Source organism: Confluentibacter sediminis (genome assembly GCF_003258355.1).
GTDB lineage: Bacteria > Bacteroidota > Bacteroidia > Flavobacteriales > Flavobacteriaceae > Confluentibacter > Confluentibacter sediminis.
Map to the genome: position 1 here is coordinate 115,344 of NZ_QKPO01000008.1, position 114,401 is coordinate 229,744.

The following is a 114,401-nucleotide window of genomic DNA, read 5'->3' on the forward strand; positions in this document are numbered from 1 at the left end:
GCTCTTCCAGTTGGGATGTAAACTGCGGTTTTTACTCCTGGAACCTTTTCTAGAACCATACTTATTTGTTGTGTGCGCTTTAACCACATGCCCCATTCTTCTTCATGATCTTTTGCCAGATAAGCCTTAAGAGCGGCATACATACCAAAAATCTCTTCTTTATTAACCTTCATAGGTCTTCCTATAGGAGCTTCGTGCGGACTATAATTAAGTTTCGCAGCGTCTATTAAAGCTTTTTTACCAAAAAGCAAGCCAGAACTTTGTGGTCCTCGTATCATTTTACCTCCTGAAAAAGTTACTAAATCGAAACCCATTTTTTGATATTTAAAAAGGTTTTCAACGGGAGGAACATCTGCGGCAGCATCAATAAAAGTTGGGATGCTGTGTTTTTTTGAAATGGCAATAAATTGTTCATGCGTAATACTATCCTCAATACCGTACCAAGATTCTGCTGCATTAAAAAATAGAGCCATGACCGTATTTTCATTTATAGCTGCTTCCATTTCCGGAACGTTTTCTACCTCTATGATTTTTGCACCAGTAGTTGTAATTGCCTGATCAAAAACATAACGGTGATTTTTTTGCATAATAACTTCAGGTCTTGGACCAGGAAGATTTGGAATTTGCTTTCTTTTTTCAGCATCCATTCCTGTAATTGCTGCTGCAGTTCCTAAGACCAATGCACATGCCGCCCCTGAGGTAACCATTGCGGCTTCACACTCTAACATTTCGGCAATTTTTACACCTACTTTATCCTGAAGTTCGTACATATCAGCAAAATCATGCGCTGTTGAATTGATGGCTTCAAGAACCTCTGGAAGCATCAAAGAGCCTGATAAAAAAGTCATTGTTGCTGCCGCATTAATGACTCGCTTAACGCCCAATTCTTCAAAATAATCTACAGGTTTTGTTTTTACTGGTGTCGTATTTAAAGGGCTAGCATTTAAAATAAAGCTAGAGGGAATCAAGCTACCAGCAATAGGTAGTACCGTTAAGGTTTTTAGTAGGTGTCGTCGCTTCATAATTTAAAAATTACCACGTTCTTTTTTCCATAAATTGGTTGATCTCATTCATTCCCATAGGGATGTCACTTTTAGTATCCTTGATCCATTGTAAAAAATGCTTCTTTATGGCGGGAGTCCATTCGTTATCAATCTGACCCGAAGCGTATATATTTCTTTTTAACATGGACTGACCAAATTCATCCCTGAGAGCTATAAACTCTGCTGTTAAAACTACTTTTTCAACTAAATGCGCAGGTATAAAAATAACGCCTTCTTCTTTTGCCAAAACCAAATCGCCTGGCATAACTATAGCATGGCCAATACGTATAGGCGTATTTAAACCACCGAGCATCACGTTTTTAAGATAAGTAGGATTCCAATCTTTGACAAAGGCATTAAACCCATCTATTTCCGACAAGCCTTCTTTGTCTCTTGAAGCTCCATAGAAAACAACTCCCTGTCCCGTTTTAGCATAAATAGCATTCCCTAGATTATCACCTATAAGAGTGCCATCTAGTGTTTTACCAAAAGCATCTGCCACATATACATCCCCGTTTTGTAGCACCTCAATAGGCCAAGAATTTGTATTGCCTTGTCTACCTTCTTTTTCGCCCCTTTGTTTAATCTGTGTGGCTACATCTGGACGGCTTGGCAAGTAAAAGGCTGTTACTGCACGTCCCACAATAGGAGTCGTGTTCAGTGCTTGCCAGTCACCTTCATATTGAGAAGGATAACCTTCATTATTTAAAATTTGCCAAGCAACATCTATCGATATGCTTTCTGCTCTTTTTAATAAATCATCTGAAATTTTAGGGCGCCCATTTTCAAATCGTACTCCTTCCCAAGCTTTTGTTAAGTAGATTAATTCTTCTTTATTTATTTGTTGCGCTTTAACACATAAACTGAATGACACACAAGAAAGTAGAAGACAAATGCATTTTTTTAGTACCATATCCTTAATTTATCGTGTTTGTTGATCCCAAAGCGTACTGCCCAATCCATTCAGGTCATATACAATTTCACCTGCTCTTATGGTCATTTCGCATTGAATCCTCTTATCTCCTTTCATTTTTTCACCCGAACTGTCTATAAATCCAAAATCTCCCTTTTGAATAGATAAAACAGTAATATCTGCGACACTGCCTTTTTCTAATGTACCTAGTTCTTCATGATGGATCACTTGCGCTGGACGCCAAGTTGTAGCTTTAATAATATCCGAAAGAGGCATGTTCAGGTTTAAGAATTTTGACATCACATTAAGAATATCTTTCATGCCTGAGTTCATACTGCCCGTATGCAGATCTGTACTTATCGTATCGGGGTAAAAGTCTTCCTCAATGGCAGGAATTGCCTGAGCAAAGGCAAAACTTCCACCGCCATGACCAACGTCGAATATAATGCCCCGTTCTCTTCCTTTCACAGCATAATCGTATAACTTTTGGGTTTTAGGATTTATGAGCGTCATACGCACACTGCCTAAGTTGGCGTACATATGGGTAAAGATATCTCCTGGACGCAATTCTTCAAGCAGAAGCTTGGTAAGAGACAAAGGCGGGTTATGGCCTCCAAAATCAATCATCACAGGAACATGCGCCAATTCCCCTGCTTGTACAGCGCGCTCAATGGGAATCCATTCCGCTCCAGAATAATGTGCTACTTTTATACCTACAAGTTCTGGGTTTTGTTGAATGGTCAAGGCAGTCATCTGTGCATCCATATCACTTAAATTCTGTTCCCATACACCACCGCGCATGCCTTCTCCAACAATGTTCAAAAAAGCAAGGATACGGGTTTTTGAATGTTTGATAAACGTATTTTTATATGTTTCAAAATTTCTCCAGCCAGGGCTCCCAGCATCTACAGATGTGGTTACACCAGATCTAAATGTAAAGCCATCTGGAGGAAGGGCTTCAAAACCTTCGCTCAAGTAATGATTTTCTTTAGTCCCAAAAAAATGATGGCTGTGCAAATCTATAAGACCCGGAGTTACATAAAACCCTTTTAGATTGATTACTTTCTTAGCTTTTGAAGGTGCAATATTAGTTGCTATCGCTACAATAGAATCATTTCGTATGGCGATATCCAACACCTTTTCCCCGATCCCGTCTTTGGGGTTGATCACAGTTCCCTTTTGAAGCAATAAATCATAATCCTGGCTATAAGCCTGCATGCATACTGCAAGCATAAAACAAATGAAGCTATTAAGATTCTTATTTTTTAGGCTTAGATACATTTCTATGTTTTTTTATTTAATATCTCGAAAAGTCTGGACGCAACGATACGTTCCTGACCAGGCTTAAGCATCCAAGTTGTTATACTGACTGAATTTTTACCTCCCCCAGCAATTTCAATGGAAGGATGCCCTTTACGTAAGGCCTCTTTAAGTTCATCCCCAGTAATTTTAACCTTTTTGTTATCCCAATCGAGATGTAAAGTAGGAACAACGTTTGCTAACTCGGGTACGACAGTTTTTGAGTTGAGACCAATGATAGGATCCACACTGGCTTTGATATGGTTTATCTGATTCTCCCATAGTTCCCAGTCTTTTTTGTGGTCTCTATTGAGAAAATCTTCAATAGCGACAAGCATTCCTACAATCTCTTCTTTATTTACTTTCATACCACGACCCACCGTTTCTCCAAATGGAGGTGCGTTTAAGCGAGCTGCATCGATATATTTCTTTTTGCCCAAAAGGACCCCCGCACTTTGAGGTCCCCTTAATCCTTTACCGCCCGAAAAACAAACCATATCAAATCCCATTTTTTGATATTTGAAAAGGTTTTCTACCGGAGGGACATCAGCAGCACAATCTATCATCGTAGGAATGCCGTGTTTCTGACAGATTTCTAAAACTTCAGCCCACTGTATCTCGCCTTCATAGTTCAAGAAATTAACAAAGTAGTACATGGCCGTATTTTTGTTGATCGCTTTTTCAAGCTCTTCTTTAGTATCAACATAAACCACTTTAACCCCGCTTACTTCAATAGCATGGGCGTATTCAATAGCGTGTTTGCGTTGCATGATTACTTCACTTTTAAGCCCTGTGCCTTCTATATGTGGTAGCAGGGCAGCTTTCTTAGGGTCTGTACCTGTAAGTGTACCGGCTGTTCCCAAGGTTATTGCTGATGCTGCACCAGAAGTTACGGTAGCCGCCTCACATTCCAAAAGTTCTGCAATACGAGCACCTACTTTATCCTGCAGCTCGTTAAGGTTTACAAAATCATCAGATGTATTTCGAATGGCCTCCACAACTTCAGGGCGCATCAATGACCCGGTCATAAAGGTATAGGTCCCTGCTGCGTTGATGAATGTGCGAACGCCCAATTCTTTAAAATAATCCCTGTTAACTGCGTTAGCCTCTACATTATATTCATTTTCAGCAGGTTCAACCAAAAAATCCATCACATTTTTAGGCAAAACAGCCACTGCAACTGGCAGTACTGCCAGTTGCTTTAAAAGTTTTCTTCTAGTTCCCATAAGTTTATTTTAGTGCAGCGATACAATCAATTTCTACCAAAGAATCTCCAGGAACCCCTCCATAAACGGCCACAGTGGTACGTACAGGTGGGTTTTTTCCGAATTTCCCAAGGTACACTTCATTCATGGCCTTGTAATCATGCAGGTCTGCCAGATATACATTTACCTTAAGTACTTTTTCCATTGAAGACCCTGCCTTTTCTAACTCCTTTTTTAGTTCATCGAGCACAAATTCCGTATGATCTTTTATATCTCCTTCAAAGTGAGCTCCTTTACCAGCAACATATACCAGCCCATTGTGTACAACAGAACTTGAAAAAAGTGGGATTTCCTGATCCTTGTCTTCTTCCCTTCTGTTTCTTACTATTTCACCAGTACCAGTGTTTGAACTGTTAACAACGAGATTTTTACCAAATACAGCTGCGCCAGCTAATCCAAATACCGATGTAACTATGGTACGCAATACATTTCTTCTTTGATTATTCATTATCTATGTTTAATTAATTATTATTATTCAATATCCCACCATATACATGTCGTGAACACCTCTTCCCTCTGAGCAGCTAAAACGGTATTATAACTTTATGTATTTACACCCACTTCACTGGGTGGATAAGTTAACCTTCTTGAGATTGTAACATCCCTTCTATAATGGAACATAAACTAACAAGGGTTAATGGTTTATTTCAGAGCCACCAGTATCTTCAATTAGAACTCCTGCAATGGACTTTTTTTGTTATCCCTTTACAAACAACTACGCACCCAAGGGTAATGAAATTCAATTAAGATTTGTAATTACTAAGATTACTGTAGTTTGTACCTTGGTATTATGAAACCTGAAAAAACAAACATCTGTTTTAGTACTTCTTGAATCAAAAATCTAATTATCTACTAAATATAAAAATCTAAAATGTTATCATTTTTATTATTTCGACCAATAACAGATTTAAAAAGGCGTTGGGGTGAATTTATTTTATTTCTAATAAATTATTGAATAAAATAAGGGCTTTTTATAAAAAATTGAATATTATTTTCATACACAAAGCCATTTTAACAATAATAATTCAAATAGTAATGTTTAAAACTTAGATGCTAGCAAGTCTCTATTATCTTGGTGAATCTTTATAATCAATTCACCAAATAATGTATTTGCCCAAGCAAACCAGTCTCTAGAATAATTAGTTGGATTGTCTTTATCAAAACCTTCATGCATAAAACCTGTTTCTGCATGGGTCGTTTTTAACATTTTTAGACATTTAACAATTTCATTGGTATCTGTACTTGTCAAGGCTCTTAAAATGATGCCCATTGGCCAAATTTTACTTTTCCCTGTATGAGGGCTTCCTTGTCCTTCAGCATAACTTCCTTTTAAAAAGTATGGGTTATTATCACTTAATAAAAATAGCCGTGTGTTTTTATATATCTCATCCTGTGGTTTGTGCGCTCCTAAATAAGCTAATGACATTAATGAAGGAACATTAGCATCATCCATAAATAATTTATTACCAAAACCATCGACTTCGTAGGCATAGATTTTACCAAAGTTTAAATGCTCTGAAACTGCAAACTCGTGGATAGCGTTATCAACCTCCTCTGCCATTTGTGAGCATGTCCTTGCAAACTCATTGTTATTAAATACCTTTATATAAATAGTTTCTAGCTGTTTTAAAGACAATACCGCAAAAATATTTGATGGGATTAAATAAGGAAATAGTGTTGAATCGTCTGAAGGTCTAAACATAGAACAAATAAGACCGTTTGGTTTTACAGGTCTTCCTGTTCCTCCAAATGGCGGCGAATCTATTACCGAGGTCGTTTCTCTACTAAACACATACTTAGATTCATTCTGTTTGCGTTGCTCTGTTTTAAAGGTTTTAACAATCAACCGCATGGACTTGTCAAAATCATCATCAAAAATGGAAGTATCTTTTGTTATTTGATAGTATTCATTAGCCAATCTAATCACGTAGCATAAAGAATCAATCTCCCATTTACGTTCGTGAACTCCTGGCAACATGAGGGTTTGATCGCTTTTCCATTCCGATATTTTAGTTGTGTCTTTATAAAAGGCATTGGCATACGGATCCAACAACACACATTTTACCTGTCTGTTAATTAATCCTTGTATAAGCTTTTTAAGTTTTTCGTCTTTATTAATTAACGGCATGTATGGCCAAACTTGTGCTGTAGAATCTCGCAACCACATGGCATCGATATCTCCTGTAATAACAAAGGTATCTGGTTTGCCATCAATCATTTCAAAATCGATGGTTGTATCTAACGTGTTTGGGTAACAATTCTCAAAAAGCCAAGCAATTTCGTCATCTTTAATAACGGCTTTCACCTCTTTAATTCGTTGTTCTACAGCTTCGCTTACAAATTTTCTATCTGCTAGTTTTGGCCTCTTACTCTCAAATTTGTTTTGTGAAGCCATTATCATATTTTGAGCCATTACAAATGTTCCTACTGTAAACAATGAACTTTGAACAATAAAATTTCGACGTTTCATAATGTAGAACTACTTAATTTCAATTTCTGCAAAAACTGGTAAATGATCTGAAGGATATTTGCAATCTTTAGAGTCACTCAAAACAGCAAATTTTTGTACTTTTATATTTTCTTTACTTGTGAAAATATAATCAATTCTGTCGGTTACAGGTTTATTATATTTAAAACCGTTATAAGTTCCTGAAGGTCCGAAGGGTTTTGCTGAACTAATGGTTTTCGAATCGTTTAAAGCTTGGGATAGATATTGTATTGGAGTACTTTCTGGTTTTAAATTAAAATCTCCCATTAACACTATTGGCAAGTTTTTTTTATTGAATTTATTAATTTTATTAAGAATAAGTTTAGCACTCTGTAATCTAGCTTCGTCACCAATATGATCAAAATGAGTATTAAATACCCAAAATTGTTGATGTGTAACTATATTCTCAAACAAAGCATAGGTACAAATTCGTTCCATGGAAGCATCCCAACCAACTGATATTTTATTTGGAGTTTCAGACAGCCAAAACGTAGCTTGTTTTATAGGTTTTAGCTTTTTTGAATTATAAAAAATAGCGCTGTATTCTCCTTTGGTTTTGCCATCGTCTCTACCCACGCCTACATACTTATAATCAACAAATGTACTATCTATATAAGCTACTTGATGATGTAAGCCTTCCTGAATCCCAAAGACATCGGGGCTGTAAAAAGCAATTTGGTCACATAAATAATCTTTTCTTTTTGACCATTGATTTTCTCCATCAGCCGAATTATCATATCGAATATTATAGGTGATAAATTTATACGTTTGCCCATTCATTGTTAATGAAAGACTTATAAAAGCTAAAATGAAACACATCGTGTTTTTCATATCTTATTGGTTTATTGCTATAAATCGAATAGCTTGTCCGCCACCTGGGGCCAATTTAAGTTCTAGACTACTCTTAAAATCAACCTCTTCTTGAAAAATATTTATCTCTTGTGGATTGGTTTTCCAATCGGTATTTAATCCATCTGCATAAATTTCGGCACGGTATTTTTTGCCTTTATCTAAAAATGATAATGTTACTTTTATGTTCCGTTTATTTTCATCGGTTATACTCCCTAAAAACCAATTATCACTATGCTTATCTTTTCTTACCACAGTAATATAATCACCAATTTTACCGTTTAAGACTTTTGAGGTTTCCCAATCGACACCCAAATCTTCAATAAACTTAAAAGCAGGTTGGTTTTCATAATTTTCAATGACATCTGAAGCCATTTGTAAAGGACTGTATAGCACTACAAATAACGCCAACTGTTTTGCTAATGTTGTGTTTACCCTAGAAGTACCATCGTCCAAATCATTCCATTTAACTCTGTTTTTAGCGTTTCTATACAATATATCAAAAGTACCAGGAGTATAATCAATAGGACCAGCTAATCCTCTGGTAAATGGTAATATTGTATGATGATCTGGCGGATTTCCAGAACTCCAAGCATTCCATTCCATCCCTCGAACCCCTTCTCTTGTCATCATATTTGGATAGGTTCGTCTAATCCCTGTTGCTTTTATGGGTTCATGGGCATCAATCATAATATGATATTTTGCTGCAGTTGTAACCACCTCTCTATAATGATTTACCATATACTGACCATGATGATATTGCCCTTTGGTTTGTATACCTCCAGCATATCCTGTCTTAACCGTTTTAACACCTAATTTATGATACATTGAAAAAATTTCATCAAGATGATCTTGAAAAGACTGTGCTGCTCCACCCGTTTCAACATGTCCTATAAAATTTATGTTTTTAGCAGCTGCATATTGTGTAACTTCTTTTAAATTAAAATCCTCATAAGGCGTTACAAAATCAAAAGCATCCTTTTTGCCCCAATTTTCCCAACCAGTGTTCCAACCTTCTACCAAAACACCTTGTATGTTATGTTTGTGAGCAAAATCAATATACCTTTCTGTATCGATAGTATTTGCACCGTGTCTTTCTCCTAAAGTCCATGTCTGTGTCCCCAAATGCATTCCCCACCAAACACCTATATATTTCATGGGTTCTATCCAAGATACATCTTTAATCTTATTGGGTTCGTTTAAATTCAAAATCAAATTAGATTCAACTAATTTATCTGCACTATCCGCTATTTGTATGGTTCTCCATGGCGACAACATAGGCGCTTTTCTTTTTACCTTAACCCCATCTGGCCATGGCACTAAGTTACATTGAAATGATAACGCTTTATGTTTTGATTGCAACAAAGTCATTCCTGCATAATCTGTTAGGTTAGCCTCATGAATGCTTGCAAAAAAACCATCAACTGTTTCAATAGTTATTGGCGTATTTGCTGAAGCAATTTCAGATAATGGTGCTTTTTTATATAACATTTCATAAGAATCAAAATTAGCTGGTGTATACCACGCCGTATCATTTTTTGAAAAATTAAACTCTGTTAACTCTTTAGAAATAGAAATACTATCTATGTTTTCTTGTTCAGGTATTTCGTATCGAAACCCAACTCCATCATCATAAACTTTAAAAATGAGATTCATTTTTCTTTTTAAATGACCTCTTTCTTGCAAGTTTACTGTCAATTTGTTAAAATTATCGACTATATCTTTGTTTTCTCCCCAAACTTGAGACCATACTGTATTTGAATGGCTTTTTTGAACCCCTATAACTTTGAAGTTTTTATTCAATGATTGAGCTCCTTTTAGTTCAAACCCTAATTTTGAAGGCTTAATAAAAAGCGAATCTTTATAGTTAATTGAGTATTGAGCAGATTCGCTTTCCACATCAATAGTCACTTCAATTTTACTGTTTGGAGAAACTACTTTTAATACTTTAGTATTATTGCAACTTATGAGTGTTATTAGGAAAATAATGAATATAATTCTCATTTTAATACTGTAAAATTAGTTTTCAATACATCTGCTAAATTCCCTCCAACCATCACCTCAAACTCTCCAGGTTCGACAACATGTTTCATCTCTCTATTCCAAATGGCAAGTTCTTCCGAAGTCAGAACAAATTCAACATGTTTTGTTTCTCCTTTTTTAATAAAGATTCTTTTAAAGCCTTTCAAAGTTTTTAAAGGTGTTGTTACGCTACTATAAACATCATTTATATATAATTGAACCACTTCATCGCCATCAAAGTCTCCTGTATTTTTAACATCAACACTAACTTTAACGTTGCCATCTGGTTTTATTACTTTGGTATTTAATGCAAGGTTTGAATATTCGAAAGTCGTATAACTTAATCCATAACCAAACATATAGAGCGGATTCTCGCTTTCGCTCACATAACGATGAATTGCCGAAGGTTTCTGGTTGTAATAAATAGGTAATTGTCCAACCGATTTAGGAAACGTAATAGGAAGTCGTCCTCCTGGGTTATAATCTCCAAACAAGACATCGGCTACTGCTTTTCCGCCAGCTTCACCAGGAAACCACCCTTCTAAAACAGCAGGAATATTATCGTTTATCCAATTAATAGAAAGCGGACGACCATTTAATAGTACACAAATTACAGGTGTCCCTGTTTTTTGAATGGCTTCTATTAACTCTTCTTGCATGCCATGTAAATCTAAGGTAGCAACATCTCTATTTTCTTCCACTAATTCATTCGATTCTCCCAAAACAACAATAGCAACATCTGCTTTTTTAGCAATTTCTATGGCTGGCTGAAAGTTTACTTTTTCTAAATTCCAACGTAAATGAGCTCTGGCTCCCCATCCACCTTCCCACATTTCGATGCGGACTTTGTATTTTTTACCTGCTTCAATATTTTTAGGAGTTGTAACGATGCTTGTAGCCCCTTTTGTCCAGTTGTCAATAACCAATACATCATCAACCCACATTCTAATACCGTCGTCTGAACTTAATCCCAACCAACCATCAAATGACTTGTCCGATTTAATATAACCCGTCCAACGAATAGAAAAATCATCATCTGTAACGCCATCACCTGGCGACCATGGCCAATCAAATTGCAATTGACTATCAATACGCGTTAATGCTGGGCTTCCTTCTAAATTTCTGTTGTTAAAATATTCACCTTTTAAGCCGTTTTGAGCTTCATCTGGTGTAAACAAATACTTTGATTGAATAATTTGTCCTTTTACAATTAAAGGAACGCCTTCCTCATAAAGCACATTGGTATTTGCACCAACAACTTGTTTAACCCCCTCTAAAACTGTGGTTGCTACTTTGTTTTTAACCGAATAACCTCCTAATCTTGAAGCATCTGCATTTGGGCCAATGACTGCAATTGTTTTTATGTTTTTATCTAACGGAAGTATGCTATTTTGGTTTTTTAATAGAACTATGGATTTTCGCCCAGCTTCTAGAGCAATGTCTTGATTTTCTTTAGAATGAAATCGTTCTTTGATTAGGTTTTTATTTGTGAACGGATTTTCAAATAACCCCAATAGAAATTTAAGTCGTAAAACACCACCTGCTGCACGGTCTATATCGTCCATAGACAATTTACCTTCGTTAACTAAATCTATAATGGTTTGTTGCCAAAATTCATTTGAAAAATCATAGAATTGCATATCGACACCTGCCGATACGGCTTGCCTGATACTTTCTTTAGGAGAATCTGCCACATAATGTGTGGTTTGAATATATTTTATAGCACCTAAATCGGAAACCACAATCCCTTTAAAGCCCCATTCTTTTCGTAAAACATCGGTTAATAACCAGTGATTGGCAGCACAAGGAATGCCATCTAACTCAGAATACGCACACATGGCACCTAACGCACCGCCTTTTGTATATACTTTTTCAAATGATGGTAAAAAATCTTCACGAGCAGTTCGTTCTCCAACAATAACTGGCGATGAATTTCCGCCCGCTTGCGGGTAACTATGTACAGCAAAATGTTTTGGTTCTGCAATAATAGACCTATCAGAAGCTAATGTATCACCCTGCATGCCTGCAACCATTGATAACCCTAGCTCGCCTGCTAAGTACACATCTTCACTTAAGGTTTCGGCAACACGCCCCCATCGTGGTTCTCTACCGACACCCAACACAGGTCCCAACCCGAAATGAACACCGTGTGTTCTGGCTTCTGTACCTATAACTGCGCCTACTTTTTCCATTAAATCGGTATCCCAAGTGGCACCTAACCCAATATTCATGGGGAAAGCGGTACTGCCATCATCTAAATAACCATGAAGCATTTCGCACATAATAAGCGCAGGTATTCCCCATTTGCTATTTTTAATGACATCTTTTTGAAGGTCATTAATCATTTTTGCAGAGCGTGGATAAAGGTCATGGATAGCACCTACACCTAGATTGCCAAGTTTTGCTTCAGATTTTGTTTTGGAAAAATCTTCATCTTCTTTAAAATACTCGCCTTTATACATATCCATTTGGCGTACTTTTTCTTCTAAACTCATTCTGCTTAATAAATCTGAAACACGATCTTCAACTGATAATTCAGTATTCTGATATGGGTATTTTTTTTGAGCAAATCCTATGTTTAACAATCCTAAGAATAAAACTAAAGCAACTATTTTCTTTTTCATTATTATATTTTTTTTTAATTCTGAATCACTTTTAAAGTGTTTCCATTTACCAACTCTTCATGAGTAATGAAATAGCTATTATGCTTTTTTCCATTAACCTCAATACTTTTAATTTTTCCTTTATTATTTAACACGCGCTCAATAACTATATTTTTGTTTTTATAGTAATTAGCATCTAATGTGATGGTTATTTTGTTAAACATTGGAGTTGTAATTGTATATTTTGGTTCACCTGGAGCTAAAGGATACACTCCCATCATAGAATAAACCAACCATGCAGACATGGTCCCTGTATCATCATTTCCTGGTAAACCAGCGGGTTTGTTCTGGAAATATTTTTTAACTAAAGCTTGTACCATTTCTTGGGTTCTCCATTCTTCACCTTTTACGTAATTAAAAAGATAAGGATAGGCAATATCAGGTTCGTTTGCCATATCGAACTGATTTTTATCAAAGACCTCTTGTAACTTATTTATGAATTTTTTTGAACCTCCCATTAATTTAATTAACCCATTAATATCATGAGAAAGCATAAATGTATATTGCCATGCATTTCCTTCAATAAAACCTAAGTTTTTTTGAAAATTAGCACCATAATCTGGATTGTAAGGTGTTAACCAAGTACCATCATCGTTTTTGGGTCGCAAAAGATTAAACGTTTTATCAAATAGGTTTCGGTATGAAATAGATCGTTTTGAAAACATTTTATAATCTTGTTCCTTACCTAACTCATTAGCTAAAAGCGCAATAGCAAAGTCTGTTGCATTATATTCCTGTGTGGTTGATACAGAACCACTTTGCGTTGTTTTTGTAGTTAAATACCCTTTAGTTATATAATCTTTTAATCCAGGTCTTAAAGGATTATCTTCAATTTGCGTAGCGCTTTTTAGCATAGCACTATAGGCCTTATTAATGTCAAAATCTCTAATTCCTTTCAAATAAGTATCTGCAATTACAATTCCGGCAGGATCACCAACCATTGTGGTTGTCTCGGTTGCATTAAGCTCCCATTTTGGCAACCAGCCAGACTCATCATAAATTTGCAACATACTTTTTACCATATTTGATTGTTGTTTAGGATATACCAAACTCATCAATTGGTTTAAGTTCCTGTAGGTATCCCATAAAGAAAACGTAGTGTAGCGTGTCCCTTTTGTTTTTAATGTTTCTCTTGTTTTTACTTTAGGATATTCGCCATTGTAATCATTTAAAGTATTTGGGTGAATTAATGTATGGTAAAGAGCTGTATAAAAAATCGTTTTATCATCTTCCGATCCACCTTCTACTTTAATTCTTGATAAATAAGAATTCCATTCTTTTTTTGAATCAGATAAAATATCATTAAAAGTTTTACCATTGGTTTCCTTTTCTAAATTCTGTCTTGCATTTTCAATACTTACATAAGAAACACCAATTTTTAACTCAACAGTAGTTGGTTTTTTAAAATCATAACGCATATAAGCACCAATACTATCGCCTACAACTTCTTTTGTATAACCTTTTTTTAATCTTGTTTTACCATTATAATCCATCCATTGAGCTTCTAAGCCATTATATTTTCTAGGTTTTTTCCATACGCCAAATTCTTTTGCGGTTTCAGAAAAACGAGCTACAAAATATACTGGATAAGCCTCTTCTGCTTTATAATAACAAAAAGACCCTACAGATCGGATCCCTTCAATTTCGGTTGGAGAAACTACTTTTACCATAGCACCTTCTTCATTGGTAAGACCCAAACCTAAATTCAATAAAATATTCGATTTACCTGCGGGGAAATGATATTTACTCACACCAACCCTTGTTGTTGCTGTAACTTCAACCTTTACATTATATTTATCTATTATATTTGAATAATATCCTACTGAAGCAATTTCATTGGAATACGTTGAACCATATTTTACATGATTGGTTTCAATATCTCCTGTTGTTGGCATTGCTAATATGACACCTAATTCTGGACAACCAACACCACTAAGGTTTACATGGCTAAAACCAGTTAAAAAAGTGTTTTCATTTACATAGGGCGTTGACCACCAACGACTATCTTTCTCAAAAGGCAGGTTTTGTAGACCTGAAACATTGAAAGGCGATACATTTACCATACCCCGAACAGCAATAGGGCCAGGATTGGTTGTTCCGAAATTAGAGGTACCTATAAATGGATTTACGTAATCTGCTGGCTGTTGCGCAAACATTGCCATAGAAAGTGTACTTCCAATAACAAAAAGGGCAATGGTATTTTTTCTGAAATTTAATTTCAAAAACATATACTTTAATTCTATGAACAATTTTCTCTTACTAATCATCATTCTTTATTTGGAATGCGTTTAAACTTTTCATAATTGGCTAAAAAATGGTTCTTTTATACTTCAATCAAAAAAGTTTAAACCAGTTCTTGATATAACAAAAACATCATCAATAAAATAGTTTGAAAGGTTTTGCTTCTCATCTGCGCCTGGTAATGGTGGTGATTTAACTTCGTTTGGTGTTTTTCTATTTGGAAAATTACGATAAGCACCTGTTCTAAACGATACTCTTTCTACAGATTTCACAGCCATTAAAGCAGGTACGTTTTCTGCAATTAGTTTATCGTTTATCATTATAGAATAACGACCCAAGTTATGTGTATTTAAGTTAATTTTAATAGTGTACCAATCTCCTATATTAAAGCGCATTAACGGTTTCATACCTGAACTTTCGGTAGTTTTTATAAAATTATCATTATCGAATGTTATTTGTATAGGGCCGTTCCCAAAACGGTCTGTTATGTTAATGTCAAATTGAGTTGTATCTATGACAGCAACTTTCACTTTAACACTTAAGGCAATGTTTGTTCCTTCTTTAAACACTCGAATGGCGCGACTGTAATCACAAGGATCTTCATCAATTAATTGAATACATTTATTACCATTGCTTTCTTTAACCAGTCTTGTTTTGGCCCATTTTGTTGAATAGGTATTCCAGTCTGTAATGGTGCCTTCAATAGCCATATTTTCAAAATCATCGTTTACATCTTCATTAACCTCATATTTAATTGGCGTTGGAATACGACATACCCATATATCTTCTTTGTTCATGCTGTAAGTCATCCACATATCAGTACCTGGAGCATCTCCATTTCCTGGAGTAATTCCTCTCATATAACAAGGTCCAAAATCTTTCCATCTTCCATAAAAGCGTCTTGGAGGAACTTCTGCTTGCACTAACAAAAGATTATCATAAATAATACCATCGTTACTCGTAATAACAGACATTGGAAAACGGTATTGTGTTTGGTCTATTGGGTTATATGAGATTGCATATTTACCATCTTCGGTCTGTTGCCCCCACATTTTTCCTCCAGACATAACTAAGGTATTTGCTTTAATTGGGTCTGAAAATGTTTTTCCACCATCGTCGGAAAGCGCTGTGTAAGACTTTTTCCAAAGCCCTACAATTTTCCCATCCTTACGTTTGTACCAATTAAAAGCTTGTTCAGATTTATTAAAGCTATAGAACCCATCTTTACCGTTATCTTCTTCAAACCATTGAAGTGTTCTTAATGTATCTTTTAACAAAGCATCGCAAGCAGCAACAAAGCCTTTATCTTTTGACTTTTTATAAAAAGGATAAGAAGTATTCGTTTCATTCCATTCTGTTTGGCTATCATATCTTATAAAATAAATAGGTCCCATACTACCATCTTTATAAATTTCGCGAACAACGCGACCAATACCTTGTTTTCCAAATGGATTTTCGGTGTGACCGTAGAATGCTAAAGTAAGTAATCTTCCGTCTGGTGCTACATAAAACCCCATGCGTTGGTGCATCATATAACCTGTGGAGCCTTTTGGAATAGCCACTCCTTCTGGAGCTTGGTACGGAGGAAAAGCGACCTTAGGAAAACTCCAATCTCTACCATTTTTTGAAGTCGTTAACATTGTTTGTACTGGTGGCATATGTTCGTCTGCTTCCCCGCTAATATACTGCTGATAAAACTGCCCGTTCCAATATGCTAAATTAGATGCATGATTGTATGTAAAGCCAAACCCATCACTTAATTCTGGATGTGTACGATTGGCTCGCACGGTTTGAATGTTTTCTACACCAATGGCATAACGAAGACCTGCTTCGTGTGTAAACGGATCAATAAATTCCCCACCTATATAGCGAACAGGTTCATAAACACTACCTGTTTGTGCCAATATACATTGGAAAAACATACTGAATATTATTATAGTTAAATACTTCATTTTTTTATATGCTATTTAAACTATTTATTTTGAGTTGTCTTCAATTTGTTCTTTGAAAACTATCTATCTGATAATTTTTTCAATTTTTATGGCCCAAGCTTCTTTACAAGGCAAATTATTTCTTAATTCCTCTGGAATAATGACTTTAAAACCGTCTTCTAATTTTGTCCATTTTAATGCCTTTTTAGAACCAAGCATGGTTATTTTAGTCCCTTTTTTAGGATTGATAGATTTTACAACAACTTCAGAAGAGATTTTATCTTCACCCTCTTTCGCCATATAAAATAAAAACACATTACCTTCTTTATTTTGCGTCATACAAATGTTGTTTTCTTTAAATGGTTCTATAGGTTTTGTGTTGTATATAGCACTACCATTTACTTTCAGCCAAGCTCCGTAATCTGTTAATAAGTTATATGCACCTTGTTGCCATTCGCCATCAGGTCCTGGAGCCACATTTAACAATAAGTTTCCGCCTTTTGCAACAATATCAATAAGCATGTGAATGCCTTGTCTACCTGTTAAATATTTAGCATCTGGTGTGTAAGACCATCCGCCGCCAGAGGTAATACAAGATTCCCATGGATAAGGCAATGTTTTTTCAGGAACGCGATTTTCTGGTGTTAGGTAATTTTGATTTTTGCCGTGTACCGCTCTATCAACAACGATTAAACCGGGTTGTTTTTGGCGTGCTTCTACCACCAAGTCGTCCATTTTAATATCTTGCTCAACTACTCTATGTTTTATAAATCCATTTCCAGATGTATTCTCTGCAAATTTCTCGTCATAATTTTGTTTGACATTTAAACTATCTCTTTTTCTTACCCAGCCACCATCTAGCCATAGAATATCAACTTTACCATAATCTGTAAGTAATTCTAAAATTTGATTATGAGTAAAATCTACATACTTTTTCCATTTTTCAGGATATAATATTGGATCATAATTCACATTTCTATCAAAAGGAGGAAAATAAGGATCCCAATAGTTTTCGTTATGCCAATCTGGTTTAGAAAAATAAGCCCCTATCCACATACCTTCGTTTCTAAATGCGTTAAAAACTTCTTTAGCAATGTTTGCTTTAGGATTTGTACTAAAAAGACATTCAGGATTTGTAACTTTATAGTCTGAATACTTTGTATCAAACATATTGAAGCCATCGTGGTGTTTTGTTGTGAATACCATGTATTTAATCCCAGCATCTTTAGCAGCTTTAGCCCATTTTTCTGGATTAAATTTTGTTGGATTAAAGGTTTTCTTTAAGCCTTCGTATTCTTTTACATATTCAAAATAGTTTTGAGGATTGCTTCCCTTTTTACGCTCACACCAACCATAATCTTCAGGACATATGGACCACGATTCTACAATACCCCATTGACTGTATGTTCCCCAATGCATTAACAATCCAAATTTTTTTCCTTGCCATTCATCTAAATTTTTTAAAACTAATGGATCTGTTTCAGGTACATATCGTTCATCTTCGTAAATGGCTTGCGAAAACATCTTGACAGTAAATAACATGATGATAATTGCTATTCTATTCTTCATTTTTGTGATTTTTAATGCTATTAATTATTGTTACTATTTAATTACTTTTTTTCTTTTGACTACTTAAAGAATATGGTACGTTTTCAGATTTGCTTGCCCAATTTTTATTGGGCGAACTTCCTAATTGAAATGCTAATGTTCCCCCATTTTGAATATCTTCAAACGTTACAAAACTATTAGAATAGGGTTTCCCATTTAAACTTGCAGACTCTATGTAAAAATTATCTTTTGAATTGTTTTTTGCATCAATTTCAAAAGTATTACCGTTTTCTAAATGAAGTGTTGCTTTTTTAAATAAAGGACTCCCAATCGCATACTGATTAACCCCTGGAGTTACTGGATAAAATCCTAAAGCACTAAACACATACCAAGCGGAGGTTTGTCCGTTATCTTCATCACCACAATAACCATCTGGTGTTGCAGCGTATAATTTGGTAAGTACTTCTCGTATTTTCTCTTGTGCTTTATAAGGTTCTCCTGCATAATCGTACAAATAAATCATGTGTTGAATGGGTTGATTGCCATGCGCATAATTTCCCATATTAACCACTTGCATTTCCCTAATTTCATGAATGGTCTGTCCATAATAGGAATCATCAAACGTTGGCGGCATTTCAAAAACTTCATCTAATTTTGAAGCAAATTGTTTTTTGCCTCCCATTAAATCTATCAACCCTTGAACATCTTGAAATACTGACCACGTATAATGCAGGCTATTCCCTTCGGTAAACGCATCGCCCCATTTTAAAGGATTAAATGGTGCTTGAAAACTACCATCTTTATTTTTACCACGCATTAAATTTGTTGAAGGGTCAAACACATTTTTATAATTCATGGCTTGTTTGAAGTATTTATCTGCTATTTCTGTTTTTCCAAGTTTTTCTGCCATTTCTGCAATAGTAAAATCGGCATAAGCATATTCTAAAGTTCGTGCTGCATTTTCATTGATTCCTACATTGTACGGCACATAGCCTAACGTGTTGTAATAGTTTAACCCTTCTCTACCAACAGATTTTACAGGTCGTCCTGCTTCAACCGTTGCATTTTTTAAAATCGCTTCAAACAAAATATTTACATCTTTCTCTTTAACATTGCCTTTTAAAAAGGCATCAACGACTATAGGCGCCGAGTTTGAGCCAACCATACAGTCTCTATGACCTGGACTTGCCCATTCTGGAAGCCAACCAGATTCTTTATACGCATTTGCCAAACCTTCCATAATATGACTATTCAAATCTGGATACATCATATTAAAAAATGGATACACCGCTCTAAACGTGTCCCAAAAACCATTGTCTGTAAACATGTAGCCTGGAAGTACTTTCCCGTTATATGGACTGTAGTGTACAACTTCATTGTTCTTGTCGAACTCGTAAAATTTTCTTGGAAACAACAAAACACGGTATAAACATGAATAAAATGTTCTGATATGGTCTATATTATCGTCTTCTATTTGAATTCTATTTAATTCCTTTTCCCATGTTTGTTTTGCTTTTTCTTTGGTTTGTTCAAACGTATCTGTTCCAATTTCTCTATTTAAATTTAATTCTGCTTGCTCTGGACTAATAAATGATGATGCCACTTTAACGTGAACAACTTCACCCTTTTTGGTTTTGAATCCAATAATAGCTCCAACATGATCTCCTTCACTTGCAGTTGAATTCTCGATTAATTTCCAGCCATCGGTCCATGTATCTGTGATTTCAAAATCTTTATCAAATTCGGCTACAAAATAGTTGTAGAAATTATCGGGAACACCACCACTGTTGTTTCTACAATAGCCTATAATTTTACGTTCTTCAGGAATAATTTTAACCATTGACCCTTTAAAAAACGCGTCAAGAAGAATGTATGATGTTTCAGATTTTGGAAATGTGAACTTAAATTGCGACGCTCTTTCTGTTGGAACAACTTCAGCTGTTACATCATAATCAGCTAAATAAACCGAGTAATGATAGGGTTTTACAGTTTCAGCTTTATGTGAAAACCACGATTCACGTTCGTCTTCTTGAAATTTCAAATCGCCCGTAACCGCCATTAACGAAAACGCTGCATAATCATTAATCCAAGGACTGGGTTGATGAGTTTGTTTAATGCCTCTGATTTTATTGGAATCGTATTTGTAAGTCCAACCATCTCCCATTTTAGATGTCATGGGTGTCCAAAAATTCATTGCCCAAGGTGTTGCAATAACCGGATAGGTGTTTCCATTGGATAAACTATAATCTGAATCGGTTCCCATCAATGGATTTACAAAATCTACCAAATCAGTATTTTGAACCATACAATTTGCATTGGACTGTTCCTTTACTTGATTACATGACATATTAAGTAATGCCATAAAACACACTAATAATTTAATCTTGTTATCTAATCCTTCCATTTAATTACTTTCTATTACTTGTCCTTTTTCTCTGTATAAATCAACTTCTCCATCCAATTGTATGGCAATAACGGTCACATCTTGGTCTTGTACATCTTCGGGTAAATCTATATATAACAACCCTGGCACGTCACTCCAGTATTGTTTCCCAACCACATTAGTTTTTAATTTTGTACCATTACCAACTACCCAAGCTCTGTTTACTTTATTTTTCAAGCCTTTTATTAACAAGGGACCGTTGGGTTTGTTATCAACATACAAATACAAAATGGTTTTGTCTTTTGACAACGCTGTATAACCATTAAAATGTCCAAAAGGAATGCCTGCACGTGTACCATAAATAGCACTCTTGTGTTTGTTAGTCCATCTACCTAGACCTTTTAAAATATCTATTTGTTCTTGTGGAATAGTGCCATCTGGTTTAGGGCCGATATCCAATAGTAAATTACCGCCCATACTGATACAATCAACCAAAATGCGAATAATTTGATTGACAGATTTGTAATTGGTGTCGTTTGGTTGATAGCCCCAGGAATTGTTCATGGTCATGCACAACTCCCAATATTTACTATCTGGTTTTGTTATTGGGATGCCTTGTTCTGGTGTGGCATAATCACCATAGCCTTGCAACCTAGAATTGATGATGGTTGTTGGCGTTTTTTCTAATAATAAATTACGGATTTCTTTGGCTTTCCACTTTTCGGCCGATTGTTCCCAATCACCATCAAACCAATATAAATCAGGGTTAAATTTTGTTAATTCTTCTATTTGTCCGAAATTAAATTTGGTGAATTTTGCCCATCGTTTTGCATCATCTGTATATCGTTTTTCATCTCTTAAAAAATTAGGGTAATTAGGGTTTGACCAATCAAGCAACGAATAATATAAGCCTATTTTCAAGCCTTCTTTTCTAGCGGCTTTTACAAATGGTGTTAGTACGTCTTTTTTTGCAGGTGTTCTTTTCACTACACTTAAATCACCTTGTTTGGTATCCCAAAGGGCAACACCGTCGTGGTGTTTTGTGGTGATTACGGTATATTTTGCGCCACTTTCTTTGATTAACTTAGCCCAATATTCGGGATTATAATTTTTAGCAGTAAACCCTTCTAATTGTTTCATATAATCTTCATATGAAATGTAATTATTATGAAAAGACCATGATTCATCAATCCCATTTACAGCATAAATTCCCCAATGAATAAAGATCCCTAATTTGGCATCTTTAAACCATGCCAAGCGTTGGTCTTTGGGCAATTCGTTTTCCTGCCCGACAACTTGATGTATCGTTAGAAAACATAAAATCAATATAATCTTTAAACTCTTCATTCTTTTTAATTGACTAATATTTCATCAACAAACAACCAAGCATCACCTCCACTTGGTGTCGTTTTTAAATTGGTTGCCATCACTTTTACAAACTTTGCTTTTATGGGGTCAAAATCAATTTTAAAATCTTTTAACTCTGTTTTTGAATTGATTGCAAATGGGCGTTCAATATATCCAACTTCTTTATAACTTTCTCCATCTTCAGAAACATATACTTTTACAGATGTTGGAAAATAAATACCAGACCCTTGACTTTCTATTGAACCAACAGTTACTTGATGTATTGTTTGTTCTTTTTCTAAATCTATAATAATTCCCATGTCATCTCCCAACCATGCTTGCCATTGCCCATCATGAAAATTTTCGGTTCCACGCAATGCATTGACCATTCCAAAAGCACCAGCTCCTTTATAATTATCACTGTATGGTGTTAAATAAGTAACCTTGTGCGCTACCGCTTTATGAAATTTGATAGTATCTGTAAAAACCTTACCAACTGGTTTATTGTTTTTAAACAATGACGCCTTTACAATAGTTGTTTCATTAAGTGCTATTGAATCTGTGTATTTTGTAGCAGTTTCATCCATAGGTTTATCACCTAAAACATAACGAATATCTGCGTTTGGAAATTCATTTTTTAACGATATATAAACAGCCTTCTTATCTAAATCCACACTGACTTTAGAGGTTATTAAATACATACTTTTAGCATAGTTGATACCCAAATAATCATAGCGTTTGAACATGGTTTCAATTCTCGAAGAAAAATCATCCCAATCGCGCGATTCTTTTGGACTCCATAAAACTTCAGACATAGCAGCTAATCTTGGAAAAATCATATATTCAGAATGCTCTGTTGTTGGTATGTATTCAGCCCATAAATTAGCTTGACCTCCTAGCACATGTTTTGCTTCTTCGGGTGTCATAGTCTCTACAACAGGATCAAATTCATAGACTTTACTTATAGGAAGATAGCCTCCAATTGACAAAGGCTCTTCGTTTTGAGGCCCTTGGTAATGGTCAAAATAGCAATATGTTCCTGGTGTCATTATTACGTCATGCCCTTGTTCTGCTGCTTCAATTCCTCCTGCCGTACCTCTCCAACTCATTACCGTTGCCTGAGGTGCTAAACCGCCTTCTAAAATTTCATCCCATCCTATTATTTTTTTCCCTTTTGAATTAATAAATTTCTCTATTCTTTTTACAAAATAACTTTGTAGTTCGTGCTCATCTTTAAGGCCTTCATCTTTGATTCTTTTTTGGCAATTGGGGCAAATCTTCCAATGAGGCTTTATGGCTTCGTCACCTCCAATATGAATATATTTTGATGGAAATAATGGTAAAACTTCATTTAACACATTCTCTAAAAACAAAAATGTATCTTCTTTGCCCGCACAATAAATATCTTTAAATACACCCCATGATTCTTGTACAATTTTTACCTGACCTTTCTCTTGTAGTTCTTTTGAAGCTTTAGACATCATATTGTGTGGAACACTGGTTGGCTCATCTGGAAAACAACTTAAATAAGGATATGCTGAAATTGCTGCACTACTATGACCTGGCAATTCAATTTCTGGAATAATGGTAACATTCTTATTTGTAGCATAAGCAACGATGTCTTTTATTTGCTCCTGTGTGTAGAACCCACTCTCAATTTTATTGTCATTTTTAATTCCTGGATAATGTCCTACTATAGTTCCGTTTCTAGAAGCACCCACTTCTGTCAATTTAGGATACTTTTTTATTTCAATTCGCCACCCTTGGTCATCAACTAAATGCAAATGCAATACATTCAATTTAAGCATTGCCAAGCGATCTATAGTTTTCTTTACATAATCAACATTAAAAAAATGACGTGATACATCCAACATCAACCCTCTATATTGAAACCGTGGCTGATCTTTAATCGTTAAAGCTGGAATGACCCATTCTATATTTGAAACAACAGCTTTACTTTCAATAGCAGCGGGAAGCAATTGTCTGATAGTTTCGAATCCATAAATAAAACCTGCATTATCTTTAGCCGTTATGATAACACGGTCTTTAGTTACCGTTAATTGATACGCTTCCTCTTTTAAAGTATCATCAACATTAAATTGTATATAATTGCTTTTTGGAGCAACATGGGTCATTTCTGGTTCCCAACCAGTAGCCGCCTCAAATTTTGAAATTAAAACCCCAGAGATTTCCTCTTGAAAGGCATTCGCAACGACAAACTTGGTATCTTCTGAAAACTCAAAAGTCCCTTCTGAAAGTTTTAACTCTACTGGTTTAGGAATTATTTGAATGTCCTTTTCTGTAAATACCTTTTGCTTGGCACATGAACAAAAAACCGTGACTAAAATTGCGATTAAAATTGGATGTAATGTCTTCATTTTATTTATTTTAAAGATGGCGTAATTTTAAATTGGTACTGGTATGTTTTTGCTTTAAGTAAGTATTTTTCCATAGGCCATGCTCCCCAACTATCAATCCCTCCTACTCCCATTTGTTTATAATCAATTTTGAAACTTGTTAAATCTCTTTCTTTTATGTCTCCTGCATGTCTTTGGTGCTTTTCTAAGCCGTCATCTAAATCCTGGGTTAAATAATGCAATGCCGTCATGCCAAACAAATCATTAGACTCCACACGCAATTTTATGTTATTGTTTGATAAGTCAAGCCATCTAACATCGGTTTTATTACCCGTTTCTTGTGGACGGATATACGGGTAATATTGTTCTGAAACAGTTTGATTATAAAGCCCAACTTTAGCACTGTAATTTCTGTCGATATAATTTTCATAAGGTCCTCTTCCATAATACGCTATAGTATTGAATGTTTTTGGCAATATCATTTCCATACCAAACCTAGGCAACATGGGTGTTTCTTTGTTTTCATTCATTTTTAATGATTGTTTCACCAACAATTCACCATTGCTATTTATTTCATAATTTAATGTCAATTTTGAAGATACTTGAGGTAAATTATAAACTGCTTTTATATTGGTTTTATGATCTTTTGTGGTTGTATATGCCCAATCTATCAACGTTGGATTGTCCATAGCTTCTTTCCAAGCCCTCAGTTTTATTTGCAAATTTGCTCCCATATCATTATCATTTGGTGCTCTCCAAAAATCTGGTCGCAATTGATAGCCTTCTTTTAAAATAGCTTGATTTTCGAAAGTATAATCAGAAATAAATCCTGTTTCTTTATCAAAGGTTATTTCTGATTTATCACTTTTAAATGTGATGCTATTTGCTGTTTTATCAACCAGAAATTTTGCTAAACCTTCCGTTTTTATATCATTTTTCCACTGGCCTTTGTAATGTAATTGTTCGGTAGCAATTTCAAAATCTTTAGGCAAAAAGGGTTCTTCTTTTTTCAACTGATAACTGACATTGATAAATGCTTCTTGAAACTTTTTCCCTTCTAATTGAATTGGCAAAACATAATTTTTGGATTCTTGTGGATTAATATCCAAATGCTCAATAGTGCCCTTACTATCTACAACACCATCCAAAACAAATTGCCAATGTAAACTCACATTAGACAAATCTTTAAAGAAAAATTCATTAAAAACTTTTATACTTGCTATCTCTTTCTTTTCCCAAGAAGTTAAAATGTTTTGATATACATTTCGCATTTCAAAAGCATGTGGATTGGGCTGACGCTCTGGGTTAAAAACGCCATTGTTTAAAAAGTTATTATCACTCGGAACATCTTTTGGCCCAAAATCTCCTCCATAAGCAAAAATGACCGTACCGTCTTCTTTTGTTTTATAAATGGATTGATCGATCATGTCCCAAATAAAACCACCTTGAAAGTTTTTGTGTGCTCTAAACTCATCCCAATAGTCTTTAAAATTACCCATCGAATTTCCCATAGCATGTACATATTCGCTAAGAATATAAGGACGCCTAGGGTTTGGGTTAGCAACAATATAGTCTTCCATTCCCGTAGGCGCACTGTACTGCGGATTGATAATATCGGAATCCCAATCAAATTTCATGCTTTTCCCATCCCAACCCGCATAAGAAGCTCTTTCGTACTGTATTGGTCTTGATGAGTCTCTGTTTTTTAACCACAAATATGCTCGGTAAAAATTGTATCCATTACCTGCTTCATTACCCATGCTCCAAATAATGACAGACGGATGATTTTTATCCCGTTCAACCATCCGGCTTATTCTTTGAAAATGAGCCAACTCCCAATCAGGTTTATTTCCCAATGTTTTATTAAGTTCATACCCCATGCCGTGCGATTCTAAATTGGCTTCATCTACAAGATAAATACCGTATTGGTCACACAATTCATAGAAATATTCATCATTAGGATAATGTGACATTCTAAGCGCATTGATATTGTATTGCTTCAATAACTTTACATCCTCTTCCATTCTAGCTCTAGAAATCGTCTGCCCTGTGGTAGGATCTGTTTCTTGACGGTTCACGCCTTTTATATAAACCGCTAATCCATTTACAAAAAGTTGCCCGTCTTTAATTTCTATTTTTCTAAAGCCAACATTTTGCGAAATGACTTCAACAACTTTACCTTTTTTATTTTTTAATATGAAGTTGACTTGGTATAGATTAGGAATCTCTGCACTCCATTTTTTTGGGTTTTTTACTGAAAAATTAAAAGTTTCTTTGTGAGTTGATTCATTTAGAGTTAAACTTTTTGAAGTAATAAGTGTTTCTTTATCTTTTAATTGAACCTCTAATGTATAATGATCTTTCTTTTTAAAATCTGAAAATTGCGTTGTTATTTTTAAAGTGCCGTCTTCATAAGAAGCATCTAAATCTGGACGCATTTCAAAATCGATTAGGTGCGATTTGTTTCTTGTGTATAAATACGTATCTCTTGTAATGCCACTCATTCTCCAAAAATCTTGGCATTCTAAATAAGACCCGTCGCTCCATTTCATAATTTTAAAAACGATGGTGTTTTTACCAACATTTAAGAATTTACTAAGATTGAATTCTTGTGGCAACTTTCCATCTTCACCATAGCCCACATAAACACCATTAACCCAAACGGTAAGATTCGATTTTGCGGCACCAACATGAAGAAAGACATCTTTGCCTTTCCAATTTTCATCAATAGTAATGTCTCTTCTATAAACGCCCGTAGGATTATATTCAACAGGAACAAACGGTGGATTTACAGTCATCCAATGTGCAAAATCATACGTTGTATTGGTGTAAACAGGATAGCCATAGCCGTTTACATCCCAGTTGGCTGGGATTTTAAAATCATCCCATGATACATCTTTAAAATCTGTTTTTTCGAAGTCTTTTGGTAGATCATTTGGACTTTCTAAATATTTGAATTTCCAGATACCATTTAAGTTTAAATAATTTTTTGATTGTTTCCAGTCGCCCTTTTCTGCTAGCGCTTCGTTTTCATATACATAATACGAAGCATGCATAGTCATTCTATTGTCTTCATTAATCTTTTCATTTAACCAAAAAGGCTCGCTGTTTTGAGCCTTAATGGTTAATGATGCTATTAAAAATCCAATGATGTAAGCGGTGTTTTTCATTTTTTTAATTATACCAAGACATTTTAAACTTTGCATCTTCCATTCTGCTTCCTTTATCTTCATCATAAACGGCATAGTTAAAACCAGACCTTAAACTGTATCCAGCATGTTCTCCTTTTTTATTGACCGCTATAAAACCAACTTGCAAATACTCCATATCTTTATGATTTTTATGCTTGTTATAAATGCGCTCTACAACTTCTTTACAAGCTTCAAAAGGCGTTCTTCCATGACGCATTAATTCGACCACCATGGCACTTCCTGCTGTTCTTATTACCGCCTCGCCTAAACCTGTTGCTGCAGCTCCACCAACTTCATTATCTAAAAATAATCCTGCACCAATAATTGGGGAATCGCCCACACGACCATGCATTTTCCAAGCGGCACCACTTGTGGTACAACCTCCTGATATATTTCCATCTTCATCAATGACCAACATACTGATGGTATCGTGGTTTTCAATATTTATAACGGGTTTGTATTTAGATTCTTCCAACCATTTTTTCCAATCTGCTTCTGATTCTGGCGTTAACAAATTTTCTTCTTTAAAGCCTTCCTCTAATGCAAATTGAAGAGCTCCTTCACCAGATAACATGACATGTGGTGTGTTTTGTAAGACTCGTTTCGCTACCGAAATAGGATGCATAATCCCTTCTAAAAAACAAACCGATCCGCAATCACTATTATGATCCATTATGCATGCATCTAGTGTTACTTTGCCTTCTCTATCGGGATAACCACCATAACCAACACTTCTTATTTTAGGATCGGCTTCGGGTATTTTCATGCCTGCCTCAATGGCATCTAAGGTTGGTTTTCCGTTTTTTAATTGTTTCCAAGTTTCTTCATTAGCTGGTAAACCATGATTCCATGTAGAAATAATCAATGGTTTTTTTTGAGCTTTTATGATTGCAGATGTTTCTACTGATTCAGTTTTTTCTATATTTTTAGAACTTAACAGTGTACTTACTCCAATAGTTCCTAAAGCCGTTTTTTTTATAAAATCTCTTCTGTTTGACATATGCTTATTTTTTAATTATAAATTTTAGAGGATAATGCCATTTTGTTTTTAGTATTTTTATTTGGGGAATTTCCCATGGTAAAAGCCAAAACGCCTCCTTGCATAATTTCTTTATGTGTGATATAATGTCTATCTATTTTTTCTCCATTTAAATTTATGGATTCTATATAGATGTTACTATCACTATTATTAATTGTTTTAATCACAAACGTTTTACCATTTTCTAAATGAATGGTTGCTTCATCAAACAAAGGAGAACCAAAAGCATATACACCTTGAGCTGGATTTACAGGATAAAACCCTAAAAAACCCCATATATACCATGACGACATTTGTCCGCAATCTTCATTTCCACAATGTCCATTAGGTTCATTTTTATATTGCGTTTTTAAAATTTCTCTGACCAATTTTTGGGTTTTCCAAGATTTACCAATATAGTCGTATAGATAGGCTACATGATGACTCGGCTCATTTCCATGTGCGTATTGGCCAATCATTCCTGTACTGAAAATAGGCAATTTGTCTTCTGGTAATGGATTTAAAGAGAACATAGAATCCAGCTTTTTTTCAAAAGCATCACTTCCTCCAACTAATTCTATTAAACCTTCAATGTTTTGAGGCACCGACCAAAAGTATTGCCATGCATTGCTTTCGCAGAAATAAGGCGTATACTCTTTAGGAATAAATTCCTTTATAAAATGACCATCTGCCAATTTTGGACGCATAAATGTGCTTTTTGAATCGTAAACGTTTCTCCAATTTTCAGAACGATTTAAAAAGTAATTATAGTCATCTGTTTTATTCAATGCTTTTGCAAATTGAGCAACACACCAATCGTCGTAAGCATATTCTAATGTTTTTGAAACCGACCAGTTTTCATTTTTATCATCAGCAGGAACATAACCTAAGGTTTTATAAACATCTAACTGTCTTGAATTGACCATAGAACTTTCTTTGCTAGCCTGATAGGCTAAACCCACATCAAACTTTTTAATGCCTTTAAAATAAGCATCTACAATCACAGGAATGGCATGATTGCCAATCATCATGTTGGTTTCATTACCCTGCATAGACCAAACCGGAAGCAAGCCTGTTTCTTTATAATGTGCCAGTAACGAATTCACCATATCCGATACACACTTTGGATGGATTATGGTATATAATGGGTGAGCTGCTCGATATGTGTCCCATAATGAAAAAGTATCGTATCTATCAAAACCATCTGCTCTCATAATACTATCATTAGCACCTTTGTATTCGCCATCATAATCGCTTAATAAGGTTGGTGCTAACATAGATTGATATAGCATGGTATAGAAAATAACCTTCTTATTTTCATCGGGTGTTGCAATCGTTATTTTTTCCAGCTGTTTTTCCCAAATGTCATTTGCTTTTTCTTTGTAGGCTTCAAAATTAAAATCGGGTGCTTCTACTTCAAGAGATTTGTAAGCACCGTGTATGGATGCTGTTGAAAGTCCTGTTTTTAAAATAATAACTTCATTATCAGAAGTCTTATAATTTAAAATGATTTTTGAATTTTTAGCATCAACTGGATTTGTTGCAAGCGTATCGTTCTTAAAAATCTGGTACGATTTGAAAGGTTTTGAAAGCTGTATAACAAAATAGATGCGTTGATCCTTTGCCCAACCTGTAGATTTTCTATAACCCTCAAGAGTTGTACTGTCCACCACATGAATATAAGTATCTGTTGGTGCATCCCAATTTAAGGCATAGCCTAAATCGATATGAATTTGTGATAAACTATCTTTTGGAAAGGTGTATTTATGAATGCCTGTTCTAGCGGTTGTCGTAAGTTCTGCTTTAATGCCATAATCCAATAAATCTACTTGATAATATCCTGGTGACGCTTTTTCTTTATCATGAGAAAATCTAGAAAATGGTTTATAATTATTGGCTGCAATTCGTTTAGAAAACCTGCTATTTTTAGGCATCACTAAAATATCGTACAAATCGCCAGCACCTGTCCCTGTCAAATGGGTGTGTGAAAAACCGGTAATAATTGAATCTTGATAGAAATAACCTGCAATTCTGTCCCAACCAGGAATACCAATATCGGGGCTTAATTGCACCATTCCAAAAGGAACAGTAGCTCCAGGATAGGTATTCCCTGGGCCGTCTGTACCAATAAAAGGGTTTACGTAATGAGTTAACGTTATAGAATCTATACTTTTAGATTGCCCGCAATTAAATAATAACGATGCACATACTAAATATATAAAACCATATTTACTCATTACGTTCTTTATTTTAAGCTAGCTTTCGTTTCTTTAATCGTCTTTAAGTTTGCTTCGGTTAAAGCAGGTCCATCAAAAAAGCAAATGCCTTTAGCTCCATTTTCTTTTGCCAACACAATAGCCTCTTTTAGTTCCTCTTCAGTTTTAAATGCTGGTAAATAAATACCTGTATTTACTTTAGTTCGTTTACCTTCTAAATCTGTTACGCCTTGTTTTGTTGCATAACCAACCCAATCTACTTCTTCATTATAAAACCCATGGTAAATCATTGGGTACACCTCATCAATATCCCATTTATCCCAACGTTGACGAACCATATGATCTGCCATTTCTGGATAAGGAAATACGGCAGCTGTTAAGTTTTTATCGTACTTATGTACAATTTTATAAGCATCATCCACCACAGACTTAATCGCATTTAACCTAAAGTTTTTCCACTCCATATCTATGGATGTGTTTTTGCTTTTTCTAGGATCTTTATGATGAATTTTCTCGAATGCTTTCACACACTCATCACAATAGCAAAAATCAAATTGTGGTAATTCTGTATCCTGAACCAAATTGTATTTTGGAAGCAATCCTATTGGTAAAAAGATATCTGAAAAACGAATGTAGTCTAAATGTACACTTTCAATACCATCAACTTTTGCCAAACCTTCAACCAAACTTAACACATGGTTTCTTGATTCTTTTCTTGTTGGACATAACCATTGGTAATAATCTACATACGGGCGTGTATCGTAACACGATTTCCCTTCCTTACTAACGGTATACCATTCTGGATGTTGCAGTGCTATGGAATCTCCTGGTCTATTCATAGCCATAATCCAAGCATGTACTTTTAAACCTTGCTTGGTAGCAACTGGTACTAATCGTTTTAATAACTCTGGATCTGTTCCTGTGTTTATTAAAACCTCATCTATCCCAGCACTTTTGTATTTTTCAAATTCTTTGGTGTACGCTTCATTAGTTTTTTTGGCATCGGCCGAAATCCAAACGCCAAAGTCAAAAGGTGTTTTTGCTTCTGTCGTTTCTGATGGCTCAGTACTGGTTGCTTCTGTTTCTTTATTCACACATGAAAAAATACCAAGTGTAAATACAATAAGGCTTAGTTTTATGAGTTTCATTGCTTGTTTATTTTGAAATAATTGTACCATCTTCTTTAATGATTAGAGTTTTATTTGAAAAAGGGCTTTTTACTGAAATAGTATACCCCGTTTTATGATTTTCTAAAGAAGGCTTTAATAGGTTACCATCAACAGAAATGGGTTCTTTTGAAATACTATCTATAGACGTTGCCCAAGATTCATGTGTTTTGAAATAAGCTTTTTGGCGCCTGTACAGACTATACAATTCCCATTTAACTTTATCGTCTTGCGGAATATCAAAGCTATCTTTAGCACCAACTTCTTTTGAAGAAAAATAGACATAGCCCCATTTTTCTGGCTCGTGCATATTGATGACGCCCATGGGAGACCATACCCAATTGTACTCGGGAAGAAACTTGCCATTAGCATCTTTTTTCCGGGCATAGCGTCCATCTGTTATGGTGTGTTGCCAATTCACTCTAGAAAAATCTACTCTCCAAAAGCGATCTCTAGGAACATTATCATGGAAATACGATGTTTTGTAAGCAGCCCAAGGAATGGCCATTTCCAGTACCCATCCTTTATCAATATCATTAGGATTGTTTATTGTTCCATTTACTTTAACAGCCGATTTTAACCCTGTAAGCGTCCAATCATTCAATACCACATTGCCTTCTTCTCTGTAAGGTTTGTTTATAAACAAATCCCAAGCGGTATTTAACGCATTTATTTCTAATTCGTAATAATTAAAAGTATCGCCATCTGGATCTATAAACACTTCAAAATCATTATTATAAAAAATGATGGTATCCCGCTGTTTTAAAGTCGCCCAGACATGAGGTTCTTCTAGTTTTGCCAAGATGTAAAAATACGTATCATCCCAAAGTATTTTTACTTTTGTATTGTATTTAGGTTTATTTACACCTTCAATATCAATAAAAGCATCAGACCATTGGGCTTTATCCCAAGATGCATCAGACTCATCTCCATCAATAACAATATTTTTAGCAGTTTTATATGCTATATATTGTTTTGGAATTAGTTCCTTACTAGGTTGGGCACAACCCAATAAAGAACTACAAAAAGTTGCTATTACTAATAACCTCAGTTGTAACTGCATAATTTTATAAACTGTTGTTTTTTGTGAATTCAATAACTTCACTTAGCTTTCCAAATGCCATGGCAACAACCGTATCGGCAGCACCATAGTAAACGGCTAATTTATCTTCTTTGATATCATGCAATGCTGCACATGGAAATACCACATTGGGCACATCTCCATTTTGCTCATAAGATACGGCTGGCCCCAATAAATAAGGTTGAGTTCTATATTTTACAGTATCGGGTTTGTTTTCGTCTAATATAGCTGCTCCCATGGCATAACGGAATCCGTTACAGGTGTTAATAACACCATGATATAACATCAACCAACCTTCATTAGTAAGAATTGGGATGGGTCCAGCTCCTATTTTAGTACACTGCCATGCACTATCTACAAAAGGCGCGGCCTTCATAACACAACGATGCTCTCCCCAATATTTCATATCTGGACTATAGCTAATATAAATATCGCCAAAAGGTGTATGTCCGTTATCACTCGGACGGCTTAACATGGCGTATTTCCCATTTATTTTCTGCGGAAACAATACCCCATTTCTGTTAAAAGGAAGAAAGGCATTTTCACACTGAAAAAATTCTTTAAAATCGAATGTATAACAAATGCCAATTGTTGGTCCATTATACCCATTGCACCAGGTAATCCAATAGCGGTCTTCAATAAACACAACACGCGGATCGTATTTATAATCAGACTCTATCATGTCTGTGTTTCCTGCTTGCATCACAATAGGTTCGTGGTTGATCTCCCAATGGATACCATCTTTACTAAAACCTGCAAAAATATTCATCTGCACCGCTTTGTTATCACATCTAAAAACACCTGCGAAGCCATCTTCAAAAGGCACAACAGCACTATTAAAAATACTGTTAGAGGATGGTATTGCATATCTGTTTATAATGGGGTTCTCAGAATACCGCCACATGACGTCATTGCAATTTTCAGGTTTATCTTGCCAAGGAATATTACTCACTTTTATTATTTTTTATTATTGAACTTCATTTGATTTTTTCTTCAATTTAAGATAGAGTGGATTAATATAGAACTTAATTTATTAATCTTCTAATCTTCTAACTTTATCTAACCATGTATATTTTAAGATGATTGTGGTCACCAAAAAAACAGATAATGAAACCAGTGTTTTTGAATAATCTCTAATTAAAAGAAATATAGGTAACACAATCATGCTTGATTGCCACACAATTCCTATAACACAGTTTAACATATCACCTGCAAAATGATTATTTGTTGTAAAAGATTTATCTTCAGATTTTAATGTTTTATAAACAGGAGCCCAAAAACCCCATGGTCTTACATTTTTGTAAAAATCTTTTAAAACAAAAATATCTGTAGGCCTAGTCAATAATGTTCCTAACAAACATCCTATAATAGAAACCCCAAATATTATTGGAAATAAATAGATGGCTTGTAATTCTGACAAATTATATAACCATGATCCCACTTCAAAATTTCCTTTATTTTGATCTAATACAAATTGAAGCGATGCCACTAAAAGTCCTGAGAGCATGCCCCAAAAATAGCCCCAACCATTAAAACGCCACCACACCCATTTTAAAAAATTAGCTGCTACGTAGCCACCATACAAAGCACTTGTAATCCAAAGTGTTAGTGAATTAATAGAATCTGCAAAAAAGCCCATAAAGACACCCAAGCCTACAACCAAAAACGATGCTATGTGACTCATTTTAATATAATGCTCACTCGTAGCTTTAGGCTTAAAATACTTTTTATAAATATCATTTACTATATAGGCTGGCCCAGAATTTACAAAAGCAGAAAACGTTGACATAAACGCTGCCAAAAGACCAGCAAGAAGCAACCCTTTAATACCTACGGGCACATGAAAATTGATGATTCTTGGTAATATGATTTCTAAATCAGAACCATTAAGTGATGGGTTCGCAGCCATTTCTGGAGCTAACGTAACAAGTGCAATAACGACAATACCAGCAATTAACAAATATCTTGGGATAAATAAAATTAGGTTGGTAAACCCACTCATATAAGCTGCTTCTTTAACCGATTTTGTGGAAAGTATTCGTTGCATATCAAAACCTGGCGTAGGCCCTGCAATACTTGCGAAAAACCCCTTGAATAAACTCATCCCAATTAAAGCTCCAAACATTTTGTAGCCTTCAGAATCAATTAAATTATTAAAGGCTTGGTATTTAGAACTCCAATGTGTGTCTAGCTCCCAGCCAAAGAAAATATTTCTCCATTCTTCTGAAATCACAGCATTTATTTGAACATCTGTAAAATAAATAAGGGTATATCCTGCAACAAGTACCCCCGCAATAACCATAATGCCATATTGTAACACTTCGGTAGCAACTACAGAAAACATACCTCCTTTAACGGTGTAGATAGTCGTTAATAAAATAATAATCAAGGCATACGATTGATCTGAATTAAAGATAAGGGTGTCATCAAATTGAAGTGTCATATCCCAAGGCAAAATAACTGTCATAAATTTACCTATGCCTTCAAAAAAGTAAGCAATGAATCCAATGGCAGAAACAATAGCAAAAACAGCTACAATAATATGAGATGCTTTACCTGCTTTATCATTTCCAAAGCGTGTTAAAATCCACTCAGACCCCGTCATCACTTTAGATCTACGTATCCAAATAGCTAAGAACATCATCACAAAAATTTGGTTCCAAATGGGCCAAAGCCACATGAACATAAAACTTTTAGCGCCATATAGAAAAAGCCATCCAACCATTAAGGAAGTTCCAGAAATATCAAACATTCCAGAACCATTGCTCAATCCTAAGTAGTACCATTTAATGGAATTTCCACCAAGAAAATAATCGTCCAATCCGTTTGACGCTTTTTTAGAAATCCAAATACCAACACCTATGGTTAACAGGATATAACCTATAATAATACTTAAATCAATAATATCCATATTAGTTCAAATTGTTATTAGTTAAACCCCATGTTTTATTTGGTTCGGATCCCATAACAAAATGCAAGACACCTCCTTGAATAATTTGTTGATGCAAGATAGATGTTTGATTAAATTCAGTACCATTAAGTGTGACAGACTGAATGTATATATTTTTATCTGAAACATGTTCTGCTTCAATCACAAAGGGTTTCCCGTTGGGCAGATGAATTGTTGATTTTTCAAAAATAGGTCTTCCAATTTCGTACTCGCCTGAAGCGGGATTCATAGGATATAAGCCTATGGAACTAAACACATACCAAGCGGACATTTGTCCGCAATCTTCATTACCGCTCAAACCATTTGGTGTTGTATTGTATTGGGTCTCTAAAATATGATGTACCCAATATTGTGTTCGCCAAGGTTTATTGGCTTTGTTAAACATGTAAGCAATATGATGGCTAGGCTCGTTACCATGAGCATATTGTCCTATTAGCCCAGAAATATCGGCAGATATATTATCTCCAGTAATTTCAGAACTTTCGGTAAACAGTTGTTCTAAACGGCTGGTAAAAACATCATCATTTCCGTGTAACGAAATTAAATCCTTCACATTTTGTGGCACAAACCAACTGTGTTGCCATGCATTACCTTCGGTATAATCAGTATGTTCTCTGTGATTGGAATGTTTGGGATCAAAAGGCTCGTTCCATGATTTACCATCATCAGATTTACCACGCATAAAGCATGTTTCAGGATCGAATATATATTGATATGCTTTTGATCGGTTTATAAAATATGTGTAATCATCATCTTTACCTAACGCTTTTGCCATCTGTGCAACACACCAATCATCAAAAGCATATTCTAAGGTAATGGTAACCGATTCATCTAATAAATTATAAGGAATGTATCCATACTTTTTATATAAGTCCAAACCGCGTTCATCTTGCATCATGGTTGTTTTCATGGCTTGATATGCTTTTTCTGCATCAAACCCCGTAATGCCTTTTTTATAAGCATCTACAATTACAGGAATGGAATGGTAGCCCGTCATGGTATTGGTTTCATTGCCATAAAGCGTCCAAACCGGCAAAATGTGTTTAGTCTCGTAATAGGCTAACATCGAGTTAATAATATCTGATGTTTTATCTGGAGCGATTAAAGTTAACAAAGGATTTTCTGCTCTAAATGTATCCCAAAGTGATAAGGTAGAATACGCTGTATAATTTGTAGCTGTTACAATACTATCATTCTCTTTTCTAAACTGCCCGTTTTTATCACTAAAAGTTACAGGTGCCAATTGCGAATGATATAAGGCGGTGTAAAATATCGTTTTAAGGGAATCGACAGGTGTTTCAACTTCAATTTTTGATAATGCTGAATTCCAAGTGCTTTCAGCTTCGGTTTTTATTTTTTCAAAATTAAAATCTCCTTCATCTAAATTATCTTTTGCGTTGTCAATACTAACTGATGACACGGCTACTTTTACAAGTAATTCACTGCCTACTTCTGCATTAAAAAACAATTGTGCTTTGGTTTTCTCTCCTTCCGCAGTTATATCTTCTACAATACTTTGGTTTGAAACCAATACGTGCTTTGCAAGAAGTTTAGAAAATTTAGCAACAAAAAAGACTTTTTGGTTTTTTGCCCAGCCTGTACTAAAACGATAACCACTTACTGTATGGTCGTCTTCAATGGTGATAGCTGTTTTTAAGGAGCTATCCCAATTAATGGCAAAACCAAGATCTATAACTACTGATTGTGCATCATTTTTTGTAAATGTATATTTATGGTACGCTGTTCTTAAAGAGGTCGTTAATTCTACGTTTACTTTTGGGTCTTCAAGAAACACTTGATAGTATCCAGGACTAGCCTTTTCATTAGCGTGACTGTAGGATGATTTATAAGGAAGAGAATCTCTGTTTTTTGTGTCAATGGTTAAATCCACTTGCTTATTGGCTGGCATAAATAATACATCGGCTAAATCACCTATGCCTGTACCGCTTAAATGCAAATGACTAAAGCCAGCTATTATAGAATCTGAATAATGATATCCTGAACACCAATCCCAGCTTGAAATACCATTATCTGGACTCACTTGTACCATCCCAAAAGGCACAGTTGCCCCTGGGTAAGTATGTCCATGACCTCCGGCGCCTATAAATGGATCTACAAATTTTGTCACATATTCTTTAAGTTCCTTATTTTCAGGAGCTCTTTCTTTACAACTGGAAATTAAAACTATAAATAAGATAAGGGGTAAAAAGTTTTTCATAGGTGTCATCATAATTTAAGTTTAAATTTTCATTAATTTTACTGATTTCAAAAGTAATTTAGACGGATAACATATAAACAAGCCTAAACACCACAAAAATTACAATCCATTTTTTTTAATAATGAATTTTAATACTAATAAATCTTATCTAATATCAAGAAAATATCACGTTATATTTTGGGGTGTATATTTTTTATTTAACACATTTCGCTGGGGTAGGTATTTTAATGATTATTTGTATTCACTAAAGAGTAATTTATTGGGTTTTCCAATACACATGGTGTCTTGTTACTTAAATATTTTTGTTTTCATGCCTTTTTTGATATATAGAAAAAAGTATGTTCTATATGTTATTACCATTTTATCTACCATATTTATTATGGTTATGGTAAAGTATAATTTAACCTATTTATTAATAAGCCATAATGTATGGCCCGAAGGTCCAGAACCTATTGACAAACTAACGCTAAATTACATCATAGAAATGATGATTGGAGAACTTTATGTTATTGGATTTGTTGCAGCAATAAAGATTACATTTGATTTTTTAAAAGAGCATAAACGTGTTGCAGACCTGGAAAAAACACAGTTAGAAACCGAACTTCTTTTTTTAAAAAATCAGATATCCCCCCATTTTTTCTTTAACACTCTCAATAATATTTACTCTTTAGCAGTAGAAAAGTCAAACAAAACACCCAAAATAATCTTAAAGCTATCAGAATTAATGCGCTATATGCTTTACGAAACAAAAGCCAAACGACAAAGTTTACAAAATGAAATACTGTGTATTCAAAATTACCTCGATCTAGAACGTGTAAGGTATAATGATTCCCTAGAAGTAAGTATGAATATATCTGGAGATATTGAAGATAAAGAAATTTCCCCAATTTTATTGCTAACATTTGTAGAAAACGCCTTTAAACACGGTGCCAATAAAAACATTGGAGACGTTAAAATTGTTATTAACTTTAAAATCATTGAAAAATTTCTTTACTTTACCATAATTAACCCCATGCCCTTAATTACAAGGCATAAAGATCATTTCAAAGAGTCTAGCGGGATTGGCTTAGAAAACGTTAAAAAAAGACTCGCTTTAGGTTACGATAAAAACGATTATGATCTTAAAATAAAAAGCAATAAAAAAAAGTTTGTTGTTAAACTTAAAATTAAAGTAGGTTAAAATTAAAAACACTTATTAGTAATTTTATTAGAATTACTTTTATTGATAAATAGCAAAAAACATGAGCATAAGTTGTTTAATCATTGATGACGAACCCTTAGCAATTAATATTATTAAAAATTACTTAGAACACATTGATAATTTTGAAATGCTAAATTCATTTAATAACGCTATTGATGGTTTAAACTTTTTAAAAAACAACACCGTTGATGTAGTTTTTTTAGATATTAATATGCCTGTCCTTGATGGTATAAACTTCATTAAAAGCCTAGAAAAACCTCCGTTGCTCATAATTACTACTGCCTATGATGAGTTTGCCATAGAAACTTATGAACTGGATGTTTTAGATTACTTGGTTAAACCTGTTGAATTCCCTAGGTTTATGAAAGCTCTAAATAAGGTTGAAAAAAGGCTTGACATAAGCAATAAAACACCCCTAGAAAGTATTAAAGAACGTCTTTTTGTTTTTGTTAAGATTGATAAGAAAAAAATGAAGAAAATTTTTCTAGACGAAATTTTAGTCATTGAAAGCTTGAAAGATTACTTAAAAATAAACACTCTAACAGGCCGATATATTGTACACAGTACTCTAACCGATTTCACAAATTTATTACCTTCAAGAGATTTTATACGCATACACAGGTCGTATACAGTAGCAGTTGATAAAATTGATGCCGTTGAAGGAAACAGTGTAGAAATTGAAGGACTTAGATACGTGATTGGTAGATCTTATTTAGAAGATGTAAAACAGAAAATTTTAAATTCTTCCATTTAAAAAAGCTGTAAAAAAATGATGGCTATCATCTATTTAAAGAGATAACCATCAATACTTAATAAACAAACTAAACTCAAACATTATAATGCTATTAACCAACACTATTCTATTTATTCTTTTTAAAAATGATAACGCTTAAAAGCCTCAATCGCAGCATATTCTGCTAATCCTAAATCATTATATTTTTTGGCGGTTTCTCTATTTCTATCTTCTGCTCTCACCCAAAACTCCCTAGAATCGTCTCCTTGAAACATAACCCCATCTTTTTGGGATTGGTGATAAAAAATAGCATGGCGTTTTTTAAGTACTTGGTCTGGACTCATGGGTACAGCCATCTCAATTTGATAAGTCTCCCATTCATGCCATGCACCACGATATAACCATACCCAACAATCATTCATAAAAGGTTTTTGTTTTAATCTTTTTAAAGCCTCAAACAAACTATCTAAACACACCTTATGTGTACCGTGTGGATCGGCCAAATCACCTGCCGCATAAATTTGGTGTGGTTTTACTTCTTCAATAAGATTACACATAATTTCTATGTCTTCTTCAGAAAGATTTCCTTTTTTTACAGTACCTGTTTCGTAAAAAGGAAGGTTTAAGAAATGAACATTTTCATCTGGAACGCCCAAATATCTTGTAGCTCCTAAAGATTCACTTCTTCTAATCGTTCCTTTTAGTTTTCTAACTTCAATGGAATCGATATCATTATCAGATTTATTCTTTAAAAAATTTATAATCCCTTCTGACTCTGTTGATTTTGAATTCAAAACCATAGAAACTTCAGCAAATTTCAAAGCTTCTTCATTAGAAACGGCTATATTACCCGATGTTTGATATGCCACATGTACCTCATGCCCTTGCTCTACAAGTCTGTCAAAAGTCCCCCCCATTGAAATCACATCATCATCTGGGTGTGGACTAAAAATAATGACTCTCTTTTTTGCTGGTGTTGAGCGTTCTGGTCTATAAGTATCATCTGCTTTTGGTTTTCCTCCTGGCCAACCTGTAATGGTATGCTGTAATTTATTAAACATTTTAACGTTTAAATGATAGGCGGTACCTTCTTCTGTTAAAAGACCTGCCATACCGTTATCATTATAATCTTTGTCTGTTAACTTAAGAAAAGGTTTATTGGTTAATTCGCTCAACCAAACAACAGCTTTTAGTTTTAACTCATCGGTCCACACACTTGACTTTACTAACCATGGTGTTTTTACTCTGGTTAATTCTGAAGAGGCTTCACTATCTAAAACAAAAGTGGTGTTGTTATGCTCCTGTAAATAGGTCGCAGGCACCTGAGAAGAAATTTCTCCCTCTATCGTTTTTTTAAGGATGTCTGCTTTGCTAATTCCCCAACCTAGCAACACAATTCGTTTTGCATTTCTTACCGTACCAATACCCATGGTAATGGCTTTTCTTGGTACATTGTCAATTCCTAAAAATGAGGGCGCTGCATCAACACGTGTAATATGATCTAAAGTTATACTTCTTGTTCCAGAATTGATATGAGACCCTGGTTCATTAAAGCCTACATGACCTGTTCTTCCTATACCTAAAAGCTGAAAGTCCAACCCACCATAGGATTTTATTTTCATTTCATAATCTATGCAATACTGGTGAAGTTCTTCTGGACTAACTTTTCCGTCTGGAATATTTATATTCTCTGGTAGGATGTCAACATGATTAAAAAGATGGTCATGCATAAAGTAAAAATAACTTTGAATGTTATCTTTATCCATAGGGTAATACTCATCAAGATTAAAGGTTACTACATTTGAAAAACTTAAACCTTCTTCTTTATGCATTCTAACAAGCTCTTCATATACTTTTATAGGTGAAGACCCTGTTGCTAAACCTAAAACACAAGGTTCATTTAATTCTTCCTTATGTTGAATTAAATTTGCTATTTCTTGCGCCACCAATACAGAAGCTTCTAGAGAAGAATTAAAAATAACATTATGAATTTTCTCATAACGTGTCTCTTCAAATTTACCCGCTTCTTTATAGCTAATTCCTTCTTTTTCCTTGTAGCTGATATCTCCTGTAATCATTTAACTATTGATGGTTTTTGTTTATAAAAATAAATTTACTAATAAGCTTTTATCTACAATTAAAAATTCGACTAATAACAAATGTACATCGGCAAAGGTTGAACCAATCGTTATATATTTAATTTTCGAAAAAGGCTAACTCTGGATTGTCTTATTACTGTTATCGTATTATAATAAAAACATCAATCTACCCCTATTCCTATCTCACTAATGATCCCATTACCATTATTCACTACTTCTTTAGTAACAAATTTTATATATCTATCATTATAGATTTTATCAAGATTAATCACTTGTTGTATAGGGTTATTGTAAATATTTGAAAACTCCCCTTGTGCAGCAAGTACCCATTTAGTGTTATCGTTACTCAAATAAAATTCGTAATGCGTTACCAAACCTTCTTTACTGTCATCTGTACGAGGAAGCATTATAAATGATTTTACAGGTAGCGTTTCTCCCATATCGATTACTATATTATCCTGTTCCCCTATGGATGATTTCCAGTATGTTGTTTCATTCTCATCAATAGTATTTTTACCAATAAAATTTACGTCTTCAGAACCAACAGAAATGACCTTCCAATTTCTTTTTGAATAACCATAATAAGCGGTAGACACACCACTTGATTTGCCATTAAAAAACGCTTTAGCTTTTACAGTACCACCACTAACAAAGCTGAATGGTGCATTAAATATTGGTGATTTTTCTGTAGGCTCATCTCCATTAATAGTGTAATGAATAGTCCCTGTACTTTTAATGGTTACATCGCCATCTATACTTCTTGATATTACAGGTGCTGATAAACGTACTGGCTCTTGATATACTGATATTTTTGATATGAGCGGGCAAGCACCTACCTCAGTAACACGAAACCTCATCTTGTTGGTAACTTGTAAAGAACCACGCCATAACCTACGATGGCCAATGGATTCTCCTTTGGCAAACTCAATCCATTGATTGTTTTCCCACCGGTCTAACGCCCACCCCCAAACACGTTGCCCAAGCGGAATATATTCTTTAATGTTCACCACATTAAACGATGTTTCTTTTGGAAACTCAATAACCAAATTTGCTTTTTTTACTTCATCATTTGTTGCCCAATAGGTCTCATCATCATTATCTAGCACATTTTCTGCTGAATATTTTTTTGAATACCCTCTTACATTACTAGCGGTTACTTTTGAATTCTGTGCATAGTCAACAGAAAATGTTTTATCAATTATTTTTTTAAATTCGATAAGAGACTTTACATCGTTTTCATGAATAACACCTCTTCTGTCTGGCGGAAGGTTTAAAATTAAAGACGTGCCATGTCCTATACTTTCATAATATAGTTTTACCAATTGTTCTGGAGTCTTTACTTTATCGTCTTCACTTTTATGATAAAACCACCCTGGTCTAATAGATGTGTTTGTTTCAGCAGGCATCCAGTATTTCCCATCACGATGCCCATTAATAGACTCCCAATATTTTGTTAGACCACCAGCAGGGATTTGCCCCTCTTCTCGTCCTTTTGGAGTATACCTGTTCCAACAAGGATCTCCAGAATATCCTTCTTCTGTACCTATCCAACGCACATCGGGACCTACATCTGAAAATATGACTGCCTTAGGCTGCAATTCCCTAATCATTTCCCATGTGTTTTCCCAATCATAATATGTTGTAAGATCTACTTTTCGTTCTTCATTAGCACCACCATAATAACCAGTACCACCATTAGCCCCATCAAACCAAACTTCAAATACGTCTCTATAATTGGTTAAAAGTTCTCTTAATTGGTCTCTAAAAATTTTAATGTATTCTGGGGTTCCATAAGCTTTATTATTTCTATCCCAAGGCGATAAATAAACGCCTACTTTTAAACCTTGTTTACGGCATTCATCAAAAATTTCTTTAACAATATCACCTTTCCCGTTTTTATAAGGCGATTTGCTTATGTTATGCTCGGTTGTTTTGGTTGGCCATAAACAAAACCCATCATGATGTTTGGTTGTTAAAATCAAACCCTTCATGCCTGCATTTTTCGCTGTTGACACAATTTGTTGAGCATCAAAATGAGAAGGGTTAAAAAGTTCTGGAGACTCGTCTCCAAAACCCCACTCTTTATCAGTAAATGTATTTATAGTAAAATGGATAAAAGCATAAAATTCCATATCATGCCAATCTAATTGTCTTTGTGTCGGTATAGGTCCAAATGCACTAGGAGGGATTACAGGCTCTTTACAGCTATTAAAAATAATTATGCATAAAAAACTTAATACTTTAAAAATATTTCTCATAATGTTATAGATGTCATTTATTTATCGATTAACTAACAACGTTATAATATTAAAGTAAATTAATTATTTTGCTGTTACCATTTCGACCAATGACAGTTTTAAAAACATATACGTTTAAGAATGGAAGGCACTAGGATTTTTAGGGAAACCGACAATAAGAGTTGTCCTGTCCTCTAATTTTGGAGAAATCACACTCTTTTTGTTGGATATGTTGGATGGGACGGATAATGAGAACCACTAAAAACGGATAAATTGAACCGCCTTAATTGTAGCTATAATTAAATCTGAATCAGTCACTTATTTGTGATTTTACCATGCTCACTTTTTTCCGTTTCGAGTGGTATACTATGACTGTTTTTTGCAGTCTATAACCGTTTGTTGCAATACTCACTGGTTCAAAAAGTCCTGAGCATTGAATCCAATGTTGATATTCAAAACGAACCTTACAGGTTTGAAACGAAAACCGTATTTGAGATTAACCGGGGGTCGGTAACCGATACTTATGAGCTGATGACAACAGGAAATCTTATCAAGGTTGACAGGAATTTCCCAAACAACACCCACGGTCTGCTAATCACCAACTTTTTTGAAAACACCTTACGAAAGGTCCATAGTGAACAATAAATTAAAAATATGAGAGCCCATAATGGGCATAAACAGTATTAATATGAAGATAGAAAAGAGTAAACTCATTTTTTCCGTTGGAATGCTCTGCATACTCCTTTTTATTAGGTGGTTATGTTATGTTGTTCTTGGACGGGAACGAAGAACCTACCATTGAGAACAACCAGATTCCCTTACCACAACTGGAGAACGGCCAAAAGGAGTACGATTCCAAATTGGATGCCTTAAACGATTTAAAGGACGTTCGGGAAACCAATGCCCCAAGCATTTATGATGAGCGTCTGTTGGATTCCACAGGTGTATATGATCCCGATTTATTGGACAAGAAAAAAATGCAACTTGTGGACAGTATCTACCAACAGGGGCGGATTCAATATTCAGAGAGAACCTTTGAAAATATAGAACCGGGAAACAAGCCTCCAAAACCATCCTTTAAAAAAACAGAAGACACCACGGTCACGGATGCTATAGAACAAAAGGAAACGGATGTTGCTGCTAAGGAAAGTGCTTTGGAGCACCAACTCTTTTTTGCGTCCCATCCTATCGAAAATGATGATTTGAATTCAAAAAACACCGATGATTTTATATATGTCCGAGTAGATGGCACACAGACCGTCAAGACCAATTATCGCTTGCAGATGCGGTTGCTAAAAGAGGCTACCGTTTATAGACAGCATTATTCTAAAAACACGCCCATTTATGGGTTTGTCAATTTTAAACCCAATCGGGCAATAATTGCCATTAGTAACATTGACCATCGCCCTGTTAAGCTAGTCGCTTTTGATTTTCAGGATGGTAGTGAAGGGATTTATGTTGAAAACAGTTTTAGGGCTGAAGTTAGCAATGAAATCGTTGGGGATATGGTGGACGACATTAACATTGCCGGTGTACCACAGGTAAGTGGTTTTAAGAAAATATTCCAACGTAACCATAAAAAAGTAAAGGTTACCATAACCGATAATTACAAACTCATTTTAAGGATTCCTAAAACAAAATTCCAATGAAAATATATATCACATTACTAGTATGGATGTATTCAATGTCAATATCAGCTCAACAGGCCATTGATACCATTTACGCCAATGACCAGAAAAACGTGGCCTTGTTTTTTCCAAAACCCATACGGCAAGGTATAACAGGGGCTTCCCATTTTGTATTCACCTACAACCGTGAGAAAGAACAATATTTTGGGCTATTGCAAGCAAAGCCTGGAACAGAAAGTAACCTTTTGACAATCACAAATGATGGAAAGGTTTACTCCTATATTCTAAAGTATTCCTAAAAACTTGCCAAACTGACATATTTTATCAATGAAAAAGAAGGTATTGGCAAAGAGATACCTGAAAAAATAAAGGAGAAACCTGCCTCTAGTTCCCTAAACAAGTATGCCAATAGGATAGCACATTTTCAAAAATTGAGTGACTATTTGTTAAAGTCCTCCTTTGAACGAATTAAAACCAAACGTAAAAAGGGTATTAAAATCCAATTACAAAAAATGGTCTATAATACTTCTGAAGTATATCTGGTTATTGAGATCAAGAACAGGTCTGGAATCGATTTTGAAATCGATTATCTCAATGTCTATAGAACCAATGGCAACAACAAACGGAAAGCTTCCTATCAAAGGTTAGGACAAGAGGTCATCTATAAACACAAAACACCTGAAACCATTGTAAATGGACGATCACAACGCTTTATATATGTACTTCCCAAGTTTGTTCTAGGGGACAATGAAAAGTTGGTACTTGAACTAAAAGAGACCAATGGTAGTAGGAAAATCATCCTTTAGCATATGCTTCATTTATTTCCATCTAGTTATATCACCAATATACATTCTTGGTAATAGTAAAAAGTTGAAAAGAAATAGAAGTTTGATTTTAAATTCTAAACTTTAAATAAGAAAAAATGCTTTTGAGATCTTTTTCAAAAGCATTTTAAACATTTCTTATTCAGTTTTTCTTTTGGTTTATTCTATCATCATCAGACACATCTATTTTATTCATTAGTACCTGCATATCCTCACTTACCTTTCTTTCTACTACCCTTGCATATATTTGTGTAGAAGCTATTTTTGTATGCCCCAAAAGCTTAGAAACAGTTTCAATTGGCACACCATTACTAAGTGTTACAGTGGTAGCAAACGTATGTCTAGCCATATGAAAAGTAAGATTCTTTTTTAATCCGCAAGCATCTGCTATTTCTTTTAAATATAGGTTCATTTTTTCGTTTGATATGACAGGAAGCAATGTCCCTGTTATCTGGGTCATAGGATGGTCATGATACTTAATAAGTAAATCTTTTGCCTTTTTAAGCAGAGGTACTTTGACTGGTGATTTAGTTTTTTGACGATTAGTAAATATCCAATCATTACCATCTATGCCTTTTAGAACATTGTTGCTAGTCAGATTAATAACATCAATGTATGAAATTCCCGTATAACAGCTAAAAATAAATAGGTCACGAACCCTTTCCACTCAAGCAATTGAAAAATTTTAGGTCTCAATATTTGACAACTCATTTTCTGTTAAAAATAGACGTTCTCTTTTTTCATAAGTTGGCTTCCATCTAACAAAAGGATCTCTATCTATCCATTCTATATGATATCCTAAAGTTACAATTTTTCGAAACCTTTGAATATGTTTCATTACCGTATTATTCCCCATTGCCTTAGGGTGGCCTTTTGGCCAGAAGCAATATAAAAAGTTCGCAAAATCACAAATAAATTTATAATCGAGTTCTTTTAAATAAATATCCGGGGTATTCATTACATTGTTTAAATATTTATTTAAATAACCTTGAGTCACACTAAAATTTCTTAGAGTACAAATAGCTAATGTTTTTTCGGTTTTATTTTTGTGATATTCAAGAAGGTTTTGAAGGGTCTTGGAATTATCACTTTCCCCCAAATATTCAGCTTTTATTAACTCCGCTGTAATTAGCCCTCCTTTAAATTTTAAATCCTGGTAAAGTTTTATAATTTGAGAGTGGACTTGGTCCAAATAAGAATTTAGAGCTCTGGAAGTTTCACTGTTTCCTTTTGCTCTCTGCCTTTTGGAATCCCATGATCTAATATCAACCTGCAGTTTTAAACTAATGTTGACTTTTTTTCCATTTACTGTGATTCTTGCGCAAATCCCAGTTAGATTATCCTTGGCACGAGAAGAGTATGCCCAAAAAAGGATTGCAAATGTGTTTGATGTTCTCATAGTTGTTGTCTTTTAAATTAAACATTTTACAAGACGAAAGTCAAATCAACTATATTGAGTACCTAATATGTTCACTATTCAAATCGTCAACAATGTTGATGATCCACATTTTTGTTGACGGTTTGTGACCATTTCATATCAAATCAATTTAAATGATGGTCTAAAAACCAAGAAACCGTGCAAATCCTATGATTTGCACGGTTTTCTAACTTTTTACAAGTTTACTTAGTGACCTCGACTGGATTCAAACCAGTAACCTCTTGAGCCGTAATCAAGTGCGCTATTCAGTTGCGCCACGAGGCCTTTTTTGTGGGTGCAAATATAGTATTTTTATTAATTCTCTACCAAACAATTTATTTCAATTTTATAAAATGATTATCTTTGAGTATGACAAACGACTTGGTATATCAAAAATTTCAGCATGTTTTAGATGAAACGCTCATCAAAGAAATTTTAAAAATTGGTGAATTTAAAAAGTTTAAAAAAGACGATATCGTTATAGATGTCAACCAATCTTTAAAATACATCCCATTATTACTTAGTGGAAGTATCAAAATACTAAGAGGGGACGACGAAGGATACGATTTACTTATTTATTTTTTAGAAGCAGGCGAAACTTGTACGATGTCACTCACATGCTGCATGGGCACTACAAAAAGTAAAATTAGAGCCGTAGCGGAAAAGGAGTCCTATCTGGTTATGATTCCTGTTGAATACATGCAAAAATGGTTTCATTCCAATGAAAGTTGGCGTAACTTTATTTTAGAAAGTTATCAAAGCCGTTTCAATGAAATGCTTGAAACCATTGATACTTTAGCCTTTATGAAAATGGATGAACGTCTTTTCAAATATTTAAAAGACAAAACACTTCTCCATAATTCTAATACACTTGATACCAAACATCAAGATATAGCCGAAGATTTACATACTTCTAGGGTTGTTATTTCTAGACTTTTAAAACAACTCGAAAACGAACACAAAATCAAGATAAGCCGTAATAAAATAGAAGTATTGATTTAACTAAGTAACATTTATTACAAAACTATCTTTAACTTAAATATACATTTACACTAATTTGTTAGGTATGAATTTTATTTTGAACCCATGGACTTGGTATGTCTCTGGCCCTTTAATTGCATTGGTCATGGCATTACTTATTTACTTTGGAAAAACATTTGGTATGTCATCAAACCTAAAAACCATGTGTACTATGCTAGGTGCCGATAAATTTTCAGGTTTTTTTAAAATTGACTGGAAAGAACAATCTTGGAACTTGTTGGTTGTCGTTGGTGCAATTATTGGTGGTTATATTGCCATTCATTTTCTTTCCAATGATGCTACTACAAATCTTAATCCTAAAACCATTTCCGAACTAAGTGAACTAGGTTTTAATAACGCTGGCCAAACTTTAGTTCCGAATGAGCTATATGATTATGAATCTATAACCTCTGGAAAAGGTCTTTTCATCTTAATTATTGGCGGACTTTTAATTGGTTTTGGAACACGATATGCCGATGGATGCACTTCAGGACATGCCATTACGGGATTAAGCAGTTTACAAAAACCGTCTTTAATAGCTGTAATAGGTTTTTTTATCGGTGGATTAATCATGACTAATATTGTTTTACCCCTGCTATTTTAATTATGCAACATCTTAAATTTTTATTGGTTGGTATTGTCTTCGGAATCGTTTTGGTAAAATCTGAAGCAGTTTCATGGTATCGTATTTACGAAATGTTTCGGTTTCAATCCTTTCACATGTATGGTATTATAGGAACTGCCATAGCTTCTGGAATTTTATTCCTCCAGATTTCTAAAAAGGGTTCTATAAAAACCATAAAAGGCTCAGATATATTCGTTCCCAAAAAAGAAAATGGATTTACAAGATATATTGTTGGCGGTATTATTTTCGGCTTAGGATGGGCACTCCTTGGTGTATGTCCAGGCCCTATGTATATATTATTAGGCACAGGTGTTTATTCCATGCTTATTGTAATAGCATCTGCCATTTTAGGAACTTTTATATATGGTATTTTAAAAAACAAATTGCCACATTAAAATGGAAACTACCGAAATTCTTGGATATATTGGAGCCTTAATTGTTGGCTTAGTTCTAGGATTAGTAGGTGGAGGTGGTTCTATTTTAACAGTGCCTTTGTTGGTATATTTATTGGGTTATAGTCCTGTTATTGCTACAGCATATTCCTTATTTGTGGTGGGTTCATCCTCTTTAGTAGGTGTTATTCAAAAGCATCGTAAAAAACTTGTAGACTTTAAAACAGGTTTAGCATTTTCCTTCCCTTCGTTTTTAGCCGTTTATATTTCAAGAAGATATATAGTCCATTCTATTCCAGAATCGCTTTTCACTTTTGGTTCTGTCACCATTACAAAAAATATGGCAATTATGATTTTCTTCGCCCTAATCATGCTTCTGGCTTCAGTTTCCATGATAAAAAACACCAAAGAAAAGAATCTTATAAACATAAATCAGTCTTATTATAAAACTTTTATTCAAGGATTAATTATTGGAACTATTACTGGTATTATTGGTGCTGGCGGTGGTTTTCTTTATGTCCCAGCTTTAGTTCTTTGGGCAAACCTTCCTATGAAAAAAGCGGTTGGCACTTCATTAGTTATTATTACACTAAACTCATTGATAGGTTTTATAGGAGATTGGCAAAATCTTAAAGTGAATTGGAGTTTTTTATTGTTCTTTTCTTTTTTAACCATTTTGGGAATTATTATTGGTGGCAACCTTTCAAAATATGTTTCTAATAAGAGTTTAAAAAAAGGATTTGGGTACTTTACTTTAATAATGGCTATTTATATTATCTATAAAGAAATATAGCCATCAAATGTGACATAAGTTACAGACAACCTTTTCTTATTTTCGTAATTTTACACCCTATTTCACAGATGAAAAACATGAAAATTGAACAGATTTATACGGGATGTTTGGCACAAGGTGCTTATTATATAGAATCACATGGCGAAGTGGCCATTATTGATCCTTTAAGGGAAACACAACAGTATGTCGATAAAGCAACCCTTGAAAAAGCAAAAATCAAATATATATTCGAAACTCATTTTCATGCAGATTTCGTTTCCGGTCATATCGATTTAGCAAAAAAGACAGGAGCTAAAATTGTTTTTGGCCCTACTGCAAAAACAGATTATGATGCCTATATCGCAAAAGATAATGAAGTATTTAAATTAGGAAATATATCCATAAAAGCCCTGCATACTCCTGGTCACACCTTAGAATCGACAACCTATTTGCTGATTGATGAAAATGGAAAAAACCATGCTATTTTCTCTGGAGACACTTTATTTTTAGGCGATGTTGGCAGGCCGGATTTGGCTATAAAATCAGACTTGACAAAAGAAGATTTAGCCGCCATGCTTTACGATTCCTTACGAAATAAAATCATGCCTCTGGCTAATGATGTTATTGTATATCCTGCTCATGGGGCTGGTTCTGCATGTGGCAAAAATTTAAGTAAAGATACCGTTGGTACTCTTGGGGATCAAAAGAAAACCAACTATGCTTTGAGAGCCGACATGACTAAAGAAGAATTTGTAAAAGAAGTTTTAGATGGTATTCCTCCTCCTCCACAATATTTTGCCAAAAATGCCATGATGAATAAATCTGGCTATGATGCCTTTGAAACAGTTTTAAAAAGAGGAAATACACCTTTAAGTGCTAATGAATTTGAATTGATTGCCAATCATGAAAATGCATTGGTTTTAGATGTTAGAACTGAACAAGAATTTGGAAAAGGACACATCCCTAATTCTATTTTCATTGGTTTAAATGGCGGTTTTGCTCCTTGGGTGGGTGCTTTAATTACCGATTTAAAACAGCCCATTTTAATAGTTGCTCCCAATGGCAAAGAAACAGAAACCGTTACCCGATTATCTCGTGTAGGTTATGATAACACACTGGGCTATTTAGAAGGTGGCTTTGATACTTGGTTAACTTCTGGGAAAGACATTGAAACTTTAGACTCTATTTCTGCGGAAGCATTTTCCAAGCAATTTAAAAAAGAAGATTTAAATGTACTGGATGTGAGAAAAGATGGGGAATATAAATCCATACACCTTAAAGGAGAACATGTCCAACATTTTGCTTTAGATTATATTAATACTCATATGAATGCTATAGACAAGTCTAAAACCTATTATATTCATTGTGCTGGTGGTTACCGCTCTACTATAGCTACTTCTATATTAAAAGCTAGAGGCTTTAATAATTTAATTGACATATCTGGTGGTATGCAAGCCCTTAAAAACACCAATGTTCCATTAACAGATTATGTATGCCCAACAACGTTATAATACGAACTTAAATGAAATATAGTGAAAAGAAACATGGGTGATTTAGACAAAGGCATCAGGATTATAATTGCTATAGCTATTGCTGTTTTATTTTATACAAATGTAATTGAAGGTACGCTAGCCTACATTTTAATGGCTTTTGCTATTATTTTTGTACTAACTAGCTTTATTGGTTTTTGTCCAATTTACGTACCGCTTGGAATAAATACTTGTAAAAATAAAAAATAATTCTAAACAATTTCAGCACTCAACCCTGCTTCCAATAGCATGGAACAGCGTGGTTTTAAGTCATCATACAATCCTGTTTTTACAGTACATTTACCTTTATAATGTACAATAATAGAACATTGCTCAGCTTGTTCTACAGAATGATCACAAGCATAAATAAGTGTTTCTATAACATGATCAAAGGTATTTACATCATCATTATAAAGAACAATTTCATTTTGAGTGCTTACTTCTTCTTCAAGTAATAATTCTGAGGTTTTTTCTCTTGTACTCATAATTTGTTTTTTTTTGAGAGTTTTCCTGATGAAAAATATTATTATACTAATATAAAAATTTTAGAGACACCCAATTGTTTCTTTCTAACTTTTCTTCAAATTTTAACTTATGTCTTTCACATTCAGCCTGAATTACAGGTATGTCGTCATTATAAAAACCACTTAAGAACAGTAAGCCATTTTTATTTAAACAAGACACATAAGCTTCCATATCATTAAGCAAAATATTACGATTTATATTAGCTATAATCACATCATAGCTTTTGCCTTTTAATACCGAGGCATCACCTTCTATAACCGTTATTTGTTCACAATTATTTCTTTCAACATTTTCTAAACTGTTCAAATAACACCAGTTGTCATAGTCAACAGCTTCAATAGATTTTGCTCCTTTCATTTCCGCCAGAATGGCCAAAACTCCTGTGCCGCAACCCATATCTAAAACCGATTTATTGATTAAATCAGTTTTTAAGATATGTTGAATCATCATATGAGTCGTTTCATGATGCCCCGTACCAAAACTCATTTTTGGCTCAATAATAATATCGTATTGTGTCTCTGGCTTTTCATGAAAGGGTGCACGAACCGAACACATATTATCAACGATAATAGGATTAAAGTTCTTTTCCCATTCCGCATTCCAATTAACCTGTTCAATGTCATTGAAAACATAACTAATTTCAAATTCAGCAGAGTTTAGTATTTGAATATCATCTAAAATAGCATCGTTCCATTCGCTTTTTTGTATGTATGCTGAAACGCCTTCTTCAGTTTCAACAAAACTTTCAAAACCCGCATAGCCCAGTTCTGCAATTAATATTTCAACGCCTGGTTCGAGTGGCTTTACCTTGAATTCGTAACCTATATAAATTGTATTTGACATTTTTTATTATAGTACCATTGTATTTATTAGTAATGGTATAATTTTTAAAATGCGTTAACAATTGCGAAAAAGTCTTCCGCATTTAAAGCGGCACCTCCTATTAAACCACCATCAACATCTGGTTTAGAGAAAATTTCTTGGGCATTATTTGGCTTTACACTGCCTCCATAAAGAATAGATACACTATTTGCTATTTCATAGCCATATTTATCCGCTAATGTTTTTCTTACAAAAGCATGCATATCTTGGGCTTGCTCTGGACTTGCTGTTTCCCCGGTACCAATGGCCCAAACAGGTTCGTAAGCTAAAATTATTCTTTTAAAGTCCCATGCCTTTAAATGAAATAAGGCATTTTTAATCTGGCTCTCAACAACTTTTTCATGATTGTTAGACTTTCTATCTGCCAATACTTCACCAAAACAAAAAATAACAGTCATCTCATTTTCTAAAGCAGCATCTACTTTTTTAGCTAGCAATTCATCCGTTTCATTAAAATATTCACGACGTTCACTATGTCCTAAAATAACAGTTTCCACACCCACACTTTTAAGCATTGTAGCACTTATTTCTCCTGTGTAAGCACCATTTTTAGCGAAATGCATATTTTGTGCAATCACTTCAATATGGGTATCTTTCAAAGATTGATATGCCTGCCACAAATTTGTAAAGGTTGGTGCTACCATGATAGAAGCATCCGATGTTTTTGTCCATTTTTTTAATTCTGTTATTAACGCTTCGGTTTGCGCTAAATCATTATTCATTTTCCAGTTTCCTGCTACAATTTGTTTTCTCATTACACTCTTAACCTTCCTAATGGGAAGGGACTTTTATTATAATTATTAGTTTAAATTTTATTAATACAAAAATAGTTATTTTAATGCTTCTATAATCTTATTATCATCAGCTTCTATCGCTTTAAATACTTTTATGGTTCCATCTGGATTAATAATCATATAACGTGGAATCCAATCCAGTTCTACAAAAGTTCCAAAAGCACCTTTCCAACCCGATTGCATAAAATAATGTTGTCCTTCAACTTTATATTTTTTGATGCCTTTTTTCCATGACTCTTCGCTTTTGTCTAATGACAAAAACAGATAAGTAACATCTTTAAAATCACTTTGTAAAGCTTTAACTTTTGGCATTCCTTTTATACAATCACTACACCAAGATGCCCAAACATCTATAACAATGGTTTTGCCTTTATTTGCTTCTAAAATATCTTTAAATAGAATAGAATGTCCTTTTAAGTCTATAAAAGTATCACTTAAAGCTTCTTTTGAAAATGTTGTTGGAGTTTCTGTGTTACAACTGAAAAAACTCATTATTAAAATTAATACGTATGTCATTTTTTTCATTTTTAAATTTTTATAATTAGCCTGTTAGTCGATTTTTACTTTCGGATCTAACCAAACATATATAATATCTACTAAAATATTAATAATTATAAATAATAAGGCTATAATCAATACGGCACCCATAATAACAGGTAAATCCAAGGTATTTAAAGCATTTACAATTTCTTTACCAAGTCCGTTCCAACCAAAAATATATTCCACAAAAACAGCACCAGCCAACATAGATGCAAACCAACCTGAAATAGCTGTCACTACAGGATTTAATGCATTTTTAACCGCATGTTTCCAAATAATTTGATACTCGCTTAAACCTTTGGCTCTTGCTGTTCTAATAAAATCTTGATTAAAAACTTCTAACAACGAATTACGCATAAGCTGTATAACAACCGCCAACGGACGAATACCCAAAACAACAGCTGGCAATATTAAATTTTTCCATTTAATATGCATGGCTTCTCCAAAGTCATCAAGTTCATATAAACTCCCCGTCATTTCTAAAGTTGTTAGTTTATGCAAAACATAGCCAAAAAACCAAGCAAATAAAATAGCACTAAAAAATGATGGGATGCTCATTCCAAAGGTACTTAAAATCTGTATGGTTTTATCTAACCAAGTGTCTTTATAAAGTGCTGAAACAATTCCTAAAAACACTCCTATAAGCATCGCTATAATAATAGCTGTCACTGCTAAAACAAAGGTGTTTGGCAGAGTTTCTGCCAATACTTCACTAACGTTTTTACCTTGTTTGGTAAACGATTCCCGTAAATAGGGATACTTTAGAACCGTTGTTATAGTTCCAATAGAAAACAACACTACCGCATTGTATTTATCAGGGTTCAAATAAGTATAATCTTCGGAATTTTTTGAATGAAATGAAATAGGAGACAAATCATTTAAATAATACAAATATTGAGTACTGATAGGTTTATCAAACCCATATTTTTGCTTTATAGTTGCCAATTGCTCACTATCTTCATTCTGGCCTAACATCATTTGGGCCGGGTCGCCCGGAAGCACACTAAATAAAAAGAAAATAACTGTTACCACTCCAAATAAAGTCAGTAATGCATAAAACGTTTTATTTAGTAAATAGTTTATCAGATTCTTAAATTTTATTTTGTATGCGTTATTTGTTTAACTGCGTACTGACGCTCTGTGACTATGACTCATAACTACAACTCCAAATCATCCATATCATTATAATGCAACTTTTGAATCACTGTTCCTTTACTAAGTTTTACAATCCCTGGATTAGAACGAACAACTGTTTTAAGTGCTTTTTCATCACATAAATAAAAATCGAAATCTAATTTATAGGTTTCTTTTATACTTTTTTTAGCATCCTCTCCTGAAGCTGTTAAACCAATGACTGTGTAGCCTTTTCTAATAGCTTCATCGGTCACTTTTTTTAATTCAGTTAAACAGTTTCTATCAATATGTTCCAAACTATAAGAAACAACCATAATGAGTTTGTCTTCACTTAAAAAATAATCTGTTAAGTCTTCATCGTCACTTTCTATTGAAAAATCTTGAATTTTTGGAATGTCTGCCTCTTCAATTATAGTTGTTTCAACTTTAATTATTTTATCATATTTTGTTGGACCACTTCCTCTATCGGTTAATTCTTCTTCTTTTCCATTTAAAGTGTACGTCCAATGATAATCTATGACTGCTTTTTGAGCATCTGCTGGTAACAGCATATTCTCTTTAATATTATCTCCAACTTTATAAGCTCTAAAATCAATTAACGGTAAATGCATCAACACATGATAACCAAACCATAAGCTGATAATAAAACCTAACAAAGCCAAAACCGTTGTTGGCAATTTACCAAATAGTGGTTTTATATATGTAACACCAAAAAACAGGATGAGTATAAAAACCAATAAAATAACATCCTTGATAAAACTTTCTACGGGTTTTAACTTTAAAAAATCTCCAAAGCAACCACAGTCTTTGACTTTATCAAAATACCAAGCGTAAAATGTTAAGAATGTAAAAAACACAATCATAAGCAACAAACTCCAAACCGTGAATTTTGGTTTATAACCTATTAACAGAAACACGCCCAAAACCACCTCAAAAATTACTACAAAAACAGCAATACCTAAAGCATAAGGTTCTAAAAAAGGAAGATTTAAAACATCGGGGGTAAAAAACTCTTGGAGTTTATAAGAAAACCCTAGTGGATCGTTCAATTTTATAAATCCTGAGAAAATAAACAAGGCTCCTACTAAGATTCTTGAAATGTTAATAATGAATTTCATGGTTTTTCGTTTAAATGTATTAGTGCAAAAATGGCATAATTGATCATATCTTGGTAATTAGCATCAATACCTTCACTTACTATGGTTTTTCCGGCATTATCTTCTATTTGTTTAACACGCAACAGTTTCTGTAAAATTAAATCGGTTAGACTGCTTACTCGCATATCGCGCCAAGCTTCACCATAATCATGGTTTTTATCCTCCATTAATTTTTTAGTGATGGCCACTTTTTCAGAATATAATTTAGTAGCTTCTTCAGTTGACAAATCTGGTTGTTCAACAACGCCTTTCTCCAACTGAATCAATGCCATGATGCAATAATTAATAATGCCAATAAACTCACTCACTTCTCCTTCATCTACTTTTCTAACAGCATTTTGTTGTAAACTACGAATGCGTTGGGCTTTTATAAAAATCTGGTCGGTTAAAGATGGTAGCCTTAAAATTCTCCAAGCACTTCCATAATCGCTCATTTTCTTTATAAATAAATTTTTGCAGGTTTCTATAACAGCATCATATTGTTTTGAAGTATCTTGCATTTAAATAAATTGAATTTTGCGTAAATTTCGCTTAAATAGTTTAAAGTTCAAAGTTCTAAACCAAAAGACTTTTACATAATTCCGTTAACTTTGGATTCTCAACATGGAATATTAAATTTTCTTATGACTATTAACTGTAAAGGACAACTTATTGATGTATCGTCTCCAAAAATCATGGGTATTTTAAATATCACTCCTGATTCATTTTATGATGGCGGAAAGTATAAAAATGAAAAAGATGTGTTGCTTCAAGTTGAAAAGATGCTGAATGAAGGCGCCACTTTTATTGATGTTGGCGCTTACAGTTCTAAACCAAACGCCGAACATATTAGTGAAGATGAAGAATTAAAACGCATCTTGCCAATAGTTCATGTAATTTTAAAAACATTCCCTGAAACCTTACTTTCCATAGACACTTTTAGAAGTCATGTGGCGAAACAATGTGTTGAAGCTGGAGCATCCATAATTAATGATATTTCGGCTGGGAAATTAGACGAGAATATGTTGCAGGCTGTTGGAGATTTACACGTTCCGTATATTATGATGCACATGCAAGGCACACCACAAACCATGCTAAAACAAACTGACTATAATAATGTCGTTAAAGATGTTTTATTTTATTTTTCTGAAAGATTGGCTGCTGCTAAAAAATTGGGAATTATTGATGTTATTGTCGATCCTGGTTTTGGTTTTTCAAAAACACGTGAGCAAAGTTTTGAATTACTGAATCATTTAGAATTATTAAAAATGCTTGAGAAACCTATTTTAGTTGGTGTTTCCAGAAAATCTATGATTTATAAAACTTTGGAGACTACACCCAATGAAGCTTTAAATGGCACCAGTATTTTAAATACGATTGCTTTACAAAAAGGAGCGTCCATATTGCGTGTTCATGATGTTAAAGAGGCCATGGAATGCATTAAATTAATTGAGGCGTTAAGGTGTTAGCTGCTTATCTGTTGAATCGTGTAACCATCTAAATTTATAACTCTCTCTAATAATCTATGAAACATATATCACTACTCATTATTATACTGTTTTTTATTTCCTGCGGAAAGGACAAAGTGGTTCAACTTCCTGAAATTAATCATTCAGATATTTCTGAAATACAGGATGTCTCTGCAGCTTATTTATTTTATGACGAAAGTGAACCCGAAGGCATTGAATTAAACAGAAAAAACTTAATAAGCACCACAAATTGGCTAGTAAATGTCGATAAACGTTTAACACTTAAACAAGTGATTCCACAAATAAAATTTCTTCAAAATAAAAAGCAAAATTCGGAGCACAAAAACGAAAATGCCAAAAATTATTTTACATGCAATGACTTGAGTAGAAAAAATCTGGGATTTGTGGAGTTTACTAATGTCGTTTACCATGAAGACTCTTCTGAAACCTACATGTCAAATATTCCAGAATTTAAAGACATACAAAACTTAAAACCCATCAGCTTTAATTTAGATGGGCAAATTTCCATTATCAATCCTAATTCTGAGCCATTTATAATTATGACAAACAAAAATGAGTTGTTAATTGATTTAAAAAAACTAGACACTATTGAAAGTACTTTGTATTTAAATTTCAATAAAATGCTATCTTTTCAAGATTATATTACATATAAATCCATGCTATTAAAATCTGGTTTTAAGCATCTAAAAATATCCAATCAAGAGTTCCTTCATAATTAACCATATTTTACTAAATTTACCAAAACCACACACCCTTGGAAATCTTTAAAGACCTTTTAAAATTTACAGTTATAGATATTATAGATGTTATTTTGGTAGCACTTCTACTTTATTATATCTACAAGCTCATAAAAGGGACTGTGGCCATTAATATTTTTATTGGCATCATCATTATTTATCTCGTTTTCAGACTGACAGATTTTTTAAATATGGCTTTACTGACCGGCATCCTTGGTGGGTTTATGAAAGTTGGGATTATTGCTCTTATTGTGGTTTTTCAACCAGAGATTAGAAAATTTCTGCTCATGGTTGGCTCCACAAATTTCAGTAAAAAAGGAAACCTTTTGGCTCAATTTAAATTTTTAAAAACGGAAACTGGAGATGAAACCAATGTAGAAACCATTATATCTGCATGCAATAAAATGTCTGGATCTAGAACAGGGGCCTTAATTGTTTTTGAACGCAATAATAATTTAGACTTCCTAACGGCCACAGGTGATGAAATGAATATTAAAGTGACTCAACCTATTATAGAAAGTATCTTCTTTAAAAATAGTCCGCTGCATGACGGTGCCATTATAATAAACAATAATATAGTAAAAGCAACCCGTGTTATCCTTCCTGTGAATAATGATAAAGTGATTCCGCAACGTTTTGGTTTACGTCACAGAGCTGCCATTGGGGTTACCGAAAAAACCGATGCCCTAGCATTAGCCGTAAGCGAAGAAACAGGTCATATTTCCTATTTTAAAGATGGGGAATTTGTGTTGTTTAAAGATAATGCTGAGCTTATTGAAATTATTAAAAATGATCTGGCTTAATGCAATGTAAAAATTGTAACATATCATTAATCAACGAAAGTCATTACTGTAATTTTTGTGGTGCAAAGGTGATTAGTAATAGATTAACGCTAAAAAATTTATTTCAAGATTTTAGTGAATCGTATCTTAATTACGACAATACATTTCTTAGAACATTTATTTCTCTCTTTACGAAACCAGAAGATGTTATTGGCAGCTATATTGATGGGGTAAGAAAAAAATATGCAAATGTTGTCAGTTATTTTGCGTTGGCAATAACTTTGTCGGGATTATACATCGTTATATTGAACAAATTTTTTCCTGAAGCAATGGATTTTTCGACAATTGTTAGCCCAGGTCAGGAAGAATTCCAAAGGAAAAATTTGAGTTATGTACAAGAGTATCAATCTATTTTCATGATGCTGTATGTTCCTGTATATGCTATAATGTGTAGATTGTCTTTCATTGGTTTAAATAAATACAATTACACCGAACTACTTGTTGTTTTTATGTATATCCAAGCTCATCTTTCAATTGTTAGTGCCATATTGGGTATTTTTTTATCAGTATTTGGCATTACACAAGGAGAAATGAGTTTATTTCTAATACCTCCAATGATTATATTTACAGCTTTCTGCCTCAAACGATTGTATAACTTAAATTTTCAAACTATTATTCTCAGAACCATTATATTTTTAGTTATTTTAGGAATTGTATTTATCATTTTATCTATAATGATGGCGATTGTTATGTATCTTAATGGTGATTTACAATCCATTATTGAGGCTCAAAAAAAATAAGTAAGAACTTTAAGCTACATCTTCCTTTAAAAACTGAACTTCATATAAATTTCTATAATAGCCATTTTCTTTTTTCAGAAGTTCTTGGTGCGTGCCCTGCTCTACAATTTCACCAGAATCCATAACGATAATTTTATCAGCTTTTTTAATAGTCGCCAATCTATGAGCAATAACAATAGAGGTTCTACCCGTTGTTATTTTATCTGTGGCATTTTGAATAAGTTGTTCTGAATATGAATCTACAGAAGATGTCGCTTCGTCTAATACCAAAATACTCGGATTAGTCACATAAGCTCTTAAAAATGAAATAAGTTGACGCTGACCAGATGATAACATAGCTCCACGTTCTTTTACGTTATAATGATAACCATCTGGTAAACTCATAATAAAATCATGGATTCCTATGTCTTTAGCTGCTTGTTGTACTTCCGCTTCAGTGATGTGAGCTTTATTAAGGGTTATATTACTTAGAATAGTATCTGCAAACAAAAAGACATCTTGTAAAACCACTGCAATTTGATTTCTTAACGAAGACAGAGTCACATCTTTCACATCAATACCATCAACCGTAATAACACCTTTATCTATTTCATAAAAACGGCTTAATAAATTAATGATAGTAGATTTTCCTGCTCCTGTGGCTCCAACAATGGCAACTGTTTGTCCTGACTCCACACTAAAAGAAATCCCTTTTAAAACGGTTTCATCTTCAACATAACTAAAATAAATATCCTCAAAAACAATATCGCCTTTAAAATGGGTTATTTCTTTTGTTCCTTTATCATCAATTTGCGAATTAGTATCTAATATATTAAACACACGATTGGCAGCCACCATACCCATTTGCAAAGCATTAAAATTATCTGCAATTTGGCGTAAAGGCCTAAATAATTTAGGAATGTACATAATAAAAGCAAACATAACGCCTTGAGTTGCTGCATCACTTAAAACCATAGTCAAACCTCCATACCATACAACCAAACCTATAGCTATAGACGACGACAACTCTGCTATTGGAAAAAATATGGAGTTATACCAAATGGTTTTTAACCAAGCTTTTTTATGCCGTTCATTGATCTCTCTAAATTTTTTACTTTCAATATCTTCCCTAACAAAAAGCTGAAGTATTTTCATACCTGTTAAACGCTCTTGTACAAAAGAGTTTAAATTCGACACTTCATTACGCACATCTTCAAAAGCTATTTTCATATATTTTTGAAATAATCTTGACGCGTACATGACTAAAGGTAAAACAGCAAAAACAATTAAGCTCAATTTCCAGCTTTTATAAAACATAAATCCAGAAATAACAATCATGGTAAGCAAATCTCTAAAAATGGTAAACAAACCCTGACCAAAAATATCTGCTATACGTTCCATATCTGTGACAGACCTTGTTATAAGCACACCAACAGACGAATTATCATAATACTTCATTTTAAAACGAAGTAAGTGGTTAAATAATTTTAACCTCACATCTTTTACAACATGCTGTCCTAGCCAACCTGAGTAATATGTAAATACAAGTTGAAAAACGAATTCTAGAATTAAAAGAAATATCATTAAAATGATATAATAGAAAAACCCTTTTGAATCTTTCGTCGTCAAATTTTCATCAATGGCTCTTTGTAATAAATCCGGAGTTAAAGCACCTAAAACAGCAATAGCTAATACAGAAAATAAAACCACGGCAAACACCCATCTATAAGGTTTAATGTGCTTAAAAAGACGTGCGAATAAATTAACGTCAAACTTCTTTTCGTTTGTATCTGCCATTTATATTTTTAGGGTATTTGGATATATAATTTCTGTTAAATATAAAGCATGGGCAGGAACAGAAAATCCTGCCTCACTCCTATTTTTAGATGCTATTATGGCATGTAAATCCTGACTATTTAATTTACCTGTTCCAATGTTTATCATGGTTCCAACAATGGCTCTAATCATATTTCGCAAAAATCTATCTGCCTTTATTATAAAATGAAGTTCATGGTCCTTAAAAAACCATTCCGCTCTCATAATATCACAATCGAAAGTTTTCACATCTGTTTTAGTTTTTGAAAAACATTGAAAATCTTTATACTGAAATAAAATTTTTGAGGCTTCATTCATTTTATCAACATTCAAATCTTGTTTCACATAAAACACATTATCAAATGTAAAGGCATTTTTTTTCAAACATATTTTATATAAATAGGTTCTACTTAACGCATCAAAACGAGCATGGGCCTCTGCTTTCACTTTAAAAATATCATGTATAGCGATATCTTTTGGCAAAAAAGAATTGAGTTTAAAAATCAAATCTTCTTCTTTAAAAACTATGTTGGTATCAAAATGGGCAAACATTTGTGACGCATGCACGCCAGCATCTGTTCTACCTGCACCAACAATAGCGATACTTTCATTTAATAATTTGGACAAACTGTCTTCAACAACTTCCTGTACCGAAATTGCTTTAGGCTGGTTTTGCCAACCATGATACGCTTTACCATTATAAGAAAGTTCAATAAAATACCTCAAGCTATTTTAATACTTTTGTTAAAACGACAAAGATAGACAGATTTGTTAATCTTGCGAAGTTCGCTTTCTTAATTAAATATTAAATATATCCATTTTCACGGAACCTATTTATGACAAAAATATTATTACTTTCTGACACCCACGGTTATATAGATAATGACATACTAAAATATGTAAAACAGGCTGATGAAGTTTGGCATGCGGGCGATATTGGGGATTTAAAAGTGACCGATGTCATAAAAAAACTAAAACCCCTAAAAGGTGTTTTTGGTAATATTGATGACACCAACATACGCATGGAATTTCCAGAAAATAATCGTTTTATGTGTGAAGATGTGGATGTTTGGATAACACATATTGGCGGTTATCCAGGAGCCTATAATGTCAGAATTCGGGAAGCAATCAGATTAAATCCACCAAAGCTGTTTATTTGCGGGCATTCCCATATTTTAAAAGTGATGTCCGATAAGAAGTTAAATTTACTACATATGAATCCTGGAGCCGTTGGGAAACACGGGTTTCATAAAGTTAGAACGATGCTACGCTTTAGCATTGATGGAAGCAAAATTGATGATTTAGAGGTTATTGAATTTCAAAAATAATTTTCAATTATAATCTTATTTTGGCTTTTAATAGAGAAAAATGGTGTCCTATCGAAAAAAATAGGTTACAAACTAGATTGTATTTATTTTTGGACAGATATTAACCATTTCAATAAATACTTATGAAAAAAATCCTACTTACAAACATCAGAGCAATAATAATAGTCTTTGCTTTGACATTTTCAGCGAATATGAATGCTGCTACCACTCCTTTATCCTTTGACAGTTCTTTCTCAGTTCTTTTTGGGAAAAATAAAAAAAAACCTAATAAACCTAATAAACCAGGAGGTGGAGATAAAATTCCATTAGATGGTGGTCTTAGTATCTTATTATTTGGTGCAGCTGCTTTTGGTGTTAAAAAACTACACGGGAATAAAAAAAATGAAATTTAATTCAATTTTTAAAGAAATTCCATTATCTGTAAGGCTTTTTTTAGGAAAGGCCTTACTTTTTTTCTTTATCTGGAAAATCATATATGGCATTTTTTTATATGATTCAAAATTGTTAGATCATCCATTAACAAACCATGTTGCTGAAACTTCTACTCTATTTTTAAATAGCCTAGGTTTTTTATCAGGATTTACAACTGAAAGAGTTGTTACAAATTTTGCTGATAATGGAGAGAAAGTTGAAGAAGTAGCCTCCCAAATATATCACAATAACACACCAGTTTTATATATAGCAGATGCTTGTAATGGTTTAGAGTTAATGGTTTTATATATTGGCTTTATAGTTTGTATGCCTTCCAAAATTTGGCGTAAAATACTTTATATCATTTTAGGTATAATAATTCTTGACATCGTCAATATTCTAAGATGTACTGGACTCATATACTTACGTGAATATTTTCATGCCTATTTTGAATTTGCGCATCATTACTTATTTAAGATTACGGTTTATTTAACTACGTTTTTGATATGGATGTTTTATTCCCGAAAAATTCAAATAAAAAATGAACTTATACAAATCGGATAAGTTTCGTTTTATAGCGGGACTTGTATTTATTATAATTATTTATTCATGCTATTATATCTTTTTTGAAAATGAGTATTTCAATATAGTACCAAAAATAGTGGTTCCGCTTTTTCGATTCACAACCACAATTGCTGTGTATTTTATAGGAACATTTCACCTTGGAAAATTAAAAGATCGGTGGATGTCATCCCTTTGGCACATAGTGCACATATCTGGATTATGTATCATAACCTCTTTAGGTCTATTCAGCTGGTTTATATTTCCAATCCCTTTAAACTTGAAAGAGTTCGCCCTTACAATTCAAGAAATATTAATATCTCCAGTACTATATGTTGCAATGGGTTTACTCAATAAAAGTTTAAAAAAAGTTTCTGTTTATTGAAATAAAAAAAGCCCAAGATCTTCACCTTGGGCTAACGCACTAATACTACTAAGATGTTAGGTTTATCGCAATCGATCTACAGATTTTACGAGATCTTCATCCTTTTTGATGGCTTTATTGGCCAATGCCAAAAAAACGATAGAAACAATAGGAAGAAACATCCCAATACCTTTCTCAGAAGCCTCAGCTTCTCCAGATACAGTTAGAGATTGATACACAAAAAATCCTAGTAAAATAAAGTTTAATATGATGGCAAGTCGTCCCAATACAAATTGAAGCTTCCTGTTTTTAAACATAAATATAGCTAGTAATGAAAATATAGCTGAACCAAAAAACAAACATGAAAACAAAAGGCTGCTTGTTGCAAATACTTCTAAACCATCATTTAATTTCCAAATTGGAAATATAAATATTAAACCTCCAGAAATAATGGCGGCTATTAATAAATATATAGTTTGTATGCGTTGTAACATGTTGTTAAAAAAAAACTTGGAAGCAAAAATAACAGTTTCTTCATAAAATTAGTACTAAAAATTAAAATAAAGTTGTATAATTGCAGTAACAATTCACAACAACCACAGTAGTAAGTTGTTAATTCTTCAGATTAAAAATCATTTTTTCAGAACAATTCAAATTTTTTTTCAAAATAAAATATTCAATTAAACATAAATGTTTGAAATTTCACAGTTAAAGGACAAAAAACTCTCTGATTTACAAGAGATTGCACAAAAATTGAACATACCAAAATATCGTTCATTAAAAAAACAAGATTTAGTCTATCAAATATTAGATACACAAGCAGCTGACCCAAAAGTTGTGAATGAAGTAGCTGAGCCTACCTTATTTAGTGAGGATAAAACTGAAAAAACTAATAATAAGGAAAAAAAGCCTAGAGCGCGTGTACAAAAACCTATTAAAAACACACCCCAACCAAAGAAAGAAGAAAAACCTATAGTAGAGACTATGACGAATGAAGCTCCTACCGAGCCTGTCGCTGAAGTCAAGAATAAGGAAGAACAAAAAACAAAGAATGTTCCAAACCCTAGACCAAAAGACGTTCAAAAACCTCACCAAAAGAGAGATAACAATCCTCAACACAAAAATAAAAACCAAAATCCTAATCAAAATTCAAATCAAAAAAACGGCAATGTGGATGCTGGAAATAAAGACAACAGGAACCGCTACCGCGAGCCAGATTTTGAGTTTGATGCCATTATAGAAAGCGAAGGTGTTTTAGACATTATGGTTGATGGCTATGGTTTTTTAAGATCTTCTGATTATAACTACCTATCATCACCCGATGATATTTATGTATCACAATCCCAAATACGTTTATTTGGTTTAAAAAAAGGTGATACAGTTTTAGGACATGTAAGGCCTCCAAAAGAAGGTGAAAAATATTTTCCTTTAATAAAAGTTATTAAAATTAACGGTCAAGATCCAAATGTGGTAAGAGACCGTGTATCGTTTGAACATTTAACACCTTTATTTCCTAAGGAGAAATTTAAATTAGCAGAGAAACAAAGTACCATTTCTACACGAATTATGGATTTATTTTCCCCTATCGGAAAAGGACAACGTGGTATGATTGTTTCGCAGCCTAAAACAGGAAAAACCATGTTGCTTAAAGATGTTGCAAATGCTATTGCAGCCAATCATCCTGAAGTTTATTTAATGATTTTATTAATAGATGAACGCCCAGAAGAAGTTACAGACATGCAACGCAATGTACGTGGGGAAGTCATATCTTCTACATTTGATAAAGAAGCACATGAACATGTTAAAATCGCCGATATTGTTCTTGAAAAAGCAAAGCGTTTGGTAGAATGTGGACATGATGTCGTGATTCTTTTAGATTCCATAACACGTTTGGCAAGAGCTTATAATACAGTTCAACCTGCCTCTGGTAAAATATTAAGTGGTGGTGTGGATGCCAATGCATTGCATAAACCAAAACGTTTCTTTGGTGCCGCTAGAAATATTGAAAACGGTGGTTCTTTGACTATTATTGCTACTGCATTGACAGAAACGGGCTCTAAAATGGACGAGGTTATCTTTGAAGAATTTAAAGGAACTGGTAATATGGAACTTCAATTGGATAGAAAAATCTCTAACCGCAGAATTTTCCCTGCTATTGATCTTACATCATCAAGCACACGCCGTGACGACTTATTACTGGACGAAAACACCATACAACGTATGTGGGTAATGCGTAAATATCTTGCTGATATGAATCCTGTTGAAGCTATGGAATTCATTAACGAACGTTTTAAACAGACTCGAAATAACGAAGAGTTTTTAATATCCATGAATGGATAAAATATTCTAACCAAACATTAAACATAAAAAGCTTTAACAACCAATTTATTTGTTAAGGCTTTTTTTATGAGCCTTTATAATTAAGTTTTGTCACAACAATTTAAAACAAAAAGACCTCTCAAATACTTGAGAGGTCTTTTGATATTTTAATAAGTTTATGTTAAAGTGCAGCTATATGCTTAGATAACCCAGATTTAAGGTTTGCAGCTTTATTAGCATGAATAACGTTTTTCTTAGCTAATTTATCCAACATAGAAACAACAGAAGTATATAACGTCTCAGCTTCTTTTTTATCAGTTAATTCACGTAATTTTTTAATAGCATTACGAGTTGTTTTATGCTGATATTTGTTTATTGTACGCTTAGTTTCGTTACTTCTAATTCTTTTTAACGATGACTTGTGATTTGCCATTTCTAATTTTTGTTTTTTTTAAAATTGTAGCCCGTAGGGGAATCGAACCCCTCTTACCAGGATGAAAACCTGGCGTCCTAGCCGATAGACGAACGGGCCAAGGATTTTTTTGAGAGCGCAAATATAATTATAAAATTTAAACTTGCAACACTTTTCAAATAACTTGCAACGTTTCCATTGCGGATGCAAAAATACAACTATTTTTAAATGTCGCAATACCTACTTAATATTTTTTGAAAAAAAATTAAATTAATATGCCTTTGCAAATAACACTCTCATTTTTGAAGGGTTTCCAGTATACACACAAACACCTGCTTCTTGCTTATTATTCAATGGAATACACCTAATTGTTGCCTTTGTAAGCTCTTTTATTTTTTCTTCTGTCTCAATGGTCCCATCCCAATGCGCCGAGATAAAACCGCCTTTATTTTCTAAAACAGACTTAAATTCTTCAAAATTTTCTACTTCGGTTATATGATTATCTCTAAAATTTAACGCCTTTTCAAATAACGATTTTTGAATATCTGCTAATAAATTCTCAACAACTTTGCTTAAATTCTTTAAAGCAATGACTTCTTTTGTTAAGGTATCTCGCCTTGCTATTTCAACAGTACCGTTTTCTAAGTCTTTAGGGCCTATTGCAATACGCAATGGAACACCTTGCAACTCATATTGTGCAAATTTCGCACCAGGACGTTGTGTATCCCTATCATCGTATTTAACAGATATATTTTTACTTTTTAACTCTTTTAAAATACTATGGGCTACTTCACTTACAGCATTAAATTCATCGTCACTTTTATAAATAGGCACTATGACCACTTGATTTGGTGCTAAACTTGGCGGTAAAACCAAACCATTATCATCACTATGCGTCATAATTAACGCCCCCATAAGGCGTGTTGAAACACCCCAAGACGTTGCCCAAACATAATCTTGCTTACCTTCTTTATTGGCGAATTTAACATCAAAGGCTTTGGCAAAATTTTGTCCGAGAAAGTGAGATGTTCCAGCTTGTAATGCCTTCCCATCTTGCATTAATGCTTCAATACAATAGGTTTCATCGGCTCCAGCAAAACGTTCACTTTCTGTTTTTAATCCTTGAATAACAGGAATGGCCATGAAATTTTCAACAAATGTCGCATATACATTATTCATTAATTCTGCTTCAGTAATAGCTTCAACCTTTGTTTCATGTGCTGTATGCCCTTCTTGCCATAAAAATTCTGCGGTACGCAAAAACAAACGTGTACGCATTTCCCAACGCACGACATTAGCCCATTGATTAATTAACAATGGTAAATCCCTATAAGATTGAATCCATCCTCTGTAAGTATTCCAAATAATGGCCTCCGAAGTTGGTCTTACAATCAATTCCTCCTCCAATTTAGCCTCTGGATCTACTCGCAATTTACCTGGTTTGTCAGGATCTGCTTGTAACCTATAATGTGTCACAATAGCACACTCTTTCGCAAAACCTTCGGCATTCTTTTCTTCGGCCTCAAACAAACTTTTTGGCACAAATAAAGGAAAATAGGCATTTTGATGCCCGGTTTCTTTAAACATCCTGTCCAATTCTGCCTGCATTTTTTCCCAAATGGCATAACCATATGGCTTAATGACCATACAGCCCCTAACTGCCGAATTCTCAGCTAAATCAGCCTTTACAACAAGTTCGTTATACCATTTTGAATAATCCTCTGCTCTACTAGTAAGTTTTTTGCTCATATAAGTGGTTTGGCACAAAAATTGTGACTATGTTAAATATAGAAATAGTTTGGCAAAACTAACTATTTTTGTTATGTTCAACAATAAAAAAGAAATAGAGATATGAAATTTATTAACTACTTAAAAAGAAAAATGTCATTAATAGCAATTGCTATGTTGTTATTAGTGGTATCATCGTGTGGTTCTTATCAATACGTTGGTGTGGACAATGATGGTATTTATGGCGAAGCCCCAAGAACAATGTCTCAAAATGACCAAGTTGTTGTTGAAACACAAAATAATTCTAATGATTATTATCAAAATTATTTTAATAGTAAAGCTTTAGAGTATGAAAGAATAAATGATGAAGGTGCTATTTTCACGGATGTAGATTCCTACCAAAGCAATTCTTATACTGATGAAGGAGACCCCAATAACAACAATTACCAAGGCTATGGTGGTTGGGGGCAAACCAATAGTCAAGTAACCGTCAATGTTCAACCAAGTTTTGGCTGGGGAGGCATGTGGTACAGACCGTTTTTTAGCTATGGCTATTATGGCAACCGTTGGAACAACTGGGGCTATTACAATCCTTATTATGCTGGTTTTTATGGTGATTATTATGGAGGCTTTTATGGTAGTTTCTATGGTGGTTGGTACAATCCATATAGATTTCCTGGGCATTACTATGCTTTCAACGGATACAATAATTATTATTACGGAAATGCATATTATGGAAGAAATAATGTGTCTTACAGTGCCAGCAGAAGAAATAGCTATCGATCAAATAGCATAGGCAATAGAAGCAGTTCTACCAACAATGGTAATACATCAAGATACAGCTCTTATAGAAGAAGCAATACGGTTAGTCCATATAGCACGACAAGTCGTGGTTACAATAATTCGTCCTCTACTATAAATAGTAATTCGTCAAGAAGAAATAGTAGCGCTAACACATCCTCTTCTTATCCATCCAATAATTCTACCTATTCAAGAAGAAGCAACACAAGCAATAATTCTACGTATTCTCCTAGCAGATCATCTTCTAGTAGCAACAATTCTGGAAGCTACTCAAGATCAAGTAGCGGCAGCAGTAGCTCTGGAACAATGAGGTCTTCTGGTGGCAGTAGTAGTTCTGGTGGTTCTTCAAGAAGACGTTAATATTTTTTAAAGAAAAAAAGAAACATATGAAAAAGTTACAATTCCTATTTATAGGCATGTTATCTATGTCTACACTTTATGCCCAAGACATCTCTGACGCCGTAAGATATTCGCAAAGTGAAATTCAAGGAACCGCTCGTTTTAGAGCTTTAAGTGGTGCCTTCGGAGCTTTAGGTGGTGATATGAGTGCCGTAAGCATCAACCCTGCTGGTTCTGCTGTCTTTGCACAAAGTCATGCATCGATAACCCTTTCAAATTTAGCTTCCAAAAATGACACACGATATTTTAATGGTTTAACAGGAACTACCGAATCTAATTTCGATATAAATCAGGGTGGTGCATCTTTTGTATTTGCTAATAACAACTCAAATTCTCCTTGGAGAAAATTTACTTTAGGGGTGGCTTATGATAAAACCAATAATCATGACAATAGTTGGAATGCGGTTGGAACAAATACAAAAGATGATGTTTATGTGGATCAAAATAATATTGTTAGGTCTCCAGCAAATTCGATAGCTGGATATTTCTTTCTTTACTCAGAAGGCGTAAAATTGGGAGATATTTCATTAATAGGGAATGAATCAATAACCGATGCCTATTCCGATATTGGAAATGTGTTTGGGCTTACGCATCAACAAGCCTTCCTAGGATACCAATCTTACATACTTGAACCAGATGTGGATGACGACAACAATACAACATATACCTCAAATCTTGCTAGTGGAAATTTTGATCATAATTATTATTATACATCAACAGGATTAAATGGCAAAGTAGCATTTAACATGGCCGCTCAATATGGCGATAACCTATATTTAGGGTTAAATTTAAATTCTCATTTTATAAATTACGACCGTTCCACATCACTATTTGAAAATAATTCAAATAATAATTCATTAATTAGCAGTATAGCATTCGATAACACCCTATCTACAACAGGTAGCGGATTTTCGTTTCAATTAGGTGGTATTTTAAAATTAAGTAACGAATTCAGAGTGGGTTTAACGTATGATTCACCAACATGGTATACCATTTCAGAAGAAACCACACAATATCTATCTGCCATAAGAGATGATAATGGCTCAAATGTTACAGCTGTTGTAAATCCACAAATCGTCAATATCTATCCAGATTACAAATTACAAACACCTGCAAAAATAACAGGAAGTTTAGCTTATGTTTTTGGAACACAAGGTTTAATTAGTTTTGACTATTCACACAAAGATTATAGTACTACTAAATTTAAACCGACTTCAGATTTTACTGGTTTAAATAGTGATGTTAATAATGTATTAACCGCTGCTTCAACCTATAGAATTGGTGGCGAATATAAAATACAACAATTTAGTTTAAGAGGTGGTTATCGTTTTGAGGAAAGCCCTTATAAAAACGGCATAACCGTTGGTGATTTAAACGGCTATTCATTAGGGATTGGATATAATTTTGGAAATACAAAATTGGATGTTACTTATGATTATTTTGAAAGAACTTCCGAAACGCCATTATACAATGTTGGGTTAACGGATGCTGCTATAATTGACAATACAAATTCAAATATAACTTTATCTTTAAGCTTCAATATATAAGCAGAATAAAGACATTTATTATAAGGCCTGAACTTAGTAGTTCAGGCTTTTTTTCATGTACTGTAAGGAAACAAAACCTCATCGTACTAATAAACCGGCATTAATTGTTTGTTAATACAAAACATAACAAAACGGAATTACCTATCTTTGCTGACTAAAAAATAAGTTTTTTGAACACATGAAAATTGAGAAAAACATTGAGGATTTTGATGCCTTGGGTGAAGATCATATTGGAACTTCATCAAACACACCTATGAGAAGTGATGCTTTTAAACTTTCTGTTGAAGAAAAAATAGACATTATAAGAGATGATGTACGCCACATCATGGAAACCTTAGGATTAGATTTGACGGATGATAGCTTAAATGGAACACCGAACAGAGTTGCTAAAATGTTTGTTAAAGAAATTTTTGGAGGCCTAGATCCCAATAAAAAACCTAGCGCTTCCACATTTGAAAACAAATACAAATACGGTGAAATGTTGGTTGAAAAAAACATTACCATGTATTCCACTTGCGAGCATCATTTGCTTCCTATTGTTGGAAAAGCACATATTGCCTACATTTCTAACGGAAGTGTTGTAGGTCTTTCTAAAATGAACCGTATTGTAGATTATTATGCTAAACGCCCACAAGTACAAGAGCGTTTAACCATACAAATTGTCAAAGAACTTCAAGACGTTTTAAACACTCAAGATGTGGCTTGCGTTATAGATGCAAAACATTTATGTGTGAATTCTCGAGGCATTAGAGATATTGAAAGTAGCACCGTAACATCAGAATTTGGTGGTAAATTTAAAGAAGAGGCTACCCGTAGAGAATTTTTAGATTATATAAAACTTGACACTAAATTTTAATAAGTTTGATGTTTATTTTTGTTACTCATTAACAACTAAACAAATCAACGACTAAACTCATCAACATCCATGCAACTTTTTCAGCAGCAAAAACTATATCTATATAATTCGCTTTCAGGAAAAAAAGAACCATTTAAACCTATCAACGAAGGCTATGTTGGGATGTATGTTTGTGGACCAACCGTATACAGTAATGTACATCTTGGGAATGTAAGGACGTTTATGTCATTTGATGTGATATTTAGATACCTTAAACATTTAGGGTATAAAGTGCGTTATGTTAGAAACATTACCGATGCTGGTCATTTAGAAAATGATGCAGATGCTGGCGAGGATAAAATAACCAAAAAAGCACGGTTAGAACAAATAGAACCTATGGAAATCGTGCAACGCTACACCGTAGATTTTCATAATATATTAAATACGTTCAATTTTTTACCTCCAAGTATTGAACCTACGGCAACTGGACATATTATTGAACAAATTGAATTGATTAAAAACATCATTGATAATGGTTTTGCTTATGTAGTTAATGGTTCTGTTTATTTTGATGTCCATAAGTTTAATAAAACTCATGATTACGGTAAATTAAGCAAACGTAAATTAGAGGATTTAATTCATAATACACGTGAATTGGACGGCCAAAGCGACAAAAAAAACCCACAAGATTTTGCACTTTGGAAAAAAGCCGAACCTCAACATATTATGCGTTGGCCTTCACCGTGGAGTGATGGTTTTCCTGGTTGGCATTTAGAGTGTACAGCTATGAGCACCAAATATTTGGGAGATCATTTTGATATTCATGGTGGTGGTATGGATTTAAAATTTCCACATCACGAATGTGAAATCGCCCAAAATGAAGCTGCCAAAGGACAAACACCCGTAAATTATTGGATGCATGCCAATATGCTAGAGTTAAACGGACAACGTATGTCTAAAACAACAGGCAATATTATTAACCCAGGAGAATTACTTTCTGGTAACAATAAGATTATGTCTAAGGCATACTCTCCTAGCGTTATTCGATTTTTTATGATGCAATCTTCCTATAGAAGTGTCTTAGACTTAACAGACTCTGGTTTATTAGGTAGTGAAAAGGGCTTTTACCGCTTGATGGATGCCTTTAACACCTTAGAAAGTTTAAAACCATCAACGAGGTCTAGCATCAATATAGCAGATTGGAAACAAGCTTGTTATAATGCTATGAATGACGATTTCAACACCCCTATTTTAATTGCTAATTTATTTGAAGCTGTTAAATATATCAATCAAGTGAAAGAAGGTTCTGAAACTTTAACTTCAGAAGATATTGTACTTTTACAGGAGACCATACATACCTTTATTTTTGATATTTTAGGCCTTGAAAACGTGTCTAAAACCGAATCTGGAACCGACAAATTATCGGCGGCCGTTGGTGTTTTAATTAAATTAAGACAAGAGGCTAGAGCCAATAAAGATTTCGCCATGTCTGACAAAATACGTGACGAATTGGCTGAGGCTGGTATTCAACTTAAAGACGGCAAAGACGGAACTTCATTTTCAGTTAATTAGAAGCTTTCTCTTTTCTGCGATGATTCAATGAAGTTAATGACAACAAATGAAAAAACTACTCATTGCACCATTTTTGTTTTTGATAAAAGTGTACCAAACATTGATATCGCCTATAACACCTGCATCCTGTAGATATCAACCAACATGCTCCCATTATTCTAAAGAAGCATTACAAAAACATGGACTGTTTAAAGGAGGTTGGTTAGCTATAAAGCGTATTTTTAGTTGCCATCCTTGGGGAGGCTCCGGCTATGACCCTGTACCTTAAAAAGTTTCACAAATAATCAACAACCTTTATCATTTGGTTATTTATGAAACGGAACTACTAATTCCTTTCATTATTTGTACATTCCTTGCTCCTAGTTTTATCAATAATAACTATACCCTCTCAATTAACTTAATCTATACACTACGAATCTTATAATTATTGATTTTAATTATATAAAGTTTTAACGGACTATCTATAATATTTTTGTCTTTAAATAATTCATATTTTATAATCACATAAATCATTACATATGAAAAATATTTTCAAAGCATTAATTGCAGGTTACGGAGCAAAAAAATTGGGTGGAGGCTGTTTAAGTACTATTATAATTTTTATAATTATCTGGTGGCTATTAGGGAATTTTTAATTCTAAAATATTAGAAACACCCTCGTTTATCGAGCTGTTTTCTATGTTTTATATTTTAGCTTAGTTTTAAAGTCTCGAGGTTACTTGTTCACTATAATCTGTAATCATTTTTGAATTGGCTTCATTATAAACCTCCTTTACAAGTTTATAAATATCAGGTATCACCGTTTTTGCTAGTTTAGAATTGCTATTTAAAAGCACACAAATACCTAAATCGGCATCAGGGTAGACTGCAATTTCATTTCTGTAACTGTTAACACTCCCACCATGATGTAACATGGTTTTTTCTTCATTGTTTTCTAAAAATTTATGGATTCTCCAACCAAATCCATAAGACGAACTGATATGCCCTGGCCAATGCTGATAATACTTGTTGTATTCCTTTATTTCTATAAATGGGTTAAAAACTTCCTGTAAAGCAGATTTATTTATAATTTCACTATGATGTCCTAACAATAACTCCATCCATTTAGCCATATCAAGAGCACTAGCGTTAATACCTCCAGCTGCAACGGCATTATAATAATTATGATTAAGCTTTAAGGTTTTCCAATTATTACCGCTTTTAGAATGAGGTAAAGCTACATTTTTTGTGTGCTCTAAAGTTTGATAATCCATTGAAACCGTATTCATTTCTAAGGGTTTAAAAAATCTGTCATTCAATAACGTAGTAATATCTTGATGGGTTAATCGCTGCATTATCTCTCCACTAAGTGCAAACATAGCATTTTGATAGCTATACATTTTACCTGGTTTACTAATGGGAGCAATCACTTTAAAACGTGTGGCAATTTCAGTTAACGATAATCCAGCTTCAACAAGGTTGGTATAACTATGGTAAGGTGCTCCTGAAGTCTGGGATAAAATAGTAGCAAGTGTAATTTGATTGGTATTAGCAATATCTCCTAACTGAAAATTTGGAATATAGTCACTCACCTTATCCGTCCAATCCAAAACACCTTCACTTTTTAACTTGGCAGCTAAAACGCCAGCAAATCCTTTTGATATAGATCCTAGTCGAAAAACAGTTTCTTTATCAACTTTATCTTTAAGTTTAATATTTCTTTTACCAAAGCCTTCAGAAATTATGATAGAATCCCCCTTTACGATGCTTACCCCAGCACCTATAATATCTCCTGAAGCAATTGCTCTCTCAAAATATGTAGTAAGCGCATCATTTAATTCTTGCTGATGCCATTTATATATTTTAATTGCATTTTGATCCACTGGAATTTTGTCAATTTTGTCGATTGATACAACTACTTGCTTTTCGGGAGTAGCAAACAAACTAACAACACTTAAGATGAGTAAAAAAAACGCAAAAACCAGAAAAGTTGGTTTTGTAAAGATTTTGAATCTATGCATAAATAGGTTGGCATTTAGGTTTGGGATGCATATTACGAATATAGGGTGAAATACTTAAATAGCCGACAAAAAACATATTTTTTTTTATAACTTACTGATTTATAGTTATATTATTGATATATAATACGCTTAAAATCCCCGTTAACTTCCTATTAAAATTCTTGTCTTAATGATTCATCTTGAGGTATATGCTTCAAAATCTCTAAAACAAATTTCCAATATTTTTGCACAGAGGAAATTTGAGCGCGTTCATCTGGCGAATGTGCCCCTTTAATGTTTGGCCCAAAACTAATCATGTCCATACCTGGGTAATTCTGACCTAAAATACCACATTCCAGTCCCGCATGGCACGCTGCTACATGTGGCTCTTCACCATGGAGTTCTTTATATAACTTGGTCATTACTTTTAAAATAGGTGACTTCATATTAGGCGTCCATCCAGGATAATCTCCCGAAAATTCTACTTCACAGCCAGTTAATTCAAAAGTAGCACGCAAGGCATTAGCCAAATCTATTTTAGAAGTTTCCACAGAAGACCGTGTTAAACAATCGATTCTTATTAAACCTTCTTTTAGATGCACTTTAGCAATATTATTTGAGGTTTCTACCAAACCCGGAATATCAGCACTCATTCTGTAAACTCCATTTTGTGCCGCATACAAGGCTCTAGTAAAACCTTCTTGAACCCCTAAATCCATAATCATTTTTGGGAGTTCACATTTGGAAACACTAATCTTCAAATGCGGCTCCATCGTTTTAAACTCCGTTTTAATAATAGTTGCCAACAACTCCATTTTAGATAAAAAATCAGTTTCATGAATTGCATCTATAGCCACAACAGCATTGCTTTCGCGCGGAATCGCATTTCTTAAACTACCGCCTTCAATTTCTGAAATTCTCAATCCAAAATTCTCAAAGCCATCAAATAACAAACGGTTCATGATTTTATTAGCATTACCCAAACCTTCATGAATTTGCATCCCTGAATGCCCGCCTTGCAAACCTTTAACGGTAATGGTATAACCAATTTTAAATTCTGGCGTTTCTTCTTCTTTATAATCCCTAGTGGCCGTTACATCAATACCACCTGCACATCCCACACCTATTTCATCATCTTCTTCGGTATCTAAATTCAACAATATCTTTCCTGAAAGCAAACCGCCTTTTAAACCCATAGCACCTGTCATACCCGTTTCTTCATCAATAGTAAATAAGGCTTCAATAGCTGGATGTGGAATGTCCTTACTTTCTAAAATAGCCATGATAGTGGCAACGCCCAAGCCATTATCAGCACCCAAAGTGGTACCTTTAGCACGAACCCAATCCCCATCAACATACATATCAATACCTTGAGTTGTAAAATCAAAAACCGTATCATTATTTTTTTGATGCACCATATCTAAATGCGATTGCATTACGATAGTGGTTCTGTTTTCCTTTCCTGCGGTTGCAGGCTTTTTTATTATCACATTTCCAACTTTATCTTCAAAAGTGTCTAACCCTAATTTTTTACCGAAATCTTTCATGAAAGCGATGACTTGCGCCTCTTTTTTTGAAGCTCTAGGTACGGCATTTAAATCGGCGAATTTATTCCAAAGTGCTTGTGGTTGAAGTTGTCTTATTTCTGAATTCATCATATTACATATTGTGTTTTACAAAGGTAGTTATTACAATTTAGCTTCTTTATAAATCTTATAAATTTCACGAACTATTTAATTTAACTATCTATCATAAAAATCAATATAAGCTAACGCAACCTTTTAATTCTTTTGTCATCTAATTATAAAGAGTCATAAAAAATGAAAACTGGATACACTTTATTAATTGCCCTTCTTCTATTAGCTTGTCAAAATAATCCTGAAATAAGTATCGATCCTGAAAATTTACTAATAGGCAATTGGATTGATTCAAGTTATGATAATGAAATTGTCACATTTCAACGAGCCGCAAGTTTAAACGAAAATGCTCCCGGTATATCATTTAAGGAAAATTCTGTTTTTATACAAAGAACATCTGGTTGGTGTGGAACGCCTCCTTTAACTTTTTATGATGACCAAGGCACTTGGAAAAGCCAAGAGTCACTTATCATAATGTCTCTTGAAAATTTTCCAAAAAATTTACAGTGGAGAATTATTTCACTTGACAATAACCAATTAACTGTTAAAAGGGAATTATCTGAACAAGAAAAAGACCATCAAGATTTAATGAATTTGTTCAATGAGATTACTACACTATCTAATAGTATTTCGTGTATAGATTCTAATAACTGGAGCTTTACTTCCTACGGAACCAAAGCTTGTGGAGGGCCTCAAGGCTTTATTGCATATTCAAATGAAATTGATACTGTGGAATTTTTGAAAAAAATTGAAGCTTACAATTTAGCCGAAAAACAATATAATATTAAATGGTCCATTTTCTCAACATGTGATGTTCCAAAACAACCTACATCTATAGAATGCCAAAATGGTTATCCTATTTTTAAATATTGACATATCAACCGTCATTAATGAACATTTGTTTATTTTTGACCCATGCTGAAAAATAAAAAAGCCATACTGTCACTTTCCATAATTCCGCAGTATATCATCATTAAATGGTTATCTCATTACCCTGAATTCATTGAGGACTATTACAGCAATGGCTTTTATCAATTTGTCTCTAAAATATTTCGATATAGTTTAGGTTGGATTCCTTTTTCGTTTGGAGATTTCGTTTACACATTTGCTATTGTTTATGGGATACAATGGCTTTTTAAAAACAGAAAACGATTAAGACAAGATACCAAACATTGGTTTATGGATGTATTGTCGGCATTATCCATGATATATTTTTCCTTTCATCTACTTTGGGGTATGAATTATTACCGATTACCATTACACAAAAACCTAAAGCTGGAAGCGGATTATACCACAGAACAGCTAATTGTTGTCACTAAAAAATTAATTAAAAAATCGAATGCTATATATGCGGAAATTAAACAAGATGACACTACTAAAATAGATTTACCCTATAATAAATCTGATATTTTAGAACTTGCTCCAAAAGGATATGAGAATTTAAAAAAGACATTCCCTGATTTAGATTATCACCCAAAAAGTGACAAGAAATCTTTGTATAGCTATCCCCTGACTTATATGGGTTTTAGTGGCTATTTAAATCCGTTTACTAATGAAGCACAGGTAAATGCGTTAATTCCTATTTATTTATTTCCAACAACCACATCCCACGAAATGGCACATCAGCTAGGCTATGCTGCTGAAAATGAAGCTAATTTTATTGGTTGTTTGGCCACTATAAACCATGATGACATATATTTTAAATATTCTGGTTATACCTTTGCACTTCGTTTTTGTTTAAATGAAATATATAGACGTGATGAAACCTTATTTAATAAGCTACTTGAAACAGTTAACAAAGGCATTTTAAATAATTTCAAAGAAGTCCGTGAATTTATGGATGCTTATGAAAATCCGTTAGAACCTATGTTTAAAATATTCTATAGTAATTTTTTAAAAGCCAACAACCAAGTAAAGGGTATGGAAAGCTATAGTTATGTGGTGGCCCTTTTGGTTAATTATTTCGAAAAAGAACCTATTTAATTCACTATGAACAAGCAAATTAGCAGTACACAAAACCCTCTTATTCGACAATTGGTTCAGTTAAAAGACAAGTCACGCGAACGTAAAAAAAGCGGCTCATTTTTAATAGAAGGTGAACGCGAAATTATGCTTGCCATAAAAGGTGGTTATGAAATAGAAACTATTTTATTCAATGCTGAAATCATTAATTCAGATCAGCTTAACAATCTAACAAATCAACCCATAAGTCTCATTGAAGTGACTTCTGAAGTATATCAAAAATTAGCATATCGCGATACTACTGAAGGTGTTTTAGCCGTTGCAAAAACTAAAGCGCATAACATAAATCAATTAAAATTCAACACTAAAAACCCCTTAATTTTAATTGCTGAAGCTCCTGAAAAACCAGGAAACATTGGCGCCATTTTGAGAACTGCAGATGCTGCCAATTTAGATGCTGTGATTATAGCCAACCCTAAAACCGATTTGTACAATCCAAACATCATTCGATCTAGCGTAGGTTGTGTATTTACAAATCAAATGGCAACAGGTTCTACTTTTGAAATTATTGAATTTTTGAAGGCTAATAATATGCAAATTTATTGCGCTGCCTTACAAGCTTCTGTGGAGTATCACACGCAAGATTACACCAAAGCAACGGCTATTGTTGTTGGTACGGAAGCGACGGGATTGAGTGATAATTGGTTAAAAAGTTCAACTCAAAACATCATCATTCCCATGCAAGGTGACATAGATTCGATGAATGTATCGGTTGCTGCAGGAATTCTTATTTTTGAAGCCAAAAGACAACGCAACTTTAAATAAACTATATGACTGCAAACACACTTTTCTTTATTATAATTACCATTTTAATCATCAAATTTATAGTTGATACCATTTTAGATGCATTAAATGCTAAACATTATAATGATGCACTGCCAGAAGTTTTACAAGATGTTTATGACGATACTGAATATAAAAAGTCACAGCAATACAAGGCCACTAATTATAAATTCGGACTTATAACTTCTACCTTTTCGTTGCTTTTAACATTGGCTTTTTTACTTTTCGATGGTTTTGAATTTGTAGATAATATAGCTAGAAGTTTTAGCAACAACAACATGATTGTAGCCCTTATTTTCTTCGGAATAATTATGATTGGCAGTGATATTATCATGACGCCCTTCTACTACTACAGCACCTTTGTTATTGAAGACAAGTTTGGGTTTAACAAAACAACCGTTAAAATTTTTATACTTGACAAAATAAAAGGATGGCTCATGATGGCAATTGTGGGCGGGGGTCTTTTAGCACTCATCATATGGTTTTACCAATTTGCAGGAAGTTATTTTTGGTTATACGCATTAGCATTGATAGCCGTGTTTTCAGTTTTCATGAATATGTTTTACTCGAAACTTATTGTGCCATTATTTAATAAACAAACACCTTTAGATGCTGGAAGTTTGAGAGACCAGATTGCTGCTTATGCACAAACAGTTGGTTTTAAATTAGATAAAATATTTGTAATTGATGGCTCTAAACGCAGTACCAAAGCCAATGCTTATTTTTCGGGATTTGGAAGTGAAAAACGTGTGACGCTTTACGATACGTTGATGAATGATTTAGAGGAAGAAGAAATTGTTGCAGTGTTGGCGCATGAAGTTGGTCATTACAAAAAGAAGCATATCATCTTTAACTTATTTGCCTCCATTTTAATGACGGGGTTAATGCTTTATATTCTATCGCTTTTTATCTCCAATCCCTTATTGTCAAATGCATTGGGTGTTGAAACTCCCAGTTTTCATATTGGTTTGATTGCCTTCGGATTATTATATGCCCCTATTTCTGAAATCACAGGATTAATTATGAACCTGTTTTCCAGAAAATTTGAATACCAAGCCGATGATTATGCTAAAAACACCTATAAAGCTGAACCGCTTATTACTTCGCTTAAAAAACTATCTAAAAACAGTTTGAGTAATTTAACCCCACATCCAGCTTATGTGTTTATGCATTATTCGCATCCCACTTTGTTGGAACGGATTACTAATTTGAGAAAATAATCTTAATCTGGAAATAGCGCTGACTCTAAAAAAACAAGGTGGTTTTTTTCTCAGAAACTTGAATTTATTTAACATTAATTGGGGCGACCACGCAACCGACACAGACAAATCTATTTTTTCAAAATCGACTTTCTGTATTTAATTCCCCATTCGCCCATTGCTTCAACAACTTTGTTCAGACTTTTGCCATGTGGTGTAAGTTCGTATTCAACGGTAACAGGCATTGTGTCCATGACAGTACGTTTAACAAGTTGGTTCATTTCCAAATCCTTTAACTCTTTTGACAATACCTTTGGCGCTATGCCTTCAATATGCCTACCTAAATCCATAAATCGGAATTTTCCGTTATTGTAAAGCGCGGCTATGATTACAGTTTTCCATTTTCCGCTCAACAAATCCTGGGTGTCTTTTACACCTTGAACTTGCAAACGGCAAATACCTGTGAGTTCTGATTTTTGCTTTTTCATAACGACAAAGCTACAAAAATAATTACTAAGTTGAACACTACTTACCAAATAGAAACTACTTACCAATAGGTAACAGTTATAGTTTTTGTAACTATACTTCGTATTTTTGTAACAGAATTTTAAACAATAGTAAAAAATGAAAATAGCGGTAATTGGGACAACAGGGTTTGTGGGAACAAGCATCACAAATGAATTGACAAACCGTAACCACAGCGTTACAGGAATTGCGAGAAACGTAAACACATTAGAAAAACCCAATTTGACAAGTGTTTCAGCAGACATTACGGACGTGAACAAACTTGCTGAAAACTTAAAAGGCAACGACACAGTTATAAGTGCTTTCAACGCAGGTTGGACAAATCCAAATCTTTATGACGACTTTCTTACAGGTTCAAAAGCTATTCAAGAAGCAGTAAAACTTGCAGGTGTTAAACGTTACATTGTTATTGGCGGTGCAGGAAGTTTATATGTATCAGAAGGTGTTCAAGCAGTTGACACCCCAGATTTTCCAAAAGAATTTTATGCAGGAGCTTCCGCTGCAAGAGACTATCTCAACTTTTTAAAAACAGAAAATAATGTGGATTGGGTATTCTTCAGTCCTGCATTTGAAATGCACCCAGGGATTACAACTGGACGAACAGGAAAATATCGTTTAGGAAATGACACGCCTGTTTTTGATGAAAACAACAGAAGCATTTTGTCGGTAGAAGACTTAGCGGTTGTTATCGCAGACGAAGTTGAAAATCCAAAACATCACAAGACAAGATTTACAGCAGCGTACTAAACAGTTATGCTTTAAATAGACTTTAAAAATGTTCGACATTAACATATGGCGGACATTTTTTTATATTTTTTTTGGACAAACGGAGAAAAAACGTTGCATTTAAAAGAGGTTTGGCATAATGCAGGTGAATGCTTCGTATGAAATTCATTGCTAAATTTGAACTTTAGAACATCGTATTAACGGTAATACTATAAGACCACCACTACGCCAAGTCTTAAACCGTTAAAAGAACCTGTCCAAAACTAAAATTAGTTTATATTTTTTAAATTATTGAATTCGTGAATACTTTCATTTGAAGCAGCATGCTTTTATTTTTTAATTTCTGTCTACGCAGGAATTAAAGAATGAAAAAATATAGCTGAAAGCGTGTTAAAACGCCCAAACAATAAATCGTAAATCAAAAATCGTAAATCCGAAATATTAGTGTATCTTTGCCGCTTCAAACTCAGAAAGTGAGTTAAATTCCTCAGAGTGAGGATGTGTTACTAGAAGGTTAAGTTAAGTATGTCGATTCGCTTCTTATGTAACACCACATAACAAAATCGAATACTTATACAAGAATGAACACATTCCAAGACTTAGGTCTTAACGAAGACCTTTTACACGCTATTACCGATTTAGGATTTGTAAACCCTAGTGATGTACAAAGCAAAGCCATCCCTATTTTATTAGAGAAAGAAACCGATTTAGTCGCTTTGGCACAAACAGGTACAGGAAAAACGGCGGCATTTGGATTCCCAATGCTACAAAAAATAGATATTGATAGCAGAACCACTCAAGGTCTTATTTTATCGCCTACCCGAGAACTTTGTTTGCAAATTACCAACGAAATGAAATTATACGGTAAGTACTGCAAAGGACTTAACGTGGTGGCTGTTTATGGTGGCTCTAGCATTACAGACCAAGCCAGAGATATAAAAAAGGGCGCACAAATTATTGTAGCGACACCTGGACGTATAAAAGATATGATTAGCAGACGTATGGTTGATATTTCTAAAATAGAATACGCTGTTTTAGATGAAGCTGACGAAATGCTTAATATGGGTTTTTATGAAGATATTACTGATATTTTATCAAATACCCCAGAAGAAAAATGCACATGGTTATTTTCTGCAACCATGCCTAAAGAAGTCTCTGTTATTGCCAAAAAATTCATGGAAAATCCTGTGGAAATTACTGTTGGTAATAAAAACGAAAGTACCAATCAAGTGTCTCATGAGTACTACTTAGTAAATTCCAGAGATAGATATGATGCTTTAAAACGATTGGCCGATGCCAATCCTGATATATTTTCAGTTGTTTTCTGTAGAACAAAACGTGATACCCAAAAAGTAGCGGAACAACTTATTGAAGATGGATATAGCGCAGGTGCTTTACACGGTGATTTAAGTCAGAATCAACGTGATTTGGTTATGAATTCGTTTCGTAAAAACCAAATTCAAATGTTGGTAGCAACCGATGTAGCAGCACGTGGTATTGATGTAGATGATATTACACATGTTATAAACTACCAATTACCAGACGAAATCGAAACTTATACACACCGGTCTGGACGTACAGGACGTGCTGGAAAAACTGGGGTTTCCATGATTATCGTTTCAAAAAGTGAGGTTCGAAAAATAAAAAGTATCGAACGCATTATTAAAAGAGACTTTATAAAAAAAGAGATTCCTGATGGTATGGAAATTTGCGAGGTGCAATTAATGTCGCTTGCCAATAAAATCCATAATACAGAAATCAATCATGAAATTGATAAATACCTAACCAATATCAATGAATTGTTTGCTGATTCATCGAAAGAAGATTTAATTAAAAAATTCTTTTCTGTTGAATTCACTCGTTTTTTCAATTATTATAAAAAATCTAAAAACCTAAATATAGCCGAAAGCAGAAGTGATGATCGTGAAGGAGGTAGAGAACGCGGTCGTGATTTTGGAGGAAATTCAGATTCCACACGTTATTTTATAAATGTTGGCAGCAAGGATGGCTATGATTGGATGAGTTTAAAAGACTTCTTAAAAGATGTTTTAGAACTTGGCAGAGACGATGTTTTTAAAGTGGAAGTCAAAGAAAGTTTTTCATTCTTTAATACTGAAAAGGAATTGCAAGAAAAAGTATTGGCTTTTTTCACTGACTATAAACATAATGATAGATTTGTGAATGTTGAAGTCTCTGAAAACCGTGGAGGCGGAAGACGTAACGATAGAAGAAGCGGTGGCGGAAGACGTGATGACAAAGGCGGTGAGAGACGTTCCAGTCCAAGAGGTGATTTTGGAAACAGAAGCGACAGACGCCGTAGTGATACTTCCAGACCAAGACGCTCTGGTGATTTCAAACCTAAAGAAGGGGCAAGACGTTCTGAAAGCGACTCTAGACCAAGTGATTCTAATATATCAAGACCAAGACGTTCAAGACGCTAGTTAAAAGAATTTGTTAATTTTAAGTCAAAAAAAATTCACTATCCCCTTTTTAAGGTTTAGTTTAGTATTTTTATAACTTAATTTACAATTAACCTATTTATATGAAACAATACCTTTTACTTTTTTTTGTAATTTTATCTTCAGCATATGGCTTTTCACAAGATGAAGAAGGCAAAGTAAAAGGTGTTGTTCTTAATGTTTCAAATAGTGAAGTTTTAGAAGGGGTTAACATCGTTAATCTAAATAAAGTTATTGGAACAAGCACCAATAATAAAGGTGAGTTTGAAATTAATGCAAAAGTTAACGACACCTTACATTTTTCTTATTTAGGTTTCAAATCTATTAAGGTACGTGTGACTAACGACTGGTTAAAATATGGTAATGCTACCACTATCAATCTTACAGAACTTGCGTTAGCACTTGAAGAAGTTGTTGTAAATCAATTAAAATTAACCGGCTATCTGGAAGTTGATATTAAACAGGTTCCTGCCATAAACAACAATTATCGATATAGCATTTCCGGGTTGCCAAGTACAGGTTATGAAGCTGGTAAATCATCTGCCCTTAACAAAGTATTAGGATCTATTTTTAATCCTGCAGATTTTTTACATCGTATGTTTGGTAAAAAACCAAATGAATTGAGAAAGCTTAAAAAGATGAAGGAAGATGATGAAATTAGAAACTTGCTTGCTTCTCGTTTTGATAGAGAAATGCTTACCGTATTATTACAAGTAGATAAAGTTGATTTAGATGAAATTGTAAGTCAGTGCAACTACTCAAAAGGGTTTATACAAACGGCGAACGACCTTCAAATATTAGATGCCATAAGTGAGTGCTATGAAGAGTATAAAGTACTCAATAGAGACCGAAATGGTAAATTGTAACAAGGAACAGATACGTTCCCTGGTTCATCATTAACAATAATTCAATAAAATTTCTTAAAACTCTATTAATACGTAAGTTAAATAGTGTTAAACATAAACTTTTTATTACGGGTATTGTGTTAATTTGATTTCTAGCTAAATTAATACACCATCCGTATGAGAATAACTATCTACCTATTCTTTTTACTTCAAACAGGCGTTTCCCTTGTATTTTCACAAGATATTGAAATGAGTGGCATGCTTATAGATTCCAAAACACAAGCCCCTATAGAATTTGTCAATATTGGGATTCAAAACAAAAATAAGGGCACCATATCCAATTTAGAGGGGAAGTTTCATTTAGGGATTCCAAAAGAATCCTCAAAGGACTCCTTAACCATCAGCCACGTCAATTACGAAACCCTAAAAATCCCAATTAAAAGCATTAAAAACAAAACACTTTATTTAGAACCAAAAACCAATGAACTTGCCGAAGTCATAATCTCTAATAAAAAGAAAAGACACAGAAAAGTGGGGGTTAAAAGCTATAATCCTTTATTATGGTTAGGTGCGCTATCGAAAGATTTTGACATCATTGAGAACGCACAAAGAATAAACATCCCAGAAAAAACAGTTAAAGTAAGGTATGTAAATATGTATCTAAGACGAGGTTTTAAAGCAGACAGTAGTTATATTAGAATAAATTTTTACAAAAATGTGAATGATGCCCCTGGAGAAAAATAGTTTTTGAAAATATTATACAAAAAAAACGAATAGAACCTGGTTGGATTCAAATAGATTTGACTAAAAATGACATCTATCTTGATGAAGATTTTTTTATAGGTTTAGAATTTATTCCAGATTTTAAAACCCCATTTGAAGTATATTTAGGAGCCATTTTAACCAAAGGAAAAGGCTATTCGAGAAGTAATAGCCAAGGTGAATGGAACAAACTACAAGGAGCTTCAACAATTAATGTAGAAATTGAATATTGAAAACAAAACTACCTTTTAAATTTCCTAAAATAATGGCTCTAATCTTTTTAGTACCATTAGCTATAAATTCCCAAAACATAAATGGAATTGTTTATGATACTGAATCTGCTTTAAAAGACATCAAGGTTTTTAATATTTCTAAACAAATAACTACCTATTCTGATGATGTTGGTAATTTCTCAATCAAGGCATCTGCAAACGATACGCTCATTTTTTCTTCATTGTTTTATGAACAAAAAAAAGAAGTCATCACCAAAGACGATTTTGAAGACAAAGTGGTTATTGAATTAAAAAAAATAATGAATAACCTTGATGAAGTTGTTGTGACGGATCGTTCAAAAAATAAAGTATTTAACCAAGAGGCATACACTACGGATTTAAAAACCCAAATAGCTAATGACATTAAAAAAAATCCACACTTATATAGTCCGGCACCAAGTGGGAACCTAGACTTTATTAAAATAGCCTCCCTCATTGTCAAACTTTTCATAAAGGAAAAAGTTAAAGTAGATGTTATAGAACCTATAAATTACAACCAACTGGATTCCCTATTTTCAAAAGACAACTTTTTAAATGATAAATTTTTAGTAAATGAGTTAAAAATACCTTTAGAATATAAACCCTTATTTTTCGAATATTTTGAAGCAAAAAACATTAATGACAGTTTTCTAAAAGAAGAAAAAAGAATATTATTGCTAGACGAATTATTCAAAAGCAGTAAAGCATTTAAAACTTTTTTATCCGATTACGAACGGGGAAAAATAAAAGAATAATCTATGTTTATCTTAATTCTTGTTCTCTAACAAAGGCACAAAACGGAATTCACCAAATTCTTCTTGTTCAAATTCTTTGTTGTCTTTTCTAATAAATAGAGTCATAATTTGGGTGTGTTCACCAACGGGAATCACCAGCCTACCTCCTACTTTTAACTGACCTAATAAAGGCTTTGGTACAAACGGTGCTCCCGCCGTTACTATAATACTATCAAAAGGAGCTTCTTCAACCAAACCTTTATAACCATCTCCAAAAATCAATTTTTTAGCACGATAGCCTATTTTTGGTAAAAACAAACTCGTTTTTTTAAATAACTCTTGTTGGCGTTCTATACTGTAAACTCTAGCTCCAAGCTCACATAAAATAGCTGTTTGGTAGCCACTTCCTGTTCCTATTTCTAGAACTTTATCTTCTTTTTTTACTTGAAGTAATTCCGTTTGAAATGCGACCGTATAAGGTTGAGAAATGGTTTGGTCTGCAGCAATAGGAAAAGCCATATCCTTATAGGCATAATCTAAAAACCCTGAATCCATAAACAAATGTCTCGGTACATTTCCTATGGCTTTTAAAACATTCACATCTGTTATTCCTTTGTCTTTTAATACAGTAACTAATTGCTGTCGTAATCCTTTATGCTTAAATGTATCTTTCAAAAGTAGTATGATTTCTCAATGCTAAAATTAGGCAAACATTTTAAAGCTTAAAACTATTTAAACAGAATTTATTTTTTAATAATTTGTAATTAAAATTTAGGGACATTATACCAAAATCATATCTTAATTATGTTATTTTTGTTAAAACGTAATAATTATGCTAAAAGTTGGAGTACTTGGTGCAGGCCATCTGGGAAAAATTCATTTGAGACTTCTAAAACAATCTGAAAAATTCAATCTTGTTGGTTTTTATGATGCCGATGAAGCTAACGGTAAAAAAGTGGAAGCAGAGTTTGGTTATAAATTCTTTAGTTCCATTGAATCACTCATCGATGCCGTTGATGTTGTCGATATTGTGACTCCTACCCTATCCCATTATGAATGTGCCAAACAAGCAGTTATAAAAGGTAAACATATTTTTATTGAAAAACCAATAACCAATACTATTGAAGAAGCCGAAGAAATTAGAGCTTTAGTGGCCTTACACCATGTTAAAGGACAAGTTGGTCATGTCGAGCGTTTTAATCCCGCGTATTTAGCCGTAAAAGACGAAGTGAACGCACCTATGTTTATTGAATCACATCGATTGGCAGAATTTAACCCTCGTGGTACAGATGTTCCTGTGGTATTGGATTTAATGATTCATGATATTGATATTATTTTAAGCACGGTCAATTCCAAAATAAAACACATTTCTGCAAGTGGTGTTGCTGTAATTAGTGACACACCTGACATTGCTAATGCTCGCATAGAATTTACTAACGGCTGTGTGGCTAACCTAACCGCCAGTAGAATTTCATTGAAGAAAATGCGTAAGATCCGCTTTTTTCAAAAAGACGCTTATATTTCCGTTGATTTTTTAACTAAACAATGTGAAGTCGTAAAAATGAAAGATGCCCCGGAACATCCTGGTGATTTTGATATGGTACTTGAAAATGCGGAAGGTATTAAAAAACAAATCTATTTTGACAATCCACCCATACCAGAAAACAATTCCATTCTAGATGAATTAGAAAGTTTTGCTGATTCCATAAACAACAATGCAAAACCTGCCGTTACACTACATGATGGCACGGAGGCTTTAAGAGTGGCAAATCAAATCATAAATTGTTTTTAGTAACTTATTTAGAAGAAGCATGACACAATTGGTATATGCTATTTTAAAATTGCCAAATTACACAAAACGGTGGCATTTGGAATGAATAAATAAATAAATAAATAAATAATGGGATTCCTTCCTTCGAAGGAATGAAAAAAATATGCAATGAAAAACATAGCAGTTATTGGAGCAGGAACCATGGGCAATGGCATTGCGCATAACTTTGCTCAAAATGGATTTAAAGTCCAACTTATTGATGTAAGCGAACTCGCTTTGAAAAAGGGTTTGGAAACTATTTCTAAAAATTTAGATAGAATGGTTAGTAAAGAAACCATTTCCGAAGCTAAAAAAGCCGCAACCCTTTCAAATATTACAACTTTTACACATATTAAAGAAGGTGTTGAACATGCCAATTTAGTGATAGAAGCAGCTACAGAACATGTTGATTTAAAACTAAACATTTTTAAAACCTTAGATGAAGCTTGCGCAATGGACACCATACTTGCCACTAATACCTCTTCCATTTCCATAACAAAAATAGCTTCGGTCACATCAAGACCTCATATGGTTATTGGTATGCATTTTATGAATCCGGTACCATTAATGACCTTAGTTGAAGTTATTAGAGGGTACAACACGAGCCAAGAGGTAACAAAAACCATTATGGAAATTTCTAAAACTTTAGGAAAAACTCCTGTTGAAGTAAATGATTATCCAGGATTTGTGGCGAACCGTATTTTAATGCCCATGATTAACGAATCCATAGAAACATTATATCATAGTATTGCTGGTGTTAAAGAAATTGATACTGTTATGAAATTAGGTATGGCTCACCCCATGGGCCCATTACAGTTAGCAGATTTTATTGGTTTAGATGTTTGTTTATCCATACTCAATGTGATGTACGATGGTTTTAAAAATCCGAAATACGCACCTTGTCCTTTATTGGTAAACATGGTAAATGCTGGCAAATTAGGCGTCAAATCTGGAGAAGGATTTTACGATTATGCTGAAAACAAAAAAGCCGAAAACATATCCAAACAATTTTTAAAGTAAGTTTATTCGTTTAACCGTTTATACGTTTAAGCTTAAAAACAGTTAAACAATTAACCGCTTAACCAACAAAAATGTCCATAAAAGAAAATCTCAATCATATAAAATCGGAATTGCCACCCCATGTTACGTTAGTCGCCGTTTCCAAGACAAAACCAGTAAGTGATTTAATGGAAGCCTATCATGCAGGACAACGCGTTTTTGGAGAAAACAAAATCCAAGAAATGGTTGAAAAGTATGAACAAATGCCTAAAGATATTGAATGGCACATGATTGGACATGTACAAAGTAATAAAGTGAAATATATGGCTCCTTTTGTGCGTTTGATACATGGTGTTGATAATATTAAGTTATTGAAAGAAATAAATAAAGAAGCATTAAAAAACAATCGAATTATCGACTGTTTGCTTCAAATTAAAATAGCTGAAGAAGACACAAAATTCGGAATGACAATAACTGAAGCACAAGAGCTCATTAAATCTAAAGCGTTTTCAGAATTAAAAAACATTAGGATTGTTGGTCTTATGGGAATGGCAACTTTTACTGAAAAACTCGACCAAATAAAAAAAGAATTCACTTTGTTAAAAACTACTTTTGATAGTTTCAAAACCATAGAATCCTTTAACTTTAAGCCAGAAACTATTAGCATGGGTATGAGTGGCGATTATCAATTAGCTATCGAATGCGGAAGTACCATGATACGAGTTGGAAGCAGTATCTTTGGGGAACGAAATTATAATTAATTCTAGGTTCTAGGTAAATTTACTTTTTAACTTTTTAACTTTTTAACTTTTTAAACTTATTTACGCAATATTAGACATAGAAACGACTGGAGGCAAGTATAATGAAGAAGGCATTACCGAAATTGCAATCTACAAATACGATGGTCATAAAATAGTTGATCAATTTATAAGTCTTATAAATCCTGAACGTGAGATTCAACCCTTTGTGGTAAATCTTACAGGCATTAATAGCGGGATGTTGCGTAGTGCTCCTAAATTTTATGAGGTTGCAAAACGTATTGTAGAAATCACTGATGATTGTATTTTAGTGGCTCATAATGCGCAATTTGATTATCGTATTTTATGCATGGAATTCAGAAGATTAGGCTTTGAATATGAACGTCCGTCACTTTGTACCGTTGAATTAGCAAAAGACTTAATACCAAATCAACCATCTTATAGCTTAGGAAAATTGGTGAGATCACTTGGTATTCCTGTGGCAGACAGACATCGTGCTTCCGGAGATGCTACTGCTACGGTTAAATTATTCAAAATGCTATTGGATAAAGATTCCAACAAAACCATTATTCAGGAATCTATTCGCTTAAATCCAAAACATCAACTAGAACCCAGACATATTGATATTATTGCCAAATTACCTTCAGAAACGGGTGTTTATTATATCCATAAAGCTGATGGCGAAATTATTTATATTGGAAAAAGCAACAACATTAAAAAACGCATCAATCAACATTTTACCAATACCAATTCAAAATCTAAAAAAATACAACTGCAAGTGGCCGCCGTAACTTATGAAACCACGGGAAGTGAATTGGTAGCACTCCTAAAAGAAAGTGAAGAAATAAAACGCAACAACCCTATATACAATAGAGCATTACGACGAAAAATATTTACGCACGCCCTATATAGTTTTGTAGATGATCATGGCTATCTTAATCTTAAAATTGATATAGCAGACGGACGTAAAAAACCCATCACCACTTTTGCAAACAGGCAAAGTGCCAAAAGTTTTATGTTTCATATGGTTGAAGAGTATAAGTTGTGCCAAAAATTAACCGGTATTTACAATACTAAAACAAGTTGTTTCAAATACGACATAAAAGAATGTGCTGGAGCTTGTATTCAAAAAGAAGCCCCAGAACAGTATAATAAACGCGTTGAAGTCTTAATCAATAAAAATAGTTACAATAATAAAAACATGGTGATTATTGATAAAGGCAGAGATATAGATGAGCGTAGTGCCATCCTCATTGAAAATGGTATTTTTAAAGGTTTAGGTTTTTTCAATCTGAATTATCAAATCAATAATATGGAAATCTTGGAATCCATAATTACCACTATGGAAAACAACAGGGATACCCAGCATATCATCCAAAGTTATTTGAGAAAGAAGAAGGATTTAAAGATTGTTCATCTATAAATTTTGTAGATTTGAATCTATAGTTTTTTTATGGATACTGTAAAATCTAAATTCGATATCTTCAGACAGAAAGTGCACATCATTATCTATGGCACAAATACGATGCTTGGCAAGTTATTTGACCTTGTATTACTCGGACTTATCTTACTGAGCGTGTTGATGGTAATGCTGGAAACTGTCGATTTTATAAATGAAAAATACCATCGGATTCTGCTTGTTTGTGAATGGATCATTACTATATTCTTTACTATAGAATATCTATTACGTATTATTTCCATAAAAAAACCTTCGGAATATCTTTTTAGTTTTTATGGCATTATAGATTTTATAGCCATATTGCCTATGTACTTATCATTTTTCTTAGGTGGAGCACAAGTGCTTTCAGTCGTTAGGGCATTACGATTATTACGCTTATTTAGAATACTTAATTTGGTAAGTTTTACAGGGCAAGCATCGCAACTAAAATTGGCTCTCAAAACAAGTCGTGTTAAAATTGTGGTATTTATTTATTTTGTACTCGTTATTTGTATTTTATTAGGATCTTTAATGTATGTTATTGAAGGTAAAGCCAATGGTTTCACTAGTATCCCCGTGAGTATTTATTGGTGTATTGTTACCTTAACCACCGTTGGTTATGGAGACATACACCCCATAACCCCATTAGGACAAGTTATTGCATCATTTATCATGATTTTAGGTTATGGTATTATTGCCGTCCCTACTGGTATTGTTACTGCAGAACTGGCCCAAAATAAACGTAAGGGAAGTTTATTTTTATTAGGAAACCGAAACCCTTGTCCGAATTGCGGAGAACAAGATCATATGCAAAAAGCCGAATTTTGCTATAACTGCGGCCATAAATTAAACGATGACTAAATTTCTAATTTCAATTGTAGGGCCAACAGCCATTGGCAAAACAGCTTTAAGCATTAAACTAGCTCAACATTTTAATACTGAAATTATTTCGGCAGATTCCAGACAGTTTTTTAAAGAGATGCATATAGGTACAGCAGCTCCAACAAAAGATGAACTAGGGACTGCAAAACACCATTTTATACATCATAAATCTATAAACGACAATTACAATGTTGGTGCTTTTGAAAAAGATGCTTTACAATGTTTAGAAACACTTTTTAAAACTAAAGATGTGGTGATTATGGTGGGTGGTTCTGGATTGTATGTTGATGCCGTTACCAAAGGTTTAGATGATTTCCCTGAAGTTGATAGCCAAATTAGAGAGACACTAAATACAGATTTAGAAACAAAAGGGTTGCCCTATTTGCAAGAACAATTAAAAACTTTGGATTTAGAATCTTATAATACTATGGCGATTGACAATCCACATCGGGTTATTCGTGCTTTAGAAATTTGTATCGGTACAGGCAATCCCTATTCGTCTTTTTTAAATAAAGACAAATTAAAACGCAACTTTAAAATCATGACCATTGGACTTACTGCAGATAGACCCATTATTTATAACCGTATAAATCAACGTGTGGATGTCATGATGCAAGCAGGTTTGCTGAAAGAAGTGGAAACACTTCTTCCCCATCAACACTTAAATGCTTTAAACACGGTTGGCTATAAAGAATTGTTCCATTATCTTAATGGCGAATGGGAATTGGATTTTGCTATTTCAGAAATCAAAAAAAATACACGCCGCTTTGCCAAACGTCAACTCACATGGTTTAAAAAAAATGACACTATTTTGTGGTTTGATTACTTGGCTGATACGGCAACTATCATTGAAAGTATAGAATATAAAATACCTTAGTTGAGTGTTTTTTAAAGATAGTTCTCAATACAAAATAGCTCGTGCCTCAGTATTCACTCCAACTGAAAAGTTTACTAAATTAATATAAGTAACCTAAATGTTACTTCGATTTGATTTTCGAAACATGAGAAAATCAAATCGATAAGCTGATTTAATTAAACTTATAGATAGCCCCTATATTTTATTTAAATTTTAGATTCATTTTGTAGAATAAAATGTCGAAATTCGTTTAACGTCCAATATAAAACACCTGTACTGAACTTGTTTCAGTATCAAAACAATTTCAGGTGATAGTTGGCGATAATTTAAAACCCCATAAATGATAAAATTTAAGATATTAACTTGTTTCATCTTCTCTATATTAAATTTTCATTTGGCATTCGCACAAATCGATAAAACGGACTCAATAAATGGTTTTTGAGAAATGAATGGCTATGGAAAAATAATTGAAATTTCAGAAAATGAGGTTAATACATTTGACATTACTAAAATTTCTTGCATTCTTAAATCAACAATAAATAGAAATGATATTGATGAATTAGGAAAATTCATACTGATTAATAAAGACTCTTTAAATCTAAAACTTGGCATTACAAATTACTATTTACATAAGATTAGAGAACTCCCTAAAGAAAGATTTATTAATGATTCCATTCAATTAAAAAATCTAAAACTAAACTTTGATGTTTTTTGGCACACCTTAGATGAGAACTACGCATTTTTTAAAGAAAGAAACTTGGATTGGCAGCATATTTATGAGGAGTATAACACCAAAGTAGATACATTAACAAGCGAACTCGAACTATACAAAATCTTTAATGAGATAACTGACCGGTTGGATGATGAACACACATCTGTAAGACCATCAGAAGATATAAGAAATGCTTATGAAAAAATATTGGATACGCTTGAAGAAAATAATTCTACCCCAAATTTAACAATTGCAGAATTAGAGGAAAAAATTTTAAACAAATACATAAAAAACGCAAATAGATATGGTAAAAGTTTACACGGTAACGGACTTCTCAATTATGGGATTACCTCCAATAACATAGGCTATATTCAACTTAATAATATGATATTCTTTTCAAATTATAAAGTTTCAGATACGTTATCTGGTTATGATTTTTTATTTGCATATTTAGAAGAGTCAAAGAAAAACCCAAATTACCAAGAAGATGAGATAGAAGGAATCAAGCGTCTTATGGATTCTATTATAAAGGAATTTAACAACACGGATGGTATAATTTTAGATTTACGTTTTAATTATGGAGGCTACGACGTTGTTTCTTTAGAAATTTTAAAACATTTTATCCATGCAAAAGCAAAGGTGTTTAGCAAAAAAGCCAAGACTATAAAAGGTTTTACAGAAGCACAATCATTTTTTATAGCGCCAATAGCCAAACCATACAATAAACCTGTATGTTTTCTAACAAGTCATCAAACCTCAAGCGCACCAGAATCATTGGTTATGGCTTCTATGCCGTTTAAAAATATAACAATTATAGGCTCTAGAACCATGGGGATTACATCAGATGTATTAGAAAAAAAATTGCCTAATGGGTGGGATTTATATCTATCTAATGAAATACAGGTAAATTATAAAGGGGAATGTTATGAAGGTGTTGGTGTTCCTCCAGATATAGAAATTGATTATCCAATAGATGAGGATGTGTTTATTCAAGATTTGTCAATAAAATTAAAGAATGGGGACGAAGCTATTGAAAATGCCTTTAAATTGATGAAAATAAAATAAATTGAACAAAAATTATTATTGACAGAATGCAAGCAGATGTTTTTTATATTTTTATTATAAAAAATCATTAAACAGGCCTAAGAACCCGAGCCTTAACCCAACCACTCCTTAAAATCCTTAACGCGTTCTCTGGCCACAATTACCTCGTCTGCATTATAGGAATTCAATTTTATTTGCAATCGTGAGTTGGTATAACTAACCATATCTTTTATGGCATGGATGTTTACAAAAAACTTCCTGTTTATTCTAAAAAATGTTCGTGGTTCCAATTCGTTTTCCAACAGTTCTAAAGTGATATCTAACAAATAGTTTCTGCCATCGGTAGTATGCAAATATGTGCCTTTGTTTTCGCTATAAAAACATTCAATTTCATCTATATTAATGAGTTTCAAATGTTGCCCAACTTTAACAGAAAATCGCTTTTTATACTCGCGGTCTATCGGGTTTACCAACAATTTTTTTATGTCATTAAAATCAATGTTTACAGTTTGTTTTTTTGGTATGCGTTCTTGATATTTTTTAACTGCTTTTGCCAATTCATCATCATCAATGGGTTTCAATAAATAATCAATACTATTTAACTTAAAAGCTTGAAGGGCATATTCATCGTAAGCTGTGGTAAAAATGACTGCACTTTTTATGTCTATATTTTCAAAAATTTCAAAGGATAATCCATCACTTAGCTGAATATCAAGAAAAATCAAATCGGGATGTTCGTTTTTTTGAAACCATTCAAGAGATTCTTCAACAGAATGCAGCATTGTTTCAGTTTTTAAATCGAGCTGTTCCAACATACGTTGCAACCTGCGTGCCGATGGCTTTTCGTCTTCTATAATGATTACGTTCATTATTCCCAAGTTTTATGTTCTTTGTCCATGTATTCTTGAATTTTTCGCTCTTCCCATTTTTTAGAGAATATAGGATTTTTACCAAAGACACCTATGGCATGAAACACCATTCCTATTCCCCAATAAAAAGCAGTTGAGTAGGTTTTAAACTCTAATAAATCACCACCATTTGTTGCAATAATCCCGATTAAAATTATATTTATGATAAGATACCAAAGAAGATGAGCATAGAATCCTTTTATTTGTTTTAGTCTTTTTTCAGCCCTATAATAAGCATCTTGTTTATTGAAATTTTCCATAATATTTTGTTTTAGTCCCAAAGTTTTTTCTCATTATCTTCTCTCATTAATTTATTTATTTTTCGCTCTTCCCAATCTTTACCCATAATAATAGTGGGCAAAAAGACAGATAAACCATGAGCCAATAAACCAATGCCCCAAAATACTGGAGTTGATAAATAATACCATTGAAATATACCATTTTCTAAACCATAAGTTCTTGTATTTATGATTAATATAGCCGCATTTATAGCCAAATAAACTAGAGCATGCGTGTAGAAACCCTTTATTCTTTTAACACGCTTTGTAGCTCTTTCCAAACGTTCGTTATTTTGAAAATCGTTTTCCATTATTTCCAGTTACTAGATTTAGACTCTCTTTCCATGATTTCTCTTATTTTACGCTCCTCCCAAGATTTTCCGTAACCAAAAATCCCAAAGGCATGAAAAATAATGCCTATCCCCCAACCCAACATAGGGAACCAAAACCATTGGTATCCCCAAAAAGTTTTATAGTTAATAAAAACCAATAAAGGAATAACTACACAATAAGCAATGATATTGGAATAAAAACCTTTTAGTTCTTCTACGCGTTTTTGTGCTCTATAATAAGCATCTTGTTCTTTTTGTATTTGTTTTGTTTCCATAACTGATATTTGTTTAGTAAGCATGGGTATAGCAACTGCAAAACTGTTTGCTTCCTTACTTATATTTATTTTTCTGTTTGTTAATAAATTATAGCGTTGCATGATATTACTTAAGCCAACGCCACTACTTTTTTTGACTATTTCTTTTAATTGTAAATTATTTTCAATCACCAAAACGTTGCCGTCTTCATAAATTTTGATATGTAAGGGTTTTGAACTCGTTACTATATTATGCTTTACCGCATTCTCTAAAAGCAATTGTAATGATAATGGCACCACTTTGCTTTCTGGATTGGATGCCTGTTCTGGCATTTCAAAAACGATACTATCTTCAAAACGCATTTTGAGCAAAGACATATAGGTCTTTGCAAAGTTTAGTTCTTCATCAACCGAAACTAATTCTTTATCTTTTTGTTCTAAAACATAACGATATACTTTGGACAAAGAGGTGGTAAACTTTTGTGCACTTGCAGGATTTTCTTCAATCAAACTCGTTAACACATTTAAACTATTGAATAAAAAGTGAGGATCTAATTGGTTTTTTAGAGCATCGAACTTAGCACTGGCCGTTCCTGCAATTACTTTTTGCTCTTTAATTTTATACTGCTGATATTTATTGTAGAAATAAACAACATGGAATATAATAACAATGGTTAATGTTATCCAAAGTCCAAATTGATAGTTTTTAATATGTTCATTTACAATAAATTCCGAAAATGTTTTGCCTCTAAGTGTGATAGCCGTGAAAGCTCTTAGAAAAAACAACCCAATAATAGTAATCACTGTTGAACCAATAATGCCAATAGCAATACGCTTTATTCTGTCCCTTTTTTTCCATGGAATCCGTTTTTCAAGTAAATTAAAAAAATACATATTTGAGAATCCAAGAACAAATGCATATAACTCATAAAAAATAAAATCAACCAAAGCTTCATTAAAACTATTAAAACTAAATCCACCAAAGAATAGGTTGCCAACTACAAACACGGCACATCCAATAAAAAAAGTTATATATATGTTTTTAATCCACTTGTTCATGATTGCTATTGTATTTATTTGCCACAAGATTGTAATAAAGTTTCTGCACGATCTTTACCCCAATTTGGATGAAATGCTGACTCCGGCTTAAAGTTAGCAAAAAGTTCTATTGAGCGTTTCAATTCTTTACAAAACGGCGTGGTATCTTGTTTAAAATATTGTGCGCTGCCCATGTTCCATTCAGCTTTACAATATACAACGCGAGGGTTATTTGGTGCTAACATTTCGGCTTTTGCATATAACTCGATTACTTTTCCTGATAAACTCATGCCATAAGTTGCACCATCAAAAGCGACCCAAGCTGTGTACAACAAGGCTTGTAACACTAAAATTTCTGGATTGTTTTTAGAAATGGCGGTGGCATCGTTAATTAAATCTTGAGCTTTTTTAAGTTGGGTGGTTAATTTTTTTTGGTCCGTCTCCCCAAAAACAGTTACAATATTAACTTGAGCGGCATAATACAATGGTAACCAATTATCTGGTTCTGCCTTGGCTATCCGTTCAAATAAATTTGCTGCTCCAACTGGATTGTTTTCTCCCCAAAGTTGAAAGGCTTTTTGCATGCCTTGCTCGTAATTGGATTGTGCATTTGTTAATGTCACAATCCATAGTGTTGTAAAAAAAATAAAGTGTTTCATAAGGTTTGTTTTAATTATGAAACAAAGATCTTATGATGACAAAAAATATAAAAAAGGTAGTGACCGAATTGTAATTTACAATAGATGAATTGTAATTTGAACTAAAATTACTAAAAATAAAAACGGCCAACCTGTTGTCATACTGGTTAGCCGTTCAAAAAATCAAACTCAATATAAAACCAATTAATGATATTTTATTAATTTACTGCCATCACAAAATTTATAGGCATACTAAAAGGTACTGGCACTGGTTTTCCTCTTTGTTTACCTGGAATCATTTTAGGCAAGGCGTTTATAATACGTACAGCTTCATTTTCTAAAAGTTTATCCGGGCCTCTGGTTTTGATGTTAGTAATGCTACCATCTTTATCAATAGTGAAAATAACAGAAACCCGTCCATGGATTCCTAATTCCAATGCTACTTCTGGATATTGGAAATTTTTCACCACATGGGCTTGCATTTTTTGTTCAAAACAAGCTCTTTTCTCTGCTTTACTTACTTTTTCACATCCTGGAAATATCGGAACATCCTCTATGACCGCAAAGGGCACTTCTACTTCTTCTTCAACTTCCGCAACAGCAACATCTTTAACACTAACAATAGGTTGTGCTATTTTATCTTCCTGATTACTTTCTGTGCTTTCAATAACAGTTTCTTCTATATCCTCTATATCCTCAACAATTTGAACAGCCTCTGTTATTACAGCAGGTGGAGGCGGTGGCGGTGGCGGTGTATTTATATTTGTTATTGGTATCTCTTCTTCTATTTGTTTCTCTAAATTTAAAACACCAATATCAATGTTTGCTTTATCATATGTTTTGTATTCTAAAGCTCGCCAAGTAATAAATAACATGATATTAAGACCTATAGCAAAATACAAACTACTGTTTCTGCTAATTTCTATTTCTGGGTTCTTTTTGACTTGCATGACTACTAATTTTTATAGTATAAAATTATTAGTATTAGCTAATATTTACTATGACAATTGTCATATCACACCCAAAGAACCATCAAAATAAAATCTAAATAATATATAAAAAAGCTGTCTTTCATTAAAGACAGCTTTTTCTGTTTTTACTATATTTTATGCGTCAAATATCAGAAGAATTCCATGTCAAGAAACATGAATGGTTCTAGATGGCTTTTGTTTGGCTTCTTCTTTTTTAGGAAGATGTATCTTTAAAATACCTTCTTCGTAGGTAGCCTTAATTTTATCATCTTCTATAGTGTCTGGCAACGTGAAAGTTCTTTTAAATGTTGAATATCCAAACTCTCTACGTGTATAACCATCTTTCTCTTCTTTATTTTCTTCTTTAATTTCTGCTGAAATAGATAGAACATGATTATCCAGATCTATGTTAAAGTCTGATTTTTTAAATCCCGGAACTGCCATTTCAACTATAAAAGCATCAGATACTTCTTTTATATTTACTTTAGGAAGTGAAATACCTGTATTAAAATTAGAAGAAAATAAGGTTGGAAAATCCCCTAAAGGAAAATCTTCAAACCAAGTTGATAAATTGGGAAGGTTTGACAACCTATTTTTATTAGTTGTTGTTAAACCTCCATTTTTTGTTACTGTAGCTAAATTGCTCATAATTAAAAATTTTTAGTTAAACATTATTTTTATCAATTTTCAACTAACAATCAACAAAAAAAGTACCAAATCATAAACTGACAGATAATCGCATATTTTTTAAGATTACATTAACAAACTAATGACAATAATTCCTTTTATCTTATTAAAAATCTGTCAAAATTTCATAAATAAAAAAAACATAAACAACTAGAATACATACAGTTGATTTAATAAAAATAAATTATAACACGCGTATTGTTTTTGAAATGAAATCAATTAATTTCGTTTATATTTTCAATATCTTAAAACAAAATTCAGTTATGGAAAAAATCACCCCTTGGATAATTTTAATAGTCTACGCCATAACTCTTTTGCTTTTTGATTTTTTTGTGTTGCACAAAAAGGATAAACAATCATCTACCAAAAAAGCTGTTTTTGAAACTATTTTTTTTGTAGCTAACGGACTCTTATTTTCCATTCTAATTTATTGGTTCTATCATAGTGAACTTATTGAAAACACAACACATCTATCTCCAAATAAAGCCGTACTAAATTATTTAACAGGTTATATGGTTGAACTCTCGCTAAGCATTGATAATCTATTCGTGATAGCTGCCATTTTTGCATCCTTTAAAATCCCTATAAAACACCAACACAAATTACTTTTTTTAGGCATTTTAGGTGCCATTGTATTTAGAGCTATTTTAATTAATTTAGGACTTGTTCTTATGGATAAAATACATGGCATGAGCATTGTTTTTGGTGTTTTTCTTTTATTCACAGCTACAAAAATGCTAAAAAATGAGGTAGAACATAAAGAAAATGACCAGCCTAAAGGTATTAATAAGCTTTTAAGGTTTAGCAAAATTTTAGATGGCGGAAAATTTATAACTAAAGTAGATGGCAAAAAAGTATTTACAGCCTTGTTTGGAGCATTAATCACTATAGAGTTAACCGATTTACTTTTTGCACTCGACAGCATTCCTGCCATTTTATCAATCACTAAAGATTCTTTTATTGTTTACAGTTCTAATATATTTGCAATTATGGGATTACGCTCACTTTACTTTTTCCTTTCAAACATGTTGGAAAAATTTGTATATCTTAAATATAGTGTATTCTCCATCTTACTGTTTGTCTCTATAAAATTAATAACTTCAGAATATTTTGAAATCCCAGAATGGTTTTCTTTAGTATTTATTGGTATATCTCTTGCGGTAGGTATATATATTTCTACATTAAATATTAAGAATATTAATTCTGAAAATGATATTTAAAAAACTGAGGGTATGTATGGTATTAACATTTGTTTTAAGTAACATCGTTAATGCTCAAACCAAAAAGGTTTCCCATGAAAACCAACAATGGATTCAATATTATAATGAAACCAAATTAAATAAAACATGGACACTATTAACAGATGCTAGCTTTAGGTGGAAAGAAGCATTTAATGAAAACTCACAATTTCTTGTAAGAACAGGATTGGGATATTCCATAGCGCCAAACCTTAGGATTGGAGGCGGATTTACCTATGTTGGTTTCTATTCTCAAGACACGTTAAATAAAATTGAGTACCGACCACATCAAGATTTAGTATTTAAAAGTACTTACAATAAAATAAAAATAAGCCAAAGAGTTCGTATTGAAGAACGCTTTTTCAATCCACTTAATAATCCGAATCACAGCTTTAATTTCCGATTTAGATACAGTTTTAATGTAAGTGTACCTATAGCTAAACTATCAAAAAGCAATCCAGACTGTATATTTTTATTAAATATAGGTGATGAAATTTTTATTAATACTGGAAAAGAAACACCCACTCAGACTTTTGACCAAAATAGATTTATCATCAGTCCTACCTTTCAATTAAATAAAAGGCTATCGATTTCACCAACTTTTAATAGTCAATTTGCTTCTACCACTACTGCTAGAAGCTACAAACAAACCAATGTGTTTTGGTTACAAGTAAGGCATAATTTGGATTTAAACAAGAACAATAAAACAAAGTAGCGGTTCTATTTTGCATGGATTCTGAATTTAAAATTATCTTTGTATGCTTTAATACAACATCATGCGTATAGACATTATTACCGTTTTACCCGAATTACTTAGAAGTCCGTTTGAAGCCTCTATTTTAAAGCGAGCTATTGAAGCTAATTTAGTAGAAGTGCATTTCCATAATTTAAGGGATTACACTTCAGATAATTATAAATCGGTGGATGATACCCAATTTGGTGGTGGTGCCGGGATGGTGATGATGATTGAACCGATTGATAAATGCATTTCTACACTAAAAGCAGAACGCCATTACGACGAAGTTATATATATGACTCCCGATGGTGAGACCTTAAAACAAGGTATGGCCAATCACTTATCTTTAAAAGAAAACATTATTATTTTATGTGGCCATTATAAAGGTGTAGACCAACGTGTAAGGGATCAATTTATAACTAAAGAAATTTCTATTGGTGATTATGTGCTATCTGGTGGCGAATTAGCCGCAGCAGTACTTTGTGATGCCGTTATAAGATTGATACCTGGCGTTTTGGGTAATGAAACATCGGCCTTAACCGATTCGTTTCAAGATAATTTATTGGCACCACCTATTTACACAAAACCACGAGACTACAAAGGCTGGAAAGTCCCTGAACTATTATTTAGTGGCAACTTGCCTAAAATTGAAAAATGGCGTGAGGAACAGGCTTTTGAGCGCACAAAAGAACGACGCCCCGATTTATTGGAAGATTAAATATTAATTTTTAAAAACTTTTAAATTTTAGCTTTTAACTTTTAACTTTTTAATTATCTTTGCACCCAATTTCGGGTTAACCTCTGGCGAAAATCGTGAATGTTGTTTCGAATTAATCATTATTAAATTTAAAGATATGGAATCTTTAGTAAAATTTGTTCAAGACGAGTTTGTAACGAAAAAAGACTTTCCAGAGTTTGGAGCTGGAGACACTATTACTGTTTACTATGAAATTAGAGAGGGCGAAAAAGTGCGTACTCAGTTTTTTAGAGGGGTAGTAATTCAAAGAAGAGGATCTGGTGCATCAGAAACATTTACCATCAGAAAAATGTCTGGTACTGTTGGTGTAGAACGTATATTCCCAGTTAATTTACCAGCTTTGCAAAAAGTTGAAGTTAACAAAAGAGGTAAAGTACGTAGAGCTAGAATTTTCTACTTTAGAGGTCTTACTGGTAAAAAAGCTAGAATTAAAGAAAGTAGACGCTAAAAAATACATGTTCTGTTTTACACAGAAACTTAAAAGCCTTGATACCATATCAAGGCTTTTTTTTATTAACAAAAGTTAATAACTTCGGTTTATAAAAAGTTGATATCTAGTTGCATAAAAAATTTTATTTTTTAGTTTCTTAACGTAACTTAGCATAAGAATCAAATAACAACTTCGGTTGGTTTCATCTGAAAAATGAATTTATATTGAATTTCTAAATGAAACAACGTTCTTTTAAAAAATTGTTTTTTGAGGTTTTGTTGTGCCACGTCTAGGCGTGTGTGAGCAAAAACCATGAAATCATAAAAAGAGTTCTAAATGTGTAACAGTTAGAAAACTAATATGATGGAAAGTCTTAAAAATAGTATAGATTGAAAGACCTTGCTATTCTAAGAACAATGATTTAAAGTGTGTTAGTTGTGAAAACAATTGATACATTAATAATCATCAAAAAAAGCAATAATGAGGAACATTTTAGTAATATGTCAATACATTTTGAAAATTACAATTAAATTGTTTCGTTGAAATAGTAATACTTTGATTGAAAAATTTAATCACTAAGATTAAGTTAATTTGGTAGCGATACTAAATAGATCAAGTCATGCTACTTCGAAGAAAGCCATGTCAGAATAGATTAAATTCTATGTGATATGGCTTTTGTTTTTTTAATATCCATATCTGTTTTTTTTAACAATTTCTTTTTAGCTGGATATTTTTTTATAATTCCAATAAATATACGTACTTCAATTATTAATTACCCCTTATTAAAAATCAATTTTTGTATATTCGCATCGCGAAAAAGGCATAAGCAATTTTCGGAAATTTAGTACTTTAATAATTTAAAAACTGGCACCCTAATGTCTAAAATTTTCTATACAAAAACAGATGAAGCTCCCGCTTTAGCAACACGTTCATTATTACCAATTGTAAAAGCTTTTGTTAAGTCTTCAGGAATTGAAATTGAAACTAAAGATATTTCTTTAGCTGCGAGAATTTTAGCTGTTTTTCCAGATTTTTTAAAAGAAGAACAACGTGTCTCTGATGATTTAGCAATACTTGGTGCTTTAGCAACCAAACCAGAAGCTAATATCATTAAACTTCCTAATATAAGTGCCTCCATCCCGCAATTAAAAGCAGCCATAAAAGAGTTGCAATCAAAAGGATATGCCATTCCTAGTTATCCAGATGAGCCACAAAACGATACAGAAAAAGAAATAAAATCTAGATTTGACAAAATTAAAGGAAGTGCCGTAAATCCTGTGTTACGTGAAGGAAATTCAGATAGGCGCGCGCCTAAATCAGTTAAAAATTACGCAAAAAAGAATCCACATTCTATGGGCGTTTGGAGTAAAGACTCTAAAACGCATGTATCTACCATGACTAGTGGTGATTTTTATCATAACGAAAAGTCAATGACGTTACCTGAAGCTACTAGTATTACTATTGAGCATATAGACAATAAAGGAAACGTAACTATTTTAAAAAATAAATTTGCCCTATTAAAAGGAGAAATAATTGATGCTACCATCATGAGCAAAAAGGCTTTGGTTTCTTTTTTTGAAGAACAAGTAGCCGATGCTAAATCTAAAGGGATTTTGTTTTCATTACATATGAAAGGTACCATGATGAAAGTGAGTGACCCCATAATTTTCGGGCATGCTGTAAAAGTGTTTTTTAGTGATGTATTTAAAAAACACACCGTCATTTTAGAAGAAATTGGTGTTGATGTTAATAATGGATTTGGTAATTTAATTGAAAAAATACAAGAATTGCCTGAAGCTAAACGTAAAGAAATTGAATCAGATATTGATGCAGAATTTAAAAAACGTCCAGCTATAGCTATGGTAAACAGTGGCAAGGGTATTACTAACCTTCACGTACCTAGCGATGTGATTATTGATGCTTCTATGCCTGCAATGATTAGAACTTCAGGGCGTATGTATAATCCAGAAGGAAAACTTCAAGATACTAAAGCCGTAATTCCAGATAGTAGTTATGCTGGAATCTATAGCGCAACTATAGATTTCTGCAAAGAAAATGGTGCTTTTGATCCTACGACCATGGGAACCGTGCCTAACGTTGGTTTAATGGCTCAAGCAGCTGAAGAATATGGCTCACATGATAAAACATTCGAGATTTCTTCAACGGGGACTGTTAAAGTTGTGGATGCTTCTGGATCTACATTATTAGAACACCATGTGGAAGCTGGAGATATCTGGAGAATGTGCCAAACAAAAGACGCACCTATTCAAGATTGGGTAAAATTAGCAGTAACTCGTGCCAGAGCTTCAGAAACTCCTGCTGTTTTTTGGTTAGATAAAAATAGAGCACATGATAGTGAAATAATTAAAAAAGTAAATACTTACTTAAAAGATTATGACACTACTGGGTTAGATATAAGAATCTTATCCCCTATTGATGCTACTTTATTTACATGTAAAAGATTGAAAGAAGGTAAAGATACCATCTCTGTTTCTGGAAATGTGTTACGTGATTATTTAACAGATTTATTTCCAATTTTAGAGGTTGGTACTAGTGCTAAAATGTTGTCTATAGTGCCTTTAATGAATGGAGGTGGTTTGTTTGAAACAGGTGCTGGCGGTTCAGCTCCTAAACATGTTGAACAATTTATAACTGAAAATCATTTACGCTGGGATTCATTAGGTGAATTTTTAGCATTGGCTGTATCATTAGAACATTTTAGCGAGGTTAACAAGAATGCCAAAGCAAAAGTTTTAGCAGAAACTCTAGATAAAGCTACCGAACAGTTATTGGAAAATAACAATGGACCTTCTAGAGATGTTGGGGAATTGGATAATAGAGGTAGTCATTACTACATTGCAAAATATTGGGCTGAAGCTTTAGCGAATCAAAATACCGATGCTAGTTTAAAGGCAGAGTTTATACCCATTGCTAAAGAATTGGGGAACAATGAATCTGTCATTTTAAATGAACTTATCAGTATTCAAGGAAGTCCTGTAAAAATTGATGGCTATTATATTCCAAATGAAAAACTTGTGAATGAGGCCATGAGACCAAGTAAAACCTTCAATACCATTTTAAGCTAAAATTATTAATATAAAGTTTATACAAAAGGCCTCTATTTAAGAGGCTTTTTTTTTACATTTATCAAAATTTGATTAATGAAAAACATTTTCAATTGTTTCTTTTTACTTGCATTTTCTACTTCTTTTCTTTTAAGTGCACAAGAAAAATTCACATTAAGTGGCACTTTATTTGAAGTTAAAAGTAATGAAACTGTAATTGGTGTTAATCTATATTTTCCTGAAATTGAATTAGGAACATCATCAAACGAATATGGTTTTTTCTCAATCACACTTCCAAAAGGAACCTATAAAATAATAATTTCCTCCATTGGTTATAATACCATAACAGACACCATACATCTTTATAAAAACATCACTAAAAATTATAGTTTAGGAGAAACCATAGAAAACCTAAATGAAATAATAATTACTGGAAATATTGAAAAACTAGATATTAAGAAACCTCAAATGAGTGTGAATAGTTTAACATCTACCACCATAAAAGACATACCCGTTGTTTTAGGAGAAGCAGATATTATTAAAGCTATAACATTACTGCCTGGGGTGACCAATGCTGGTGAAGGTTCATCTGGATTTAATGTAAGGGGTGGTGCTTCAGACCAAAATTTAATCCTCTTAGATGAAGCTACCATTTATAACTCCTCACATTTATTTGGTTTTTTTTCAGTCTTTAATCCGGATGCCATTAAAGACTTAAAATTGTACAAAGGAGGAATCCCAGCTCGATATGGTGGTAGAGTATCTTCGGTATTAGACATTTACCAAAAAGATGGTAACAGCAAAGAATTCCACGTTAATGGTGGGGTCGGTATTGTTTCCAGTCGACTGCTAGCGGAAGGGCCATTAAAAAAGGGCAAAAGTTCTTTTCTTTTTGGAGGGCGTTCTAGCTATGCCCACTTGTTTTTACCCCTTTTTGATGTGAATAATGTGGCTTATTTTTATGATTTAAACACTAAAATCAGTTATAAAATAGATAATAAAAATAATATTTATCTATCAGGATACTTTGGCCGTGATGTCTTTAGTATTTCTGATTCGTTTGAAAATATATATGGCAATTCCATTATTAACTTAAGATGGAACCACCTATTTTCCAATAAACTTTTCAGCAATTTATCATTAATTTATTCAGATTACTATTATGGTTTAAAACTTAATTTTGTTGAGTTTAAATGGAACTCAGGCATTCAAAATTTGAATTTAAAATATGATTTTAAATATTATTTGAATGATAAAACAAAAATTCAATTCGGTTTAAATAGTATTTATTATAAATTTAATCCAGGAAAAATAGAGCCAACTACCGAGACTTCAGGCATTAGTCCTTTTAAACTTATAGACAAATATGCTTTTGAAAATGCCATCTATTTAGATAGCGAATATCAATTATCGGATAAATTAGGCTTATCGTTTGGCTTAAGGCTAAGTACATTTTTACGTTTAGGTCAAAATGAACTCAATATGTATGAAAACGACCAAGCCGTTGTTTTTAATCAAGATTTACAAATTTATGAAAAGGGAGAGCCTATTGATGTAGAAAATTTCAAAAGAAGCGACGTTATAAAATCATTCCATAATCTTGAACCTAGAATGTCTTTAGCTTATCAACTTAATGATAAATCATCTATAAAAGCAAGCTATCATAGAATGACTCAGTATATCCATTTATTATCAAACACAAGTTCTCCTACGCCGCTTGATGTTTGGACGCCCAGCGGAAAATATATAAAACCCCAATTATTAGATCAATATGCTATTGGATATTTTAAAAACTTCAACAATAGTGATTACTCACTTGAAATTGAAAGTTTTTACAAAACACTAAAAAATAGAATTGATTATATTGATGGAGCTGATTTAATTGCTAATAATGCTATAGAGCAAGTGATCTTAAATGGTAAAGCACAAGCGTATGGCTTAGAGGTTTTATTTAAAAAAAATGAAGGAAGATTAAATGGTTGGTTAGCTTATACACTTTCAAAATCAAAGCAACAAACAAAAGGTAGAACGCCAAGTGAATTAGGTATTAATAATGGTAATTGGTACCATACGCCTTACGATAAAACACATGATATTTCATTAACTGCTAGCTATAAATATTCCGAAAAATGGAAAATTAATGCCAATTTTTTATTTCAAACAGGAAGACCTACAACATTTCCTAATTCGCAATATATATATAATGGTATAAGTGTCCCTAATTACAGTCTAAGAAACAGTAATAGATTGCCATCTTACAATCGTTTAGATATCTCAACAACCTATACTCCAAAACCAGAGAAAAAAGAAGGTTGGCAAAGCTATTGGGTTTTTGGAATCTATAATGTTTATAATAGAAAAAATGCAGCCTCTATCAATTTTGGAAACAATGAAGCATCAGGGTTTAATGAAGCAACACGATTTTCTATATTTGGTATAGTACCATCTATATCTTATAATTTTAAGTTTTAATACTATGAATTATTCAATATTAAAAAAAACAGTTTACTTATTTATATGTGTTTTAATCATCTCATGTGAAGATGTTATACAAATAGAGGTTCCTACAACTACACCCAAACTAGTTATTGATGCTTCTATAAATTGGTTTAAAGGAACCTCTGGAAAACTTCAAAAAATAAAATTATCGTTGTCTGCACCCTATTTTGATAAAGATATTCCTGTTGCCAACAATGCTATGGTAACAATAAGGGATACTAAAAACAATATATTTACTTTTATTGAAGACCAAAATTCGGGAATGTATATAAATAACAATTTTATACCAGAAATAGACGAAACCTACACCTTAACCATTATATACCAAAATGAAACATACATAGGAACAGAAACATTAAAATCTGTAACCCCAATTACCCGCGTAGAACAAGAAAATAATAAAGGATTTTCTGGTGACGAAACAGAACTTAAAGCATATTATTTAGACCCCATAAATGAAGAAAACTATTATTTTTTCGAATTTATAAATGAAAAAAAATCTATACTAGATCTAGAAGTTTATGATGATGAATTTACTAATGGTAACGAAATTTTCGGATATTACAATAAAGAAGATCTAAATAAGGGAGACGAAATAATTATACAAAACCATGGCGTTTCAAAACGCTTTTATCAATTTATTTTTCTGTTACTTCAACAAAAAACGGATGAAAATGGCAGCCCATTTGAAACCCAGCCTGCTAGTATTAGAGGTAATTGTGTTAATAAAACAAATCCTGATAATTATCCTTTAGGATATTTTAGAGTATCTGAAGTGGATCAGTACATATATACTATTGAATAAAATCCAGACACAAAACATACATACATATAATTCAACAAAAGGGTATTATTCAAATACAAACTCAATCTTAAAATTTGTATTTTTGGCAAATGGACTTTATTAAAACTACAGAGCAAGATTCTCATTATAATAATCTGGAAACAATGAGTGTTTCTGAATTGCTCGTAAATATAAATAATGAAGATAAAACAGTACCTCTTGCTGTTGAAAAAGCATTACCTCAAATAGAAAAACTAATTCATCAAATAGTTTCTAAATTAAAAATAGGTGGTCGCTTGTTTTATATTGGAGCGGGTACTAGTGGACGTTTGGGTATTTTAGATGCTTCAGAATGTCCTCCTACTTTTGGTGTTTCTCATAATTTAGTTATTGGGCTTATAGCTGGTGGTGATACTGCTATAAGAAAAGCTGTTGAGTTTGCAGAAGATTCTATAACGCTTGGTTGGCAAGATTTACAATCACATAATATTACTGATAATGATATAGTAGTAGGGATAGCAGCATCTGGTACAACTCCTTATGTTATATCTGCTCTAGAAATGTGTAATAAAAATAATATTATTACTGGATGCATCACTTGTAATGGAGATAGTCCTTTATCAAAAACGTCCCAATTCCCTATTGAAGTTATTGTAGGTCCTGAATTTGTGACAGGAAGTTCTAGAATGAAAGCTGGCACCGCACAAAAAATGGTTCTAAATATGATAACCACTACCACTATGATCCAATTAGGACATATCAAAGGGAATAAAATGGTAGATATGCAACTAAGTAATAATAAACTAGTTGATAGAGGTATCAAAATGATAATATCAGAGCTGAATATTTCAGAAAAAGAGGCTGAAAAATTATTAAATGCTTATAAAAGCGTACGATTAGCAATTAAAAACTATAAAAATGGAAACAAGTAAAACGGATAAAAAAATTTTAGCAAAAGGTATAAAAACATTAATTTTTGCACTGCTGAGCTTATTTATGGGTCCTATTTTACTTAGTGTGGCTTGGAGTAACGAAGAAAAACCGCTTTACCTACCTATTCTGATACTAGGATGTTTAATATCAGCCTTTGCTGTATTTTTAATATTTAAAGGCATTAAAATTATAATGAATAGCATGTTTAAAAAATAACTTATTGCTTATCAAATGTTTTCTATTTTGGAGTTGTAGGATTGTATCCGAAATAGGAATCTTCTAGAGTAATATTTAAACCATTTAATATATAACTTATAATAGCGTAATGATGTATGGCATGACTATTAGCTTGTGATAATGCAGCTGCTAAGGTATAAGACATTTCTATTTTCCCTAACCCTAAATCATCAGTAACTATTACCATTTCATTTGTATTATAATTTGTATTCTTTAGCTTGTCAATAATTAGATTTAAGTATTCTTCAGCTAAATTACAACAACCTTCAACAACCTTATTTCTACTTCTTGCTGTTAAATCAATTCGGTTTTCTAAATCTCTATTTAATATACAATCATAAAAATCAAGAATATGCCTTATATGCGATCCAACACTTGAATAATAAGGAGACACTGAAATATCAGATAACTGTTGATTAGATAAGTTAGCAAGAATATATTGAGTCTTTTCAAGTGTTTTTAAAGTAGATCGTATAATGATATCCATGTAGCCTAAATTAAATAAAAATAATAAGTATAAAAATTATTTTCACTTAGTCTTTACAAAAACGACAACTTACATACAAACCAAAAAAAAATCCCCTTCATAAAAAATGAAGGGGATCCCAAGAAAGGCAACGACCTACTCTCCCACTTTC

General features: G+C 33.3%; 99 protein-coding genes, 2 tRNA genes and 2 pseudogenes (1 of these 103 only partly in view). 50 read left to right on the forward strand and 53 right to left on the reverse strand.

All coding sequences use genetic code 11. The annotated features are described in order from the left end of the window. The 23 genes from DKT72_RS08585 to DKT72_RS08695 all read right to left on the reverse strand — a co-directional run. Positions 1–1,022: the 5' portion of an aminotransferase class V-fold PLP-dependent enzyme gene (locus DKT72_RS08585; protein ID WP_111308327.1), read on the reverse strand. 220 nt of this gene lie to the left of the window's left edge; the window shows 1,022 of its 1,242 coding nt (coding positions 1–1,022); its start codon is at positions 1,020–1,022; the stop codon falls past the left edge of the window. Positions 1,023–1,032: 10 nt separating this feature from the next. Further along, entirely contained in the window at positions 1,033–1,956 is a 924-nt protein-coding gene (locus DKT72_RS08590) for an RraA family protein (protein WP_111308328.1), read from the reverse strand. Positions 1,957–1,965: 9 nt separating this feature from the next. Beyond that, on the reverse strand, positions 1,966–3,189 hold the full coding sequence (locus tag DKT72_RS08595) for an amidohydrolase/deacetylase family metallohydrolase (RefSeq protein WP_220628105.1): 1,224 nt from the start codon (positions 3,187–3,189) through the stop codon (positions 1,966–1,968). A 50-nt stretch (positions 3,190–3,239) separates the two neighbouring features. Next, a complete protein-coding gene (locus DKT72_RS08600; protein WP_111308330.1) occupies positions 3,240–4,481 on the reverse strand; it encodes an aminotransferase class V-fold PLP-dependent enzyme in 1,242 nt (413 codons plus the stop codon). A 4-nt stretch (positions 4,482–4,485) separates the two neighbouring features. Beyond that, the gene (locus DKT72_RS08605; protein ID WP_111308331.1) at positions 4,486–4,968 is read right to left on the reverse strand and encodes a RidA family protein; all 483 of its coding nucleotides are present in this window, start codon (positions 4,966–4,968) and stop codon (positions 4,486–4,488) included. A gap of 591 nt (positions 4,969–5,559) precedes the next feature. Next, positions 5,560–6,990: a glycoside hydrolase family 125 protein gene (locus tag DKT72_RS08610; RefSeq protein ID WP_111308332.1), complete on the reverse strand. Its 1,431-nt coding sequence runs from the start codon at positions 6,988–6,990 to the stop codon at positions 5,560–5,562. A 9-nt stretch (positions 6,991–6,999) separates the two neighbouring features. Beyond that, positions 7,000–7,839: an endonuclease/exonuclease/phosphatase family protein gene (locus tag DKT72_RS08615; protein ID WP_111308333.1), complete on the reverse strand. Its 840-nt coding sequence runs from the start codon at positions 7,837–7,839 to the stop codon at positions 7,000–7,002. Positions 7,840–7,842: 3 nt separating this feature from the next. Then, entirely contained in the window at positions 7,843–9,861 is a 2,019-nt protein-coding gene (locus DKT72_RS08620; protein ID WP_111308334.1) for a glycoside hydrolase family 97 protein, read from the reverse strand. Further along, positions 9,858–12,503 carry a glycoside hydrolase family 3 C-terminal domain-containing protein gene (locus DKT72_RS08625; protein ID WP_111308335.1) on the reverse strand — a complete coding sequence of 882 codons (2,646 nt, stop codon included), beginning with the start codon at positions 12,501–12,503 and terminating at the stop codon, positions 9,858–9,860. Before DKT72_RS08625 ends, DKT72_RS08620 begins: the two co-directional genes overlap by 4 nt. Before the next feature lie 14 nt (positions 12,504–12,517). Next, positions 12,518–14,770, reverse strand: a complete 2,253-nt coding sequence (locus tag DKT72_RS08630) for a GH92 family glycosyl hydrolase (protein ID WP_111308420.1) — start codon at positions 14,768–14,770, stop codon at positions 12,518–12,520. A 102-nt stretch (positions 14,771–14,872) separates the two neighbouring features. Then, positions 14,873–16,735, reverse strand: coding sequence for a sialidase/neuraminidase family protein (locus tag DKT72_RS08635; RefSeq protein WP_111308336.1), 1,863 nt, complete (start codon positions 16,733–16,735; stop codon positions 14,873–14,875). A gap of 63 nt (positions 16,736–16,798) precedes the next feature. Continuing rightward, positions 16,799–18,283, reverse strand: a complete 1,485-nt coding sequence (locus DKT72_RS08640) for an alpha-L-fucosidase (RefSeq protein ID WP_111308337.1) — start codon at positions 18,281–18,283, stop codon at positions 16,799–16,801. Positions 18,284–18,320: 37 nt separating this feature from the next. Then, positions 18,321–20,666, reverse strand: a complete 2,346-nt coding sequence (locus DKT72_RS08645) for a GH92 family glycosyl hydrolase (RefSeq protein WP_220628106.1) — start codon at positions 20,664–20,666, stop codon at positions 18,321–18,323. Beyond that, positions 20,667–21,992, reverse strand: coding sequence for an alpha-L-fucosidase (locus tag DKT72_RS08650; RefSeq protein ID WP_111308338.1), 1,326 nt, complete (start codon positions 21,990–21,992; stop codon positions 20,667–20,669). A gap of 5 nt (positions 21,993–21,997) precedes the next feature. Beyond that, positions 21,998–24,370 carry a glycoside hydrolase family 20 protein gene (locus tag DKT72_RS08655; RefSeq protein ID WP_111308339.1) on the reverse strand — a complete coding sequence of 791 codons (2,373 nt, stop codon included), beginning with the start codon at positions 24,368–24,370 and terminating at the stop codon, positions 21,998–22,000. Positions 24,371–24,375: 5 nt separating this feature from the next. Beyond that, positions 24,376–27,585, reverse strand: coding sequence for a beta-galactosidase, LacZ type (gene lacZ / locus DKT72_RS08660; protein WP_235841663.1), 3,210 nt, complete (start codon positions 27,583–27,585; stop codon positions 24,376–24,378). After that, a complete protein-coding gene (locus DKT72_RS08665) occupies positions 27,524–28,540 on the reverse strand; it encodes a glycosylasparaginase (protein WP_111308340.1) in 1,017 nt (338 codons plus the stop codon). Before DKT72_RS08665 ends, lacZ begins: the two co-directional genes overlap by 62 nt. Before the next feature lie 11 nt (positions 28,541–28,551). Further along, positions 28,552–30,795, reverse strand: coding sequence for a GH92 family glycosyl hydrolase (locus DKT72_RS08670; RefSeq protein WP_111308341.1), 2,244 nt, complete (start codon positions 30,793–30,795; stop codon positions 28,552–28,554). A gap of 8 nt (positions 30,796–30,803) precedes the next feature. Next, positions 30,804–31,922: a putative glycoside hydrolase gene (locus tag DKT72_RS08675; RefSeq protein WP_111308423.1), complete on the reverse strand. Its 1,119-nt coding sequence runs from the start codon at positions 31,920–31,922 to the stop codon at positions 30,804–30,806. 7 nt (positions 31,923–31,929) lie between these two features. Beyond that, positions 31,930–33,003 carry a carbohydrate-binding family 9-like protein gene (locus tag DKT72_RS08680; RefSeq protein ID WP_111308424.1) on the reverse strand — a complete coding sequence of 358 codons (1,074 nt, stop codon included), beginning with the start codon at positions 33,001–33,003 and terminating at the stop codon, positions 31,930–31,932. Between the two features lie 4 nt (positions 33,004–33,007). Beyond that, the gene (locus DKT72_RS08685) at positions 33,008–33,973 is read right to left on the reverse strand and encodes a glycoside hydrolase family 130 protein (protein WP_111308342.1); all 966 of its coding nucleotides are present in this window, start codon (positions 33,971–33,973) and stop codon (positions 33,008–33,010) included. An 81-nt stretch (positions 33,974–34,054) separates the two neighbouring features. Further along, positions 34,055–35,932 carry a sodium:solute symporter family protein gene (locus tag DKT72_RS08690; protein WP_111308343.1) on the reverse strand — a complete coding sequence of 626 codons (1,878 nt, stop codon included), beginning with the start codon at positions 35,930–35,932 and terminating at the stop codon, positions 34,055–34,057. Position 35,933: 1 nt separating this feature from the next. Beyond that, positions 35,934–38,198 carry a GH92 family glycosyl hydrolase gene (locus DKT72_RS08695; protein ID WP_235841684.1) on the reverse strand — a complete coding sequence of 755 codons (2,265 nt, stop codon included), beginning with the start codon at positions 38,196–38,198 and terminating at the stop codon, positions 35,934–35,936. A gap of 112 nt (positions 38,199–38,310) precedes the next feature. Between DKT72_RS08695 and DKT72_RS08700 the strand changes: the two genes are divergently transcribed. Together DKT72_RS08700 and DKT72_RS08705 are read left to right on the forward strand one after the other, a co-directional pair. Continuing rightward, entirely contained in the window at positions 38,311–39,369 is a 1,059-nt protein-coding gene (locus tag DKT72_RS08700; protein ID WP_111308344.1) for a sensor histidine kinase, read from the forward strand. Positions 39,370–39,430: 61 nt separating this feature from the next. After that, positions 39,431–40,144, forward strand: a complete 714-nt coding sequence (locus tag DKT72_RS08705; protein WP_111308345.1) for a LytR/AlgR family response regulator transcription factor — start codon at positions 39,431–39,433, stop codon at positions 40,142–40,144. A 119-nt stretch (positions 40,145–40,263) separates the two neighbouring features. Here DKT72_RS08705 and nagB read toward each other — a convergent pair whose 3' ends face one another. Both nagB and DKT72_RS08715 read right to left on the reverse strand, forming a co-directional pair. Next, positions 40,264–42,201, reverse strand: a complete 1,938-nt coding sequence (gene nagB, locus DKT72_RS08710) for a glucosamine-6-phosphate deaminase (protein ID WP_111308346.1) — start codon at positions 42,199–42,201, stop codon at positions 40,264–40,266. A 182-nt stretch (positions 42,202–42,383) separates the two neighbouring features. Next, the gene (locus DKT72_RS08715) at positions 42,384–44,480 is read right to left on the reverse strand and encodes an alpha-L-fucosidase (protein ID WP_111308347.1); all 2,097 of its coding nucleotides are present in this window, start codon (positions 44,478–44,480) and stop codon (positions 42,384–42,386) included. A 363-nt stretch (positions 44,481–44,843) separates the two neighbouring features. Here DKT72_RS08715 and DKT72_RS08720 point away from each other — a divergent pair. From DKT72_RS08720 to DKT72_RS18900, 3 genes and pseudogenes are all read left to right on the forward strand, one after another. Then, positions 44,844–45,104: pseudogene (locus DKT72_RS08720) on the forward strand (conjugal transfer protein TraK); the annotation flags it as partial. 77 nt (positions 45,105–45,181) lie between these two features. Continuing rightward, on the forward strand, positions 45,182–46,108 hold the full coding sequence (gene traM, locus DKT72_RS08725; RefSeq protein ID WP_235841664.1) for a conjugative transposon protein TraM: 927 nt from the start codon (positions 45,182–45,184) through the stop codon (positions 46,106–46,108). Continuing rightward, positions 46,105–46,893 (forward strand): annotated as a pseudogene (locus DKT72_RS18900) (DUF4138 domain-containing protein). Before traM ends, DKT72_RS18900 begins: the two are co-directional and overlap by 4 nt. 160 nt (positions 46,894–47,053) lie before the next feature. On the opposite strand, the gene DKT72_RS18535 reads toward DKT72_RS18900, so the two are convergent. The 3 genes from DKT72_RS18535 to DKT72_RS08740 all read right to left on the reverse strand — a co-directional run bounded on the left by DKT72_RS18535 (position 47,054) and on the right by DKT72_RS08740 (position 48,613). Continuing rightward, positions 47,054–47,578 carry a site-specific integrase gene (locus DKT72_RS18535; RefSeq protein ID WP_235841665.1) on the reverse strand — a complete coding sequence of 175 codons (525 nt, stop codon included), beginning with the start codon at positions 47,576–47,578 and terminating at the stop codon, positions 47,054–47,056. An 18-nt stretch (positions 47,579–47,596) separates the two neighbouring features. Continuing rightward, positions 47,597–48,310: a phage integrase SAM-like domain and Arm DNA-binding domain-containing protein gene (locus DKT72_RS18540; RefSeq protein WP_235841668.1), complete on the reverse strand. Its 714-nt coding sequence runs from the start codon at positions 48,308–48,310 to the stop codon at positions 47,597–47,599. Positions 48,311–48,539: 229 nt separating this feature from the next. Next, a tRNA-Arg gene (locus DKT72_RS08740) sits at positions 48,540–48,613 on the reverse strand. An 84-nt stretch (positions 48,614–48,697) separates the two neighbouring features. Between DKT72_RS08740 and DKT72_RS08745 the strand changes: the two genes are divergently transcribed. The 6 genes from DKT72_RS08745 to DKT72_RS08770 all read left to right on the forward strand — a co-directional run bounded on the left by DKT72_RS08745 (position 48,698) and on the right by DKT72_RS08770 (position 52,876). Beyond that, positions 48,698–49,330: a Crp/Fnr family transcriptional regulator gene (locus DKT72_RS08745; protein WP_111308348.1), complete on the forward strand. Its 633-nt coding sequence runs from the start codon at positions 48,698–48,700 to the stop codon at positions 49,328–49,330. A gap of 64 nt (positions 49,331–49,394) precedes the next feature. Beyond that, positions 49,395–49,952, forward strand: a complete 558-nt coding sequence (locus DKT72_RS08750; protein ID WP_111308349.1) for a YeeE/YedE family protein — start codon at positions 49,395–49,397, stop codon at positions 49,950–49,952. 2 nt (positions 49,953–49,954) lie between these two features. After that, complete coding sequence (locus DKT72_RS08755) at positions 49,955–50,368, forward strand: DUF6691 family protein (RefSeq protein WP_111308350.1); 414 nt, start codon at positions 49,955–49,957, stop codon at positions 50,366–50,368. Position 50,369: 1 nt separating this feature from the next. Next, a complete protein-coding gene (locus tag DKT72_RS08760; protein WP_111308351.1) occupies positions 50,370–51,158 on the forward strand; it encodes a sulfite exporter TauE/SafE family protein in 789 nt (262 codons plus the stop codon). A gap of 77 nt (positions 51,159–51,235) precedes the next feature. Continuing rightward, positions 51,236–52,648 (forward strand): MBL fold metallo-hydrolase, encoded by a 1,413-nt coding sequence (locus DKT72_RS08765; RefSeq protein ID WP_111308426.1) that lies wholly within the window; start codon positions 51,236–51,238, stop codon positions 52,646–52,648. Positions 52,649–52,681: 33 nt separating this feature from the next. Continuing rightward, on the forward strand, positions 52,682–52,876 hold the full coding sequence (locus tag DKT72_RS08770; RefSeq protein WP_235841676.1) for a YgaP family membrane protein: 195 nt from the start codon (positions 52,682–52,684) through the stop codon (positions 52,874–52,876). A 2-nt stretch (positions 52,877–52,878) separates the two neighbouring features. Here DKT72_RS08770 and DKT72_RS08775 read toward each other — a convergent pair whose 3' ends face one another. From DKT72_RS08775 to DKT72_RS08805, 7 genes are all read right to left on the reverse strand, one after another. Continuing rightward, positions 52,879–53,151: an ATP-dependent Clp protease adaptor ClpS gene (locus tag DKT72_RS08775; protein WP_111308353.1), complete on the reverse strand. Its 273-nt coding sequence runs from the start codon at positions 53,149–53,151 to the stop codon at positions 52,879–52,881. Between the two features lie 46 nt (positions 53,152–53,197). Then, entirely contained in the window at positions 53,198–54,034 is an 837-nt protein-coding gene (gene prmA, locus DKT72_RS08780; protein WP_111308354.1) for a 50S ribosomal protein L11 methyltransferase, read from the reverse strand. Between the two features lie 44 nt (positions 54,035–54,078). Next, on the reverse strand, positions 54,079–54,828 hold the full coding sequence (tpiA, locus tag DKT72_RS08785; protein WP_111308355.1) for a triose-phosphate isomerase: 750 nt from the start codon (positions 54,826–54,828) through the stop codon (positions 54,079–54,081). Between the two features lie 75 nt (positions 54,829–54,903). Beyond that, a complete protein-coding gene (locus DKT72_RS08790) occupies positions 54,904–55,383 on the reverse strand; it encodes a TlpA family protein disulfide reductase (RefSeq protein ID WP_235841678.1) in 480 nt (159 codons plus the stop codon). A gap of 33 nt (positions 55,384–55,416) precedes the next feature. Next, complete coding sequence (locus DKT72_RS08795; protein WP_111308357.1) at positions 55,417–56,493, reverse strand: ABC transporter permease; 1,077 nt, start codon at positions 56,491–56,493, stop codon at positions 55,417–55,419. Between the two features lie 71 nt (positions 56,494–56,564). After that, entirely contained in the window at positions 56,565–57,659 is a 1,095-nt protein-coding gene (locus tag DKT72_RS08800; RefSeq protein WP_111308358.1) for a BT_3928 family protein, read from the reverse strand. Continuing rightward, positions 57,656–58,198, reverse strand: coding sequence for a DUF1599 domain-containing protein (locus DKT72_RS08805; protein WP_111308359.1), 543 nt, complete (start codon positions 58,196–58,198; stop codon positions 57,656–57,658). The genes DKT72_RS08800 and DKT72_RS08805 overlap by 4 nt, the downstream gene beginning before the upstream one ends. Positions 58,199–58,321: 123 nt before the next feature. Here DKT72_RS08805 and folP point away from each other — a divergent pair, with 123 nt between their 5' ends. Genes folP through DKT72_RS08825 form a run of 4 tightly spaced genes read left to right on the forward strand, consistent with a single transcriptional unit; the run spans position 58,322 to position 61,486 of the window. Beyond that, positions 58,322–59,146: a dihydropteroate synthase gene (gene folP, locus DKT72_RS08810; protein ID WP_111308427.1), complete on the forward strand. Its 825-nt coding sequence runs from the start codon at positions 58,322–58,324 to the stop codon at positions 59,144–59,146. 56 nt (positions 59,147–59,202) lie between these two features. Next, the gene (locus tag DKT72_RS08815) at positions 59,203–59,886 is read left to right on the forward strand and encodes a hypothetical protein (protein ID WP_111308360.1); all 684 of its coding nucleotides are present in this window, start codon (positions 59,203–59,205) and stop codon (positions 59,884–59,886) included. A 35-nt stretch (positions 59,887–59,921) separates the two neighbouring features. Next, entirely contained in the window at positions 59,922–60,707 is a 786-nt protein-coding gene (locus DKT72_RS08820; protein WP_111308361.1) for a diadenylate cyclase, read from the forward strand. Further along, positions 60,707–61,486, forward strand: a complete 780-nt coding sequence (locus DKT72_RS08825; RefSeq protein ID WP_111308362.1) for a DUF3667 domain-containing protein — start codon at positions 60,707–60,709, stop codon at positions 61,484–61,486. The genes DKT72_RS08820 and DKT72_RS08825 overlap by 1 nt, the downstream gene beginning before the upstream one ends. Positions 61,487–61,495: 9 nt before the next feature. On the opposite strand, the gene DKT72_RS08830 is transcribed toward DKT72_RS08825, so the two are convergent. Next, positions 61,496–63,262 carry an ABC transporter ATP-binding protein gene (locus tag DKT72_RS08830; protein WP_111308363.1) on the reverse strand — a complete coding sequence of 589 codons (1,767 nt, stop codon included), beginning with the start codon at positions 63,260–63,262 and terminating at the stop codon, positions 61,496–61,498. Beyond that, positions 63,263–64,006 (reverse strand): tRNA pseudouridine(38-40) synthase TruA, encoded by a 744-nt coding sequence (truA, locus tag DKT72_RS08835; protein ID WP_111308364.1) that lies wholly within the window; start codon positions 64,004–64,006, stop codon positions 63,263–63,265. It abuts the gene before it with no gap. Between the two features lie 110 nt (positions 64,007–64,116). Here truA and DKT72_RS08840 point away from each other — a divergent pair, with 110 nt between their 5' ends. The 3 genes from DKT72_RS08840 (at position 64,117) to DKT72_RS08850 (ending at position 65,583) form a co-directional block, all read left to right on the forward strand. Further along, positions 64,117–64,608, forward strand: a complete 492-nt coding sequence (locus tag DKT72_RS08840; RefSeq protein WP_111308365.1) for a metallophosphoesterase family protein — start codon at positions 64,117–64,119, stop codon at positions 64,606–64,608. 122 nt (positions 64,609–64,730) lie between these two features. Further along, positions 64,731–65,000 (forward strand): PID-CTERM protein-sorting domain-containing protein, encoded by a 270-nt coding sequence (locus DKT72_RS08845; RefSeq protein WP_162623275.1) that lies wholly within the window; start codon positions 64,731–64,733, stop codon positions 64,998–65,000. Next, complete coding sequence (locus tag DKT72_RS08850; RefSeq protein WP_162623276.1) at positions 64,990–65,583, forward strand: archaeosortase/exosortase family protein; 594 nt, start codon at positions 64,990–64,992, stop codon at positions 65,581–65,583. Before DKT72_RS08845 ends, DKT72_RS08850 begins: the two co-directional genes overlap by 11 nt. Positions 65,584–66,027: 444 nt before the next feature. Here the strand turns inward: DKT72_RS08850 and DKT72_RS08860 are convergent, their stop codons facing one another. Continuing rightward, positions 66,028–66,438 carry a DUF4293 domain-containing protein gene (locus DKT72_RS08860; RefSeq protein ID WP_111308369.1) on the reverse strand — a complete coding sequence of 137 codons (411 nt, stop codon included), beginning with the start codon at positions 66,436–66,438 and terminating at the stop codon, positions 66,028–66,030. A gap of 196 nt (positions 66,439–66,634) precedes the next feature. On the opposite strand from DKT72_RS08860, the gene rho reads away from it, so the two are divergent. Continuing rightward, positions 66,635–68,284 carry a transcription termination factor Rho gene (gene rho / locus DKT72_RS08865; RefSeq protein WP_111308370.1) on the forward strand — a complete coding sequence of 550 codons (1,650 nt, stop codon included), beginning with the start codon at positions 66,635–66,637 and terminating at the stop codon, positions 68,282–68,284. Between the two features lie 160 nt (positions 68,285–68,444). Here the strand turns inward: rho and rpsT are convergent, their stop codons facing one another. The 3 genes from rpsT to proS form a co-directional block, all read right to left on the reverse strand. Continuing rightward, a complete protein-coding gene (gene rpsT / locus DKT72_RS08870; RefSeq protein ID WP_111308371.1) occupies positions 68,445–68,696 on the reverse strand; it encodes a 30S ribosomal protein S20 in 252 nt (83 codons plus the stop codon). Positions 68,697–68,723: 27 nt separating this feature from the next. Then, a tRNA-Glu gene (locus DKT72_RS08875) sits at positions 68,724–68,795 on the reverse strand. A gap of 150 nt (positions 68,796–68,945) precedes the next feature. After that, a complete protein-coding gene (gene proS / locus DKT72_RS08880) occupies positions 68,946–70,424 on the reverse strand; it encodes a proline--tRNA ligase (protein WP_111308372.1) in 1,479 nt (492 codons plus the stop codon). A 102-nt stretch (positions 70,425–70,526) separates the two neighbouring features. On the opposite strand from proS, the gene DKT72_RS08885 reads away from it, so the two are divergent. From DKT72_RS08885 to yidD, 5 genes are all read left to right on the forward strand, one after another. Further along, complete coding sequence (locus DKT72_RS08885; RefSeq protein ID WP_111308373.1) at positions 70,527–71,564, forward strand: prolyl-tRNA synthetase; 1,038 nt, start codon at positions 70,527–70,529, stop codon at positions 71,562–71,564. 26 nt (positions 71,565–71,590) lie between these two features. Beyond that, positions 71,591–73,150, forward strand: coding sequence for an OmpP1/FadL family transporter (locus DKT72_RS08890; RefSeq protein WP_220628107.1), 1,560 nt, complete (start codon positions 71,591–71,593; stop codon positions 73,148–73,150). A 178-nt stretch (positions 73,151–73,328) separates the two neighbouring features. Beyond that, positions 73,329–74,006, forward strand: a complete 678-nt coding sequence (gene folE, locus DKT72_RS08895) for a GTP cyclohydrolase I FolE (RefSeq protein WP_111308375.1) — start codon at positions 73,329–73,331, stop codon at positions 74,004–74,006. 69 nt (positions 74,007–74,075) lie between these two features. Further along, on the forward strand, positions 74,076–75,557 hold the full coding sequence (gene cysS, locus DKT72_RS08900) for a cysteine--tRNA ligase (RefSeq protein ID WP_111308376.1): 1,482 nt from the start codon (positions 74,076–74,078) through the stop codon (positions 75,555–75,557). A gap of 46 nt (positions 75,558–75,603) precedes the next feature. Continuing rightward, the gene (gene yidD / locus DKT72_RS08905; protein WP_111308377.1) at positions 75,604–75,825 is read left to right on the forward strand and encodes a membrane protein insertion efficiency factor YidD; all 222 of its coding nucleotides are present in this window, start codon (positions 75,604–75,606) and stop codon (positions 75,823–75,825) included. A gap of 433 nt (positions 75,826–76,258) precedes the next feature. Here the strand turns inward: yidD and DKT72_RS08910 are convergent, their stop codons facing one another. Both DKT72_RS08910 and DKT72_RS08915 read right to left on the reverse strand, forming a co-directional pair. Next, a complete protein-coding gene (locus tag DKT72_RS08910) occupies positions 76,259–77,557 on the reverse strand; it encodes a serine hydrolase domain-containing protein (protein ID WP_111308378.1) in 1,299 nt (432 codons plus the stop codon). Positions 77,558–77,709: 152 nt separating this feature from the next. Next, positions 77,710–79,191 carry an aminoacyl-histidine dipeptidase gene (locus tag DKT72_RS08915; RefSeq protein ID WP_111308379.1) on the reverse strand — a complete coding sequence of 494 codons (1,482 nt, stop codon included), beginning with the start codon at positions 79,189–79,191 and terminating at the stop codon, positions 77,710–77,712. 165 nt (positions 79,192–79,356) lie between these two features. Between DKT72_RS08915 and DKT72_RS08920 the strand changes: the two genes are divergently transcribed. The 4 genes from DKT72_RS08920 to DKT72_RS08935 are packed head-to-tail and all read left to right on the forward strand — an operon-like array spanning position 79,357 to position 83,198. After that, the gene (locus DKT72_RS08920) at positions 79,357–80,046 is read left to right on the forward strand and encodes a hypothetical protein (RefSeq protein ID WP_111308380.1); all 690 of its coding nucleotides are present in this window, start codon (positions 79,357–79,359) and stop codon (positions 80,044–80,046) included. A 42-nt stretch (positions 80,047–80,088) separates the two neighbouring features. Continuing rightward, positions 80,089–81,156: a DUF3810 domain-containing protein gene (locus DKT72_RS08925; protein ID WP_111308381.1), complete on the forward strand. Its 1,068-nt coding sequence runs from the start codon at positions 80,089–80,091 to the stop codon at positions 81,154–81,156. Positions 81,157–81,162: 6 nt separating this feature from the next. Then, positions 81,163–81,960, forward strand: a complete 798-nt coding sequence (locus DKT72_RS08930; protein ID WP_111308382.1) for a TrmH family RNA methyltransferase — start codon at positions 81,163–81,165, stop codon at positions 81,958–81,960. Between the two features lie 5 nt (positions 81,961–81,965). Further along, the gene (locus DKT72_RS08935; protein WP_111308383.1) at positions 81,966–83,198 is read left to right on the forward strand and encodes a M48 family metallopeptidase; all 1,233 of its coding nucleotides are present in this window, start codon (positions 81,966–81,968) and stop codon (positions 83,196–83,198) included. A 110-nt stretch (positions 83,199–83,308) separates the two neighbouring features. On the opposite strand, the gene DKT72_RS08940 is transcribed toward DKT72_RS08935, so the two are convergent. Continuing rightward, a complete protein-coding gene (locus DKT72_RS08940; RefSeq protein ID WP_111308384.1) occupies positions 83,309–83,665 on the reverse strand; it encodes a winged helix-turn-helix transcriptional regulator in 357 nt (118 codons plus the stop codon). 136 nt (positions 83,666–83,801) lie between these two features. Here DKT72_RS08940 and DKT72_RS08945 point away from each other — a divergent pair, with 136 nt between their 5' ends. From DKT72_RS08945 to DKT72_RS08970, 6 genes are all read left to right on the forward strand, one after another. Further along, complete coding sequence (locus tag DKT72_RS08945; RefSeq protein WP_111308385.1) at positions 83,802–84,449, forward strand: NAD(P)-dependent oxidoreductase; 648 nt, start codon at positions 83,802–83,804, stop codon at positions 84,447–84,449. A 560-nt stretch (positions 84,450–85,009) separates the two neighbouring features. Continuing rightward, positions 85,010–86,869 carry a DEAD/DEAH box helicase gene (locus tag DKT72_RS08950; protein WP_111308386.1) on the forward strand — a complete coding sequence of 620 codons (1,860 nt, stop codon included), beginning with the start codon at positions 85,010–85,012 and terminating at the stop codon, positions 86,867–86,869. A 101-nt stretch (positions 86,870–86,970) separates the two neighbouring features. After that, positions 86,971–87,753: a carboxypeptidase-like regulatory domain-containing protein gene (locus DKT72_RS08955; protein WP_111308387.1), complete on the forward strand. Its 783-nt coding sequence runs from the start codon at positions 86,971–86,973 to the stop codon at positions 87,751–87,753. A 156-nt stretch (positions 87,754–87,909) separates the two neighbouring features. Next, positions 87,910–88,476, forward strand: a complete 567-nt coding sequence (locus DKT72_RS08960; RefSeq protein ID WP_111308388.1) for a carboxypeptidase-like regulatory domain-containing protein — start codon at positions 87,910–87,912, stop codon at positions 88,474–88,476. A 56-nt stretch (positions 88,477–88,532) separates the two neighbouring features. Continuing rightward, a complete protein-coding gene (locus DKT72_RS08965; RefSeq protein WP_111308389.1) occupies positions 88,533–88,727 on the forward strand; it encodes a hypothetical protein in 195 nt (64 codons plus the stop codon). A gap of 32 nt (positions 88,728–88,759) precedes the next feature. Beyond that, complete coding sequence (locus DKT72_RS08970) at positions 88,760–89,500, forward strand: carboxypeptidase-like regulatory domain-containing protein (protein ID WP_162623277.1); 741 nt, start codon at positions 88,760–88,762, stop codon at positions 89,498–89,500. Between the two features lie 12 nt (positions 89,501–89,512). Here the strand turns inward: DKT72_RS08970 and DKT72_RS08975 are convergent, their stop codons facing one another. Then, positions 89,513–90,154: a protein-L-isoaspartate(D-aspartate) O-methyltransferase gene (locus tag DKT72_RS08975; protein WP_111308391.1), complete on the reverse strand. Its 642-nt coding sequence runs from the start codon at positions 90,152–90,154 to the stop codon at positions 89,513–89,515. Positions 90,155–90,311: 157 nt separating this feature from the next. Here DKT72_RS08975 and DKT72_RS08980 point away from each other — a divergent pair, with 157 nt between their 5' ends. The 7 genes from DKT72_RS08980 to DKT72_RS09010 all read left to right on the forward strand — a co-directional run bounded on the left by DKT72_RS08980 (position 90,312) and on the right by DKT72_RS09010 (position 97,999). Further along, positions 90,312–91,271: a Gfo/Idh/MocA family protein gene (locus DKT72_RS08980; RefSeq protein ID WP_111308392.1), complete on the forward strand. Its 960-nt coding sequence runs from the start codon at positions 90,312–90,314 to the stop codon at positions 91,269–91,271. A gap of 147 nt (positions 91,272–91,418) precedes the next feature. Then, entirely contained in the window at positions 91,419–92,309 is an 891-nt protein-coding gene (locus tag DKT72_RS08985) for a 3-hydroxybutyryl-CoA dehydrogenase (RefSeq protein WP_111308393.1), read from the forward strand. Positions 92,310–92,380: 71 nt separating this feature from the next. Next, positions 92,381–93,049, forward strand: a complete 669-nt coding sequence (locus DKT72_RS08990) for a YggS family pyridoxal phosphate-dependent enzyme (protein WP_111308394.1) — start codon at positions 92,381–92,383, stop codon at positions 93,047–93,049. A 58-nt stretch (positions 93,050–93,107) separates the two neighbouring features. Further along, the gene (locus DKT72_RS08995) at positions 93,108–94,469 is read left to right on the forward strand and encodes an exonuclease domain-containing protein (protein ID WP_111308395.1); all 1,362 of its coding nucleotides are present in this window, start codon (positions 93,108–93,110) and stop codon (positions 94,467–94,469) included. Between the two features lie 30 nt (positions 94,470–94,499). Then, entirely contained in the window at positions 94,500–95,345 is an 846-nt protein-coding gene (locus DKT72_RS09000; protein WP_111308396.1) for an ion transporter, read from the forward strand. Further along, entirely contained in the window at positions 95,338–96,243 is a 906-nt protein-coding gene (miaA, locus tag DKT72_RS09005; protein ID WP_111308397.1) for a tRNA (adenosine(37)-N6)-dimethylallyltransferase MiaA, read from the forward strand. The genes DKT72_RS09000 and miaA overlap by 8 nt, the downstream gene beginning before the upstream one ends. Before the next feature lie 424 nt (positions 96,244–96,667). Beyond that, entirely contained in the window at positions 96,668–97,999 is a 1,332-nt protein-coding gene (locus tag DKT72_RS09010) for a S41 family peptidase (protein WP_111308398.1), read from the forward strand. Positions 98,000–98,091: 92 nt separating this feature from the next. Here the strand turns inward: DKT72_RS09010 and DKT72_RS09015 are convergent, their stop codons facing one another. The 7 genes from DKT72_RS09015 to DKT72_RS09045 all read right to left on the reverse strand — a co-directional run bounded on the left by DKT72_RS09015 (position 98,092) and on the right by DKT72_RS09045 (position 103,045). Further along, a complete protein-coding gene (locus tag DKT72_RS09015) occupies positions 98,092–98,847 on the reverse strand; it encodes a LytR/AlgR family response regulator transcription factor (RefSeq protein ID WP_111308399.1) in 756 nt (251 codons plus the stop codon). Further along, on the reverse strand, positions 98,847–99,146 hold the full coding sequence (locus tag DKT72_RS09020) for a 2TM domain-containing protein (RefSeq protein WP_111308400.1): 300 nt from the start codon (positions 99,144–99,146) through the stop codon (positions 98,847–98,849). The genes DKT72_RS09015 and DKT72_RS09020 overlap by 1 nt, the downstream gene beginning before the upstream one ends. Before the next feature lie 11 nt (positions 99,147–99,157). Continuing rightward, complete coding sequence (locus tag DKT72_RS09025; RefSeq protein WP_111308401.1) at positions 99,158–99,475, reverse strand: 2TM domain-containing protein; 318 nt, start codon at positions 99,473–99,475, stop codon at positions 99,158–99,160. Then, on the reverse strand, positions 99,475–100,809 hold the full coding sequence (locus DKT72_RS09030; protein ID WP_111308402.1) for a histidine kinase: 1,335 nt from the start codon (positions 100,807–100,809) through the stop codon (positions 99,475–99,477). Before DKT72_RS09030 ends, DKT72_RS09025 begins: the two co-directional genes overlap by 1 nt. A gap of 14 nt (positions 100,810–100,823) precedes the next feature. Then, positions 100,824–101,447: a tetratricopeptide repeat protein gene (locus DKT72_RS09035; RefSeq protein WP_111308403.1), complete on the reverse strand. Its 624-nt coding sequence runs from the start codon at positions 101,445–101,447 to the stop codon at positions 100,824–100,826. A 197-nt stretch (positions 101,448–101,644) separates the two neighbouring features. Further along, complete coding sequence (locus DKT72_RS09040) at positions 101,645–102,376, reverse strand: energy transducer TonB (protein WP_111308404.1); 732 nt, start codon at positions 102,374–102,376, stop codon at positions 101,645–101,647. A gap of 186 nt (positions 102,377–102,562) precedes the next feature. After that, entirely contained in the window at positions 102,563–103,045 is a 483-nt protein-coding gene (locus tag DKT72_RS09045; RefSeq protein ID WP_111308405.1) for an Hsp20/alpha crystallin family protein, read from the reverse strand. Positions 103,046–103,347: 302 nt separating this feature from the next. Here DKT72_RS09045 and DKT72_RS09050 point away from each other — a divergent pair, with 302 nt between their 5' ends. The 9 genes from DKT72_RS09050 to DKT72_RS09090 all read left to right on the forward strand — a co-directional run bounded on the left by DKT72_RS09050 (position 103,348) and on the right by DKT72_RS09090 (position 113,742). After that, positions 103,348–104,304, forward strand: coding sequence for a TerC/Alx family metal homeostasis membrane protein (locus tag DKT72_RS09050; RefSeq protein ID WP_111308428.1), 957 nt, complete (start codon positions 103,348–103,350; stop codon positions 104,302–104,304). Between the two features lie 16 nt (positions 104,305–104,320). Beyond that, the gene (locus DKT72_RS09055) at positions 104,321–105,037 is read left to right on the forward strand and encodes a DUF2490 domain-containing protein (RefSeq protein ID WP_162623278.1); all 717 of its coding nucleotides are present in this window, start codon (positions 104,321–104,323) and stop codon (positions 105,035–105,037) included. Positions 105,038–105,098: 61 nt separating this feature from the next. Beyond that, on the forward strand, positions 105,099–105,776 hold the full coding sequence (trmD, locus tag DKT72_RS09060) for a tRNA (guanosine(37)-N1)-methyltransferase TrmD (RefSeq protein ID WP_111308407.1): 678 nt from the start codon (positions 105,099–105,101) through the stop codon (positions 105,774–105,776). Between the two features lie 136 nt (positions 105,777–105,912). After that, on the forward strand, positions 105,913–106,263 hold the full coding sequence (gene rplS / locus DKT72_RS09065) for a 50S ribosomal protein L19 (RefSeq protein WP_111308408.1): 351 nt from the start codon (positions 105,913–105,915) through the stop codon (positions 106,261–106,263). An 857-nt stretch (positions 106,264–107,120) separates the two neighbouring features. Continuing rightward, positions 107,121–109,331 carry an NADP-dependent isocitrate dehydrogenase gene (locus tag DKT72_RS09070; protein ID WP_111308409.1) on the forward strand — a complete coding sequence of 737 codons (2,211 nt, stop codon included), beginning with the start codon at positions 107,121–107,123 and terminating at the stop codon, positions 109,329–109,331. Positions 109,332–109,406: 75 nt separating this feature from the next. Beyond that, the gene (locus DKT72_RS09075; RefSeq protein ID WP_111308410.1) at positions 109,407–111,782 is read left to right on the forward strand and encodes a TonB-dependent receptor; all 2,376 of its coding nucleotides are present in this window, start codon (positions 109,407–109,409) and stop codon (positions 111,780–111,782) included. Between the two features lie 4 nt (positions 111,783–111,786). Further along, positions 111,787–112,614, forward strand: a complete 828-nt coding sequence (locus tag DKT72_RS09080; RefSeq protein ID WP_111308411.1) for a DUF4249 family protein — start codon at positions 111,787–111,789, stop codon at positions 112,612–112,614. A gap of 89 nt (positions 112,615–112,703) precedes the next feature. Beyond that, complete coding sequence (gene murQ, locus DKT72_RS09085) at positions 112,704–113,525, forward strand: N-acetylmuramic acid 6-phosphate etherase (protein ID WP_111308412.1); 822 nt, start codon at positions 112,704–112,706, stop codon at positions 113,523–113,525. Continuing rightward, complete coding sequence (locus tag DKT72_RS09090) at positions 113,512–113,742, forward strand: DUF6095 family protein (RefSeq protein ID WP_111308413.1); 231 nt, start codon at positions 113,512–113,514, stop codon at positions 113,740–113,742. Before murQ ends, DKT72_RS09090 begins: the two co-directional genes overlap by 14 nt. A 22-nt stretch (positions 113,743–113,764) precedes the next feature. On the opposite strand, the gene DKT72_RS09095 is transcribed toward DKT72_RS09090, so the two are convergent. Next, on the reverse strand, positions 113,765–114,250 hold the full coding sequence (locus tag DKT72_RS09095; protein WP_111308414.1) for a DinB family protein: 486 nt from the start codon (positions 114,248–114,250) through the stop codon (positions 113,765–113,767). Positions 114,251–114,401: the final 151 nt, after the last annotated feature.

What these genes read in the sequence shown, in the direction of transcription:
- DKT72_RS08590 (WP_111308328.1), bottom strand. Translation starts at nt 1,956, where the DNA reads ATGGTACTAAAAAAATGCATTTGTCTTCTACTTTCTTGTGTGTCATTC.
- DKT72_RS08595 (WP_220628105.1), bottom strand. Translation starts at nt 3,189, where the DNA reads ATGCTTGCAGTATGCATGCAGGCTTATAGCCAGGATTATGATTTATTG.
- DKT72_RS08600 (WP_111308330.1), bottom strand. Translation starts at nt 4,481, where the DNA reads ATGGGAACTAGAAGAAAACTTTTAAAGCAACTGGCAGTACTGCCAGTT.
- DKT72_RS08605 (WP_111308331.1), bottom strand. Translation starts at nt 4,968, where the DNA reads ATGAATAATCAAAGAAGAAATGTATTGCGTACCATAGTTACATCGGTA.
- DKT72_RS08610 (WP_111308332.1), bottom strand. Translation starts at nt 6,990, where the DNA reads ATGAAACGTCGAAATTTTATTGTTCAAAGTTCATTGTTTACAGTAGGA.
- DKT72_RS08615 (WP_111308333.1), bottom strand. Translation starts at nt 7,839, where the DNA reads ATGAAAAACACGATGTGTTTCATTTTAGCTTTTATAAGTCTTTCATTA.
- DKT72_RS08620 (WP_111308334.1), bottom strand. Translation starts at nt 9,861, where the DNA reads ATGAGAATTATATTCATTATTTTCCTAATAACACTCATAAGTTGCAAT.
- DKT72_RS08625 (WP_111308335.1), bottom strand. Translation starts at nt 12,503, where the DNA reads ATGAAAAAGAAAATAGTTGCTTTAGTTTTATTCTTAGGATTGTTAAAC.
- DKT72_RS08630 (WP_111308420.1), bottom strand. Translation starts at nt 14,770, where the DNA reads ATGTTTTTGAAATTAAATTTCAGAAAAAATACCATTGCCCTTTTTGTT.
- DKT72_RS08635 (WP_111308336.1), bottom strand. Translation starts at nt 16,735, where the DNA reads ATGAAGTATTTAACTATAATAATATTCAGTATGTTTTTCCAATGTATA.
- DKT72_RS08640 (WP_111308337.1), bottom strand. Translation starts at nt 18,283, where the DNA reads ATGAAGAATAGAATAGCAATTATCATCATGTTATTTACTGTCAAGATG.
- DKT72_RS08645 (WP_220628106.1), bottom strand. Translation starts at nt 20,666, where the DNA reads ATGGAAGGATTAGATAACAAGATTAAATTATTAGTGTGTTTTATGGCA.
- DKT72_RS08650 (WP_111308338.1), bottom strand. Translation starts at nt 21,992, where the DNA reads ATGAAGAGTTTAAAGATTATATTGATTTTATGTTTTCTAACGATACAT.
- DKT72_RS08655 (WP_111308339.1), bottom strand. Translation starts at nt 24,370, where the DNA reads ATGAAGACATTACATCCAATTTTAATCGCAATTTTAGTCACGGTTTTT.
- lacZ (WP_235841663.1), bottom strand. Translation starts at nt 27,585, where the DNA reads ATGATGAAGATAAAGGAAGCAGAATGGAAGATGCAAAGTTTAAAATGT.
- DKT72_RS08665 (WP_111308340.1), bottom strand. Translation starts at nt 28,540, where the DNA reads ATGTCAAACAGAAGAGATTTTATAAAAAAAACGGCTTTAGGAACTATT.
- DKT72_RS08670 (WP_111308341.1), bottom strand. Translation starts at nt 30,795, where the DNA reads ATGAGTAAATATGGTTTTATATATTTAGTATGTGCATCGTTATTATTT.
- DKT72_RS08675 (WP_111308423.1), bottom strand. Translation starts at nt 31,922, where the DNA reads ATGAAACTCATAAAACTAAGCCTTATTGTATTTACACTTGGTATTTTT.
- DKT72_RS08680 (WP_111308424.1), bottom strand. Translation starts at nt 33,003, where the DNA reads ATGCAGTTACAACTGAGGTTATTAGTAATAGCAACTTTTTGTAGTTCT.
- DKT72_RS08690 (WP_111308343.1), bottom strand. Translation starts at nt 35,932, where the DNA reads ATGGATATTATTGATTTAAGTATTATTATAGGTTATATCCTGTTAACC.
- DKT72_RS08695 (WP_235841684.1), bottom strand. Translation starts at nt 38,198, where the DNA reads ATGACACCTATGAAAAACTTTTTACCCCTTATCTTATTTATAGTTTTA.
- DKT72_RS08700 (WP_111308344.1), top strand. Translation starts at nt 38,311, where the DNA reads ATGAATTTTAATACTAATAAATCTTATCTAATATCAAGAAAATATCAC.
- DKT72_RS08705 (WP_111308345.1), top strand. Translation starts at nt 39,431, where the DNA reads ATGAGCATAAGTTGTTTAATCATTGATGACGAACCCTTAGCAATTAAT.
- nagB (WP_111308346.1), bottom strand. Translation starts at nt 42,201, where the DNA reads ATGATTACAGGAGATATCAGCTACAAGGAAAAAGAAGGAATTAGCTAT.
- DKT72_RS08715 (WP_111308347.1), bottom strand. Translation starts at nt 44,480, where the DNA reads ATGAGAAATATTTTTAAAGTATTAAGTTTTTTATGCATAATTATTTTT.
- DKT72_RS18540 (WP_235841668.1), bottom strand. Translation starts at nt 48,310, where the DNA reads ATGAGAACATCAAACACATTTGCAATCCTTTTTTGGGCATACTCTTCT.
- DKT72_RS08745 (WP_111308348.1), top strand. Translation starts at nt 48,698, where the DNA reads ATGACAAACGACTTGGTATATCAAAAATTTCAGCATGTTTTAGATGAA.
- DKT72_RS08750 (WP_111308349.1), top strand. Translation starts at nt 49,395, where the DNA reads ATGAATTTTATTTTGAACCCATGGACTTGGTATGTCTCTGGCCCTTTA.
- DKT72_RS08755 (WP_111308350.1), top strand. Translation starts at nt 49,955, where the DNA reads ATGCAACATCTTAAATTTTTATTGGTTGGTATTGTCTTCGGAATCGTT.
- DKT72_RS08760 (WP_111308351.1), top strand. Translation starts at nt 50,370, where the DNA reads ATGGAAACTACCGAAATTCTTGGATATATTGGAGCCTTAATTGTTGGC.
- DKT72_RS08765 (WP_111308426.1), top strand. Translation starts at nt 51,236, where the DNA reads ATGAAAATTGAACAGATTTATACGGGATGTTTGGCACAAGGTGCTTAT.
- DKT72_RS08770 (WP_235841676.1), top strand. Translation starts at nt 52,682, where the DNA reads ATGGGTGATTTAGACAAAGGCATCAGGATTATAATTGCTATAGCTATT.
- DKT72_RS08775 (WP_111308353.1), bottom strand. Translation starts at nt 53,151, where the DNA reads ATGAGTACAAGAGAAAAAACCTCAGAATTATTACTTGAAGAAGAAGTA.
- prmA (WP_111308354.1), bottom strand. Translation starts at nt 54,034, where the DNA reads ATGTCAAATACAATTTATATAGGTTACGAATTCAAGGTAAAGCCACTC.
- tpiA (WP_111308355.1), bottom strand. Translation starts at nt 54,828, where the DNA reads ATGAGAAAACAAATTGTAGCAGGAAACTGGAAAATGAATAATGATTTA.
- DKT72_RS08790 (WP_235841678.1), bottom strand. Translation starts at nt 55,383, where the DNA reads ATGACATACGTATTAATTTTAATAATGAGTTTTTTCAGTTGTAACACA.
- DKT72_RS08800 (WP_111308358.1), bottom strand. Translation starts at nt 57,659, where the DNA reads ATGAAATTCATTATTAACATTTCAAGAATCTTAGTAGGAGCCTTGTTT.
- DKT72_RS08805 (WP_111308359.1), bottom strand. Translation starts at nt 58,198, where the DNA reads ATGCAAGATACTTCAAAACAATATGATGCTGTTATAGAAACCTGCAAA.
- folP (WP_111308427.1), top strand. Translation starts at nt 58,322, where the DNA reads ATGACTATTAACTGTAAAGGACAACTTATTGATGTATCGTCTCCAAAA.
- DKT72_RS08815 (WP_111308360.1), top strand. Translation starts at nt 59,203, where the DNA reads ATGAAACATATATCACTACTCATTATTATACTGTTTTTTATTTCCTGC.
- DKT72_RS08825 (WP_111308362.1), top strand. Translation starts at nt 60,707, where the DNA reads ATGCAATGTAAAAATTGTAACATATCATTAATCAACGAAAGTCATTAC.
- DKT72_RS08830 (WP_111308363.1), bottom strand. Translation starts at nt 63,262, where the DNA reads ATGGCAGATACAAACGAAAAGAAGTTTGACGTTAATTTATTCGCACGT.
- DKT72_RS08840 (WP_111308365.1), top strand. Translation starts at nt 64,117, where the DNA reads ATGACAAAAATATTATTACTTTCTGACACCCACGGTTATATAGATAAT.
- DKT72_RS08845 (WP_162623275.1), top strand. Translation starts at nt 64,731, where the DNA reads ATGAAAAAAATCCTACTTACAAACATCAGAGCAATAATAATAGTCTTT.
- DKT72_RS08850 (WP_162623276.1), top strand. Translation starts at nt 64,990, where the DNA reads ATGAAATTTAATTCAATTTTTAAAGAAATTCCATTATCTGTAAGGCTT.
- DKT72_RS08860 (WP_111308369.1), bottom strand. Translation starts at nt 66,438, where the DNA reads ATGTTACAACGCATACAAACTATATATTTATTAATAGCCGCCATTATT.
- rho (WP_111308370.1), top strand. Translation starts at nt 66,635, where the DNA reads ATGTTTGAAATTTCACAGTTAAAGGACAAAAAACTCTCTGATTTACAA.
- rpsT (WP_111308371.1), bottom strand. Translation starts at nt 68,696, where the DNA reads ATGGCAAATCACAAGTCATCGTTAAAAAGAATTAGAAGTAACGAAACT.
- proS (WP_111308372.1), bottom strand. Translation starts at nt 70,424, where the DNA reads ATGAGCAAAAAACTTACTAGTAGAGCAGAGGATTATTCAAAATGGTAT.
- DKT72_RS08885 (WP_111308373.1), top strand. Translation starts at nt 70,527, where the DNA reads ATGAAATTTATTAACTACTTAAAAAGAAAAATGTCATTAATAGCAATT.
- DKT72_RS08890 (WP_220628107.1), top strand. Translation starts at nt 71,591, where the DNA reads ATGAAAAAGTTACAATTCCTATTTATAGGCATGTTATCTATGTCTACA.
- folE (WP_111308375.1), top strand. Translation starts at nt 73,329, where the DNA reads ATGAAAATTGAGAAAAACATTGAGGATTTTGATGCCTTGGGTGAAGAT.
- cysS (WP_111308376.1), top strand. Translation starts at nt 74,076, where the DNA reads ATGCAACTTTTTCAGCAGCAAAAACTATATCTATATAATTCGCTTTCA.
- yidD (WP_111308377.1), top strand. Translation starts at nt 75,604, where the DNA reads ATGAAAAAACTACTCATTGCACCATTTTTGTTTTTGATAAAAGTGTAC.
- DKT72_RS08910 (WP_111308378.1), bottom strand. Translation starts at nt 77,557, where the DNA reads ATGCATAGATTCAAAATCTTTACAAAACCAACTTTTCTGGTTTTTGCG.
- DKT72_RS08915 (WP_111308379.1), bottom strand. Translation starts at nt 79,191, where the DNA reads ATGAATTCAGAAATAAGACAACTTCAACCACAAGCACTTTGGAATAAA.
- DKT72_RS08920 (WP_111308380.1), top strand. Translation starts at nt 79,357, where the DNA reads ATGAAAACTGGATACACTTTATTAATTGCCCTTCTTCTATTAGCTTGT.
- DKT72_RS08925 (WP_111308381.1), top strand. Translation starts at nt 80,089, where the DNA reads ATGCTGAAAAATAAAAAAGCCATACTGTCACTTTCCATAATTCCGCAG.
- DKT72_RS08930 (WP_111308382.1), top strand. Translation starts at nt 81,163, where the DNA reads ATGAACAAGCAAATTAGCAGTACACAAAACCCTCTTATTCGACAATTG.
- DKT72_RS08935 (WP_111308383.1), top strand. Translation starts at nt 81,966, where the DNA reads ATGACTGCAAACACACTTTTCTTTATTATAATTACCATTTTAATCATC.
- DKT72_RS08940 (WP_111308384.1), bottom strand. Translation starts at nt 83,665, where the DNA reads ATGAAAAAGCAAAAATCAGAACTCACAGGTATTTGCCGTTTGCAAGTT.
- DKT72_RS08945 (WP_111308385.1), top strand. Translation starts at nt 83,802, where the DNA reads ATGAAAATAGCGGTAATTGGGACAACAGGGTTTGTGGGAACAAGCATC.
- DKT72_RS08950 (WP_111308386.1), top strand. Translation starts at nt 85,010, where the DNA reads ATGAACACATTCCAAGACTTAGGTCTTAACGAAGACCTTTTACACGCT.
- DKT72_RS08955 (WP_111308387.1), top strand. Translation starts at nt 86,971, where the DNA reads ATGAAACAATACCTTTTACTTTTTTTTGTAATTTTATCTTCAGCATAT.
- DKT72_RS08960 (WP_111308388.1), top strand. Translation starts at nt 87,910, where the DNA reads ATGAGAATAACTATCTACCTATTCTTTTTACTTCAAACAGGCGTTTCC.
- DKT72_RS08970 (WP_162623277.1), top strand. Translation starts at nt 88,760, where the DNA reads ATGGCTCTAATCTTTTTAGTACCATTAGCTATAAATTCCCAAAACATA.
- DKT72_RS08980 (WP_111308392.1), top strand. Translation starts at nt 90,312, where the DNA reads ATGCTAAAAGTTGGAGTACTTGGTGCAGGCCATCTGGGAAAAATTCAT.
- DKT72_RS08985 (WP_111308393.1), top strand. Translation starts at nt 91,419, where the DNA reads ATGAAAAACATAGCAGTTATTGGAGCAGGAACCATGGGCAATGGCATT.
- DKT72_RS08990 (WP_111308394.1), top strand. Translation starts at nt 92,381, where the DNA reads ATGTCCATAAAAGAAAATCTCAATCATATAAAATCGGAATTGCCACCC.
- DKT72_RS09000 (WP_111308396.1), top strand. Translation starts at nt 94,500, where the DNA reads ATGGATACTGTAAAATCTAAATTCGATATCTTCAGACAGAAAGTGCAC.
- miaA (WP_111308397.1), top strand. Translation starts at nt 95,338, where the DNA reads ATGACTAAATTTCTAATTTCAATTGTAGGGCCAACAGCCATTGGCAAA.
- DKT72_RS09010 (WP_111308398.1), top strand. Translation starts at nt 96,668, where the DNA reads ATGAATGGCTATGGAAAAATAATTGAAATTTCAGAAAATGAGGTTAAT.
- DKT72_RS09015 (WP_111308399.1), bottom strand. Translation starts at nt 98,847, where the DNA reads ATGAACGTAATCATTATAGAAGACGAAAAGCCATCGGCACGCAGGTTG.
- DKT72_RS09020 (WP_111308400.1), bottom strand. Translation starts at nt 99,146, where the DNA reads ATGGAAAATTTCAATAAACAAGATGCTTATTATAGGGCTGAAAAAAGA.
- DKT72_RS09025 (WP_111308401.1), bottom strand. Translation starts at nt 99,475, where the DNA reads ATGGAAAACGATTTTCAAAATAACGAACGTTTGGAAAGAGCTACAAAG.
- DKT72_RS09030 (WP_111308402.1), bottom strand. Translation starts at nt 100,809, where the DNA reads ATGAACAAGTGGATTAAAAACATATATATAACTTTTTTTATTGGATGT.
- DKT72_RS09035 (WP_111308403.1), bottom strand. Translation starts at nt 101,447, where the DNA reads ATGAAACACTTTATTTTTTTTACAACACTATGGATTGTGACATTAACA.
- DKT72_RS09040 (WP_111308404.1), bottom strand. Translation starts at nt 102,376, where the DNA reads ATGCAAGTCAAAAAGAACCCAGAAATAGAAATTAGCAGAAACAGTAGT.
- DKT72_RS09045 (WP_111308405.1), bottom strand. Translation starts at nt 103,045, where the DNA reads ATGAGCAATTTAGCTACAGTAACAAAAAATGGAGGTTTAACAACAACT.
- DKT72_RS09050 (WP_111308428.1), top strand. Translation starts at nt 103,348, where the DNA reads ATGGAAAAAATCACCCCTTGGATAATTTTAATAGTCTACGCCATAACT.
- DKT72_RS09055 (WP_162623278.1), top strand. Translation starts at nt 104,321, where the DNA reads ATGGTATTAACATTTGTTTTAAGTAACATCGTTAATGCTCAAACCAAA.
- trmD (WP_111308407.1), top strand. Translation starts at nt 105,099, where the DNA reads ATGCGTATAGACATTATTACCGTTTTACCCGAATTACTTAGAAGTCCG.
- rplS (WP_111308408.1), top strand. Translation starts at nt 105,913, where the DNA reads ATGGAATCTTTAGTAAAATTTGTTCAAGACGAGTTTGTAACGAAAAAA.
- DKT72_RS09070 (WP_111308409.1), top strand. Translation starts at nt 107,121, where the DNA reads ATGTCTAAAATTTTCTATACAAAAACAGATGAAGCTCCCGCTTTAGCA.
- DKT72_RS09075 (WP_111308410.1), top strand. Translation starts at nt 109,407, where the DNA reads ATGAAAAACATTTTCAATTGTTTCTTTTTACTTGCATTTTCTACTTCT.
- DKT72_RS09080 (WP_111308411.1), top strand. Translation starts at nt 111,787, where the DNA reads ATGAATTATTCAATATTAAAAAAAACAGTTTACTTATTTATATGTGTT.
- murQ (WP_111308412.1), top strand. Translation starts at nt 112,704, where the DNA reads ATGGACTTTATTAAAACTACAGAGCAAGATTCTCATTATAATAATCTG.
- DKT72_RS09090 (WP_111308413.1), top strand. Translation starts at nt 113,512, where the DNA reads ATGGAAACAAGTAAAACGGATAAAAAAATTTTAGCAAAAGGTATAAAA.
- DKT72_RS09095 (WP_111308414.1), bottom strand. Translation starts at nt 114,250, where the DNA reads ATGGATATCATTATACGATCTACTTTAAAAACACTTGAAAAGACTCAA.